Source organism: Pirellulales bacterium, from assembly GCA_035546535.1.
GTDB lineage: Bacteria > Planctomycetota > Planctomycetia > Pirellulales > JACPPG01 > JACPPG01.
The window spans coordinates 1-100,825 of the sequence record DASZWQ010000017.1 but is presented as its reverse complement, the minus strand read 5'-3'; the positions used below and the strand labels follow the sequence as shown (position 1 = coordinate 100,825).

Genomic DNA, 100,825 nt, shown 5'->3' with positions numbered 1-100,825 from the left:
TGCGTCGCTTTGGCGCCCAGGTGCGCAGCCATCGTGAGCCTGGACGAGCCAGCGGCATCGTCGCCTTCGAGATTGCCGACCGCAATTCCCTGGCGCTCAAGAAGGAATTGCTGAAGCACAACGTCGCACTGGGCTGTCGCGCGGGGCGGTTGCGCATCAGCCCGCATGCTTACACAAACGACGAAGATCTCGACCGGCTGATCGCGGCGCTCAAAGCCGTGGTGTAGGCGATCGGCCCTAAACAACGCGGCGTCGGACGAACAGCATCAATCCGGCGAGTATCGCCAGAGCGATGGTGCCGGGCTCGGGCACGGCGGCAGCGTTGCCGGCGGCCGGCGTGAATGAATTCAGCCAATTGGCCGAGACCAGCGCCAGGTCCTGACTGTTGACGATGCCGTCGTTGTTTGCGTCTCCGGCGTGCCCGGTGCCGGCCGCAAGCCAGTTGCTCGAGATCACGGCCAGGTCCTGGCTGTTGACGATGCCGTCGCCATTCACATCGCCCGTGAGCGTGACGATGATCGTCCCCTGCGTGTAAAGCTGCGAGGCGTTCCACGATTCGCCAGCCGGTAGCCCCGGCAGCAACAACTGCGAAAACGATCCGGCCTCGCTTCCCCAACTGAACAAGTGGAAGCTTTCACCGATCGTGGGCGTAAAGTTCTGCAACACCAACTGCAGCGCACCGTTGAAGGTGAGCTGACCGGCGACGCCGATCTGGTCGTAGCCTGTGCCGGCCAGGTGCATGGTTGTCGTATTCGAGTTCTGCAAAACGACGTTGCCCCCGAATGATAGGGCCGCCGCATCGCCGGGGGACAGGCCGCCGGCAAAGGTCGCGGTGCCGGTGCCGGAAGTGCCGTGCGATCCCGAAAAGGCCCCCTGGAACGTCGCACTCGAACCGGGGTCGATCGTCACCGTGCCGTCGTTGTTGAAACCGCCGAAAAACGTGTGGCTCTGCTGGCCGGAAAGCTCGATCACGCCGGTCGATAAGTTGTTGACGACCCCCATGACGCTCGCTTGCCCGGTGAACTGGATCTGGCCATTGTTCGAGAGCCCGGTCGTGGTGCTGAGCGTGCCGGCGCCTTGAATCGACGCGGAAGGACCGTTGCCGAACAGGCCGTGCACGTCCAACTCGCCGCCGTTGAGCGTGACGGCGCCGAGATTGAACGAATTGTTGAGCACGATGAAGTCGGCATTGCTGCCGACAACAACTTTGCCGCTGTTACTCAGGGCCGTGGCCGAAACCGTCGCTCCCTGGTCGACTTTGAACTGTGAACTCGCATCCGCCACCGAAACGTTTGCCCCGAGCGCGACGGTCAGCGGCTGCCCGGCGAAGTCGGCGACACCGCCTCCCATCACGGTGATGCTATTTGCGGTCAAGCTGCCGCCGGTCATGGTGAAGTTGGCGTTGCTCGACGTTCCGTCGACAACCAGGTTGCCCGTCGATAGCGTGCCGCCAGCCAGCGTGAGGGAGCCGGAGTTGTTGACGGTCGTCGTCTGTCCGACCGCCAGGCCTTTGTTCGCGTTGAGAATCAGGTTGGTGCCCATCAACTGGCCGGCGCCGACCGTGACGCTTGTCGGCCCGGCGTTGGCATTGGTGAATGTGTTTGTGCCCGACGACCAGGAGGCAGGATCGAAGAACCGCGCAGCGAGGGTGACGGCATTCGTACTGTTTCCGCCTGTGGCGTATACCATGCCCGTCGCCGCTACCGAGACCGACATGGGCGTGAACGGTTGGCCGTTGATGGTCGTGGCTACCGTCCCCTGATAGGTCCCTGAAGTGGAGTACACTTTCAGGCCTGCCGTCTGATCGGCGACATAGACCAGTCCCGTGCCGCTGACGGCGACTCCGTAGGTGAACGTTGAAAGTTTCCCCGGCCCGGAAGCATCACCAATCGACGACTCGTAGGTCCCGGCCGCTGAGAAAACCTCGACCCGTCCTCCGGAAACGTCCGTCGCGTAGAGATTCGCCCCCGCGGGGTCCAAGGCAAGCCCTCCAACGCCGCTGGCGCCAAACTGCCCCGGTCCGGTTCCCGCGGAGCCGAATGAGCCGAGGAGCGGGAAGGTCGTGCCGTTGAACGTGGTGCTGTACAGTTGAATTTGTGTGCCGTTGCCAACGTACACCGAGCCGTTCGCGGTGGCAGCGATGCCCGTGGCGTCGGCAAGGGCGCCAGCGCTGGGAAGACGGTGCGGTTGCAGCGTCCCGCTGGTGTCGTATATGGCAACTTCCTGCGCCAGATTACTGGAGGCGTACGCCGTTCCATCGGGCGTAAACGCGACATTCCAAGGCTGCGCGATATCGTTGGAGTACGTCGTCAGATAGGTGCCATCCGCGGCGTACTCCTTGAGGACGCCATGATCGTTGAACAATCCCTCGTCGATCAGAATCTGTCCGGTGGGCCCTACGCTGCTGACGGCGCCAGGTAGCGCGATAAAGCCCGGGCTGTTCGTCGGTCCACCGGCGATCTGGTTCAAAAACGTGAATTGAGCGCGGGCGACGTCAGGCACGACGATCCATATGGCCAAGGCTGCGGCGCACCAGATCGCCCGAGGCTCGGGGCGCCAACGGCCACATTGGAAATTCATCTTTCCGGCTCCTCAGTCGTGCATCAAGGTAGTGTCGGCCGATTTGTCAAGCTCCTCTCGCAGGCGCCCCCGCGCCCCTTCAAAACCGGCTCGATGCCGGCCAATTCCATGACTGGTCAAAATCTGACCAGATCAGGTCGATGCCGATTCTAGTTCGGCGCCATGGGAGCCACAAACGGCTTGAGTGTGCCGAGATAGTCGCCCCTGCGCGATGCGGCGACGTGCATTCCCTCGCGGAACTTGGAATCGCTCGCAAGCGATCGGCCGCCGACGGCGCGAGAGTTGCTTACAAAGCCGTTAGGTCATTCACGACCCTTTTTCCCGGAAATATGCCCACCGGTTGATCGGGATCCGACCAATCTGGACGCTGACCGCGCACGCGCGGCACTCGAATTTCGCGCAGGCGGCGGCCGCACAGCAGGGGTTTTTTTTCCGAGAGGTCCGCTATGGATCCAGTACCTGCAGTTTCGGACGTCAACGCGTTGGGCAACGTTGCCGTTAAACAAGGGGCGCGACCGGCAGCCAAGGCTCGAGAACACCGCGACGTTTTTCTCGCCACCGAGTTTTCGCTCTGGGCCGATCGGGTCGGCCTCGAACCGGGGGAAAGCTTTCTGGTCGACCGGTATTTTCACCCCGATGGCCGTACGGTCGAAGCCGGCTCAGGGGGCGGCCGTATCCTGCTCGAACTGCAGTTGCTTGGCTTTCGCGACTTGCACGGCTTCGACTACCTGCCCGAATTTGTTTCCGCGGCGCGCCAGCGCGATCCGAGCGGCACGATCGAATATCGCGTCGAAAACGCGATGGCTCTGGATTATGCCGATGGCAGTTTTGATCAGGCGATTTATCTGCAGCAAATCCTCTGCTTCCTCCCCACGGTCGAAGAGCGCCGACGAGCGGTTCGAGAGGCGTTTCGGATTTTGCGGCCCGGCGGTGTGCTCATCGCCAGTTTTCTTTCCTTCCGGACGCGTCTGCAGTCGCGCTTCTATAAGCTCGCGCGTGGCTACCTGGCGACCCTGCGGACATTGACGGGCCGCTCGCTCGATCGACAGTGCTGGCCCTGGCTGCGACGTCGCGACAAGATCTACCTCGGTGCGCTGTTCGATCGGGGGCCGCACATGTACTGGATACGCGACGAAGAGGCTGCCGAGCTGTTCGAATCGGCGGGCTTTCAGGTCCTCGGCATCGGCACCGATACCCAGGTTGCCGCCGGAGCGCTGGCCGACTCGGTGGCAAGTCTGGCGCGTTTACCGGTGCGCGGACGGTTGTATCTCGCGTGCCGTAAGCCAGAGCAATGAGAGTTTGTTTTTTGACGAAGTGTTTTGTCTTCGATGAATCGCTGTCATGAGTTTGCCAACTTCTCACAAATCCCGCGCCCAGCGGCATCTCGATCAGCTCCAGGACCAGGCGCGGAGCGAACAGCGACGGGTGGAAAAGCTCGAAGCGAAGATTCGCGTTGTAAAGGACCGGCGCGCTCATCGACGCGCCCGGTAGCCGCCTGGCAAACGGTGTCTTGCCCGTCTTCCGCGAGCCTTCGCGCCCTTTCGCTGCCTCGCTGGCCGGAGCCATGCGGCTCGGATTCTTTGCCAAAAAATCGTTGACTTCGCTCCGAGGTGTTAGTACATTGCCACATGTTAGCTGATTAGCATGTGTGCGGTCGAGCGGGGCCGGCAGACGACGAGAAGCGAGGACCATCCGACATGACCAAAGGACCTCACGCCGATTTGGGCCGCCGCGAGCGGCAGATCATGGACGCGATCCACGAGCTGGGGGAAGCCTCGGTCGGTGACGTGCTCGCGCGGCTGGCGGATCCCCCCAGCTACTCCGCCGTGCGGACCATGATGCGGCTCTTGGAGGAGAAGGGGTATCTCAAGCACCGACGCGACGGGATGAAATACATCTACCGTCCGACGCTCGCCCCCGAGAAGGCGCGTCGCTCGGCTCTGCAGCATTTGCTGAAGACCTTCTTCAGCGGCTCGGCCGGAGACGCCGTGGCCGCCGTGCTCGACCTGGAAGGGGACAAGATCTCGGCCGAAGAGCTTGATCGATTGGCGCAATTGATCGACGAAGCGCGGAAAGAGGGGAGGTAATCGACGGCCATGTTCGCATCTCTGTGCGACTCTCTATTTGATAATGCCCGTTGGATTTCCTTGTGGGGCGACCTGGCGGTTAAATCCACGGTGCTGTTGATCGTGGCGGCACTGGTCGGCCTGACCGTGGGTCGCCGATCGTCGGCCATCCGGCACCGGATCTGGGGACTCACCTTCGTGGCTCTGCTGCTGTTGCCCGTCGTGAACCTGGCCGTGCCGGGCATCCCGCTACGGGTGATCCCCGATCAGTGGCAACGAACGTGGCTCCTCGCGTCAGGGCCTTCTGTGGGTAGACCAGCCACGGAATCGAGCGTCGCCACCGATAGCGAGTTTGCCACGGCAGCCCGCGATGTGCGGAATGTTCCGCGGACGCCTGCCGCCCCGGATGACTCGAACGCGCACGCAGAAATAGCACGAGTCGCACCGAATCAGCTCTCCGTCACGACAGAACCCGAAGCGGAATCCGGTGCGCTACCGAGCGTCCCCCAGGCCTTCGCGATCGACCAGCGCGCTGTGCCGCCCGCCGCGATCGATGCTCCGCCGCTTCCCTGGTTGCCGATCGTATGGCTCGTCGGTGCAAGCCTGGTTTTGGCGCCGCTGGTCTGCGGCCTGGTGGCCAACGGTCGGCTGCGGCGGCGCTCGATGTCGCTTGATGCCGCGGAATGGCAGGATCTGGTCGCGGAATTGTGCGATTCGCTCGACCTGCGCCGCGCGGTCACCCTGCTCGTGGCTGGCGAAGGACAAATGCCCATGACCTTCGGCGCGAGCCGCGCCTGCATCGTTTTGCCGGCCGAAGCGCACGAGTGGAGCGACGAGCGGCGGCGTGTCGTTTTGCTGCACGAGCTGGCGCACATCAAGCGTCGCGACGTTCCCTGGCAAATCGTGGCGCGCCTGAGCTGCGCGCTGTACTGGTTTCATCCCGGCAGTTGGTTCATGGTCCGGCGGATGCGCATCGACCGCGAGCATGCCTGCGACGATTACGTGCTGCTCGCTGGGCAAAAGGCCTCGAACTATGCCACGCACTTGCTCGACATCGCCCGAGGGCATCGGCCCTGTTCTCCGTTGGCGACCGCGGCGCTGTCGATGGCGCGTCGCTCGCAACTCGAAGGCCGCTTGCTGGCCGTGCTCGATGGCAAGCGGATGCGCACCCCGCTGGGCCGGGCCCGCGCCTCGCTGCTCGCCGGTGCCGCCTTGATGGCGGTTGTCGCCGTGGCCGTGGTACGGCCGATGTTGCGCGCAGAGGCGCTTGCGGCTGCGCCGGACAAAGCCGTTCCCTCGGCAATCACTGCCGGTGACAACGATTCCGGTGATCAAGTCGTTACCGGAAGAGTCTTGTCGGAGCAGGGCGAGCCCGTCCCCGGCGCGAAAATTCAAGTCGTGGCCATGGATCGTAACGACGGCTGGCCGATTTATCGCACCAGAAAGCAGGAAGTTGTTTACCTTCCCACCACGTGCGCAGCCGACGGCCGATTCCGCGTTAGTCTGCCAAAACGATCCACGGGCGTTTATCCGGCGCTGTGGCTGCTGGCCTCGGCTGATGGTCTAGGGACATCGCAAGTCTGGCTCAAACCGCGCCAGCAATATCAGGACGTCGACATCACGTTGTGGAAGCCCAGGGAAGTGCGGGTGCAATTGATCGACACGATCGGCAACCCGATCGCCGGCGTGCAGCCGCAGCTCTGGTCGGCAACGACGAAGACTAAACATGTTCAAGGTCACTACACCAGCTTTTGGCTGCCGGATCTGAGTGCCCGCAGCATGCTCACGGATTGGCCAACCTGGTCCCGCAGCGATGAGCAGGGCTATACGACGGCCACCATGTCGAGCGACATCAAAACGGTCGAGTTATCGATCGACGACGAGCACTGGGGCGGCCAACAGCTCCATAATCTTGACGTGACGAGTGACTCGGTCGCCGCGGTCTTGCAATCGCCGCTCTTCATCTCCGGAAAGGTAGAGGCGGCAGACACTGGCGAGCCGATCGCCGGAGCCAAGGTGCTGCTCACCGAGCGACCCTATCGATTTCTAGAGACAGCGGCCGACGGCACTTTTCACATCCGCACCGTCGTCAAGCATTCCGACGAGTTTCGACCCGACAGCGAATTGAATGTTTACGCCTACCCGCCCCCTGACTCGCCTTACATGTTTCTGGCACTGGAACGTAAGCGACCCCGTGAAGGAAAGAGCGTGGACATGACGCTCAAGCTGCGTCGCGGGATACCGGTGACGGGTCAGGTGATCGATCGCGTAACGCGAGAACCCATCGCGGGCGCCGAGATCTTTTTCCGGCAGCAGGAATACAACAACGGGTATTTCAACGCCGGATCGTGGCCCAATTATTCCGAAGCGCAGATGCGCTACGGAACCGACGCCGAGGGACGCTTTCGCATGCCGGTATGGCCGGGACCGGGTTATCTGCTGGTTCATGGACCGACAAACGATTACTTGCACGTGATGATCAGCGATGGCGATCTGTACTATGGCAAGACCGGCTTACAGCGCAACTACCCGGATGGCGCTCAGCAGGTCAACTATAAACCGGGTGAGCAGAATGCGGCGCCGGTGACGATTGAGCTCGAGCGCGGCACGACCTTGCGGCGCAAGGTTGTGCGCCCGGATGGGCAGCCGGCCACTGGCTGGTTGCATGCACGCAGTTATGTGATGGATCGTCGCGACATCAATGGCCATACGCCCGCGATTCAAATCGAAAATGGCATGATCGAGCTACCGGGATTCGACCCGGAACGATCGAATCCGCTTTTCTTCCTGGATATCGAGCATCATTGCGCCGCGACGGTCTCGCCTGCGGCCGACGAGGCGCAGAGCGACGCGCCGATTGAGCTTGTGCCCTGCGGCTCGGCCCGATTTCATTTCATCGACGACAAAGGCAAGCCGATCGTTGGGCACGAGCCCTGGCTGCAAGTCGTAGTGACGCCTGGGGCCGTGAACACGCATCACATCGAGGACAATCAACCCCTCTGGGCCGATACGATCATCTGGCAAAACATGTTCTGGGAGCAGGGCGTTGCGCGCCGCGAGCTGCCGAAGACGGATGCGGACGGCAACCTCGTCATGAATGATTTGATCCCCGGCGCAACGTACAACGTCAGTTTCGTGAATAAGCAAGGCCGATGGGACGAAGGCTTCCAGTTTACGATTCGGTCCGGCGAGACAACCGAAGTAGGCGACGTGGTGATTCCCACCCGCCAATAATTCAGTCGCGCCGGCGTGGATGAAGTATTCGAGGTCGTGGACAGTCTCGACTAGGAACTGGGCGAGGCATTAATGAAAGCGGAACAGAATCCCTGGTCACCCTACGAAGCGAGTGCCGCCGATCCGTGGGACCATCGTAAGGTAGCGCATCTGCACCGGCGTGCCGGTTTCGGCGCGACGCGCGGCGAAATCGAGCGCGACCTGGCCGCCGGGCCGGCCGCCAGCATCGCACGCTTTCTCGAGCCCGAGCCGGAGCCGCAGGCTTTTCGTCAGATTTCCGACGCCCTGCGCCGCGCCGCCGAAGGAGGCGAGCGCGACTATTCAAGAAGTCCAGAAGAGCTGGCCTCGTGGTGGTTGTTCCGCATGGCGTACGGCCCCGATCCGCTGGGCGAAAAGCTGACGCTCTTCTGGCACGGCCACTTTGCGACGGCGATCCACGGCGTTTATCGGCGTCATCTGATGACCAAGCAGAACGAGCTACTGCGTAAGCACGCCCGCGGCCGATTCGGAGATTTACTACGCGCGATCGAGGCCGATCCGGCCATGCTCATCTGGCTCGACGGTGGCGCGAACCACAAGAACCACCCCAATGAGAATTTTGCCCGCGAGCTGTTGGAGCTTTTCACGCTGGGCATCGGCAACTACAGCGAACAGGACGTGCGCGAAGCAGCCCGGGCTTTGACCGGGTGGCGCCGTGACCGCGAGAGTATCCTTCTCAACGAGACGGACGATTTTACGTACGAAGAGGATCTGGCCGACACGGGCGAGAAAAACTTTCTCGGCCAGCGCGGCCCGTGGCGCAAGGATGACGTCATGCGCATCATCCTCGGGCAACCCGCCGCGGCCCAGCATATCTGCCGGCGCTTGTACCGGGCGTTTGTTAGCGAGGCCGCGGAACCAAGCGCCGAGCTGATCGAGCCGTTGGCCGCCGAGTTCCGGGCCAGTGATTACTCGATCGGACACGTCGTCGGCATCATGTTGCGGTCGCGGCATTTCTTTTCGCCGGACGTTTATCGCCGCCGCGTGAAATCGCCGGTTGATTATTGCGTCGGCACGATCCGCCAGCTCGCGCTACCCCGTTCGCCCGGCCTGCTCATGCTGGCCGTGACGAGTTGCCAAGAGCAAGGCCAGGCGCTGTTCGATCCACCGAGCGTCAAAGGGTGGGACGGCGGCGCCGCCTGGCTCAGTAGCGCCACGACGCTCGCGCGCATGAACTGGGTCGTCGAGCTGTTGAACGGCAACGAATCTTCCGGCCTGGCGCCGTACGACGGGGCGGCTTGGGCCAAGGCGAACAACGTAGCCGCCGGGCAACTCGTCGCTGCCTACACGGCGTTACTGGTGGACGACGATGTCTCGGCCGGCACGCGTGAATTGGCGTCGCAGTTAGCCGGCAGCGATGCCACGCACATTACGGCCGCGCTGCAAGTGCTGTTGCAAGCACCGGAGCATTCTCTGGCCTGATTTCCCTTTTCGGAGCGAGGAACAGCCATGCGCTATAACCGCCGCGATTTTCTCGGTGTCGGCACGACCCTCCTGACCACGAGCGCTACCATGCCCACGCTACTGGCGCGGACCGCGCGAGCCGCGGCCAGCGACAAGGCGATGAACGATCGCGTGCTCGTGGTCGTGCAATTGACCGGCGGTAACGACGGGCTGAACACGGTCGTTCCCTACACCGACGAGAATTATCGCCGCCTGCGTCCGCAACTGCACCTGGCCGACGCCAAGTTGCACAAGCTCGATGATCGCGTCGGTCTGCATCCGGCACTCGGCGGCCTGGCCCGGTTATTCTCCGATGGGCAAGCGGCGGTCGTGCAAAGTGTCGGTTATCCCCATCCGAATCGATCGCACTTCGAATCGATGGCCATCTGGCATACCGCGCCCGGCGACGCACAACTGGAAATCGGCAAGGCCGACATGGCGAAGCGCGGCTGGCTTGGCCGGGCGATCGACGCGCGCACTAGCGTCGAAGAGCAATCGCGCGCCGCCGCGGCGCTGCGCATCGGCGGCGGTGAAATGCCGCAGGCGCTGTTGGGATGCCGCGTGCAGGTTCCCTCGATCCAGGATTTGAGTCATCTCGAGCGCCGCACCGGACTGCTCGACGCGGCAGGCGTGAAAGCGCAGCTCGCCGGCTGGCAACCGGGCAGCAGTGACGCGAGCAATCCGCTCTTGGCGGCAGCGCGCGCAAGCAATATTGCCGTGCAAGCCACGGCCGAGCAGGTCGATAAAATCAAAATCGCCAAGGCCACGCGTGGTCGTTATCCCGACAACGACCTGGCCAAGAAACTGCGCACGATCGCGCAGCTCGTGCAGGGCGGCTTTTCGACGCCGATCTATTTCACCGAGCAAAGCGGCTTCGACACGCACAGCCGCCAGGCGAACACGCACGAGAACCTGTTGCGAAACGTCGGCGACGCGCTGAAGGCCTTTGTCGAGGACATGAACAAGAACGCTGCCGGCCGGCCGGTGATGGTGCTCGTCTTTTCCGAGTTTGGGCGTCGGGCCGCCGAGAACGAAAGCCTGGGCACCGACCACGGCACCGCGGCGCCGGTATTTCTTATCGGCGCCAACGTCGCGCCGGGCGTGCACGGCCCCTACCCCGACCTGGCTAACCTGGTCGACGACGATCCGGTCTACGGCGTCGATTTTCGCGCCCTTTACGCGACCATCCTCGAAGGCTGGCTCGGCCTCGCGAGTGAATCGGTGCTGGGCCGGAAGTTCGAGACGCTCAAAATCGTTAAGCCGTCAAACGCTTAGCGCGAAATGACCGACACGACGCGCCGTCGAGAGCGGTCGGAGCATTTTCAATTCTCGTCCGGCTTGCCGACTTCTTCCGCAGTGCTATCCAGATCGAACGCGCTCGACAGGCGGCCTTCGCCGCCGCTCAGGCGATGGACGTGCAGGTAGGGCCGTTGGTTCTCTTCGACCGCTATGACCAGCATCTCCCCTTCGGGGTGAACCGCGGCCGACAGAACCTGTTCGTTCGACGACCCCATCGTAAAAAGCTCGCTGGCGGTCGCCAGATTCCAGAATCGCAGTGTCTTGTCGGCGCCATGCGTGACTAGCGTTTGGCTGTCAGGAGAGAAGAGCAGGTTGTAAATCCCGGCGCCCTCGTGTCCGACAAGCGTCGTTGGCGTTGACGATCCATCGAGCTTCCAAAGATAGACCGACGCGTCGTATCCGCCGGCCACAAGATACCGGCAGTTGGGCGAGATTCGGGCCAGAAATGGCCGCTCCGGCATGCTGACTCTTTTCGTCGCCTGCTCTGACCACGGTCGCCTGATAAGACAATTATGGTAGGAATCCGTTTCGATCCAATAGGCGCCCTTAGTGGTCCACGAGACGTCCAACAGCTCGCGCTTTGATACTACGCGGCGCAATGCGCCGGTGTTGCGATTAACGATTGTCCAAACGGCTTCCGACGGCAGGTAATGCGAAATCAATCCGCTCTCCTCCTCGAAATACCAGAGACGTTCAGGCCGGTCAACGGTGTGATGGCTCCCGATGACCTTCCCTGATGCGGCTATTCGCTCGGCAACGGAACCATCCCTTTCGATAAGAGCAATTACATCCCCCGACGGGCAAAAGGCAAAAATGCAATTTGGCAGTGACGTGTGCGGGCCAGTCGGCGTGCGGATTTCCGTCGACCACAGCTTCCGACCTTGGTGCACATCAATGAGCGTTGCGCTGGCGTCTTGGCCTTTGTCCATTGAGGCCAAGACCAGCCATCGGCCGCACGGTGAGAATGTCATGGCGCACGGACGACTTTGCAATGGAATCTTGGACGATCCGCCGTCCAGCGGCCGGCGCCAAATGCGGACTGTCTTATCTCTCCCGCCCGAGGCGAGCCATTCGCCGTCGGGCGAGACATCCACCGACAGGGTGCGCCCTGCATGTCCTGTCAGGCGTCGTCCGGGATTGTTAGTACCCGTCAAGATTGGCCCAATCGACCAAACCTGCACGAGCCCATTCCACAGACCGGCAGACAGGGTCTGGGTCGCGGGCGTATACCGCAGCGAGGCGACAATTTGGGTCACCGGAATCGAAGCCACCTTGGCACCATCGTCGATTGCGTAAATCCCCGTCGCATGCGGCGCTGCACCGATCGCGAAGTAGCCCGGCCCGATGGGGAGGTGACACATCGCGCCGGCGTTCTCCAACCCGTTCACCCAACCGCCGACGGGGATCAACCTATCGGCATCGACCAGTTTCACCTCGGTCGGGGATTTCAAGACGCCGATTATGTTGCGTTGGGGAACATAAGTGAGGTCAATGATCTCGTTCGGATTCTGCACTTCGGTCGCCGGCACATCGGCCGAAGGAAGCAGGGGTTCACTGCTGCGACATTCGTGGGTAGACAAGTCAATCACGAACACGATCCCTTTGCTTCCGCCGACAGCCAGCCGCGACGAGCTGCCGAGCCAGGCCGCGGCAAACAGCCGGACTTCGCCGACTTGCTGATCATAAATGGTTCGCCCGTCGTTGATCCGATAGACGGCCACTCGGCCATTCTCCCCCGCGAGAGCCAGCAGCGCGCCGTCTGGTGAATATTCGGCGGCTCGTGGGCTGCGGACCTTGCTGATTAGCGCGCGCCGTTTGCTCCAATCTCCAGTGTTCCATAGCGTCGTCAGCCCATCGGCGCTAATCGAGGCCATCGTCTTGCCGTCCGGAGCGAAGCGGACGGCTCGCACGCTGGTCAGCGCGTGCAGCGTATGGTCCACCTCGTTCGCCATTGACCACAAAGTTTCCCATTCGATTCCCTTGCGAATCGACGGGCCGACCAATGATTCGCTTTGCTTGAGGTATTCCAGCGCCTCAGCACGGTGACCGCGCTCGATGGCGGTGCCGGCGTGTCTGATCGCGGCGGCATACCGATGTTGGCGCTCCATCCCTTCAACGGCGGCGGTCATCTTCTCGGCGGCGGCGAGCTCATGTTCCGCAAGCAGCCGATCATGTATCCAGGCGCCGACCAGGCCCGCGATAAGTGCAACGGCAAATAAAACCGTCGATGTCAACGCCACGGCCAGCGGCCTTCGCCGCACATACTTCCAGCCGCGATAGAGCAGCCCTGCGGGCCGTGCGCGAACCGGCTCCTGGTTTAGGAATCGCGTGAGGTCGTCGGCCAACTCCAGCGCCGTTGCATACCTGCGGCCAGGTGATTTCTCCAGGCATTTAAGAATGACCGTTTCCAGGTCCTTCGGTATGTCCTTTCGCAAACACCGAACCGGCCGCGGTTCCTCTTCCTGGATTCGTTTCCGAACGTGCTCAGAAGTCTCGCCGTCAAACGGCCGCACACCGCTCGTCAATTCGTAGAGGATTACACCGAGCGAAAAAATGTCTGACGACGGACCTACTTCGGCATTTAGCCCGGCCGCCTGTTCCGGCGACATATAGTGATCCGTCCCCAAGACGACACAGGTGGCGGTCAGCGCCGACGCTTGTCCGTTTTCCGGCCAATGCGCTAATCCAAAATCCGTGACGACCGGCTCAAACGCGGCATCGTCACTGGCCCGAGGACGCAAGAGGATGTTACTCGGCTTCAAGTCGCGATGGACAACGCCGTGCGAATGTGCATGGTCGACCGCCAGCGCCACGTCCCTGAGCATCGCCGCGGCAACCTGCGCCGGTACCCGGCGCGGCTCTTTTAGTAATTGCTCCAGGGTCGGACCATCGATCAGTTCCAAGACCATGAACCAGGCGAGCTCCAGGTTCCCTGTCTCGTGAACTTCCACGATGCCCGGATGACGCAACAATGCAACGGTCTTCGGCTCCTTGACGAAACGCTTGCTCAATACCGGGTCCATCAAGATGCCAGGCCAGGCCACCTTCAGCGCCACGCGCCGGTTTAATCGCGTGTCGAGCGCGCGGAACACCGCCCCATACGCGCCGCTCCCCAGTAGCGCTTCCAGCTCGAAATGTCCGATGCGGCGCGGCGTCTCCAGGTTCAGGTCGCTGGCGGCCGAGTCGGCGCCGAGACGTTCCTGCCGCAACTTCGTCAGCCAGACCATCAGCCCGTACGATTCCGAGCAGTCGCCCGGCGGCAGCGCGTCGGACAAGCTCGATCCGGGCGAATCGACCGATCGAACGGCCGCGTAGTTGGATTCAATGCTTTTCATGGGCTTCGAACAACTTTTTCAGCCGGCGGATCGCCCGGCGGTAGGCCACGCACGCCGCGCCCTCGCTTCTTTCCGTCAGCCGGCCGATTTCCGCGAAGCGGCGATCCTCCACCGCGCGCAGCCGGATCACGAACTGCTCGTTCACGTCCAGGCTCTCGAATATCGTTTGCGCGCGGCGGGCTTCTTGCCGCCGTTGCAGCGCATCGCTGACGCACTCGCCATGCCGGCCCAGTCGTTCACGCAGGACCCAGCCAATCTGCTCCCGTCGGGCCGCGTCGTTGCGATGCAGAAAGTTGCGAATCCATTGCTTCCGCCGCCGGTGCAAGATCACGTACGACCACTGCTTGAACTCGATGAACGAGTCTCGCTTGAACCGGGGAAACTTCTCGGCCACCACGGTCAGCGTGTCCTGGATCAGGTCGGACAACCCGTGCGACGGTCCCGGCGGACGCATCGTCCGGCGACTGTGCATATCGGCCCACAGGCATTCCGAGAGCAGCTCCAGAAGTCGGGCCAGGGCGACCTTATTGCCGTCGCGCGCGGCCACGACAAGCTGGTCCAGGTGAGCGGTCGAAATTTGCGGCGAGGCTTGCACGGGCGCGGCTCCGGCCGATGGCGATGCGGGTCCAGTATGGAGTCGTTCGCGGACCGTTTCAATTGCGCTCTGCAAAGGCTTGCGGTGAAGCAAGTTGCAAGATTTTGTGTTCGGTTTTCCGCTTCTGCGCCTGTGTAGAAATTAATCCTGCGGATCGTACACCAGCCCGCGGCGCCGGCGAGCAATGGTCCGACGACAAAGATATTTTTTTCCTTTTTTATCGGAAATCCTGTTCGGATTCGCGGATTCGCGGATTGAAGAGGTAAAGCGGCCGCGCGCCGGTCGCCCGCCAGCGAGTGCCTGGGAACGCACGCTCACGCACCGATGACAGTCACCTTGAACAAGGAACGCACATTGAATAACGAACACCTGATGGCGGCCTACTCCGGTCGATTCGCTCGCTGGCTCTTGTTGGCCGCGGCACTCATGCCGACCATCCACGGCGCCGCATATGCGGATGGCTACTCGTTTAGCACGCTGGTTTCGTTCGATGCCACAAATGGGCGGAACCCTGCTGCGAGCGTGATCATAGATGGGGCTGGGAATCTTTACGGCACGACGGAAACAGGCGGGACATCCAGCGCTGGCAACGTGTTTGAAATCGCCGCCGGCTCGAACACGGCCACGACGTTGGTCTCGTTAAACGGCTTTTCCGATGGTCGATTCCCTGTTGCGAGCCTGATCAGTGACGGGGCCGGGATTTTTTTTGGAACAGCGTCGGAGGGTGGGTCATCCGGTGACGGCACCGTGTTCGACGTTGCCGCCGGCTCGAACACGGTCACCACACTGGCTGCATTCACTGGCTCCAATGGTTTAGAACCTGCCGCAGCTCTGATTAGCGACGCTGCCGGTAACCTCTACGGCACGGCGGAAGGCGGGGGAGCATCCGGAGCCGGCACGGTATTCGAAGTCGCCTCCGGTTCGCACACGCTCACGACACTTGTTTCGTTCAATGGTGGCAGTAACGGTGCGTTCCCTTTGGGGAGCCTGGTCACTGACGCCGCCGGGAACCTCTACGGCACGACATACGGCGGCGGAGCGTTCAACCGCGGTACCGTGTTCGAAATTGCCGCCGGTTCGCACACGATCACCACGTTGGTCTCGTTCGATGGTACCAATGGTGCGCAACCAGCTGCGGGACTGATCGCCGACGCTTCCGGAAACCTCTACGGTACGACTTCCGACACTGCATTTTCCAGCACAGTATTCGAAATTTCTGCCCAGTCGCACGCGCTCACCACATTAGCCACATTCCCCGGCGACACTACAGGGACGAACATTCTTGGGGGCCTGGTCCTCGACGGGGTTGGGAACCTTTATGGTACGACAGCAAGTGGCGGCCCGTCCGGAGACGGCACCGTATTCGAGATCGCTGCCGGATCGAACGCGATCACCACACTGGTCACATTTAATGGCGCCAACGGGGCAAACCCCGAAGCAGGGCTTCTGCTCGACCCGGCCGGAAACCTTTACGGCACGACGTACAGCGGCGGGGCGAACAATGACGGCACCGTGTTTAAGCTTTCCCCGGTGCCCGAGCCGTCGACGCTCGTGCTTTTGGGCCTGAGTGGCCCCGTGTTGTTTTGGTATGGCCGTAGGTACCGTCGCCGATAGGCTGGCCCTACACATCTTCCCTCTACGGGTCGTGCTCGTAATTGAATAACTCCTCAAATGCTAATGAAGTAAGCCCGTTCGACGCCTCTTGTCTCCCGCGGTAAGCCAGTCGGTTGACCGCGGTTTGATCCGTCGCCGCGACGTTGCGGCGGGCTTTACCCGCCGCCGCTACTTCATTCCAGCCTTTGAGGAGATCTTCATGTACACGTCCGTATTGTCTCGTCTTGTCTTGGCTGCTGCCACGTCAATCGCAGCCAGTCTTGCGCACACAGCGATTCTCCGCCTCGCGGCTATCCATGTCCTGCGCATGATTCTCTCGTTCAACACTAACCATCATCGACAATTGTCGACAACTTTCGGAGCCTACTCCATGCCCAAGCCTGTACTACTCGCCTCTGTGGTAATTCTCCCATTGCTTCTGCCGGCGGTCGTACCTGCGACTGTCATCCTCCCGGACGTTCCTGCGGGAACGCCATACGAGATTCTATTTGTCACACTCGATACGACGACGGCAACAAGCGCCGACATTAACACGTACAACAGCTTCGTCACTGCGGAAGCAAACCTCAGCCCCGTGCTTGCCGCGCTCACGACGCAGCATGATCTTACGTGGCACGTTGTCGGCTCGACCAGCACTGTGGACGCGATCGTCAACGCCCCTGACAACGGTGTCGCGGTATATAACACGCAGGGCCAGTTGCTGGCCGATGCCGCCACCGGCATATACAACGGCACTATTACGAATCCAGCACAATACAATCAGTTCGGCAACGCCGAAACATCATATGTCTTCACGGGTTCGACGATGCTCGGTGGTCTCGAAACCGGTAATGCGCTCGGTGATACGAACGTAGTATATGGCGACTCGAATCAGAGCAACTCAGCCTGGATATCAGTAAACACCACCTCCGAGACTCAACTTCCACTGTACGCTCTCAGTTCGCCCGTACCCGAGCCATCGACGTTGGTCATTGCAATGATCGGCGCTAGCACGGCGTTATTCCTCAAACGCCGGCGGCGCCGCGCGGCATCCGCCTCGCGCTAGTAATGCAATGGGTGAACGGGGGGGCACGGGCGCAAAAAACCCTCGTATTCTCGCGACGACCCACCTAAGATGAGGAGGCCGATGGACGGAACGTAGTTCAGAACGAGAGGGCGGCAATGCGAATCACGATTTGCAGGGCTTGCGTCGCGTTTTTCTGTCTCGCCTCACTAGTGCGAGCCGTCGAGCTCGATAAGATCGAGCGCGCGATTCAAAAGCTCCCCACGTTCACGGCCAGGGAGCAAGGCTACTGCCTGCTCGTGTTCGGTCCCGAGGCGCGCACCCGGGTGTGGATCGTCCAGGATGGCCCGCTCTTGTACGTCGATCGCAACGGCAATGGCGACTTGACCGAGCCAGGCGAACGAATCGAGGCGGACCCGAAATCGAGCGATGCCGAGGAAGAAACGTTTCATTTCTCGGCGGGTGATATTTCCGATGGGGACGTCGTTCACAAAAACCTGCAAGTCGGCCGAGCGAAGCTCGATCACTTGCGTGACACGGACGAAGAGATTCGCGCGGCGCTCGAGAAGAATCCGCGCTTCCGCTCCTGCCTGGTGTTCATCGACGTCGACCTGCCGAATTTGCGCGGTGAGGGGCTGGGTGGGCGCGTGCCGCATCGGGCATGGAACCGCGACGCCCATGGCCTGTTGCAATTTGCCGACCGGCCGGCCGATGCACCGATCATCCATTTCGGCGGTCCCTGGCAGGTGACGCTGTCAAGTTCGCCGGAAACCTGGCGCGTGGGACGCAACAAGGATCTGGATCTGGTCGTAGGCACGCCCGGCCTCGGGCCAGGATCGACCGCCGCCATTGCCTACAACAAGGTGATCCCCGAAGCGCTCATTCCCAAAGCCGAGGTCGCGTTTCCACCATTGTCGGCGGGCGCCGAGCCGATCAAGAAAGTCTATGAGCTCGCGCGCCGCTGCTGCACCGTGAATTTGTACGGCGATGTGGCCGTGCCCGAGGACGTCGGTACCGGCACGGCCAAGGTCGACATCTCGCTCGAGAGCTGGCCGGGCGTGGTCGTCGCTCCCTCGTCGCACGAATTCAAGGTTTTGCCTCCCAAGAAGGGCCCCAAGCTGTATCCGGTTTCGTCGCGATTGGTGAGCAAGCTCGAAAACGGCAATCCGCAGCACGAAATCACGGGCATTCACTTCTCGCCCGATGGCAAACGCCTGCTGGCCGGCGACTACCCGGGCGGCATCGTCAACGTGTGGGACCTCGCCTCGGGACAAAGGCTATTCTCGCTCGACGCCGGAAAAGGCTATCGCTCGACGGACGAATTCTTCATTCCTACGGCCGACTGGTCGAAGCTCTTTGCCTGGCATGAAACGCACGGTGTGTTCACCAAGGTCGAGCGCGACGACAAGGTTCTCAACAGCGTCGAATACAGCAGCATGATCCGCTCGTGGAGCTTGGATTCTGGCAGCTTGTTGCGCACGTTTCAGACCGACCCGCCACACGGCATCCGCTACATGGTCTTGGCGCCGAACGGCAAATACTTCGTGTCCATGGACGAAATGCCGGGTGAGTTCGAGTTGCACCGTCCACGCGACTTGTGCTTGTGGGATGAAAAGACCGATACGTACCGCGAGGTAAGAAAAGGAAACGCGATGCCGTGGTGCGTTTCCGCGGACAGCCGGATGGTGGCGGTCACCACGCCGGTTGAGGACGACAAAGAGAGCGGCTTCGATGGCGCCATCGAAGTGTTCACCGCGCCACAGTGGAACAGCATCGTGAAAATTCCTTTCGCCGGCAAACTCACCGATGCGCGTGCTCTCACTTTTGTCGCTGGTGGCGAAATCCTGGTCGGGGCGCTGAGGGTCCTGGAAAAGCCACACGACTACGAGAACGCCCACAGCTTTTTGAAGCTGTGGGACGTAAAGTCGGGCAAGGAACTGCTGTCGATCGCGGCGCGGAACAAAGGCGAGGCGTTCGTCTCGTCCGCTCTTTCACCTGATGGCCGGCATCTTTTGGTTTCAACCTGGACGATCGACCACGCCGGCAAGGAACGTCTCGTGCTGGTCGACATCGCGAACAAGACCTGGAAGATGATCGACGAGCCCACGGAAGGTTTCCTGCGCGTGCCCGTGTTTCACCCGAGCGGCCGCTATTTCGCCACGTCGAGGCAAGTAATCCCCAAAGACCAAATACGGCGCGATCCCAAGGTCGAAGATCTTCCACAGCCGCGCATCGTGCTAATGAGCATGCCCGAGGGCGAAGCCTTGGAGACGCTCGTGGCGCCACAATGCTTCCTGGGTTCCATGGCGTTCAGCCCCGATGGGACGATGCTGGCCACAAGCGGCCCAGGTTCGGTGTTGTTGTGGGATTTCCACCGGCCACCCGAGCCGTCGATCGACAGTTCTGATAAATAACCACTCTCAAATAGCGACGTAGATAAGAGGCCCCTATGCGACAGGCGTTTCACGTTCTCTGCTTGGCGTTATGGCTTTGCGTGGCGCTTTACCTGGCCGGTGTTGCCCATGCGGTCGAACTCGACAAGATCGAGCGCAAGATCGGCAAGCTGCCGGAATTCAACTCGAAAGAGCAGCGCTACTGCTTGCTCGTCTTTGGGCCCGAGGCGCGCAAACGCGTATGGCTCGTCCACGACGGGCCGGTTCTGTTCGTCGACCGCAACGGCAACGGCGATCTGACCGAGCCGGGCGAGCGGATCGAAGCGGACGAGAAATCGAGTGATCCGAAACTCGAAGAATTCTATTTCAAGGCCGGCGATATTCCGGACAAATCTGGCGTGCATAAAGGTCTGTCAGTCGGATGGAACTCGCTCGATCATTTGCGCGATCAGTTTCCCGAACTTGACCGAACGCTCGCCGAGAATCCGCGCTTCCGTGGCTGCAATGTCTATATCGAGGTCGCCATGCCCGGGCAGCAGGGATCGGGCTTAGGCGGTCGCGTGCCGCATTCGGCCGGATCTTGGGACGACCAGGGCTTGTTGCAGTTTGCCGCGCGGCCGGCCGATGCGCCGATCGTGCATTTCGGCGGACCGTGGCGAATCTCGTTCTTTGGCTCGCCCGATCCGCTGCGTATCGGCCGCAAGGAGGAAATCATACTCTCCGTTGGGACGCCAGGATTAGGCGCCGGTGCGACCGCCCACGTGGCTTATGAGAAGGTGGTTCCACCCACGATTTCGCCTCAGCTGCAAATCACTTATCCGGCCGCGGCCGATGGCCGGCCGCGCATCGTCGAGACCTATGAATTGCACGAGCGCTGCTGCGGCGTGAATCTGTACGGTGATATCGTCGTGCCTGAGAAGGCGGGCGTGGGCGTGGCGCAGGCCGTGGTATCGCTGGAGAGCTGGCCCGGTGCGTTTGTGGCATCATCGACACACGACGTGCAAGTCGTGCCGCGTCCGGCGCCGCTAAAGCTCGAGTCCGTTTCGCCGCGACTGGTGGGCAAGCTCGAACATAGTGGGCCAGGCACGATCATCAGCGGCATCAACTACTCGCCCGACGGCAAACGTCTGATGGCGGGCACCTACGATCAGGGAATCATTAACGTCTGGGACGTGGCCAGCGGCCGACGCATTACGAGCATCGATGCCGGAGAAGGAGGGCGCGCGAGGACTGATTATTTCCTGCCCTCGCCCGACTGGAAGAAAGTCTACGCTTGGCAGGAGCCGCACGGCAATTACACGACCATCGAGCGCGATGGCAAGCGTCTCATGCAGGTCGAGTACAGCGCGACGATTCGCGCTTGGGACACGGAGTCCGGGAGCTTGCTCCGCACCTATCAGACTAAGCCCGCCAATGGCATTCGCAGCATCAACCTGTCGCCTGACGGCCAGCACATATTGTCGCTTGACGAGACGCCCGGGGAGTTCGAATCCAGCCGACCGCGTGCCCTGACCTTGTGGAACACCGAGAGCGGAACTTATCGACAGGTGCAGGTAGGGAACTGCGTGCCTGAGTGTTTTTCATCAGACAGTCGCCTGGCGGCCATCGACATGGAGCCAAACGACGATGAACCTTTGTCGGCCTCGATCAAACTGTTCGCCGCGCCCGACTGGAAACCAGTGCGAACGATCGTCGACAAGGTGGACCAGTGCGACGCTCGCACGTTTGCCCTGGGCGACCGCGTGCTTGTCGGCAGCGTCGGCCAGATGAAGTCGAAAAAGGATTTTCTAAGTGTGACCGAAGAGCTCAAGGTATGGGACGTAGCTACGGGGCGCGAGGTGCTGTCGATCGCGTCTCCCGAAGGAACACAGAGACTTGGTTACATGATCGCCTCGCCCGACGGCCAGTTCGTCGCCGCAAACGCCTACAACAATTTCGCCGAAAAGGAAGCTCGGGAGAGTTTCCTCTTAGTTGATATCGCGCGAGGCACGTGGCAGGCGGTCGATGTGCCGCCAGGAGCGCGAGCCGGCAAGGCGGTCTTTCACCCCTCCGGCAAATGGCTAGCCGTGGAATCGCAGATCTATCCCCCCGGCGACGATTGGGAAGCTGACGAGGTACCACAGCCACGGATTCAGCTCATCAGCGTGCCCGAGGGTAAGGTCCTGGAGACCGTTGTCGCACCGCAATGCTTCATCAATTCGATCGCCTTCAGTCCCGATGGTTCGACCATGGCCACGAGCGGCCTCGGCGCGGTGCTATTGTGGGATTTTCACCGCGAGCCCGGGCTGCCAGCGCCTCAAGGTAATTAGCCTGGTTGTCCGTGGGAGACGATTTTATTTGGACGGTCCGCCAGTCCCATCATCACGGTGGGCTAGCGCGATAATTGCGTAGCCAGGCCTCGACCTTCGCGGCCATTTGCGGTTGCTTCTGCGCGCGCGCCAGTTCGATGGCTCCTTCGGCCGCGCGGATGGCCTCTTCGCGCCGCTTGGCCTGGGCGCAGGCGATCATCAGATGAGTATGGAAATCGATGTCGTTGGGCTTAAGCCGAATGGCTTCCTGGAATGCCGCAGTGGCTTCTTGCGGCCGATTTGCCTTCCCCAAGGCCACGCCCAGGTCGTTGTGCCCTTCGGCGTAATCAGGCTTCAATCGCACGACTTCCTGAAAGTATGGGATTGCCTCGCTCGGATGCCCGGCGTTTAGAAAAACGGCGCCGAGCTTATGCCGAACGCTGAACGATTTCGGTTGTATCTCCGCGGCTCGCGAGAGGTGTTCGACGGCTTCTTCCGTATTGCCGGCGTCCGCAAACCAATTGCCCTGGCTGCTCTCGGTCAAATACCCGGCGTGTTGGGTGGCAGCCGCTTGGGCAAACAACGACGTGGCGCTTTTCCAAGTGCTCGTTTGTTGCGCGCTCAAGAGGGCCAGCCCGGCCAGCAGCACGCCGCAGGCCGCGATCCATCGTGGCTGAGCGTATAGCGTAAAAAACCAGGCGATCGCCAGGCTGGGGCCCAGCATCGAAAGATAAACATAGCGATCGCTCACCGTCGAAAACGCTTGGAACACGAACGACACCAGGCCACTGACCGGAGCGACTCCCACGATGAATATCGCGAGCGCCGTCAACCACAACCGGCGGTGCGGCAGTAGCGCGAGCGCGCCGGCCAGAAACACCGGGACGATCCACGCCAACCAGATCCACCGGGTCTGCAAGACAGCCTCGGGCGTTCGCGCATAGTCGACGGTCAGTCCCAGCGGACACACCAGTTTGACGAGATAGAACGCGATCGTGTCGCCGGCGATCAAGGGGCGCATGTTCGCAGGCGGAATAAACCACAGCAGCTCATCACCTTGCGCGCGCTTGGCGACGACAGAAATCAGCACTGCCACGGTGGCGCTAGGCGCAAGTTCGAGAGCCGACCTCACTGCGGATCGTTGCAAGAATCCCACGGCAATCAGCCACGCGATCGGTATCACCGCGATGGCCGCGGGCTTGGCCAGCAGCCCGAAGAGAAATGCCACGTTCATGGCGGCATACGCCACCCAGGCAGCCGGCGGCCTCGCTTGCAGAAATCGCTGGCGGTAGATCAGTATTGCGAGTCCCGTCAGGCAGAAGAAATTGCACAGGATGCCCTTCGTCTCCGAGATCCAGGCGACGGCTTCAGCCTGCAGCGGATGAAGCGCAAAGAACAGCGCCGCCAATAGCGCCGCGACACCATGCTCGGTAAGCCAGCGGGCTATCAGCAGCACCAGGCATGCGTTCAGGCAGTGCAGCAATAGATTGCCGGCATGAAACACCGCGGGATGGAACGTGTACTGCCCGTCCCTGCTCTGCTGTTGGGAAATCGCGGCCTCGAGCGCATAAAACGTGTACGTCACGGGCATGTACAAGTGTAGTACGGGTTCGGCCCACGGCTGCCACAAGTGTTCGAGCGAAACCGGCTGATAAAGCGGATTCGAGGTGACGAGATGGCTGTCGTCGATCGGCGCGAAGTCGAACGACACGACCTGCCCATAGACAATCACGATCGCTCCGACCACGAGGGCGCAAGGACCAAGCCCGCGCCACCTTCTCACCGCAATCTCGGGCGAACGCGCGTTGCCGGCGGCAATGTGGCCGGCGTCCGACTGTGAGCCTCTCGCGGCTTTGGTCGGCTTCGACTCGCTCGCCCTGCTTTTCGGTCTTCGTGCCATTGGCGTCGCGTGGAAATCCGCCGAAAAAATGCCGCCCGCACGGCAACGCCAAGGCCCACGGCCGGCAGTCCAAAGCATGGCATTCTAGTTCGGCCGAAGAGCGAAACCAAGCCGGCGGCGCGGGCGCTAGATCGCGCCTGCGAGTGTCGCAAGCCGCAGATCATTAGCTGCGCAGTTGGGTGGTTTGTCAATTTGAACAGGGAGGTAACGCTCACAAAGGGCGCGAGGTGTTTCCGTCATTCATGTGGTAACAGCTTGTCCTCGCACGCCGTATGTGTGCAACACGTCAGCCCAGGGCAACCAACGTCATGCAGGTGCCATCGGCCATCGACTCAACGGATGACGTCGAGCCCGGCAGGAGCGAAATCGTGTAGGCGTGGGGCCCGGGCCGCTTAGTGCGCTGCCTTGGCCGGCTTACGCTTCAGGATACCGTGCGGCCGCTCGCCGGGCTTGCCGTCGGAATAGCCCACGAACGACAACTCGAGGGTGTTGGCGTCTTTGATCTGCATGACCCCTTCGTGAACGTGGGCGTCCGTCTTGGGATCGAAGTTCGTTCCGCCGTGGAAGGCGAACTTGATCTCGCCCGGCTTGTCGCTTTTCACGAACTTCAGGATCGGCGCGTTCTGCAGGGCGCAGTAGTGCGTCAGCAGCAACTCGTCGCCGTCCATGTGGTAGATGCTGATCATTTCCATCGGCTCGCCCTCGAAGATCGTCTCCATCACGGCGCTGCCGGCCGCCGTCGGTCGAAACGAGGTCTTCTGCGAATGACCGCCGTGATCATGCTCATCCCCCGTCCGCTCCCATTCGCCGGTGAGCGTCTTCAGGAATTCAAACGCCGAATTCGCATCGTAAACGACCGCCTGCGGGCTGGGGGCGGCCGCACCGTCGGGCTTTGTATTGTCGGCGGCCCTCGATCGTGCCACGGAAAAAGCCGCCAGGGAAAGAACTGCCAGCGTGGTTGCGAAAAGACGGACCTTGCGCATGATCTTTCTCCTACCAACAAAATGTGCCGGGGCGCGATACGAGCAACTACTCAAAGTTATCCGTCTGCGCACCGCGCATTGCAAGTGCCACGACGGCGCTCCTTCCCGGCCTCGCGGTGGCCAGCTACAGTTTTCAGGGATTCCGCCGAATCGCTGGAAATCGTCGCGCGAGCGCAGGCTGAGTATGCATTGGGATGTGGTTGTCGTCGGGGCGGGAGCCGCCGGATTGGTGGCGGCGGAACGCGCCGCCTCGCGCGGACGGCGCACGTTGCTTCTGGAAAAGAACCGCAAGCCGGGCGTGAAGATCCTCATCTCCGGCGGCACGCGCTGCAATCTCACCCATGCGACCGACGCCCGCGGCATCGTCACGGCCTACGGGCCGCCGGGCCGGTTTCTGCATTCGGCGCTCGCGGCTCTCTCGCCCGCCGATCTGGTGGCACTGGTCGAGGCCGAAGGCGTGGCCACGAAGATCGAGCCCGATACCGGCAAAATTTTTCCCGCGAGCGATCGGGCCCTCGACGTGCTGGGTGCGTTCCTGGCCCGATTGCGGCGCACCGATTGCGAACTGGCGCTCGGCGAAGCGCTCTCCGACGTTCAGCACACCGTCGACGGCTTTGACCTCGCGACTTCAAAACGCACGCTCCTCACCAAGAAACTCGTGATCACCACGGGCGGCCAGTCGTACCCGGGGTGCGGCACGACGGGCGATGGCTACCGCTTTGCCACGCACTTGGGGCATGGGCTCGTTCCGCCGCGCCCGGCCCTGGTGCCCGTCACGATTTCGACTCCCTGGGTGCAAGAGCTGACCGGCGTCACGATCCCCGATACCGGCTTGCGCGTGATTGATCCCGAGATCGAGAATGCCAAGGCCCGCGTCCTCGACAGTCGCCGCGGGTCGCTCCTGTTCACGCACTTTGGGCTTTCCGGCCCCGTAGCGCTCGATATCAGCCGCGTGGTCACGGCGCACGCGCGGCCGCAGTTGCTGCGCATGGAATGCGATTTTCTGCCGAATGTCTCGGCCGTCGCGCTCGAAGAAGAGCTTCGCGCCGCGGCCGCCGCGTCGGGCAAAAAGCAACTCTTGTCGCTCGTGCCAGAACTCTTACCGCGCCGGCTGGCCGAAAGCCTGCTGCGCGCGGCCGGCCTGGCGGCTGAGAAAAAGGCGGGCGAGATGAGCAAGACCGAACGTGCGACGCTCGTCCGCGCGCTCAAGCAGACCGTGATCGCGATCAACGGCACGCGCGGCTTCTTGAAAGCCGAAGTCACCGCCGGCGGCATCCCGCTGGCGGAAGTCGATTCGCGCACGCTCGAAAGCAAGATCGTGCCCGGCTTGCACCTGGCCGGCGAAGTCCTCGACCTCGACGGCCCGATCGGCGGCTACAACTTCCAAGCCGCCTTCAGCACCGGCTGGCTGGCGGGGTTGAGTGTATAAATATAACAATTCGAAAATGTGGTCGCTCAGCTGCGAGCATGAGCAGGATGCGGAACGACACCGCTATTCACTGTTTCGCCATTTAGGGATCGACAAATGCGGAAACCCGGTCTCGTAATTGTAACGGCGCTCATCATCTTCGGCCCACTGTATTATTTTTACCGGCATCCGAGCGAGCAAATGCCGCCGCTTGCGCAGTTTCTGCTTGACATTTTGCTCTTCGTTTGCGCTTACATGATTTCACAGAGATCCGCTGTTGAGGACGCCGAGCGGCGTGCGAATCAAAAGTGGGTTCCCCAGTCACGCCAAGCTTGTCGGGGGTTACTAACGGTCTGGTCGGAAGTCCAAACGCTACGTCTCGATGTTTCGGAGATGTGCTCGATTATTACCAAGGATATTCCGGAGATGCAGGCTCCAAAAATGCAAGGCGCTCGCACGGTCCTTTCAGCGCAGTGTGGTTCCAATGCGCAACGGCTCGACGGGATCGGAGATCACCTGCTCGACGCGCTAGCCGCGTGGGAAACATTTATCGGAGCAAATTGTGAGGGGCTCGAGTGCGCGATCATAAGCGAGGAGCTTGCGACCCGAAAAGCCGCGATTGAGGCAAAGATCGCGGCTCGTTCGCGGGAAAAGTGTAATGGCGAAAGCGCGAACCTTCCCAGTGGCTCCGAAGATATCTAGACGTTCCCGAAACACAAGTTTTTGTCACGGCGTGAAATCATCCGTCGATTTCAAACTCAGCGCAAAGCCGGCCAGTAGGTTGGCCGTGTGGTCGATATCCGTCAGCGAGATCATTTCGACCGGGCTGTGCATGTAGCGGTTCGGGATGCTCACCAGGCCCGTCGCCATGCCGGCGCGGCTGACTTGCATCACGTTGGCGTCGGTGCCGGTCGCGCGGCCGCTGGCGGCCATCTGGTACGGCACGGCCCCCTTCTCGGCCACCTCGACCAGCCGGTCGACGACGCGTGGGTTCATGTTTGGCCCGCGGTAGATCACCGGACCGCCGCCCAAGCGCACGTCCCCTTCCTGCTTCTTATCAACCGTTGGGCAGTCGGTGGCGTGCGTGACGTCGACGGCGATGCCGATCTGCGAATCGATCGCGTAGCTGGCCGTCTGGGCACCGCGCAGGCCGATTTCTTCCTGCACGGTCGAAGCGCAGTACAGCCCGATGTCGAGCTTGCGCATCGTGGCGCGGCGAAACGCCTCGACCACCACCCATAATCCCGACTTGTCGTCCATCGCCGTGGCAAAGGCGCAATCGTTCTGCATCGGCCGCAGGCCGAGCTGCATGGTGACCGGATCGCCAATGCGGACCAGCTTGGCAGCGTCTTCCTTGTCTTTGGCCCCGATGTCGATCCACAGGTCCTTGAGCTTCACGACTTGCTTGCGCTCTTCGTCGGTGAGCAAGTGGATGGCCTTGCGGGCGATGATGGCCGGCACCGGGCCGCTGGCGGTCCAGACCGTCATCGGCTGGCCGATCAAGACTTGCGGGTCCCAGCCGCCAATGGTTTGGGCGTAGATAAATCCTTCGGCGTCGATGTGCTGCACGAGCATGCCGATCTGGTCGCAATGCCCGGCGAACATCAGCCGGACCTTGGCGTCGGGATTTTTCACGGCGATGACGTTGCCGTGCAGGTCGGTCGTGATCTTGTCGGCAAACTCCGCGAGGTAGCTGCGGACAAGCTCTTGAACCGGTTGCTCAAAGCCCGAGGGGCTGGGGGTTTCGAGGATTTTCTTGAAGAATTCGAGCGGTGCGGCGTCCATCCGTCTGGCCTTCCGTGAATAGCGGTTCTGGGTGCAGGGCGGCCGGCCGCGCATGATGCGCAGTACCGATTCCGCAGCCGGATTATCGCGTTTGTTATTTGCTTTGAAAAGATTGACTGCCGCCGCGTGCCGTTCTCCATGATTCAGTGCTCGCACGCCCGCACATGAGCCCGCCAGATTCTCTCCGCTTCGACGAGGTCGTTTCTTTCAGCGAACTCTCGAAGTTTCTGATAGCGCTCGAAAATCGGCAGGTGGCACGCCCACCACAGCTTTTGCTCGCAATCGACGCAGAAGCCCAGGGCGTTGCCGTCGAGCTCTTCGGTGTGGTTCGAGCCATTCATGCCACACTCGTAAACTCTGCAATGCTCCAAGCCGAACATGTGGCCGCTTTCGTGCAATGCCACCTTAAGCGTTCGTAGCAGGCACACCTGAAACTCTGCGGGACCGGCATCGGGATCGCCGTAACGATGAAAGGAATGGATGCCGACTCGGGCGTCAAAGCTGGCCTGGCCAAAGACGTAATTCCACTCATCGCCGGGGTACAGATCTACAGCGGTCAGCCCAAGCACGGCCACGGCATTTTTCGGCCGTCGCGGCGCGAGGATATCTTCCAGGATGTAGTTCGTGAGAATCTGGTCATCTGACCTGCTCTCTGAACGCACTCGGCGATAGTCCGCTGGCACCGTATCGAGCGGAATGTCGGAGAGCGATAAGGCCTGAACACCGAAGAAAATTCCCAACAACTCGCGCGTCTTATCGACAACCCTTTGTTGGGCAGCGGTCATCTGGCCGACATTCGCCACATAGAGCGTGGTGCGAATTTCATTCGGCCGGTTCGGATTCGTGGCCAGATATTCATCGAAAGTTTGTCCTTTGGTACCGTGGCGCGCGAGCCAGTCATTTTTGTCCGGAATTCGCTTTGCGACCTGTAACGGCAGAATCCGTCGCGCTCCTTCCGAAAGGCGTTCGCGCTCGGCGGTGGAGACCTGCGCCGCGTTCGAGCGGTGTTCCGGGGCGTCAGCTGCCAAAGAGCTTTCGACATGCCAGCGAACGGCGCCATAGGCGCCCGCGGCCAAGAGTAAAACGGCGCCCGCCAGAGTCCAGAAGCGATTACCGAAGCGCAGCTGGTACCACCGGCGTCCTGATGCACTTGATGTGCTGTCCATGATCATAAGTTTATCGCCTTAGCGGCGGTTTTGCCTGCCTTGACGACCCTCGCCGGCGCAACTTACGATTGTGGATTCCCCCCGCGTCCGCACCACCCTTAACTGCCCGAATTCGACCGATGGAGAAAACCAAAGTCGCCATTGTCGGATTAGGGACCGTCGGCTCCGGGGTCGCGAAGCTGCTTCTGGACTACGGCGACCGCACGGGCCGGCATGCCGGGCGGGTCTTGTGGCTCGAGCAAGTCGTGGTGCGCGACGTCACCAAGCCGCGCGATTGCGACCTTCCGGCCGGCCTCATCTCGGCCGATTTGAAGCGGATCACGAGCGACCCCGAGATCGTGGCCGTGGCCCATCTGCTGGGCGGGCTCGAGCCGGCGCGTTCGATCATGCTGGCTCTGCTCGAAAGCGGCAAGGACGTGGTGACCGCCAACAAGGCGCTTTTGGCCGAGCATGGGCCCGAACTGTTCGATCGGGCCCGCGAGCTGGGACGTTCGATCGCCTTCGAGGCCTCGGTGGCCGGCGGCATTCCGATCATCGCCGCCATCAGCCAATGCCTGTCGGCGAATCAGATTCTTTCACTGAACGCCATCCTGAACGGCACCAGCAACTTCGTGCTGACGCAGATGGAGGAGCAAGGCATTTCGTACGCCGAGGCGTTGGCCGCGGCCCAGCGGCGCGGCTATGCCGAGGCCGATCCGACAATGGACGTCGACGGGACCGACACGGCGCAGAAGCTCGCCATCCTCGCCCACCTGGCCTTTGGCGCGCGGGTCCACTGGCGCGACATCCCACGCTCGGGCATCGACACGCTCGACATCGCCGACATGATGTATGCCAAGGAGCTCGGCTATCGGATCAAGCTGTTGGCCGTGGCCGAGCTTGTGAACGGCGATCTGGAACTGCACGTCTCGCCGACCTTGGTGCGCTGCGGTACGCCGCTGGCCGAGGTGCGCAGCGCCTACAACGCAATTTCGGTCGTGGGCGACGCCGTGGGCCGGGTGTTCTTCCACGGTTTGGGCGCGGGGCAAATGCCCACGGCCTCGGCCGTGGTCGCGGATTTGATCGACACGGTCGTCGGCCGCACGGCCATCACCTTCCGCACGCTGGAACTGTGGTCGCAGCGCGAGGCGCTGGTCACCCCGCGCGAGCACGATCGCACCGGCGGCCGCTTCTATATGCGCTTTCAGGTCGCCGATCGGCCGGGCGTGATGTCCGAAATCACCGGCGTGCTGGGGCGGCAGGGGATTTCGATCGCCTCGGTCATTCAGCACGAAGCGACCGAAGCGGAGCGCGACGTCGTGCCGCTGGTGATCATGACCCACCACGCCAGCGAAGGGGCGACGCGCGTGGCCAAGGAAGAAATCGATCGCCTGCCGGCCGTCCGACCGGGCAGCGTCAGAATGCGAGTGCGGGATTAGTTTACCGTTTATGAGGATCAAAAAACCCCTCTCCCTCCGGGAGAGGACAGGGTGAGGGGAGAAACGAAACATAACGAATAGGGTTGAATAGCACGCTGAGTCGCTCAGCCATGCGAACGCCGGTTGTGGCGGAACGCGTTACCCTCCCCCGACCCCTCCCTGACAGGGAGGGGAGATTTTGACGAGTTGAAGTGTGAACCATGAAATACGCGATCGTCATACCGGATGGCTGTGCCGACGAGCCGCAGGAATCGCTCGGCGGCCGCACGCCACTCGAAGCGGCCCACGTGCCACACATGGATGCGATCGCCGCCGCGGGGGTCGTGGGCCGCGCGAGCCATGTGCCGGCTTCGCTGCCACCGGGATCGGACGTGGCCAACCTGAGCTTGTTCGGTTACGACCCGCTCGCGTATTTCACCGGCCGCGCGCCGTTGGAAGCGGCGGCGCAGGGCATCGAGCTGGGGGCGGACGACTGGGCCATCCGCTGTAACCTGGTCACGGTCGAAGACCAGACGATGCGCGACTTCACGGCCGGCCATATCTCGACCGAAGAAGCGACGTCGCTCTTGGCGACCGCGCAGGAAAAGCTCGGCGGCGATCGTCTGAAGTTCTTTCCCGGCGTCAGCTATCGAAATTTGCTCGTCTATCGCGGCGCGGGAAAACCGGCCCCATTCGGCAACGACACGCGGGCGACCCCGCCGCATGATCTCACGGATAAGAGCGTGCTGGATGATTACCCGCGCGGTCCCGGCAGCGACGTGCTGAATCAACTCATGCACGACAGCGTGGCGCTCTTTGCCGACCATCCGGTGAATGTCGCGCGGCGCAAGGCGGGCAAGCTGCCGGCCACGAATATCTGGCTGTGGGGCCAGGGACGCATGCCGGCGCTAACGCCGTTTCAGGAAGCGTACGGTCACAGCGGCGCCATGATCACGGCCGTGGACCTGCTGCGCGGACTGGCGGCGCTGGTCGGCTGGAAGCGGATCGAAGTACCCGGCGCCACCGGCTATCTCGACACCGACTACGCGGCCAAGGGACGCTACGCCATCGACGCGATTCCCACGACCGACATTATCTGCGTACACGTCGAGGCCACGGACGAAGCCTCGCACGAAGGGCGCGCCGAAGAGAAAATCAAGGCCCTGGAAGAGATCGACCGGCACATCGTCGGGCCGCTGCACGCGGCGCTTAAGAAGCACGGCGATTACCGGATCCTCGTGACGCCCGACCATCCCACGCCAATCCGCACCAAGACGCACAGCCACGGCGCCGTGCCGTGGACCATCGCCGGAACGAATGTGAATCCTGACGGGCTAGCCACGTATAGCGAGACGACCGCGGCAAAGTCGAGCCTATCGTTCGATCCCGGCTGGAAGTTGATGCGCTACTTCCTGGAGGGGACGAACTCGTAGGGTGCACTGTGTGCACCACAGCAACGACGAAAGACATGGTGCTCGCAGAGCACCCTACCAAAGTATTTAACCGCTCCGCTTGCGGAGCGTTTCGTGACCAGACAACCGTCGCTCGCCCAACGTAACGAGACATCATGCCACTGATCGTGCAAAAATTCGGCGGCACCAGCGTCGCCGACAGTCAAAAGATTCTGGCCGCCGCGCGCAAGGCCGTTCGCGCCCAGGCCGACGGCAATCGCGTCGTGATGGTTGTCAGCGCCATGGGGCACAACACCGACATCCTGGTCGACCTGGCCCACGAGATCATGGATCATCCGCCGGCGCGCGAGATGGACATGCTCCTATCGACCGGCGAGCAGGTGAGCGTGGCCTTGATGGCCATGGCCATCGAGTCGCTGGGATGCCAGGCCATTAGCTTCACCGGGGCCCAGATCGGCATCCGCACCGACCGCACGCACACCAAGGCGCGGATTCACTCGATCTCGACCGATCGCATGCGGCAGGCGCTCGACGATGGCAAGATCGTCATCGCGGCCGGGTTCCAAGGCATCGACGAGGACGGCAACATCACGACGCTGGGCCGCGGCGGCAGCGATACCACGGCCGTGGCGCTGGCCGCGGTGCTCGAGGCCAATTCGTGCGAGATCTACACCGACGTCGATGGCGTCTACACGACCGATCCGCGACAACTGCCCGAGGCGCGGCGCATGAAGCAGGTCAGCTATGACGAAATGCTCGAGCTGGCCAGCCTGGGCGCCGGCGTCATGCACAGCCGGTCGATCGAATTCGCGAAGAAGTTCTCCGTGCCGATCCATGTGCGCAGCAGCTTCAGCGACCAGCCAGGCTCGATGATCACCGAGCGCCCCGAGGCCGTCGGGCAAGCGGTCAGCGGTGCGTCGCTCGTCAAGAACGAGGCGCGGGTCACGCTCCTGGGCGTGCCGGATAAGCCCGGCACCAGCCTGGCACTCTTCTCGAAGATCGCCGCCAAGAACGTTTCGGTCGACATGATCGTGCAGAACGTGGGGGCCGAGGCGAAAGCCGATATTTCGTTTACCGTGCCGAAGGACGAGCTGCCCACGACGCTGCGCGCCGTCGAGGCCGTGGCGGCCGAGCTGTCGGCCGAGGGGTTCAGTCAGGACGACAGCGTGTCGAAGATTTCGGTCGTCGGCGTCGGCATGGCGACCCAAACCGGCGTCGCCGAACGTATGTTCCGCGCTCTGGCCGACGCGCAGGTCAACATCCTGATGATCACCACCAGCGAAATCAAAATCTCGGTGCTGGTGAGCCGCGACCAGGGAACGACGGCGCTGCGGGCCGTACACCGGGCGTTCGAGTTGGATAGGCCTCCACAAGCGACCGATGCCAATGGCGGCCATGCCGAGCCGGCCCGCGCAAGCACGGCCGACGACATCGTGGCAACGCTGAAGGGGAAAATTGTTGCCCGGTTGCAGGGAATGGAAGACCTGACCATCGACGACATCCAGCTCGACGAGTCGCAAGCCCGGGTGACGATCAGCGGTCTTCCGGATCAGCCGGGCCTGGCGGCGGAAGTATTCGAGCGGATCGCAGCCGGCAATATCTTCGTCGATATGATCGTGCAAAGCCTGGGGCGCGCCGGGCATGCGAACCTCAGCTTCACCGTGCCGCAGTCGCACTTGGACAAGGCGCTCAAGGTCAGCCGCGAAACAGCCACGAAACTGGGCTGCGGGCCGGTCACCAGCTCGCCGCGCGTGGCCAAGCTGTCGGTGTCGGGCATCGGCATGCGCAGTCATACCGACGTCGCGATCCGCATGTTCCGCTCGCTGTCGCAAGCCGGGATCAACGTCGAAATGATCAACACGAGCGAAGTTCGCGTGAACGTTGTCGTCGACGGAGCGGCAGGTCAGAAAGGCCTGGAATGCCTGAAGCAGGCGTTCGCGGATGCACGCGTTTAATTAGCAGGCAGTAGGCAGAGGGCAGAGGGAAGAGGGAAGAGGGAAGAGGGCAGAGGGCAGTGGGGAGTGGGCAGTAATAAAGAAGGTATCGCTTGCCCTCTTTTCGCTGCCATCTGCCGGCTGCCTACTGCCCGCTACTCCCCCAGCACGTCGTTCAGCACTTCTTCCGAGACGTAGATCGGGAGCGGCGGATCGCAGGTTACCGCCACGGCGATCGCGTCCGAGGGGCGGGCGTCCACCTCGATCGTTTCGCCTTCGTGCTTGATCTGTAGCTTGGCGTAGTAGGTATGGTCCTTGAGCTCGCTGATCACCACGCTTTGGAACTCGGCGCCCAGGTGCTCGGTGACGCGCACCAGCAAGTCATGCGTGAGCGGGCGTGGCGAGCCGTGTCCCTTCACTCGCCGATCGATGCTCGTAGCCTCGAAGATGCCGATCAGGATGGGGAACGAGCGATCGCCGTCGACCTCCTTCAAGTAGATCACCTGCTGCTCGTTGATCTCGCTGATGATGATCCGCGACAATTCCATCTGCACTGGCATAGACGAACTCCACCACCTTCGAGACGAGCGGCACGGAACGTGGCAAGCAGAGACGCTTGCCGGCAGCAATGTTGATTATATCGTCGAGGTACGACGGCGAGCTAGCCGCCAGGTTTTGAGAATTGCCAGCGAACGCATTTCGCTGACAATCGTCAGTCGTGGCCGGCGTCAATCCGCGCACCGCAAACTCCCTCTCCCTTCGGGAGAGGGCCGGGGTGAGGGAGCGGCAAATCGGATTCGCCCCTGAATGCCCTCACCCTGCCCCTCTCCCGAAGGCCCGAAGGGAGAGGGGGCTTCTCGATACATAACTCCACGACGCGAAAACCGAGGGAATGTGCGGCGGCGAGCCGCTGGTTACAATGTTGAGCTTATCGCACTGACTCGACACATGAAGGGACAACTATGCGTGCCAACCGTTTTCAGCCGCTCGCCGCATTCCTGACGGTTTTGCTGATCTTTGCCGACGACGCGCTCGCGGCGGATGATGTGACCACCACGCCGCTGACGCTGCAACCGGCCGTGGCCTTTCCGAAGCTTGCGTGGGAGGGCTGGAGCGCCGAGAGCGATAGTGGCATCCTGATCCCCATCCGCCCCATCACGGTGACGCATGCCGGCGACGGCACGAACCGGGTCTTCGTGCCCGAGCAGCGCGGAAAAATCTACGTTTTTGCCAACGATCAGAACGCCGAGCAGACCAAGATTTTTCTCGATATCACCTCGAAGGTCTCTTACAACGACAAGACCGACGAGGAGGGACTGTTGGGACTCGCCTTTCATCCCAAGTACAAAGACAATGGCCGCTTCTTCGTCTATTACACCAACACGACCACGCCGCATCGCAACATCGTGGCCAGCTACCGGGTGAGCAAGGACGATCCGAACCGAGCCGATCCCGGCAGCGAAGAAATCCTGCTCGACATCAAGAAGCCGTTCTGGAATCACGATGGTGGTACGATCGCCTTCGGACCGGATGGGCACCTGTATATCGCACTCGGCGACGGCGGCGCGGCCAACGACCCGATGGGCAACGGTCAGAAGCTGTCGACGATCCTGGGCAAGATTCTGCGCATCGACATCGACCACAAGGACGGCGACAAGAACTACGCGATTCCCAAGGACAATCCTTTCGTCGACAAAGCTGATGCCCGGCCCGAAATTTGGGCCTATGGTCTGCGCAACGTGTGGCGCATGGCGTTCGATCGCAAGACGGGCACGCTGTGGGCCGGCGACGTCGGCCAGGACGTTTGGGAAGAAATCGACCTCATCACCCGTGGCGGCAACTACGGCTGGAACATCCGCGAAGGCAAGCATCCGTTCATCAAGAAGGGGGCTACCGCGCCGGCCGTGGCCGAAGCCCCGAAGGGCGCTATCGACCCGATCTGGGAGTATCACCACGACGTCGGTAAGTCGATCACGGGCGGGGCCGTCTATCGCGGCAAGCGGCTCCCGGAATTGGAAGGCGCCTACCTGTACGCCGACTATGTGACGGCCAAGATATGGGCCCTGCGCTACGACCCCGATTCGAAGCGCGTGACGGCCAACCAGGAGATCGCTTTCCCGCAAAAGCTGCCGATCATGAGCTTCGGCGAGGACGAGGAAGGAGACGTCTACTTCACGACGTACTCGCTCTCCGGCCAGGGAATCTATCGCTTCGAGCGCGGCGGCGAAGCCACGGCAGCCGCCGGCGGAAAGTAAGCGCTGAGCAAGTAGGATGCAGACGTCGCCGGCAAGAGCACACGACTATACCTTGGCGAGTCGCTTCTCGTAGTCGGCGACGAACAACCGTTTGCCGCGGGTAACGATCTTGTGCCCTTCGGCTTCCAGGTGCTGCCGCAAGGCGGCCAGGCCGCCGGGGTATTTGGCGTTCAGCTCGCCGCCGGTTTTCAGCGTGCGCCAGTAGGGCGTGATGCGCTTCTGTCCGGCGTCGGCCGCCTCTTCGGCGGCGTGCGCCGCGATCCAGGCGAAGATGCCCGTCGTGATCGGGCAAGCCATCGAGACTTTGTGCGCTTTGGCGAGGCACGCACGGATTTCGCTGATCGTGATCAGCCTGCCGCGGCGGATCGTGCGCATGATCGCGTCAACCTCGCGCGGAGCCGGCACGACCATCGTGCCGGTCCCCCAGCGTTTTGTCATGCGTCCCGTGATGCGCCCCGTTTTGGGAAGCCCCTTGTCGTCAGCCAACTTTTCACGCCAGGTTTTGCGCTTGGGCATAGGGGACCTCCTGCGGAACCTTGTAGGTGTGGTGACCCTGACAATGAACTCGCTCATCGCTCAGCACTTCGCGCTCAGCGTTTACTTCTCCAGGCTTTCACCCTTCTCGGCCTTGCGCTTCAGATAATCGCACGGCTCGTAGACGGGGCCGTATTTCTTGTGCCAGGCCGCGAGCTTGTCGTAGATGTATTTTGCGCCCAGCGTGTCGGCCCACTTCATCACGCCGCCGCGGTAAGCGGGAAATCCCATCCCCATCACACAAGCCACGTCGATGTCGGACGGCCGGATGGCGATTCCCTCGTCCAGGCAACGACAAGCCTCATTCACCACGCCGAACATCACGTGCTCGACGATATCCTTATCGGAAACTTCCATCACGGCTGGGTTGCCTGCGTCGGCCCGAGCCTTGGCGATGAAGCCAGCCAGCTCCGGATCGTGCTCGGCCTTCTTGCCTTCGTACTTGTAGTAGCCGCGCCCGGTCTTCTCGCCGAAGCGCTTGGCCGCGAAGAGGTGATCAACCAAGGTCGAGACGTAGTTGTGATCCGAGTAGGCCTTGGCCAGGATGCCGCCGGCGAATTTCGCCACGTCAACGCCCGCCAGATCCGACATGCGGAAGGGGCCCATCGGCATGCCCCAGTCGTAGACCGCTTTGTCCAAGCGGTACAAGTCGACGCCGTGATCGACGAGCAAGAGCGCCGTCTGGCCGTACGGGAAGAATATCCGGTTCACGAGGAAGCCTACGCAGTTGCCCACCGTGACCGGCGTCTTCTTCAGTTGCTTCACCAGGTTGATGGCTGAATTGAGCGCCTGTGGGCTGGTCTTCTTGCTGCGCACGACTTCGACCAGCGGCATGACATGGGCAGGCGAGAAAAAGTGCGTCCCGAGGATGCGATCTTGCGCCTTGGTCTTCTCGCCGATCACGTCCAGGTCGATGGTCGATGTGTTCGACGCCAGGATGCAATCTGGCCGCACCGCTTTCTCCAGATCGGCGAAGACCCCCTGCTTGAGTTCAATGTTCTCGATCACGGCCTCGATCACCATGTCGACTTTGTCGAAGCCTGTGTAATCGATTTGCGGCGCGAGCCGGGCCATCATCTGATCGTATTTGTCCTGGGCGAGCTTGCCTTTCTTGACGCGCGATTCGAGGTTCGACTGGATGCGGCCACGCCCGGCCTCAGCGAACTCGGCGTTCACTTCCTTGAGCACGACTTCGAAGCCCGACTGCAAGAGCGAGGTGGCGATGCCGGAGCCCATTGTGCCGCCGCCGAGCACGGCCACGCGTTTAATCGCTTTGGGCTCGAACTTTTGATCCGTGACGCCGGGAACTTTCGGCGCAGCACGGGTCGCGAAAAAGATGTGGATCATGCCGGCCGCCTGGGGGCTGGCCAGGCACTTGGCAAAGTTCTCGGCCTCGCGCTTGAGCCCCGCCTGGTAGCCGTCGGTGACGCCGGTAAGGATAGCGTCCATGCACAGGTGCGGGTGGACCAGGTTGCGCAGCTTGTCGCCGCCGATCGCCTTGGCCCCTTCCATGATCATGCGCGCTTCGTCGGGCGTGCCGATCTTGTCGTTCAACTGCGAAGCCCGAACCGGTTTCGCCTGGCCGTCGGCCAGCTTGCGCGCCGCGGCAATCGCGGCATCGATCAACCGCTCGGGCTCGACCATCTCCTGGATGATGCCCAGGGCGAGAGCCTCTTTGCCGCGAGCTTCGACCGAGGTGAGCATCATCTCCGTGGCTTTTTGCACGCCGACGATGCGCGGCAATCGCTGCGTGCCCGCGGCGCCCGGAATGATCCCCAGCGTCAGCTCGGGCAATCCGCACCGGCAGCGCGTGGTACCGACCCGCCAGTGGCCGGCCATGGCCACTTCCAATCCGCCACCGAGTGCAAAGCCGTCGATAGCCATGACGACGGGCTTCGCGTTGGCTTCCAACTCTTCGAGCTTGCCGGTCAGGGCGCCGATATTCTGCGAGTCGACTTTGCCCTTGCCCTCGGCCAGCGCCTGCAGGCCGGTGATATCGGCGCCGGCGATGAAATTGTCGCGAGCCCCGGTGATGACCATGGCGCGAATGCCCGCGTCTTTGTTGGCTTCTGCCACGCGCGAGAAGATCCCTTCGACAACCGGCGTACTGAGCGAATTCACCGGCGGCGAATCGATGGTAATCAGGGCCACATCACCACGACGCTCAAGATGCACGACTTCGCTCATGATTTTGCTCTCGACGATTTGATGGTTGAACGGCGCGGCGATTTATCGCCGACGTACGATCGATGGTCCTTGCGGATGATCCCCCACGTAGCGATACCCAGGCCGGAATCGGCTGGAAAGCGGCCGCTTGCCGGCCCGAAGCGCGTCATACTAAGGGCGCGCGACGCGGCGTTCAATCCCCTGATTCGCCGGCGAGCCACGCGAAGCGCGCAACCGAGCATTTCGGGCAACGAATCATGCACGACTCGAAATTCAGCTGACGCGAGCGAAGAGACTTACCGCAGAGGCAGAATCTGCTGCGGAGCCGCTGCCGAAGGGGGCGCAGGGGGCACAGCGGCCGGAGGAACGACCACCGGAGGCACAAGACCGGGCGCACCCGGCGGAGGAGCGTTGGCCGGAGGCGGCGGAGGGAGATTGCCCAAGGGAGGCATCGGCACGCCTGTTACCGCGGCGGGCGCGCTGGCCGCGTTGACCGCCGAAACGTAGCGCCTGAGCAAGTCGTGCGTCTCGTGAAACTCGGGCCGATCGGCCAGCAAGCGGTACTGTGGATCGACCGCGATGCGGTCATAACGCACGAGCGCCGCGTTCAAGTCAGGAAGGGGGGCCGGCTGATTGGCCATCGTCGGCACGGGCAGCGCCAAATAGTTTCGCCACGTATCATCGACCAGCGGATCGAGACGTCGTGACGCGTCGATCAGGCCTTGACGTAACTGGTCGACGGCCGTTGGCGTGGCGGGCACCATGTTCACCGCCGGTATGACGGAGGGATTGATCGGCGGCGCGCCGATCGTGTTCCGCGCGACCATCTCGACCAACTGCTCGGCCTGCGGCGGCACGACCGTGCCGTTGGCGTAGTAGGCCGCCACGGCCCGATTATCGATTTTTAGCACCGAGCCATCCAAGGCGACCCCGGCGAACAACCCACGGGCTCGCGAATAGCTATAGACCTCGGCGCTTAGCTTGAGATCCGTTCCGGCCGAAGTTTGCCGCCCGACCGGCCCAGCGGCGACCGAGGCATCGGCGCCGAGTGTGAATTCGCTCCCGTTGAGGATCGTGTCCGGCCCTTTGCGATTCTTGAACACCAGCACGACATCGGTCGATTGCAGGCCGACCTGCCAGCCGACGCTGCCGCCGGTGAACGTCATAAACAACGGAGCGCGCCACGCGCCGCTGGGGTCGCGCACCAGGACCACGCCGCGACCGAATCGGCCGGCGATAATGAAACCACCTTTGACGACGTTGGGAATGATGGCAATCGCCTGAGCGTCGGCCAGCATCGAGCGCGGTATCGACGTCGCGCGCAAATCCGTGAAGCTTTGCAGCACTTCGAGGGAAGCCGCGACCGTCTGCGCCTCGACCGTTTGCGCGTGAGTCGCCTTGGCGCCAACCATTACGCCGACAATCGCAGCACAACTGAGAATCGTGTGGCGCAAACGCATCGGTCGGTCTCCGATTGGTGGCGGTAACTTTCGGGTACGCCGCGGGAGGCGCGCGAGCCTGTGTCAAAAGCAAGCGGGAGGGAAACTTAGACCAGATGAGCAATCCGGTCCAGGTCGATTTGCCGACCGGAATGCTGTCAGGATGGAACCGCCGGATGTATCCGCGGGTGTTAATGCCGGCTACATTGAACCGCGCTGACAGTATCGAATACCTATGGCGCCTCGCGTCGTGCCCTTTCGAACCAGACGCTAGCAGCGCCTGAGCTGGTGACGGTCTTCGGGGGAACCTCGTCATGATCGAACTAGAGCATCGCGGCTCGGTCACGGTGTTGCACATGGTGCGCGGCCGGGGCAACGCCTTGGATATCTCGTTTCTCGAGGCGCTCATCGAGGCCCTCTCGCATGTGGAACGCAGCGAGTGCACTGCGGTCGTGCTGACTGGCAAGGGACGCATTTTTGGCGCCGGCGTCGACCTGCCGGCGCTCGTCGCCGGCGGGCCTGACTATGTCCGCCAATTCATCCCGCTGATGACGCGCGGCTTCGAGCGGCTGGTGAAGTTTCCCAAGCCGCTTGTGGCGGCCACCAACGGTCACGCGATCGCCGGCGGCGCGATCCTCATGCTGGCTTGCGACGTGCGATTGCTCGCGCGCGGTGAGGCAAAAATCGGACTGACCGAGGTCCTGGTCGGCGTGCAATTCCCGGCGTGGGCCTTGGAGATCGCGCGGTTCGCCACTCCGCCGCAACATTTTCCGGAGATGATTCTCACCGGCCGCACCTGGCTGCCCGAGCAAGCCCTGGCTCGCGGCCTGGTCGATGAGCTGGTCGAACCCGAGCAGTTGCTCGCCCGAGCCTGCGCGGTTGCCGAGGAGTTGTCCGCCGTTCCACCTGCCACGTACGCGGCCACTAAACTGGCCGTGCGGCGGCCGATGATCGACGCGGCCGAGCGACTGACAAAAAGCGAGGACGCGGCCATCATCGAACGTTGGTGCTCGCCCGCCGTCCTGGAGAGCGTGGGGCGCTTTGCGGCGAAATCGATCAGCAGCAAGGGTTGATCACGAAACCCGCGGTTATTTTGTGAGGCCCGTCGGCGGCCTTCCCTTGGCGTCTTTCACCGAATCGATCACGGCCTGCATCGCGTCGAGATATTGCGCGAGGGCCTTTTGACCGCTGGGCGTAATGCGGTACGTCGATTTGGGCCGCGCGCCGACGAACGCTTTCTGGCAGCGGATGTAACCCGCCTCGGCCAGCTTCTCCAGGTGCAGGCCCAGCGCGCCGTCGCTGACTTCGAGGCGCTTCTTCAGCGTCGTGAAATCGAGGCCGCCGTCGACGCGCAGCGCCGTAAGCACTCCCAGCCGGATCGGGCCATGCACGGTCGTATCGAGTCCGTTAAAGTCGACCGGCATTTTTCAGGTCCTCGCGACGCTGCATCCAGCGCACGATGAGAACGGTCGACATGCCGCCCGCCATCAACCATAGGCCGATCAACAGGCCCGTCGTTCTGAAGGAAAACAGCGGGGCACACGCGCCGGCGGCCATGGTCGCCACGGCCCAGCCAACCCAGTAACGCCGACTGCGATCGAGAATCCCTGTGCCGAACATAAACAAGCCGAACAAGAAGAAGGTCGCGACCGTGATCGCGCTTGCCTGGATCCCCAGCCACGCTGTCCAGGCGACAAACGCGACATAACACGGCACCAGCGCGGCGGCGACGATCATCGATTGGCGATTCTCGCGCCACAAGAGTGGCGCCAAACCGCGCCGGCGATAACTAACCAACAGCATTACCGCGACAACGACGAGCGCCGGCACGACGACCCAGGCCGAATACCGCAGATGGGCGGGCGACCCGCGCTCGATTGGCTCGGGCACGCGCGTCCACGCGGTGACCGCAGTCAAAAATACACCCAGCGCGGCCATGGCCAGGTTGTGCCCGATGACGTCGCGCTCGCAGGCCGGCGAAAACCCCAAGGCTTGCCGCATCGCGGCCAGGTCGTCGCGGACTCGTTCGATATTGGTCTCGCTCATCGCCAGCTCTCCGGGAGAAACGCCGTTTACTCTTGCATGACGATTACTCTTTAAATAAGAGTATCGGGTGGTAGCGCCTCGGTCAAGCCAATTTTGTCGGGCAAATGTATCCGCGGCCGCCCGGCGCCGAAAAACGCTCGCCGGACGCGCCGCGATCTGGTAGCTTCGCGGTTGGGGAAGCCCTGAAATGGGCAAACCGTCTCGCTGCCGGAAGCATCCTTCTTAGGGAGGCGTGGCCATGATCTTGCGCGCGATTCTGCCTGCCTTGGTATTCGTCTTAGCCGCGAACCGGGCGCTGTTCTCCTGGGGCGTGGAGGGCACCGACGGCTACTTCCAGACGTCCGACAGCTTGAAGATTCATTACATCGAAGCAGGACGCGAGACGGCCACTGGCAATCCCGTAGTTCTGATCCACGGTTACACCGGCACGGCACGCGGCAACTGGTTCACTAACGGCGTGGCCGAGGCATTGGCCAAGAATCATTGGGTCATTGCCATCGATTGCCGCGGCCACGGCAACAGCGACAAGCCGCACGACGCCGATAAATACGGGCCGGCCATGGCCCGCGACGTAATCGAATTGATGGACCATTTGAAGATTCCCAAAGCGCACATCCACGGCTATTCCATGGGCGGCGCGATTACAGGCCAACTACTGGCAAAACATCCCGAGCGATTCATTACGGCATCGTTCGGCGGATCAGGCATTCCGGAGGTTGATCCCGCGTGGAAAGAAAAGACGCCCGCCGATAAGCCAGGCCCCGACCCGCAAGAAGCCGAAGCGCGCGAGAAACTATCGCATCACCCCGATCGCGACGAAGAGGCGCTGGCAGCCGTGCGGCAATATCCGTGGAAACCCGAGGAGCGCTCGAAGATCGATCTTACGATCGTCACCGTCCCGGTCCTGGCGATCAATGGCGAGTTCGACGGACCGAACGCCAAGACCGCGCGGATGCAACGCGAGCTGAAGAATTTCAAAGGCGTCGTGCTTCCCGGCAAGTCGCACTTGACGGCGATCATGGCCGGGTATATTCCGCGCGAATACATCGACGAGCTCGTGGCGTTCCTCGACGCCAACGATAAGAGCAACGACAAGAAATGAAGTCGTGCGAGGCACGCCGCGCCAGGAGGGGGCTCATGCGATCGCGCGTTCAAGACGCCAGCCGACGGAACGTCGTCGCCGTCTGCCTGGCTTTATGGTTCGCCCCTTTTCCGAGCTGTGCGGCGGAAGAAACGCGTCCTGCACCGCGGGTCGATGCGCTGGGCGACCCGCTGCCGAACGGCGCGCGTTTGCGTCTGGGCACGGTGCGCTTTCGGCCTCCATCCAGCGTTTCCGATCTGGCTCTCTCGCCCGACGGCAAGACGCTGGTCTCGATCGGCGAACAGTTGATCATCTGGGATACGGATACCGGCAAACAACGCTTTCGCAAGCCGGCGTTGGCCTATTTCCACAGTATGTCTTCTTATGGCTGTCGCACGGTCTGCTTTGCGGCCGATGGCCAGCATTTCTATACGCCGGGGGAACGCGACGACCTCCTCGTATGGGATCTCGACGGCAGTTGTCGACAGATGACGCTCAAGCCGGATGCAGATTTACAAGGGGCACCGGTCGAGCGGACCACACCCAGCGAGTGCCGGGCCATCGACGTCGCGGGAAACGGCGAGCTTTTCGCTTACGGAACCGCGCGCGGTGTGGTCGTGGCAGGCCGCGACGGAAAGATTCTCTACACGGTTCCCAACCGTGGCTTTACCGATCTGCTGTCCGCCGCGAAAGCCCGCGGCAACGACAAGAACAGCGATCGCCTGGCGTTCGGGGGACATTTCAGCTTCGTGCGATTCTCACCCGACGGCAAGACACTGGCCGTCGTGCTGAGCGAAAAGCCGGACGAGCTAAGGTTGCTCGAAGCTGCGACGGGAGCAGAGCTGCGGCGCGTGCAGTTGCAGGCGTGGATGGTGCGGCTCGATTTCTCGCCCGACGGCACGCGGCTGGTTACCACCGAGCGCGATCGCGCCGTGCGACTCTATGACGTGGCGACCGGCCAGGAAGTCTGGTCGCGGGTCCTGAACCTGGACAATCCTTATGAGAACTACACCTCCGCGGTCGCTTTTCATCCCCGCGGCGAATTCCTCGTAGCCGCTGCGACGGACGACAAGCTGCATCTGCTAACTGCCGCGACCGGCGAAGAAATCGGCACGCTCGACGGCCACACGTCCAAGCCCTGGGCACTGGCTTTTTCGACCGACGGCAAGTTGCTGTACTCGTCGGGCTGGGATTCGGCCATCCGTCGCTGGGACGTCGACGCGCGCAAGCAATTGCCGCTGCCTGTGGGCACGCGCGGCAGCTCGGTCGTGACGATGTCGCCCGACGGCCGGACGGTCGCCTTTGCCGGCGGCGGTGGCACCCTGCACCTGGTCAGCGCGGACGAGGGACAGGAACTGCGTGCGTTGCACGAAGACGGGATGACCTTCTCGCAATTGCGCTTTTCGCCCGATAGTCGATTGTTAGCCGCCGGCGGCACCGTCCATGACGATGTTCGCGCGTTGATCTTCGATGCCGCCACAGGCGAGGTCCACAGGCGCTGGACCTGGCCGAAAGGCGCGGATCCGTACTCGACCATCGAATGCCTCGATTTCACGCCCGACAATCGCCGACTTGCCGGTGCGGTCTTTCGCCAGCATGCCGCGTACCTGTGGGACGTCGACGCGGAAAAGGAAATCGCCGAAATCGAGCATTCGCAAATTTACGGCCTGTCGTTCAACCCCGACGGCAAGACCCTGGCCACGGCCGGCTGGGACAAAATGGTCCGCTTCTGGAACGCCGATACAGGCGAGGAGCAGAGGGCCACGAAAGCTGGCGGTGATGGCGGCGACGTGCGTATGTACACCGTTTGCTACTCACCAGCGGGTGATCTTCTTGCCACGGCGCAACTCGACGGTAAGGTCCGACTGTGGAAACTACCTGAGATGACGCCGCACGCGACTCTCCAGGTGAAGGGCCGATTCGTATTTGGTGCTCTGAGTTTCTCACCGGACGGTCTCTATCTGGCCACCGGCAGTATGGCTGGCCAGGTTGAATTGTGGGACGCCCAATCCGGCCTGAAGGTCATGGACGTGGGCCGCCACGAAAGTTACGTGTACACGCTGGCATTCGGCCATGACAACCGCACGATCCTAAGTGGCGGCAGCGATGGGGTCGGCTACGTGTGGGATTTGCGTCGCGGCGAGCACCGACCAGTACCCGATCCTAAGGAGCTTTGGCGTCGACTCTCGGAAGACGATATAGCGAGCGCCTATCAGGCCGTTTGCGATTTAGAAGAACAGCCGGACGTGGCCCTGCAGTTATTGGGTGAACGGCTACGTGCCACGAGATTCGTGATGGAGAATCACCGAAAGCCGGCCCCCGACGAAGAGGCTCTACGGGTCCAGCGGCTCAAAAAGCTGCTGTTGGAAAAGCCCGATTCCAATACAATTCGCGCGACGGCGGCGCGTCGGGCGTTGGCCTTGCTCGCGCGCTTGCGCAGCCCGGCGGCGATTGCGCTCTTGAAGGAGCTCGCCGATCGCGAACCCAGGGACGATCTTGCGCCGTTGGCCGAGGCGGCGCTCAAACATCCGCTGCCCGCGGGGTGAGCGCGGGCATTTATCCACAGGCGAGAAGCCGCCGGATGAGCTGCGCCTGGAGCGGCACGAGCGCTTCGAGCCCCGCGGCATCGATCCGCGTTGTAGCGTCAGCGATCGCGGGCCGGGAGGATTGCCCGGCCTCGACGGCGCCAAACGTAACCCCAAAGAGCGAGGCGCCGGTGAAGTTCGCCCCGCGGAGGTCAGCGCCCGAGAAATCAGCTCCTTCGACGTCGGCCCGCGCAAAGCTCGCCCCCGCGAGAACAGCGCCCGCAAAATGAGCGTTGCTCAAGTTCGCGTCGTCGAAGATCGCGCCGGCCAGGCGGCACTCTTGGAAGTTCGCATCTCGTAACAGCGCGCCTTGGGCGCGCAGCCCAGAGAGATCGTGCCCGCGTGCATCGATGCTGCGCAAATCGCGCCCTGAGGAATCGCGCGCGGCGAACGCCGCCCGCATTTCCTGCCGCGTCAGTTGCGGCGCCATGTAGCGCTCTTCGCGCCACGGGTCGCCGGTGTTGTGATAGCCGGCTTCGCTTTCCCAATAGCCTGGCTTGTCGATCGCCAGAACTTCGATCGCCCGCAGCCATTTGAGACTTTTGTAGAAATACCGGCTTGGCACCACCACGCGTACCGGTCCGCCGTGCTCGGCCGGCAGCGGCGCACCATCAAATTCCCAAACGATCAGCGTCTCGAGCGCGATCGCATCGGCGAGCGGTAATGAAGTGCTATGGTTGCGGGCGCTGTAGGCCACGAACGACACGAACTTCGCCTCCGGATGCGGGCGCGCGATGTCCAGAAGGCATGCCAGTGTCACGCCGGCAAAACGCATTTCCGGTTTTGACCAGCGCGTCACGCAGTGTATGTCGATCGTGCGTTCGACCCGTGGCAGCGCCCGCAACTGGTCGAGAGACAAATCCAGCGGTGAAGCAACCTCGCCGCCGACGACCACGCGCCAGGGCCCGACAGGCCCCACAGCGGCACGTTCGCCCACGGCGGGCCATTTGCCCGGCGCTGCGAGTTGCTGGCGCGGCGGTAGCCGTCGGTTTGTCGAAGCCATGGTCCGTGTACAAAGAGTGCGAGACGCCGCACAGAAATTCTAACTCGCCGAGCGTCCGCTTGTCTCTTGCACTCTTGGCGCAATGCCGCTCGAGTGGTTTATGATAGGAACGCGTTCTTGCCGTAGATACTGGAGTCATGCACACCTTAGCGTATGCGCCGGAGAGTGAACCGTGGCGGTGTTGCAATTTGGCTGCCCCTTTTGTGGTGCGGTCTCGGAAGTCGACGCCAGCCAGGCGGGTCAGCAAACGATCTGCCCCGCCTGCGACAATGTGCTGCTGGTGCCGCAAGCGCCGGACGACACGGCGACCGGCGTCGAAGAGGTTTCGGTCGAGGAATTGAGGCGGTCGGTTCCGACGGGCAAACGCAAAGGGACGAGAACCAAGCTCTGGCAGACTACCCCGGAAACCGAAGCCGCTGGGAAAAGCTCGGCCATCGACGCCGACTTGCCACAGCCGGCGGCAATGCCGACGACGTCGACGCAGTCGCGATCACCTTCAGGCGCGAACGAGGTGGTCGATCTCTTTTCGCAGGCCGACGCAATCACCCCCGACGATCGTTCGGGGCGGCGGGCCGAACGCGTCCTGCATGACGAACGCGTGCGGCGCCGCGCGATATCCAATGCCGTGATGCTCGTCGGATCAATCGTGATCCTGGTCGCGGCGCTGGGCGTGTTATTGTACTTGTCGAAACGCTGAGAAAACGAGGTCGACAGGCGATTCTGCGCGTCGGCTGGAAAAGCTGCGTGCAGAGCAGCATTTACAGCTCGCGGCCAATCTGGAAGATTTCTGGCGCATCCAGCACGCGGTCATTCGACGCGAACAGGGCCTTGACCGCCGCTTTATGAATTTTCATCTTCGTGCCGCCCACGCCGATCGCGCCGTAATAGATGACGTTTTTGCGATCGACCGCCTTATCGGTCACCTTGACGCCGGCGATACCTAGCGGCGGCACGGCATTGAGATCGATGGCCACGCGCAATTGCCTGGCGCGGTCGATCGCCGCTTGCGGCAGCAGCTCGACGCCAGCGGCGCCGGCGGCCACCACCAGATTCACGCCTTCGAGCGCTATATCCAATTCAGCCGGTGAACTGATGCCCCAGGCGGTCAGTCGCGACGAATCCGTTTTGTCGCGCACGCGGGCTGCCACCTCCGCGGCACGTTCTTGCCGCCTCGAGGCGACGCGTACCGCGGCCCCTTCTTGCGCGAGCAACCATGCCACACGCTGCCCGACAGGCCCGGTAGCGGCCAGCACCAGAGCGTCGGTCGAAGCCAGATCAACATGTTTTGCCGCCGCCAGCACGGCCGCAGCGGCCGTGGTGTTCGCCCCGCCCGAATCCATCATCACCGACGTCCGCAACGGGCCGATGAACGAGGCGACGATCGCGGCCAGCACCTGTTCGCCGCGAGCCACGTCGGAACCACCCACAAAGAGCGCCGTGTGCTTCAGGTCGTCGGGCCCGCGCGTGAAGATTGCGCCATGCACGCGCTGGCGCACATTCTCGGGCGTGATCGCATGGTGACGCAGCAAATGTTCGGCGCCGGCATCGATCGCCACCACCGAGTCAAACACGCTCGGTTGCTCGTCGGTATCGAGCTGGACGAGGATATTAGGCTTGCTCATGGGAGCCTGCTACTGTCGAGCACGGCGCGACGATCATACAACGGCGCTCCAGCGCGCCCCTCTCCCATTGCCGCGAGAGGGGGCGCGGTAGTCCAGTCGCGACAGGCGCAGCGGCCAGCCAGTCCGCTGCGGGTTCGACCGAAGTTAGAAGCCGCGGAACGGATGCTTGGCCGAGTCCTTGTTGGCGACCACTTCGTCGACCGAGGGCTTGCTGGCCAGGGCCGCGGCGATCGCTTGCTTCGTGGCTTCGTAGTTGAACTCGTAGATTTTCTTGTCGTCTTCGGCTTGCGGGTGAATGAACACGCCGCACACGATCACGAGCTGTTCGGCCTGGTTCTTGGGGATGACGTTGGCGGCCACCTGGTCGGCCACGGCCTTGGCCACGGCGGCCTGCGCGGGACCGAACATTTGCACGGCCTGCTTCATGCCCTTGATCGTGACCTTGGTGATCAGCACGGTCGACGGCTTGACGGCGATATTGGGCGTGAGCACGGCCAGCAGGTTCGTGTGCCCTTCGCTTTGCGTGGCCAGCGCGTTGGCGAACGCGGTGCCGACAGGCCCATCCTTCGAGCCGATCAACAGATCGATATGGGCGATTTCATTTCCCTCGCCTACCAGGGCTTCTCCAACGTACATCGACATGGCTGGTTCTCCGTGGAATGCCGTAACTCGCACCGCCAACAACACGTGTGGCTCGACAAACGCGTCACGATAACAAACCCAAACGCGAATGCAACGGGCTGGCAGAGTGCCGGCAAGTGACAGAGGAGTGTGCGCAGATGTGGCGCGCAGAGAAAACAGGCGAACCCAAGGGCCTCTCAGGCGGCGTCTTCGCCTTCCTGGCGGCACTTGGTCATGACGACGCAGTTCCCCTTATCGCGGAACTCGACGCTCGACATGAAGCTGCGCATTAAGAGCACGCCGCGGCCGCAGGGCATTTCCAAGCGATCCGCATCCGTGCAATCGGGAACATTGTCGGGATCGAATCCCGGTCCCTCGTCCTCGATCTGCACCAACAGGCGATCCTTGGTCAATTCGCAGACCACGTGTACCGACTTCGATATATCGCAGCCATTGCCGTGCTTGATGGCGTTGACCAGGGCTTCTTCCAATGCCAGGTGCACGCTAAAGATGTCGCGCTGTCCCCAGTCGTGGGTGGCCAGTTGCCCAAGGATCTCGTCGAGAACCTTTTTTCCGGCTCCGTTATCGCTTGGAATGACCTGCTCGGTCCTCCAATGCCAGCCGTTTGCCGTCATAACGTGGGTAGCCCAGGATGCGTGCGTTGGGCGACACGTGCCAGCAACTCGCAGGCACCCGCCGCGGGGCAAATCCAACCTATGCGTTTTTCCGCAAGTGCCGACTACCCGAAGGCAGCCAGCGCTTCGGCTTCGTCGTCCTTGATCTCGAACAGCTTGTTCAGCTTGGTAATAGCAAACACTTCGTAGATTTCCGGACGAATATTGCTCAGTCGCAGTTTGCCGCCCGAGGCTTTGACCTTCTTTTCCAACGTGATCAACTTGCCGAGCGCCGAGCTGGAAAGGAATCCCACGGCGGCAAAGTTCAACACGATGTTTTTGCGGTGCTCTTCCTCGACCAAGGCAAATAACTCTCGCCCCAACTCCTGGATGTTCGTCTCGTCGACGACTTTACGGTCGGTGAGCCGCACGACCGTTACGTCGCCGACATCCGTGACCTCTAAATGGCGCTGAGCAGCCATTGACTTCTCCTGCACGACAGCAGAGCTGCACGGCAGCCCCGCTGTCTGGCTCGAATTACTGTGAATGATGATTCGGCGGATTTCGTGCATCCGCCCGCCAGCATAGCTTGCCAATCGGCAGCCCTTAACGGCCGCTATTAGAACAGCACGAAGCAGCGACGAAAAGCTCAACCTTTTGACGCAAGCATTTCCAGTAACCAATGTTATGCCGCGGTCGGGGGGTGTCAAGCAGAATGCCTTCACCCCTGCCGCGACGAGCACGCGAGCCAGTCATGAACCGCGATGCCGCAGGCTCTGGCGAGCGCGTCGCCTATCCAGCGGGCCGGGGCATGGCGAGGCTGTGCAGGACAAGGACCGAGCCGGCCGAGATCAGAGCCCAGCCCAACCATTCCGGCGGCCGAAGTGTCTTGCGAGGGCCCGAGGAACTGCCAGCGGGAGCCATCTGCGCGATCGTGGCTCCCTTGGCATTGGGGAACTTCGTTGCCAAGAAACGAGTACTTTCACTCGAGAGAACGAAGGAATCGACCATCCGCATCTGAATGCCGAGCATCAGGACGACCAGCCCGGCCAGAAAATAATGGTTACGATTGAATTCCATCGAACGAATTCCTCTCCCTGGACAGGCACGTGCGTGCGACGGGAACGATAAGCGCGCGTCCCACGGGAATCTATCGAGCCGGCCTGGAGCAAGACTTCAGCGACGTCGCGTGGCGTCTGGCTTGTACCGCTCCTGTCACGCGCGCCACGCGCAACGAGCATGCCAGTCGCAAGGATCGTGTGCCGCGCAGGAATCGGACGGCGCAGGACCCCGCAGCGAAGAACGAATGTTACGCCATCCGGGAGAGCCCGCGGCCCGCGCCACGATCGTTTTGGCCGGATCGGTCGGCAGGTCCCGCACAGACCGAGCGGTCGGCGCGCACGGAGCACCACGATCCTTCACTTGCGGCCGGATTAGCTGCTGCGCAGGTTCCGCAACTGATCGACGAAACGACCGATACCTTGTCGTGTCTGATCGCTGGCCGAGGCGCCGAGCAAATCTTCACGCTTGGCATGAACGATCGCCGCGGCCAGCTCCTTGTGGCGTTCCCAATCGGCCGCCTGGAAGCTCCGCACGTCGACATAAGTATCGTTGAATCCCGAGGAGAGCTTCGGCACGGTTTCCAGTCCCCGGTCGGTGCGCAGCACATGATAGCGCTGTCCGAAGAAAACCAGCGCTCCGCCGACGATGATCCCGAGCAGGAACGTACTCAACTGGCGAAACATGCGAACTCCATCACAGGTGAAGCCGGTCCCAAAACGCCGGCGAAATCTAGCCGGAACTGTCAAATGCCGGCAAGGCGACTCTGGCCAAGCAGCTCGTTCCTGCGTTAGCCTTTGGTACACCCTAGGTCAATTTGACGGCCGGCGGCGCCACTGCTAGCGTGACCCCTCGCCGATGCGGCAAGATCTCGGATTCCACGGCGAAGTACCAGTTGAGAGGGGCATGCCGATCATGACGTGGCTGTTGATTGTTCTGGCTGCCGGGCCATTTGCCCTTAAAGCCGCATCCCTTGTTTGGCTAGGGCAAAACTACATCGCGCAATCCGCCTACAAGGTCCTGCAATTCGTCGCACCCGTCGGTTGGCGGTGGGGCGTGGATGGGCGACGTGGGCTGGCGTGTCTATGGCCCGTCGACGAACCACGCCCTGGCGCCGGCGTATGGACGGCCGCCGTGGCCGTTGCCCTGGTTGCCGTCGCGATCGCAGCGGCGGGGCTGCCTCCCTTGGCCGCGTATCTCGGCATCGAAGCTGGCGATTTGCGCCAAGACATGGATGCGCGGTTCAGCATCACTCCCTGGCGCGCGGTGGCCGTCGTGGTTTTTCTCACCACGTTGAATTCCGCCTTGGAGGAGCTGCACTTTCGTGCGTGGCTCGACCCTGAATTGTCGCGCCGCTTCGGCAATGCCGTGGGAATACTCGGCAGCGCCGCGGCGTTCGCGGCGATGCATTTGTTCATCTTCGCCAATATGCGAGGCGTCACGCTCGCCGCATTTGCCCTTGTATTCGTCGCGCTAACGGTCGTGGCCGCGGCCTGGAGCCTGCTGGCCCGCCAGCCGGGAGGTATTCATGCCGCCTGGCTCTCGCACGCCCTGACGGACGCAGGCCTGCTGACGTGGGGACTTGTCTGGCTGGGGTATTTCTGAGGGCAACCGATCGCGGACAGGATGACGATAATAGGCCTGGTGGCAGGCCCGTCGGGCGGGGTGGTCGTCAGATCGCCTACCTGGGATGCTCGCGAACAGGTATCTTTTTGGACAGGGAGGGCGGTCGTCCGCCAAGGGGCGTCGCCAAGGGACGGGTAACGCATTGTGACGATTTCGGCCGGCGGCGCGTCAAAGCCTCCGGACGGCATGCACGTGGCGCGGCAGAGGGGCGCGGAGTTGACCGCGACGTGTCGTTTGTGTTCCTGATTGTCGACCGGATCTTCTGATTTTCAAGAACCAGCATCGCGCGGGCGAGCCTTCGCGCGGGGCAACAACCCTGAGGATTGTCCGACCGTGGCCAAACCGATGCCCAAGCCGATGATCATGCCGCGCGAGTTCCTGCACATGTGCCGGCGCCGGCGGAAAGCCACGAAGATTGTCGATACGACGGGCGTCGAGATGACCGGTGGCAGCCTGCTCTTGCGCACGCTGATCTTTCGCCGCTTGCTCTTGCGCAACGTGCTCGGAGCCGATGAAAAATTCGTCGGCATCCTGGTTCCTCCTTCGGCGGGAGCGGTGTTGGCCAATATTGCGTTACCGCTGTGCGGGCGAATTCCCGTGAATTTGAACTACACGGTCTCGTCCGACGTGATGAACTCGTGCATTCGCCAGGCCGAGATCAAGCACGTGCTGACGAGCCGCAAGGTACTCGAGCGATTCAATCTCGATATCCATGCCGATCTCGTCTATCTGGAAGACTTCAAAGATAAGGTCACGACCGTCGACAAACTGATCGCGGCGTTTCAGGCGTTCGTATGCCCGATGCCGATCCTGGAACGGATCTTGGGCGTGGACAAGATCAAGGACGACGACCTGCTGACCGTGATCTTTACCTCGGGATCGACCGGCGAACCGAAGGGGGTGATGCTCACGCAGCGTAATGTCGCTTCGAACGTGGAATGCGTCGATTACTTGTTGCAATTGAACCCCGATGATTGCGTGGCGGGCATCCTGCCTTTCTTTCATTCCACCGGCTTCACGACCACGCTGTGGACCGCGCTGTCGCTGGATCCCAAGGGGGCTTATCACACCAGCCCGCTCGAGGCGCGGCAGGTGGGCGAGATGTGCCGCAAGCACAAGGTTTCGATCCTGGTGTCGGCGCCGACGTTCTTGCGAAATTATTTGCGTCGCTGCCCGCCTGAGGATTTCGCCGGCGTCGAAATGGTACTGACAGGAGCCGAGAAGCTGCCCATCGAACTCTCCGAGGCCTTTGAAAAAAAGTTCGGCGTCCGCCCGGGCGAAGGGTACGGCACGACCGAGTTGTCGCCGATCGTGGCCTTTCACGTCCCAAAGACACGTGCCACCAGCCCCGAACAATTGACGTGCAAAGAGGGCACCGTGGGGCGCCCCATTCCCGGCGTCCAAGTAAAGGCCGTCAATCCCGAGACGGGCAAAGACCTCGGGCCGAATGAAGAGGGAGTACTTTGGTTCAAGGGCCCGAATGTCATGAAGGGCTATTTGAACCGCCCCGACCTGACGGCCAAGGTCATCAAAGACGGCTGGTACAACTCGGGCGACGTCGGGCTAGTGACCTCGAATGGCTGCATCCAGATTACAGGGCGGCAAAGCCGATTTTCGAAAATTGGCGGCGAAATGGTGCCGCACATCAAGGTCGAAGAAACGATCCAGGCCGTCACCGAGGCCGACCCCGATGAGTTGACCTTCGCGGTCACGGGTGTGCCCGATCCGACTCGCGGCGAGCGGTTGGTCGTGCTGTATACGGACTTGCCGCGCCCGATCGATGAAATCTGTCGCGACCTGGCGGCGAAGGGATTGCCGAATATCTGGATTCCTTCGCAGGACAGCTTCTGCAAAGTCGAAACGATCCCGGTCCTGGGTACCGGCAAGCTCGATCTGCGCGGACTAAAAGAGCTGGCGCTCGAGCGATTCGGCGGCGAAGCGGCCGGCGCGCGATCGTAAGCGGTTCTCGTTGGCCGACGGATTAGCCACCGAGCACACAGAGGTCGCCGAGAAGGATCGCGTGTGTGGCACCCGGGACTCGTTTAGCCGTGCGCCCCTCGGTGGCGAACTTCTTCTCTTCTGAGAAGCGATTACTGCCCGCGCACGCGCATCGGCACCGCGTAGAACGAAGTCCGTGCGGTGATGTAGAGCGTCTTGCGATCCGGGCCGCCGAACTTCAGGTTCGCGGGGCCCTCGGGCACGGCGATGGTTTCCAGCTTCTCGCCCCCTGGCGCGTAGACCGTGATCCCGCCGCCGGTCAGGTAGATGTTTCCTTGCTCGTCACGCGCGAGGCCATCGGACCCCTGCCCGGCGAACAACTTCTTATCAGTTAGCGAACCGTCAGCCTGAATCATGTAGAGGTACGTCTTGCTGCCGCCGGCGTCGGCGACGAACAACTGCTTGCCATCGGCCGACCCGAGGACGCCGTTCGGCTTCACCATGTCGGTAATCACGGCCGTCAGCTTCTTGCGATCGGGCGTTAAATAAAAGACGTAAAAGCCGGGCAACTCCAGACCTTCCATGTTGCCGTAGCGCGGGTCGCTGAAATACACCCCTCCCTGCGGATCGATCCACAGGTCGTTGGGGCTATTCAGCTTCTTGCCCTCGTAGCTGTCGGCCAGGACGGTCACTTCGCCGGCGGGCGAGATCGACGTCAGCCGCCGCGCGCCGCCTTCGCATGCCAACAGATTTCCTTGCTTGTCGAAGCACAAGCCGTTCGCTCCGCCCGAGTTTTCGCGGAAGGTGGAAAGCTGACCATCGTTTCCCCACCGCATAATGCGGTTATTGGGTATGTCCGAAAAATAAATGTTCCCATCGCGATCGGCGGCCGGCCCTTCGGTAAAGGCAAAATCCCCGGCGAGCTTCTTTACTTCGCCGCCGGGGGCGATGAGCGATTCCGCGGCATTTGCCAGTGCGGCGCTCACGACGATGATGGCAAAGAGCAGATAGATCTTCATTCAAAGCTCCTGAAATTGCTCGATTCTTCCTGCACGATTTTGCCATCCGCGGGCCGCAGCACAAGCGCCGCCGCGCCAGGATATTCCGTCACCAGTTCCAGACCTTGGCCCGGCCCAAGCACGGCCACGGCCTTCGTCAGGCTGTCGGCCGTGATGCCGTCGCGCGCCACGACGATCACCAGGCTGCGATCCGTCAGCCCCAGCCCCGTGCGCGGGTCGAGGATGTGCGAGTAGCGTTTACCCTCCAGCTCGACATACTGCCAGGCGTCGCCCGAGGTCGTCACGGCGCAATTTGCCAGCGACAGGAAACGGCTCGGCGGGCCGTTCTTGGCTTCCAGCGGTGCCACGCCGATCCGCCATCCCCGTTCGCCGGGCGGGGGATCACTGACCAGGATATCGCCGCTACCGTCGACCAGGGCGCGGGTGATGCCATGTTGGCGCAAGACGATCATCGCCTCGTCGATTGCGTAGCCGACCGCGATGCCGCCCAAATCCAACCGCATGCCCGGCCGCAGCAATTCGACCGCGCGGTCTTCGGCTGTGAGTTTGACGTAACGATAGCCGACGGCCTGCCGTGCATCTTTCATGCGAGCCGCGGGGGGCATTTCCTTCTCGCGCCGCGCTCGGCGCCACAGCTTCACGTAGGGCCCGACCGTCACGTCGAAGGCGCCGTCCGATCGCTCGGCAAGCTGCTGCGCGGCGACCAGGACAAACCACAGGTCGTCGCTGACCTTGACGGCGCGACCCTGCCCGGCCGTGTCGCTCAAACGCGACAATTCGCTGGCCGGGTCGTAGTCGCTCATCACGCCATTGAGCTGGTGAATCCGGTCGAAAGCTGCTGCGGCGGCTCGATTTGCGGCCGTCTGGTCGGCTGCATACAATAGCAGCTTGAATTGCATCCCCATCTCGACTTGTGCAAACTCGTAACGCCCAAGTGGAGAGGTGTCCGCGGCCCGCAGGGGAGCGATTCCCGGCCGCCCGGCGACGGTACACAGCGATACCAGTGGCAGTGCCAACAGTCGCAGCACGGAGCCGGGTTTGGACCATCCCCCCTGCATGTATTTCCCTGCCGATGCCCTGGTTGATGTGCTGACATCGCTACAAAATCGTTCCGGCCATCGTGACCGCGGAACGAGTATCGCCGCACGACAAGTGACCGGCGAGAGTTCTTGAACCTTTGGAAATTATAGTCTCGATGATGATGACGCACCGATTGTTGATCCTTCTGCGAAGCGTGCGCCTGTTGGCCGCAATCCTTCTATGGGCAGCCGCGGTTCCGATTTCTCGGCTCCCGGCGGCCGAAGGCAAAGCGGCCACGCCGAATCCCGACGCCGAAGCCAAGGCCGAAGCGGAGATGAAACCTTACACCGAGCAAATCCCCGGCACGCCTGTCAAGTTCGACATGGTGCCGATTCCCGGGGGCAAGTTCGTGATGGGAAGCCCCGCCGGCGAAGCCGAGCGCAAGGAGGACGAAGGGCCGCAGCACGAGGTCGAGATCGCCCCGTTCTGGATGGGAAAGTGCGAGGTCACGTGGAACGAGTACGAACTGTTCATGTTCAGTCTCGACATTCAACGGCGCAAAGTCGAAGGGCGCGAGCCGACCGAGTTCGACAAGCTGGCAGACGCCGTCACCCGACCGACGAAGCCGTACACGGACATGACCTTCGGCATGGGTAAGGAAGGTTACCCGGTGATTTGCATGACGCAGCTCGCGGCCAAGAAATACTGCGAGTGGCTGTCGGCCAAGACCGGGCACTATTACCGCTTGCCCACCGAAGCCGAATGGGAATACGCCTGCCGGGCAGGCACGAAGACCGCCTATTCGTTTGGCGACAGCCCCGACGACCTGAACGACTACGCCTGGTACTACGACAACAGCAACGAAGCATATCACCCGGTGGGCAAGAAAAAGCCCAATCCCTGGGGATTGCACGACATGCACGGCAACGTGGCTGAATGGTGCGTCGACCAGTACGCGCCGGACGCCTACACGAAGGCGACGGGCGCCAACCCGCTTGTCGTGGCGACAAAGGTCGAGCCGCGCAGCGTGCGCGGGGGGTCGTGGGATGACGATCCGGCGGCGCTGCGCAGTGCCGCCCGACGCGGTTCGAGTAAGGAATGGAAGCAGCAGGATCCTCAAATTCCGCAGAGCATCTGGTATTATACGGATGCCTTGTTTCTGGGGTTCCGCGTGGTTCGCCCGCTGAATGAACCCTCGGCCGAGGAGAAAATCAAATTCTCGGCCGATGCTTCGCAGCAGTAATTCAATGGCACGCGCTCGCCGATGGCGAGGCGGCCAAACGCAACCTTTAATAATTTCACAACACCAGACCCGCCCTTGTTTGAGGAGAGCAGGATTATGTCAGAGCATGCCCCAGCCAACGATCCGCAGAATGCTTCTCGTCGTTCGTTCTTGAAAAGCTCGACCGTGGCAGTCGTGGGGGGCAGTCTGGCAGCCACTCTCGGTCCGGCTCGTTACGCACATGCCGCCGGCGATGACACGATCAAGATCGGCCTGGTCGGCTGCGGTGGCCGCGGCACCGGCGCTGCCAGCCAGGCGCTGCGCACGAAGGGGAACGTCAAGCTCGTTGCCATGGGGGACGCCTTCAAGGATCGGCTCGACGGCAGCCATCAGAGCTTGATGAAGGAAGGCGAAATTGCCAGCCGGATCGACGTGCCTGAGGAACGCCGCTTCGTCGGATTCGACGCCTATCAGAAAGTGCTCGCCGCGGGAATCGACCTGGTGATCCTGGCCACGCCGCCGGGCTTCCGCCCCGTCCACTTCCAGGCCGCCGTGGATGCCGGCAAGCACGTCTTCATGGAAAAACCAGTCGCCGTCGACGGACCGGGTGTGCGGGCCGTGCTGACCGCCGCGCAGAGTGCCCGTCAAAAAGGTTTGGGTGTTGGCGTCGGCCTGCAGCGCCATCATGAAGCGTCGTACATCGAAACGATCAAGCGTCTGCAAGACGGGGCGATCGGCGACATCCTGGCCACACGTGTGTACTGGAACGGCGCCGGCGTGTGGGTCCATCCGCGCACCGAGAATCAGTCCGACATGGAATACCAGATGCGCAACTGGTATTACTTCAACTGGCTGTGCGGTGACCATATCGTCGAGCAGCACATCCACAACCTGGACGTGGTCAACTGGTTGAAGCGCGGCTACCCGGTCCGTGCTCAAGGCATGGGCGGTCGGCAGGTGCGCACGGGCAAGGATTTCGGCGAAATCTTCGACCATCACGCGGTCGAGTTCGAGTATGCCGATGGATCGCGGATGTTCAGCTATTGCCGCCATATCCCCAATTGCTGGGACAGTGTCACCGAACACGCCATCGGCACGCATGGCACATCGGATATCAGCGCAGGGCGGATCAAGATCAAGGGTTGGGACGATTGGCGCTTCCGCGGCGAGAAGAAGAATCCGTACCAGGTCGAGCACGACGACCTGTTCGCCAGCATCCGCGCGGGCTATCCGCTGAACGAAGCCGAAAACGGTGCCCTGTCGAGCATGACGGCAATTCTCGGCCGCATGGCGACCTACTCGGGCAAGATGATTACCTGGGAGCAGGCGCTCGGTTCGGATATCAACCTCGCACCGAAGGAATACGCCTGGACCGCCTCGCCGCCGACGCCGGTCGTGGCCACGCCGGGCGTAACGCAGGTCGTGTAGAAGAGCGTTTGCTCAATCAAGGATGCATTTCAACGCGAGGCGCCCCAGTGGCGCCTCGCTTTTTTGTGCGCGCCACAAGCCTCAGCCCCTCGTAGGGACGACGCCCGACAAGGCTTCCGCGCACTTACGCGGACGCGAACTAATCGACAAATCCGGTCTCGAAATCAGGCCACTCCGGCCGGTAAAATGGGACCTGGAGCCGAGGACGTTCGCAACCGCCGGCCTATCGAACGGCTGCGCGAATTCTACGAGGGCATGCTCACGCCCGGCCCCAAGCGCCGCGACATCACCGTCGCCTCGAGCGGACGCTCTACCGCATCGCCGCCGAGCAACTGCGGCTCGACGAGATGTGAGCTGCGGGCCTTTGGCCCGACAGAAACACGATCGTCACTTCGTCCGTGCCGTCCCGTTATCGGCGACCCCGTTTCGCTCGGCCCTTTACCTGCCGCGCTGTTTCGACGGAACGCGAAGTGCTTTTTTCGCGTTGAATAATTCCACTAATTGAATAATTTGGGTGCCGATCCGCGCCAAGTAAACGCTCGCGCCCCGCTCAACTGAACAACTTCCAAATAACGACACCCAGCCCCAGCGCGATGCACCAGTAGCCGAACGGGTCGAGCAGTCCTTCGCGCAACAGCCGCAGCAAGAGACGTAGCGACACCAGGCCGACAACGAATGAGATCACGGCCCCCAAGACCAACACGCCGGGCGAGGGAAGGTCCTCGGCTCCCTTGATCAAGAGCTTGGCAAAGGCCACGGTCACCGCGCCGCCGATGGCGGGAATGGCGAGCAGGAAGGAAAACGTGGCGGCCGCGTCGCGACGCATTCCGGCCGCCAGACCTCCGGCGATCGTGGTACCGCTGCGCGAGATGCCCGGCAGCGGCGCGAACGCCTGGCAGCAGCCGATAAAGAGTGCTTGCTTGTAGCTCAGGTTCTCGTACTCGACGTCCCCCTGCTTCTTGCGGTCGATGTAAAACAGCAATAATCCGTTCAGGGGCAGAAGGCAGCCGGTCAGCAGTGGGTTGACCAGATAATCTTCGAAAAGCTCTTCGAGCACCAAACCGGTGACGGCCGCCGGAATGGTTCCCACGATCAACAGCCCGATGACACGCCAGTCCTTGGTGAGCAAACGCAGGATCTGCTCCCTGTAGACGATCAGGATCGCGGCCAGCGTACCCAAGTGCAGGATGATCGTGACGATGATGCTTTGCTTCGAAAGCGGCACCGAGGAAAACCGCTCGACGAGCTGATCGGCGACCACCAGGTGGCCGTCGGAGCTGATCGGCAGGAACTCGGTGATTCCCTGCACGATGCCCAGGATGATGATGCGAAGGTATTCCATGCGCAGGTGCTCGCAAGTATTGAAAAGTAAGCGCTGAAACGTAGCACAGCCACGCCCTTCGTCCGGCGTGCCATGGACAGGTTGATAGCGTCTGATGGCCCTGAGACGTGGGCCGGCGAATCGTCAAATATAGCTCAATCCCACACGTCGGCTGCGGAAAACAAATCCGCGTCGTTCCCGCGATGCACAGGATGCTGGCGGCGCGCCACCGCGGTTGAAGAAACGCCGCAATTTGCCATAATGCCGTTTTGGTCAACAGTGCAGCGAATCGAGGTACCGGAGGAGCGGATGTTCAAGAATCTGAGCCCCAAGGCCCTGGGCCTTTCGGGGAGTCAGAGTGAGTTGATCGAGTCGGCCCTGTCATTCGGATTTCGCGGGCTCGGTCTGGATGTGATGGAGTATGTCGCGCAGGTCAAATCGCACGGTGCGGCACACGCCCGGCGATTGCTGGATAGCGCCAAGTTGCAAGTCGGCGAATTCGAACTGCCGACGCGCTGGCAAGGCGACGAAACGACTTTTCGCGCGGATCTGGCCCAATTGAACGAATGGGCCACGGTCGCGGCCGAAGGGGGCTTCCGTCGGGCCCTCAGCTGGCTCGAGCCCGCCAACGACGAGCAGCCCTTTCACCAGCGGTTTGAGACCATCCGTAAACGGCTCGCCGAGCTGGCGAAGGCGCTCGAACCGCACGGCATGCGCCTGGGTGTCGGCCTGATCACTGCTCCCGAAGCGCGGCAAGGCAAAGCCTTTGAATTCATTCACACGACCGATGCGCTGTTGCTACTGCTTTCCAGCGTACCGGCCAAGAACGTCGGCGCGATCGTCGATCTGTGGGACTTACACGTCACCGGCAGCTCGCTCGAGGCACTCAAGAAATTGGGCGGCGAGCGACTGATCGCGGCGCGGCTTGCCGATGCGCCGGCCGACGTCCCCGCCGGCGAGCTCAAGGCCAGCCAGCGTATGCTTCCCGGCGAGGGGGGCGCACTGGATTCGTCGGCGGCGCTGGTGGCCCTTGCCGAAATGGGATTCGACGGTCCCGTAACGCCGGCAGCCCATCCCGATCAATTGAAAGGGTTGCGACGCGAGGCAAGCATCAAGCGTGCTGGGCAAGCCCTCGATAAAGTCTGGAAAGCCGCGGGCCTGTCACCGGCAGGCAAGTTGGCGTCGCAGCCCGCGAGGCGTTAGCTATCGCGGGGACGCTTTGCAAGAGCGCCGTCTTGGTGAATGTTGTGACTCGTGTGGTTGATGTGATCGCGACTCAGCAGGCGCGGCGCCATGTTTCACTTCGATCGCGGTCTGAAGCTTACGCGGGCTGACCTGGCGGTCGACTTCCGGCGCCGCCAGCCGCGCGGCTTTATTTCGCACGCGCATCGTGATCACATGGCGCGGCACGAGTTTGCCTTGTGTACACCACACACGGCACGGCTCTATCACGCGCGGATGGGCCGCCGGCCGGTGCTGGAGATGCCCTACCGCCAAACGATCTCTTGGGGCGGGCTGCAGCTCACGACCTATCCGGCGGGACATTGCCTGGGATCGGCCATGTTGCTGGCCGACGACGGCGAGCAACGCTTGCTGTACACGGGCGACTTCAAGCTGGCGGAATCGGCCACCGCCGAACGTGCCGAGTTGCCGCGGGCCGACCTCCTGGTCATCGAGTCGACCTACGGCAACCCTGCACACCGTCATCTGCCTCGTGCCGAGGCGATCGAGCGCCTCGTGGATCTGATTCGTGAGACGCTTTCGCGCGGCCTGACGCCTGTCGTGCAGGCTTACTCGCTTGGCAAGGCACAAGAAGTGACGGCCATTCTTGCGATGGCCGGCATCGCAGTGCAGCAGCACCAGGAGATCTACGAAATCAGCCTGGTCTATCGCGATTGCGGCGTCGAGTTGGGGGCGATCGAACTGTATCGCGGCAAGCCGCGCGACGATTGCGTCGTGATCGTGCCCCCGCAACGACACTCGCGCGCCGATCTGGGGAGAATCCGAAATCCCGTCACGTTCGCAGTCACCGGCTGGGCCATGCACTCCACGCGACGGTTGGGCGTCGATCATGCCATTCCGCTCTCGGATCATGCCGACTACGACGAACTGCTGTCGGCCATTGAGCAAGTCGCGCCGCGCGTCGTCTATTGCACGCATGGCCCCGAAAGCTTTGTCGATTGCCTACGCCGGGCTGGGCATCGGGCCTATCCGCTCGACGGTAAGCACTGTCCTGGCTCCCGGGCGCTGGCCATAGCCTCGGCCGTGCAGCTGCGACTTTTCTAATCCGGCGCGATGTCGATTATCTGCGCCGTAGCACCGAGGGGGCGCGGCAGCCTACGATTCATTCTTGCCAAAAAATCTCACACGGGCATTGACGGCGTTCATTTGAACGCTATCATAGCGTTCAAATGTAAGCGTGATGCGGAGGAGTATTTCGTGGCCAAGCGACCACCGGTAGCCAAGTCGGAACTAGAGATTGCCCGCGTCGTCTGGGAATTGCGCCAGGCGAGCGTCCGCCAGGTGCTTGAGGCACTCCCGGCGGATCGCGGGCTCGATTTCAAGACGGTCCAGACATACTTGCGCCGGCTGGAGGCGAAAGGATACGTCAAGACGATTCGCGTCGGTCGTAGCAATGTCTATCGGCCAACCGTTCAGCCCGGGCGCGTCATCGGCGAGGTCGTGGACGACATGCTCAATCGGCTGTTCGACGGCGAAGTCCTCCCACTCTTTCAACACATGGTCAACGATCGTGGACTGACCACCGACGAGATTGAAGAACTACGCAAACTATTGGACCAGTTGGAAAGAGGCTCGCCATGAACCGCTATCTCGACGATTTCGCGCAGCTGGCGTGGGTTCAACTTTGGCAAGTGGCCGTCGTTGCGACCCTGGTCGCGGTTTCAGTGAGGCTGTGGTGCCGTCGAAGACCTCGGTTGGCCTACGCCTTGTGGATGCTCGTTCTTTTCAAGGCGCTCGTGCCGCCAGTCTGGAGCAGTCCGACGAGTCTCTTCAGCTGGGCACTAGTTAATTCGAAATCGACATCCCTCGCCACCGAAGTCGTTCCCCAGGACGCCTCAGCACCCTCAGCATCCATCGCGCCGGTGAGCGAACAATTTGCACAGCAGCGGCACGACAGCGGGCCCGCCGCCGGCGAACTTCGCCATCCAACGATTAAGTGGCCGCGTGCAGGCGTTATCGGGTTTTACGTTTGGGCTGGCGGCCTCGCGCTCGGTGTGGTTTACGTTGCCGGTAAACATTTCGTTGCCTCGATCTTGATCCGGCGCTCGAGCCTTCCGGTCGACGAACGGCACAGGGTCGCGATCATCGAGCTGTCGCGTCGGCTGGGGATAGGTCGGCGCGTCAGGCTCGCCGTCACATCCCGGCCGATCGGTCCCGCGGTATTCGGGCTGTTGCGACCTACGATCCTGCTGCCCGAATCGCTTTTGTCCGGTATGGCTGACGAACACGCCGAACTCGTTCTGGCACACGAGCTAGTCCACGTTCGCAGACGCGATGAATTGGCAAGCAAGATGCAACTCGCCGCACAGCTGATCTGGTGGTTTAACCCATTGATCTGGTGGGTGAATCAAAATATGAGCCGCGCCCGCGAGCACTGTTGCGACGAAGAGGTCATCGCCGGCATCGGTTGTAAGCCGGTTGTGTATGCGCGGGCGTTGTTGAACGTTCTCGAGCAGCGAGGAAGATTGCGGTCGCTTGTCGCCTTGCCCGGAGTACGACCCTTGGAAGTCAATTCACAAAGATTGGAGGCCATCATGCGGTACGTAAGCGCCGACCGACGTCGAGCCAACCACTTCGCGCGTGCGGTTTTCATGGCAGGCCTTCTGCTGTTTGTCCCGGGGACAGGGTTGACCATCACTGCGAACCTGCACGCCCAGGACAAACAGGAGGGGGCGTCGTTAAACACTAGTCCTGATGCGAAGTCCGATCAGCCAATTGATGGCACGTGGAAGATCGTCCAGTGTGAGTTCTCGGGCGGAGTCGACGCAGGCATCGTGGGCACGGTACACACAATTCAAGATGGCAAATGGCTGCGCCCAGGTCGCCGGACGGGCGAATATCGGCTGACGATGGATCTCAGCAAAAGCCCGATATGGGTCGATCTATCGGCCGATCGCCTTGGCGATGAGACCTTGAAGGGAATCTGTTCACTCGAAGGGGACAAGCTCACTATCTGCTACGCCTATGACCCGAAACTTCCACGGCCGTCGGAATTCAAAACGACGCCAAACGCCAAGGGCTACTTGTACGTGCTGGAACGCACAAACGGAGTGGGCGTGAAAACTGCGACCGCAGATAACGCATCGACCGCGGCCGCCAAGCTTTCGCCCGAGCTCGAGAAGCTGCAAGGCAAATGGAAGATCATCGACTGTGAATTCTCGGGCCACGACGAGTCGCAAGCGGCCGGCACCATCGATGCGATTAGCGGCGACAAATGGCTTCGGCCCAATCGACGGACGGCCGCTTATCAATTGAAACTCGAAGTCAGCAAGAAACCGATGTGGGTCGATCTGGGGGCGGACCGGCTAGGCGACAAAACCCTGAAAGGAATCATCTCGCTGGAAGGTGACAAGCTGAAAATCTGCTACAGCTACAACCCAGATCTGCCGCGCCCCACGGAGTTCAAGACCGTTGCGGGCACGCCAGCTTATATCTATGTGCTTGAACGGGTCACGAAGTAGCCGCGATCGTCAGCACAAGGTCGCCTACGAAGTGAAACTCGTTCCCTCGGTTGGCTTGAGAATGTGGTAGTCTCCCGCGGCAGGGATTATGCTGCCAGAGTGTCGGCGGCGCGCGTTCGCGCGCCTCGAGCAGCCTGGAGGGGAATTGCCATGAAACCGCGCTCGCTATCCGCCGTCCGCATCCTGTTCGGTTTTGTTGCGCTGGTTCTCACACTGGTGGCCACATCGCCGGCCGCTGATCCGCAGGCGAATGGACCCGACGTGGAAAACGTCGCCTATGGTCCGCACCAGCGGAACGTCCTCGATTTATGGAAAGCGAAATCGGAGAAACCAACGCCGCTGGTGGTCTTCATCCACGGCGGTGGATTCGTCAATGGCGACAAAGGTCAGGTGCGTAATCGCCCCGTGATCCGCCAGTGTCTGGATGCCGGCGTTTCTTTCGCGTCGATCAACTATCGTTTCCGTGAACATGCCGCGATTCAGGATATCTTGCGGGATGCGGCGCGCGCGATTCAGTATCTCCGCGCGCACGCCAAGGAGTACAACATCGATCCCGCGCGGATCGCTGCCTTTGGCGGGTCAGCCGGAGCGGGCACGAGCTTGTGGCTGGCGTTTCATGACGACCTGGCCGATCCCAAGGCAACCGATCCCGTTCTGCGACAGTCGTCGCGCTTGACTGCGGCCGGTTCGCTCGAGGGGCAGGCTTCCTACGATTTACGCGACTGGAAACAAATCGTCGGCGATTCGCCCTTTGCGCGTGGCGCGGCGGAGTGGGTCCAATTTTATCGATTCGCCTCTGCGGCAGATGTAGATACGCCCGAGGCTGATCGAGTGATGCGCGACTGCAGCATGGTCAACCTGATCACGAAAGACGACGTGCCCGTGGCGCTGGCATGCTCGTTTCCGGACGAGGAGCCTAAGGACCGCGGCGCATACCTGCATCATCCGAAACATTCGACGGCGATCGCCGATCGGTGCAAGCAGAACGGCATCGATTGCCTGTTGTTGCTGGACGGGAGTAGCGGCCGCGCGGCACGCGAAGAACAGGGCACGAAGGTCGTGGCGTTCTTGATCGACAAGCTCAAAGCCGGCTGAAGCGATCGTCTCTTCAGGCCTTCAACGGGTATTGCGGCACGATCGGACGGGGCGTCAAAGTCCGTCGTGAGGTCGCGGCGACCCTCGCCAGAGGATGATGGGTTTGGCGCGCACGCGGCGTGCAAAACTGGTACAATCTTGTCGGTGGTGCGGCCAAACTACGGAAGGTGAGGTCCGGTTTTCGCTCTCACGCTCGCGACAAGGCAGTTTCCTCTCCCGCGAGCCCCTTCGCAAAGGAATCGTCCGATGGATGACGCGGCGCTCAAAGTTCTCGCGATATTTCGCCGCTATCGGGTCGGGCCGGGGCAAATGCTCTTCATCCACAACTTGGACTCGGGCTTAAATGCTGCCATGACGCGGCTGATGGATGATGGCCTCGTGACGAGCGCGGGCCCCAAGAATGCGTTTTGCCTGACGGCCTCAGGCTATGCGGCGGTCCGGGCGGTCTAGGAAGTTTCTGTGGAAACGCGGCCGCGAGAGCTTCGAGGAGCATGCATGCCCGGCAAATTCAAAGATGAAGGGGTTCGCAATCCTAAAACAACGAAGCCAGGTCGTATTCGCGTCGGCCGCAGCCGCGTGGGGCGCGGCGTCTTCGCCGAGCGGTGGTTCGCCCAGTACGAGGTCATCGGCGAGGTGCATGGTGAGGTCATCGAAGATCGCGAACACGAATCTCGCTACTGCATGGATCTGGGCGATCATCGCTCCTTGGAACCGATCACGCCATTTCGCTATATGAATCACAGCTGCGAACCCAATTGTGAGTTGCACTGGTTCGACGTTGAGGGAGTGCGCGGAGGGCGCCAAAGGCGCTTATACGTCATCGCCATCGCACGCATCGCCGACGGATCGGAACTGACGATCGACTACGGCTGGCCCGCCGCGTGGGCGATCCCCTGCCGGTGCGGAGCCGAGGATTGCCGGCGCTGGATCGTCGCCGCCGCAGAACTCGATCGAGTAGAAACTTCCACCGAGCGCGCCTCGACCAACGGCGACGGCTAGAGTTTCGTCGGTGTGCGACCTCCACCGCGCCGCGCGCAAAAGAGGCCGGCTTCTCGCCGGCCTCTTTTGCGAACATCGATGCTTTTCGGGTACTTCTTTGGGGTTTGGTCTAGTAGCGACCGCCGCGGCCACCGCCGTAGCCGCCGCCACCGCCGCCACCGCGGCGTCCACCGCCCCCGCCGCCGCCACGATCTTCGCGCGGTTTAGCTTCGTTCACCGTCAGCGGACGTCCTTCATGCTCCTGCTCGTGCAGGCCGCGAATGGCTGCCTGTGCCTCGGCATCGCTGCTCATTTCGACAAAGCCGAAGCCTTTGCTGCGCCCTGTCTCGCGATCTTCGATCACCTGCGCGCTTTGCACCTGCCCGAACTGCGAGAACAGTGTCTCCAGGTCGGAGCTTTTGACACCGTAGCTCAGATTACCGACATACAGTTTCTTTCCCACCGCTCATCTCCTGAATGCGTTCCGTCCGGAATGCAATTGCGTTTGCCAAGCGAGCCCCGATGACTGCTTGAGTTCGACATTCCGAGACCAATCACCATGCGCCGGCTCTACAAAAATCTTTCCGAGCTGACAAAGAAAGGGGTCGCAAAAGACCGGACCCAGCAGGCAGGAAGGCGAGAGGGGGTTGTCCGCTCTGGATTAAGTCTTGGATAAGACGGAGCAGTCAATTCCTGTTCGGCGGACCGACCGGCTCCGTTAGTATACCCGTCCACAATGGGGATAACAGCCCCTGATCCAAGTAATACGTTTAGCAGCGGACACGGATTCGTACCGACGATGAGGTCGATTTGACCGGCAGGCCCTGTTTGATACCATGACGCGGCCGAGACAGGAGGCCTTTCAGCCTGTTGGCTGATGCCCGGCAAGGTGGCTGCTCCCGGTGACGATTTATGCGTTGCCGGTGTGGCTCTGCACCACTGGCTCCTGATTCACCCAGCCCGGTGCTTCATCCCTCGGCGGAGACCGACGTGCCCACAACGGAACCGATCGTGCCTCATGAGGCCTTCTGCCTGGATCGCGTGATCGCGGACCAGGAGGCGATTCGCCGCGTCAACCCGCAGCGGTTCGAGATGGAGCAGCTCACCGCGGTGGTCCACGATGACGAGGCCACGCAAACGGTCGTTGGCTACAAGGATTTGACGGCCAACGAATTCTGGTGCCGCGGCCATTTTCCGGCACATCCTGTGACACCGGGCGTTCTGATTTGCGAGGCGGCCGCACAGCTTTGCAGTTACCACGCCCAAAGTCGCAATCTCACCGATGGCCGGGTGCTGGGATTTGGAGGGCTTGACCAGGTACGTTTTCGCGAGACGGTGGCCGTTCCGTCACGGCTCGTGATCATGGCCAAGGTCTTGAAAATCCGCCGTGGCGTTATGATCGTCTATCGCTTCCAATGCTTCGTCGAGCAAAGGCTCGTCTGCGACGGCGAACTGCGCGGCATTGGCCTGCCCTCCCTCTAATGTCAGACGCCGCTGGGCCGCACGATCGGGGCGCGCGGCTCACGGAATCGATCCGTAGATCCCTGCTGCGGACCGTAAATCCTACGGAATCGTCAGGTTCGGCCGGTCGCTCTTGCCAATTTGGGTGTTAGATACGTATTGAAATAGAATAATGGAAGGGGCGGACTGAGGGTGATTTCTAGCCGGCGTGTCGGGTTCTATCCCATGCGGCTGCCACGAATCTGTTGTTGCTGGTTTCTGGTTGCCGCGATTCTCTCGGCGACATGCGCCGTAGCGGCGCCTCCCAAGCCCAAGCTCTCGAAGGAAGGCGTTGACTTCTTCGAGAAGAAGATCCGCCCGGTCCTCGTTCACAATTGCTACGAGTGCCATTCCGGCGATGCTGCCAAGGCGAAGGGACACTTGCTGCTCGATTCGGCCGAGGGAATGCACCGAGGTGGTGACTCCGGCGCCGTCGTCATGCCAGGTAGCGCCGACGACAGTCTGCTCGTGCAGGCCATCCGCTACGAAGGGCTCGAGATGCCGCCGAAGGGGCAACTCGACGAAGCGACGATTCAGGACATCGTCGACTGGATCAATAGCGGCGCACCTGATCCGCGCGTCGGCAAAGCGGCCAAGCCGCGCAACAAGATCGACCTGGCCGAGGCACGAAAATACTGGGCCTTCAAGCAGCCCAAGTTGACGCCGCCGCCGGAAGTGAACGATTCGCGCTGGCCGCACACGAACATCGATCGTTTCGTGCGCGCGGCGCAAGAAAGAGAGCATCTCACGCCAGCGCGTGATGCCGATCGCCTGACGCTCATCCGCCGCGTGACCTTCGATCTTACCGGTTTGCCACCCACACCCGACGAAGTCGACGCCTTCCTCAAGGACGAATCAAGCGGAGCGTTTGCCACGGTTGTCGATCGCTTGTTGGCTTCGCCGCGTTTTGGTGAACGCTGGGCCCGGCATTGGCTCGACGTTGCGCACTATGCCGAGTCAACCGGCAAGGACCGCAATGTTCCGTATCGCTACGCCTGGCGTTATCGCGACTACGTCATAGACGCCTTCAACGCCGACAAGCCGTACGACCGGTTCGTCATGGAACAGATCGCCGGCGACCTTTTGCCGGCCCGCGGCGCCGAGCAGAAGAACGAGCACCTGGTCGCCACTGGCTTTTTGGCCATCGGCCCGAAGGGGGTCAACACGCGCAACGAAGAGCAGTTCGCCATGGACGTGATCGACGACCAGATCGACGTCGTCGGCCGCGCGATGCTGGGTATGACGATCGCCTGCGCCCGCTGTCACGATCACAAGTTCGATCCAATTCCCACGACCGATTACTACGCGTTGGCGGGCATCTTTCGCAGCACCGAGACGCTGTCCGGCACGGAAGCCGGGAAGAAAGCCGCACTCGATGGACGACTGATCGCCCTGGCCGACACGCCGCGCAGCCTCAAGCCATCGCCCGAGGCGCTCAAGGATGAACAAAAACGTCAGCGGGAAATTGCTCGCTTGGAAGGCGAAATCGACCAGATTCACAAGTCGGCCCGCCAGGCTGCCAGGGCCTCATTGCCGAAAGGCAAAGCCAAGGGCAAGGGCATGAACATGGCCAAAGCCCAGGCGCGCAACATGCGAGTCGATAACCAGGCGGTGCGCGACAAGGTCAAGGAGCTGCGCGACCAGATCGAAAAGCTCGAAGGCCAAAAAACACCGACCAGCAACCTGGCAATGGGCGTCGTCGAGTCGAAATCGCCAGTGAATTGCCAGGTGCTGGTGCGCGGCGAAATCAAGGATAAAGGCGCCGAGGTGCCGCGCGGGGTGCTCACCGTGTTGAAAACGCCCGCGACGAATCACCTCAATCCACGCCGTAGCGGCCGGCTGGAATTGGCGCAATGGATCGCGAGCAAGACCAACCCGCTCACGGCTCGGGTCATGGTCAATCGAGTGTGGTCACACCTGTTCGGGCAAGGATTGGTCGAATCCGTCGATAATTTCGGCGTTCTCGGCAACGAGCCAAGCAATCCCGAACTGCTCGACGCCCTGGCGTTTCAGTTCATGAGCGAAGGCTGGAGCGTCAAGAAACTGATCCGCTCGATCGTGCTGAGCCATACGTATCAGTTGAGCAGCGACTACGACGCGGCCAACCACGACCACGACCCGGCGAATATTTACTTATGGCGCGTCGACCGGCGCCGTCTGGACGCCGAAGAAATTCGCGACGCCATCCTGATGGCCAGCGGCCAGCTAGACCTCGAGCGGCCGACGGGTTCGGTCGTCATGGATCTCGATAATGGACCGGTGCGCGGCCGCGAATTGCAAGAAGTCCACAAGGCGACTAACGTCCGCAGCGTCTATTTGCCGATCGTCCGCGGTAATTTGCCCGATTTCATGCAAGTGTTCGACGCCGCCGATCCCAGCCTGATCGTCGGCAAGCGCGACGTGACCACCGTGCCGACCCAGGCGCTGTTTCTGATGAACAACCCGTTTGTGCTACGGCAATCCGAGGAGATGGCCAAACGCATTTTGAAGGACAAGGATCGTGACCAGGCGACGCGGATCGACATGGCTTATCGCTTGGCGCTATCGCGGCTCGCCACGAAGGAAGAACACGCGGCGGTGGCCAAGTATCTAAACGGCTATCGGCAGAAGCTCTTCGACAGCGGTCACAAAAATCCGCAACAGGCTGCCTGGACCAGCCTCTGCCAGACGTTGTTCGAGTCGGGCGAGTTCCGTTACGTGTATTGAATAAGGTCCTGCGAAATGTTGAACAACTTCCGCCCGCATGTCTGGACGCGTCGCGAACTGCTGAAGGCCGCTTCTTGCGGCTTCGGGTATCTGGCCTTCTCGAACCTGGCCGCGCAAGCCAGTACGTCCGAGGCGCCGAATGCGCTGGCGCCCAAGAAGCCACATTTCAAGCCGCGCGCCACGCGCGTCATCTTCCTGTTCATGCAGGGCGCACCGTCACACGTCGACACGTTCGACTACAAACCGCGCTTGCAGTCCGACGACGGCAAGGCCGCCGGCGACAAGAATCGCAAGCTGATGCGGTCCCCGTTCAAGTTCGCCCAGCATGGCAAGTCGGGGCTGTGGCTGCCGGATATCTTTCCGAGCCTGGCCAAGCACGCCGACGACTTGTGCTTACTCAACAGCATGTACACCGACGTGGGCGTGCATCCGCAGGCCGTGGCCGAAATGCACACCGGAAGCTTCCGCTTTCAACGCCCGTCGATGGGCGCTTGGACACTGTACGGGCTGGGGAGCGAGAACGCCGAGTTGCCCGGCTTTATCACGATCAATCCGGCGGGTGGCGCGCCGAGCTACGGTAGCGCCTTCCTGCCGGCCTCTTATCAAGGCATCAAGATCGACGGCGTGCAGGAACGCAACGGCGGCGGCCGCATGGCCAACATCGGCAATGCCAAGCTTTCTGCCGAACTGCAACGCCAGCAGCTCGACCTGTTGGCCACGCTCAATAAAGACCGCCTGCAGAAGGACGGCGTGAACACGGACTTGGAGGGGTTGATCCAATCGTACGAGCTGGCCTTCCGCATGGAGGGTGCCGTGCCCGCGATCATGGACATCTCGAACGAGTCGGAGGCCACGCGCGAAGCTTACGGCATCGGCACGAAAGGCACCGACAATTTCGGCCGGCAATGCCTGCTTGCGAGGCGCTTCGCCGAAGCCGGCGTGCGATTTATCGAACTGGGCATGGGCGGCTGGGATCAGCACAACAACTTGAAAGCCAAGCTGACAACCAACGCTCGCGCGATCGACAAGCCGATCGCGGCGCTACTGGCCGACCTCAAACAGCGCGACATGCTCAAGGATACGCTCGTCGTGTGGGGTGGTGAGTTCGGTCGCACGCCCGCCGCCCAGCGTGCCGACGGCCGCGATCACAACGCGACCGGCTTTTCGATGTGGATGGCCGGTGGCGGCGTCAAAGGGGGCTATCGCCACGGCTCGACCGACGAGCATGGCGAAAAGGCCGTCGACAAGAAGATGCACATCAACGACCTGCACGCAACGATGCTCTACCTGCTCGGCCTGGACCACACGAAGCTGACCTACCAGTACAGCGGCCGCGAAGTCCGCCTGACCGACCTGGCCGGCACGGTGGCGCACGACGTGGTGGCGTAAAACGCGCCGTTTGCAAGACTAGTCGGCGAGCACCTTCTTCGCCGGCTTTAGGTGCTCGGCGTCCAGCTTGCCGACGGACCACAGCAGGCCGCGCGTGACCAGGTCGAGATAGCGCGGGTCCTCAACGGTGGCGTTATTGTGCCCCAGCGTCGTCGCGAAGACTTTTGTCTTTTCGTTGTAGAGATTCGTCCAGACGACGATCGAATCGACGGTATTCACCGTGCCATCGCGACCTTTCACCTGCTGCGCACCCCGCGCCAACACGCGCGCCGTCGGCAGCACGTTACCGATGAAGTTGTTGTAAAGCTCTTCGTTGATCGTGGTCCAGTTGTCGAGCCCTTGCAGAATCGGGCTGCCGCGGTCGATCAACGTTACCTCGATCGGCAATTGCGGGCCGTGGCCCGTGGAGGGCAAGCCGGTGAACTCGAACCACGGGGTCACTTCTTTCGGATAGCCCTGGCTGCGGTAGCAGTGCATGCCGCAATGCAAGACGACGGCCGGCAACCCTTCGCGGTGCGGCCGCAAGATGCGCTCGATCACGGCCAGATCCTTGACGTCGGACGAGCATTCGTCGTGGACGACCACGTCGAAGCCAGCCGCCCACTCCGGGTTTTCATAGACGGGGTTCATGTGGCTGGTCGTTTTGTCCGGATCGTAGGAGATCGTCCAGGTGACATTGGCGCGCGCCGAGATCCCCTTCGTGAGCAGATCCTTCTGCGCGGCGTAGTCGTGGCAGCAGCCGCCGATCACCAAGAGTGCCCGGATCGGTTTGTCGTCAGCGGTAACCGCCCGCGGAATCGCTCCCGCGAAGAGGAGCACGAGGACCACACCACGAAACCAGTTTCTCGGTTCAGCCACTTGTGAATTCTCCTTCGCGATGCGATTGAAATACGGTGCGGGCGGACGATCCGAACCCCAGCGATCATCGTCTCCGTCGCGAGAGTTCGCAAGCGGGCTAAACGGCAGCCTCAGCGTCTGGCGGCCGTCTTGACTTGCGATCACCCGTCCCGGCTGCCAGACTACGCGGCGGGTCGAGGGTCGCCACGAAGCGAGGATTTCCCATGTGCCGTCGGATATCGGTTTCGAGCATTTTTCCCATGATCTGCTTGTCGCTCTTCGCCGCTTCGGCCACGGCGGCCGAAGATTGGCACAAGGAAACAGTCGTCTATAAAACCGTTGGCCCGACGAAGATCGAGGCCGACATCTATCGCCGCAACGGCGACCAGACGCGGCCGTGCGTCGTGTGGATTCACGGCGGAGCCCTGATCATGGGCAGCCGGCAGGGCGTGCCGGGCGATATCCGCAAGCTGTGCAATGACCAGAACTATGTCCTGGTATCGCTCGATTACCGGCTGGCACCCGAGGTGCAATTGCCCGCGATCATCGAGGATTTGAAGGACGCCTTTCGTTGGATCCACAGTGAAGGTGTGAGCAAATATCACATGGATCCCAAGAGAATCCTCGTCGCCGGCGGATCGGCCGGCGGCTACCTGACCTTGATGTCGGGCATCTGCGTCACGCCGCGCCCCAAGGCTCTGCTCGCCTATTACGGCTACGGCGATATCGACGCGCCCTGGTATACCGATCCCTCGGAACACTATCGCAAGCAGCCATTGGTAACGCGGGAAGAAGCCCTGAGCGTCGTGGGCGGAGAGGTGAAGACCGAAGGCGTCGGACGGGATCGCGGCAAGTACTATTTGTATCTGCGCCAGAATGGCCTATGGACGCGCGAAGTCGCGGGCTTGGACCCGAAGACCGAGCGTGACAAGATCACGCCGTATTGTCCCGTGCGCAACCTCAGCCCTGACTATCCGCCGACAATGCTACTTCACGGGACGGCCGATACCGACGTGGCCTATCACGAGTCGGCCGACATGGCCGCGGGACTGGCCAAGCAAGGCGTCTGGCACGAGCTGATCACGCTCGAAGGCGCCGAGCATGGCCTGGGCGGCGGCGATCCGAAAGCCCTGGCCGCGGCCAACGCCCGGGCGATGCAGTTCATTCGCGAGCAATTGGACTAAGCACGCTGCCTACGCGCGCCAAATCAGTCCAAGACTTTTACCCGAATGCCGCGGTAGCGGACGAACTGTTTGGTGAAATCGCCGCCGCCGTGTACCTGTAGCGCGATGCCGCCTGAGTCGGGATGGCGTTTCTCGACGTCGGTGAATTCCATGAAGCGCACGCCGTTGATCCAGGTGGTGATCGTCGGCGGATTCCCCACGATGCGGGCCCGCAATTCGTTCCATTTGCCGTGCTGCCAGAGCTTCGGCCAGTCGACGGGCTTGATCGGGAGCGGAAACGGACAATCGTGCGGCCTGATATCGGTGACTTTGTCGACGAAATCGAAATTGCGCAGCGAAATACCGCCCGATAGTCCCTCGCCATAGATGCCGGCCAGATTGCCGCCGGCGTGGTAGTCGACCATGTATTGATAGGCCTGCCCCTTCTCGGTGCTGCGCAGAAAGAGCCCGCTGTCGGGCCCGAAGTCGTTGTTCATCTCCACAACGACTTCGAAGTCGCCGTACGCCTTGTCGGTCAGAACGATGCCGCCGTTACCGGGCGTATCCTGGCTGCCGGTGATGGCACCGTCTTCGACGCCCCAGCGCCCGCCCGATCGATGTTGACTCGCTCCGCTATGACCGGTTTGTGCGCTCACATGCCAGCCATTGAGGGTCTTGCCATCAAAGATTGACACGAAGCCGGCCGTACCGAAGGTCTCACGTTTGAACTCGTCGGCCTGTGTGAGGCCAGTCGTGATCAATATCAGCGAAAGCGCGCGCAGAGTGTATGTGGATCGCATGTTGGATTTCTCCTGTTAAAGGTGCGGCCCAACATAACGCACCAGCGGCGGGCAGGCCAGCAAAAGCGTTTGCAGGCCGTAATCTATCACCTCGGAAGCGATACAATGAAGCGTCGGCCTCAAAGAAGGCCGGCTACAGAGACATGTGCTCATGGCCGCAATAAAAAAATCGTAGCGGGCCGCATCCCTGCGGAGCACCCGCTACGACTCTCTAGAGCGGTACGTTGCCGCTCTGGTGCCAGAGGGTCGCGCAACGAAAATCGCACGGAGAGCGGCGCCGCGCGAAGTTCGACGTTCCGCGCGGCGTCGTCGAGTTACACGAGCTATTTGAACTACGGGAGAGCGGCCAACTTCGGCGCCGCCTCTTTCTGCCTCGCGGCATTCGCCTTGCCAGCCAGGCGGCGCGCCTTTTCCGATTCCTTGCGTTCACGCCGTTCGGCGATCTTCCGCTCGCGCATTTCCTGCTTCTTCGCGACCAGATCGCTTTCTTGACGCAGATACGCTTGTTCGAGTTGCGACTGCTGCTGCAGATAAGCCAACTGCGCCTGATATTGATACGCGAGCTGCGCCTGTCGTAGCGCCGCGGTCGTGCCGCTCGTACCCAGCGGCGACATCAGCGATCCCATGCCGCGCGACTGCATGCCGCCGCCGCGGGCACAGCCTCCTCCGCCGCCTTGCGCTGTCGCGCGGCCGGCGAGCAAACCACACAAGACCATCGACGTCAGAAGTAATCGTGCCATTGTTGCCTCCCCCGGTTCCCGGCACTCATCGTGAGAAAAAAAGACGACCGGCCAACGGCCATTCCAGCCCAGGGGCAAAAGGGCCCGAACAGCTAACGTGATCGGGTCATCACCGTTGGCCGGTTCGTCAACGTCAGACTCCGTAGTTGAAGGTCTTTCAATTCACTCAGCGGCCTCGCGCAAAGAACGATCGAAAGCTCGACGTGCCGCTCGATTCGCTCGGCGTGCCCAACGTGCCACTTAACGTCCCCACCGTCACCGCAGTGCCCGAAGTGATCGACGTTGGGAAATTCGACGGCAGCGACTGCTCGTTGGAATTCTTCGGATGACTCGACAATGTGAGCGATCCGCCGCCGCTCGCGTCGGTCGTGATCTGGCCGACCACGGTCCCGCCAACTGCCACGTCGAGCGTGGTGCTGGCCGTGGCGCCGGTGACCGTGACCTTGAAGCGGGTTACGGTCGTACCGTCCTCGGTGGTTCCGCTCTTGTAAGAAACGGTGCCGGTTGCGCTCGAACTCGGGTCGGTCAATGTCGCGGTAAGCCTGGTGACGTCGGTCAATCCGCCGTGCTCGCCGCCGCCGCACCCACCACCGGAATTGGTCGGCGTGGCCAGCGAACCGCTCAGCGTGCCGACGGTGACCGCTGTTCCTGAGGTGACCGTGGTGGGGAAGTTCGCCGGTAACGACTGTTCGTTGGAGTCGGGGTTACTCGAGAGCACGAGCTTGCCGGCACCGTTGGCGTCGGTCGTGATCGTACCGACATCGGTACCGCCAACGGCAACGTCGTAGGTCGTATTGGCCGTGGCGCCCGAGATCGAGACCGTGAATCGGGTCTCGGTTGTGCCGTCATAGGTACCGGTCGAATACGTCGCTGTGCCGGTAGCCGTGCCGCTCGAATCGGTCAATTGTGTCGTCAACACGGTGTGTGACGTGGAGGACGAAGTCAGATGCGAAATGGCGGACGTAATCGCATGCGCCGCGAGTTGGGCCGCCGCCGATGGCGCAAGATGCGATTCAAACTGTTGCAGGGCCGGCGTAAAGGCTAGCCCATGGCCAGACAACAAGTGCCGGTCCTCGAGTTGCTCACCGAAACCAAGACGACGAGTTGGGGAATTCCGTTTCAGATCCTTCGATCCCATGTGCCAGCTCTCCTGGTCATCGTGGTGTGCCTCCTGTGATTCCTGGCTCGCGCGGGCGGACAAGGTCGTCAATCAACACGTCGATCAGAACACTTCACACAGCTTGCACGTCCGCCACGCGCAAAGACACCGACGGTGCCGAGTACTCGGCGTGGACAACCGTTGGCACGGTGCGTCAGGCCGCGGCTGCCAGGCAAGCGAATCGACGAAACCGCCGGCTTTGGGCGGGTGCCGGCTTCGCTTTGATGTTCTCTGTTCCTGCCCGATCGTGGCCCCCACCACGAATCGAAGCGCCGTCACGTTTCCGCGAGCCATCCAGATGTTTTGCCTGCCGCGGAACTGGCCTTTCTGAGACAGTAGTCACGAAGGGGCGGTGGAATCCGCCGCGCCGAAGACGATTTTCTGGCCGCTCGGGCCGAGGAAGTGGCGCCGCGGCATGTCCATCGATCCGCCACTGGACCTTGAGCTTTCGGTGCGTGCCATCCGGTTCGGGGCGATTTTAGGACGACTTGGCCGTTTTTACCGCCCTCCGCGGCGGTTTTGGCCCGCAAGAGTGACTATCACCACAGCCACTAACGGGGTGCGCCCGGGCCTTTCTGAGTAGGATAGACGGATATCCCTGCGGGGGCGGGGATAGACGACGACTGAATGCAATCAGCCATGGTGCCGACTAGCAAGCAAGGGCTTCCCGAATCTCCCAAGGCGGTCGTTGACTCTTTGCCGCTCGACGGCTCGGATCCCGCCGAATTGATCGCGCTGGCGAAGCGCGACGGCGCGGGCTCACTCGGCCGATTGCTGGAGCTGTACCGTAATTACTTGTCGCTTATGGCGCGCGTGCAGATCGGGCGGCGGCTGCAGGGCAAAGTCGACGCCGCCGACGCCGTGCAAGAGACTTTTCTCGAAGCGCACCGTAATTTTTCACAATTTCGTGGTTCGACCGAAGGGGAATTCGTCGCCTGGTTGCGGCAAATCCTCGGCGCGAGGCTTTCTAACCTCGTGCGCCACTACCTGGGTACCAAGGGACGCGATATCCGGCTGGAACGGGCCATGATCCAGGAAATGGGGCAATCATCGGCAATCATGAACGAGCAGTTGGTATCGGCGCATGAAAGCCCCAGCAGCCATGCCGCGCGGCGCGAGCATGCGGTCATGCTGGCCGATGCCCTGGATCGACTGCCGCCCGATTATCGCGAGGTAATCGTGCTGCGGCACCTGGAAGGAATCCCCTTCGTGGAAATCGCCGCGCGGATGGAACGCAGCGAAGACAGCGTCCAAAAGCTGTGGGTGCGTGGCCTGGCACGGTTGCGTCAGGAGATGGGGGCGCACACGTGACCGCCGAATTCGACAACAGGACGCGGCCTGACGATGCCGTTGGCGCCAGCTGCGCCGACGATTGCACGGACGATCCGCGCGTTGCCCGCGCGTTGCACGAGTACGTGGCGGCGATCGAGTCGGGCGATCCGCCGGATCGCGACGAGTTTCTAGCGAAGCACGCCGATATTTCGTCGGCCTTGGCTGCTTGTCTCGATAGTCTGGCCATCGTGCTCGCGGCAGCACCGCGGCTGCGGCTGAATCCCGGCGATCATGCAACGCCCTCCAGCCCGGTGGCGATGCCCGCCGCCTTGGGAGATTTTCGCATCATTCGCGAACTTGGCCGCGGTGGCATGGGGGTGGTGTACGAGGCCGAGCAGTTGTCGTTAGGGAGGCGCGTGGCGCTAAAGGTGCTCCCCTTTGCATCGGCACTTGACGTCACGCGCTTGCAAAGATTCAAGAACGAGGCGCAGGCCGCCGCGCAATTGCACCACACGAACATCGTGCCTGTCTACGCTGTCGGTTGTGAGCGCGGCGTCCACTTTTACGCGATGCAATTGATCGAGGGCGAGACGCTCGGGAGCCTGATTCTTGGCATGGCGCGCGAAGCGCGCGGCCTCCAGCGCGGAGCGCATCGCAGCGCGGGAAGCCCGACCGAGGATTGGGTCATCGTCAAGGGCGAGCCCGCGGCTAATCCTGGCGGTAAACGTGCTGCCGTATCCGCCGACCTGGCAACGCCCCATCACGATACGTTGCGCGCCGGCGAGACGGCGCCATTGACCGGCCTGCGCTCGGCTGAACAAAAAACGAAACGGCTGGCCTTCTATCAGACCGCGGCGCGGCTGGGCGTGCAGGCAGCCGAAGCCCTGGAGCACGCACACCAGATGGGCGTGATCCATCGCGACGTCAAGCCGGGCAACCTTTTGCTCGACGCGCGCGGCAAGTTATGGATCACGGACTTCGGCCTCGCGCAGTTTCAAGCCGAAGGAGGGCTGACGCTGACCGGCAACTTGCCCGGCACGATTCGTTACATGAGTCCCGAGCAGGCGACCGGCAAGCGCGTATTGCTCGACCACCGCACGGATATTTATTCGCTCGGCATCACTCTGTACGAGCTATTAACGCTGGAGCCCGCCTTCGACGACTCCGACGGGCGAGTCCTGCTGCGGCAGATCGCGATTGCCGAGCCGCGCACGCCGCGCGCGGTCGACCCCAATATTCCACTCGACCTGGAAACGATCCTGCTCAAGGCGACCGCCAAATTGCCGGTCGAACGCTATGCGACGGCCCAGGCCCTGGCCGATGATCTGCAGCGGTTTCTCGATCATCAGCCGATTTCTGCGCGGCGACCGAGCGCGCTCGATCGCGTGGTGAAATGGGGACGGCGGCATAAGCCCATCGTGGTGGCGGGCGTGTTATCGCTCGTGCTGGTTTCGCTGGGATTGCTCGCGAGTACGATTCTGATCGCGCGCGAGCATGCGAAAACCAAGGTGGCGTATCAGCGGGTCGTCGAAGAGCGCGCGGCGGCGAATCAAAGTTTTCAACAGGCCCGGCAAGCGGTGGATGCCTTCACACAGCTCAGCGAAGAGGAATTGACTAGTAAGCCCTCGATGTTGCAATCGCGCCGCAAGTTCTTGGAAACGGCGTTGGATTATTACGAGACGTTTCTCGAGCAGCACCGCAACGATAAGGCCGTACAGGCGGAGCTAGCCGCGACGCGGCAATGGGTTGCGAAGATCATCGACGAGCTCACGACCTTGAGCAGCTTCGGGCCGCTCGTGCTGCTTTCCGACGAGCGGGTGCAAGAAGAGCTGGGCATCGGCAACTCGCAGCGAGAAGAGATAGAGAAACTCATCGACAAGCTCTGGGCCCAGCAGGCCGAGACAAACGATCAGCAGCTCACGCGCGAACAGCGGCAACACCTGCTCGCGGAATCGTTGCGCTTGCACGAAGAGCAAATTGCACGCGTCATTGGTCCACGGCAAATGGAGCGTTTGCGACAGATTGCCTTGCAGCAGCAGGGCCCGTTCGCTTTCAAGCGACAGGAAGTCATCGAGGCGCTGGATTTGTCGAGCGATCAGCGCCAACGCATCACCGACATCATCGAGGCTCATGCCCCGCACCGGCGACAATTCCGCGATCGTCCCTTCCCGGAGGACGGACCGCCCGATTGGCATGCGGCCCCTCCGCCCAAGCCCTATGACGACATGTTCGAGCCTCACGATCGGCGGCCGCCGCGATCGGAACCATCGTCGTCGGAAATCGTGCAGGATGACGGCCACGTCGCTTTCGAGCAGCACACCGCGCGCGAGAACGAAGCAGATCCGCCTGGTAGCGGGCACAGGCGCGGTAGCTTCGACGGTCCGCCGCGATCCGATCGGCGCCCTCCTCCGCCACACGACGATCATCACGGCCCACACCGCGGTCCGCCGGGGCCGCGCGAATTGACCGATACGATGAGGCGAACGGTAGACGACATCGTGACAATTCTCACGCCCGAACAGCGGCACACGTGGAGCGCTTTGGTCGGTGAACCAGTTCAATTCAAGCTGCACCACTCGCCTGAGAATTTATTTCTATGGTGAATGAAGCCGCACGGTTGTAAGGCGGGAGACGGCGAAATTATTTGCGTTCCATGTAGGTGGGCGGCAGTGAGCTTAAGAACGCGTAAGGAAATGGCAACTTGCTGGACAGGCACCAGGGCACCCGGTATCGTCGCACATGAGCCAGTTTATGGGATCAGGAGAGCGTTTTGCCCGCGCCGGATTTCGTTGGGGAATAGCCCTGGCGCACGGTTGGCGTTGGGGAGCGTTTGGGCGGACGGCTGGTTTCGCAAAAGGAACAGAAATGTTGCTGCGTCATCTCTTGCGAGAGGGGTGGAACAGTTTCGTTGGCGACTCGCGCCGCATCTGGCGGCGGGTCGTGGCGCGCAGCGATCGCGCCGTGCTGTCGCCATTTACCAGTTGTCGGAAGCTCATTCCGGTTCCCGTACTTCGACACGAGCAGTCGGCACCTCAGAGTCCGCGCGTGGATAACAGGCGTTAGTATCGAGCGTCCGGCGGAGTGATGCTCTGCCGCGCAGCAAGAAGGTCGTCGGGTCGGGTCAACGACGCAAGAAGCGTTTTTAGGCATGAAGGGGTCGGCCTCAGGATCAGGTTTTTAGGAACATGGCACGTTTTAACCGCTCGCAAGATCTACTCGGGAAAAAACGACGCACAGGCCGTACGCTCCGCATGGAAGAGCTCGAGGTTCGCTGCCTGCTCACTGCTACGGCAACGGCTCACACCGATTACGTCGAACTGGCGTCGAGCACGGGAATCACGGGTTACACGCCGGCGCAGATTAAGGCGGCGTACGGCGTCAGCAGCTTGTCGTTCGGTTCGACGGCCGCAAATGGCGCCGGCCAAACGATCGCGATCGTCGACGCCTATAACGACCCGAACATCGCCTCCGACCTGGCGGCATTTGATGCGGCGATGGGTATCGCCGCGCCGCCGAGTTTCAAGGTCGTGAATCAGAACGGCGGCAGCTCGCTGCCCAAGGCCGACTCCACCGGGGGTTGGGAAGGGGAAATCGCCCTCGATGTCGAATGGGCGCACGCGATCGCGCCGGGCGCGAATATCATCCTCGTCGAGGCCAACAGTGCTTCGGACGCCGACCTGTTCGCGGCGGTGAACTGGGCACGCCAGCAAGCCGGCGTGTCCGTGATCTCGATGAGTTGGGGAAGCGATGATAGTCTCGCAAACGCCAGCAACGATCAAAACCTCAGCTCGCAATATCTTGTCACCCCCAGCGGTCACCAGGGTATTACGTTCGTGGCCTCTTCGGGTGATGACGGTCATCCGAACTTCCCGGCCGAGAGTCCGAACGTCTTGGCCGTGGGCGGGACGGACCTTTATTTAACGTCAAGCGGGGCGATCACGAGCGAAACCGCTTGGGAGCCCACCACCAGCGGCGGCCAGACCTGGAGCGGCGGCGGCGGTGTCAGCCAGGAATTCTCCGGTCGCGATGTGCCGGATGTGGCCTACAATGCCGGCGTCGGCATGGCCGTGTACAACACTTACGGTGGCGCCGGCGGATGGGAAAGCATCGGCGGCACCAGCGCGGGCGCTCCGCAATGGGCGGCGCTGATCGCAATCGCCAACCAGGGGCGCGCGCTCGCCGGTCAAGGAACACTCAACGGCGCTTCGCAAACTTTGGCTGCCATCTATGCGGCGCCCGCGAGCGATTTCCACGATATCACCACAGGCAGTACGCAATTCGAATCGGCCGGAGTCGGTTACGACCTGGCAACGGGGCGCGGCAGTCCCGTCGCCAATTTGCTCGTTCCTTTTCTGGTCAGCTACGGCACGTCTGGTAGCACCGGAGGCGGAGGCACCGGCGGTGGTGGTACTGGCGGAGGTACGACGTCGTCGAATCCGACCGCGCCCTCGAACTTCACCGCGTCGACGCTTTCGACGACCCAGATCAGCATTAGCTGGTCGTCCTCGACCGGCGCGACCGGCTACCACCTGTACGAAAACGTTAACGGCACTCCTGTGCTTCTCACAAATTACGGTCCGGCTGCCACATCAGCGATCATCGGTGGTCTGACGGCCGGCACGACCTACAGCTTCGAGCTTGTGGCTTACAACTCGTCGGGTACAGCGGCGACGAATTGGGTCGAGGCCACGACGGCCACAAGCACTGTTACGACGGTGGTCGCTCCGCAGAACTTGGCGGCCACGGCGACTTCCGCCACGACCGTGCAACTCTCCTGGAGTGCGTCGGCCGGCGCAAGCGGCTATCGCATCTACGAATATCAGAATGGCACGGCCGTGCTGATCAACACCGTGGGCGCCGGGACCACTTCGGCCACTGTCAGCGGCCTGACGCCCAGCTCGACCGCGTACTTTTTCGTGACGGCGTACAACGCGAATTCGTCGGCATCCACATCGTGGGTCAGCGTGACGCTGCCGGCGGCCAACGTGAGCGTCAGTGCGCCGCAAAACGTCACCGCCAGCGCGACATCCGCCACGACCGCGCTCATCTCCTGGAGTGCGGTAACCGGCGCGACAAGCTATCGAGTTTTTGAATACGTCAACGGCCAGGCGGTACAAGTTGGTACGACGACAAGCGGCACAACGTCGTTAACCGTCGGCAATCTCACCCCCGGCACGACAGATTACTTCTACGTCACGGCCTACAACGCCACGTCGACGGCTTCGTCGGGCTGGGTCAGCGTCACCATGCCAAGTGCCGCTACGCTGTCAGCGCCGCGCGTCACCGCGAGTGCTACATCCTCGACGACGGGCACCCTGTCGTGGAGTGCATCGGCCGGCGCGACAGGCTATGAGATCGTTTACTGGAATGGTTTCCAGGCCGTCCTGCTGGGTACGGTGGCTGCCGGGACCACGTCCGTCTCGATCAGCGGTCTGACGCCGGGCACGATGACCTACTTTGCGATCATTGCCTACAACAGTAGCACGAGCGCCGCATCGAGCTGGACCTTGCTGACGACACCGTCGTCGGCCGCGGCTCGATTGGCGGACGTGTTCTTCGCCCAGGCGGCGACAGGCAAGCCTCAATCCAACTGGCTGCTGTAGGCGCACCGATCACGAAAACGCTTTTGCCTGGCAGCGGAGATGCCGACCGCGCTTTTTCGCACCGACGTCAAGCCAGGAGCGCGTCGATCACCTGGCCATGCACATTCGTCAAGCGGCGGCGTATGCCATTGTGGTAAAAGGTCAGCCGCTCGTGATCGATGCCCAGTAGGTGCAACACGGTGGCGTGAAAATCGTGCCAGTGAACCGGCCGGTCAACAGCCCGGTAGCCGACGTCGTCGGTTGCCCCGTACGCCATGCCATGCTTCAAGCCGGCGCCGGCCACCCAGACGGTGAATCCGTACTGATTGTGGTCGCGCCCTTTGCCCACGACATCGGCCGCCGATTGCGTAAAGGGCGTGCGGCCAAACTCGGTGGTGAACAGCACGAGTGTATCGTCCAACATGCCGCGCTGACGCAAGTCCTTGAGCAAGGCCGCCACTGGTTGATCGATGCGCAGCGCCTCTTGCCCATGATTCTTCACCATGTCCTCGTGACCATCCCAGTTGCGGCGCGGGCTGCCGAACGTGCCGCCAGAAAACAACTGCACGAATCGAACGCCCCGTTCCAACAGGCGCCGCGCCATCAGGCAGGCGCGGCCGAAATCGCGGGTCTCATCGCGCTCGAAGCCGTACATGGCTTGCGTGGCGGCGGTTTCACGGTCCAGGGCCGCGACTTCCGGCACTGCCAATTGCATGCGCGCCGCCATTTCGTAAGCCTGCACGCGGGCCGCGAGTGGATCGGCGGCCTGACGGTCGGCGAGATGCCGCGCGTTCATCCTCGCCAGAAGCTCTTGCGTCGCTCGTTCGGTCGTGGGACTGATCGAGGCGGGGGGAAACAAGTCGTCGATCGGGTTGCCGCGCGCACGCACGACCACTCCCTGGTGCCGAGCCGGCAAAAAGCCGTTGGTCCAATTGATCGAGCCGCCGGCGGGCAACTCGCGCGCGTCCGGAATGACGACGAACGCCGGTAAGTTATCGGTTTCGCAGCCCAAACCATACGACAGCCAGCTTCCCAGCACGGGGAAACCATTCAGGCGGAAGCCGGTGTTTTCCTGGAACATGGCCGGCGTGTGATTCGACGTCTCGGCGAACATGGAGTGGATCACCGTCAGCTCGTCGGCCACCTCGGCGATGTTCGGCAAGAGGTCGCTGACCCACAGCCCGCTTTTGCCGCGCTGGCGAAATTGCCAATCCGGCGCGCGCAGCAAGCCGACTTGCCCGAAAAAGACGTCCGGCTTCTCGTCGGCGACGAGTGATTTGCCGTGCAAGCGCACGAGCTCCGGCTTGTGGTCGAACGTGTCGACGTGGCTCATCGCGCCGCACAGGCAGATGTGGATGGCGCGGCGGGCTTTCGGGGGCGCATGCGGTGGCGGATCAGCGGCATCGCCCGGCACGGCCGCGGCGCGCGATGTTCGATCGTCGAGCAGCAGGCTGGCCACGGCCGCGCTCGATAGTCCATTGCCAACCCAGGACAAGAACTCGCGTCGCGGTAAGGGGACGCCGGCCGAAGAATCGCCAACGTCACGGTTCTGGTGTCGATTCATCACCTCACCCTCAATCCACGTATACAAATTCATTGCTGTTGAAGATCGCCCGGGCCAAAGCGCCCAGGCCATGTTCGCGCACCACGCGTATGGCGATTTTCTGTTCGTCCTCCGCAGGCAAGCGTCCGTAAGCAAGCTGATAGACGCGGGCCACTTGACGCGCTGGTTCCGCGCCGGCATCACGTTCGACGCGCTCGGCGAATTTGTCGGCCACGTGCAAGACGAACGCGTTGTTGAGCAGCGAAAGAGCCTGCAGCGGCGTGGTGGTCACTGCGCGCTTGGGTGAGGTCGTTGAGGGATCGGGGCAATCGAGCACGTCCAGCAACGCGCTTCGCCCACTGCGCGCCCAGACTCGATAAAGCGTGCGCCGTTTGAAGATGGCCTTCGTAGGATCGTCAGGAGCGTAGAGGAACGTATTCGTCCCCGGTGCGATCGTAGCTTTCATTTCCTGAAAGCCGGGGCCGTCGAGGGAAAGATTCAGGGCACCCGCCACGTGCAGCATCGTGTCGCGAACGGCTTCGGCCTCGAGGCGCTGCGGCGCATGGCGCCATAAGAGCCGGTTGTCGGCATCGACTTTCATGGCTGCTGCGTCCAGCGACGAGGCCTGCCGGTAGGTCGCCGAGGTGACGATCAAGCGGTGAATCGGTTTCAGGTGATAGCCACCGGCAATCATTTCGGCAGCCAGCCAGTCGACCAAGGCCTGGTTGGTGGGCCGACCGCCATTAAAGCCAAAGTCGTTGGGAGTATCGACCAGGCCAACACCGAAATGATAGTGCCAGAGCCGGTTCACGATGACGCGCGCGAAGAGCGGATTGCGGGCGTCGGTGATCCAGTTTGCCAGGCGCAGGCGACGCTCGCTCTCGGGCGCGTCCGCCGCCAGGCCAAAATCAGCGGGCAATGAACCGACGGCGGCAATTCCGCCTGGCGCGACCACGTCTTTCGGTTGGGCTGGGTTGCCGCGCGCCAACAGTCGCGTCGGCTCGGGCTCACGTGGCTTGTTGGCGTATACGCTTGTCGGCCGCAAGGCGGCGATCGCGGCATTCGTGCTCGCCAGATCGGCTTGCACTCCCTCATAATGAGCCAGATCGTCGGTACCAAGTTCCTGGCGAATCATGGCCGAGGTGACCGTATGATCGACGCCGCTCGCGACTTCGTCGGCCGACAACGCGCGGTCGTAAAGGTGGGCACGCTCGATCAAGCCGGAGAGCATCTTGCCCGGCGCGGCCGGCGCGTGTCGCAGACCGAAAACGATTTGCGATTTTCGCGCCGGAAACGTCGCCACCGCGCTCGTCCGATAGGGCCGGCCGTACGGCTCACGATTGCGAAATGCCGAAACCGTCCCATCCTCGGCATATGTGAGGCACATATGTACTAGCTCGTTGCTGGGCGCAATTTCCTCCGCGGCGTGAAAGCTCTGCGTACGGACATAGTTGTCGCTGCCGGCCATCCATTGGCGCGGTTCGCGCTCACCGAAGACGATTGAATCGAAAACGCCGCCATCGAGCGACTGAACGCCGATCGCCGCGCCGCCGCTTTGCTTCACGTTGGCCAGGCGCACCCAGACTTCGAGGGTCTTGGCGCGCAGATCCTGCGACGAGCGGCCAGTCGTGGCGAACGCATCGTCTCCATTGAGTTCGAGGCCTGCCGATGTCAGTCGCGCCGCGCCGTGCAGTTCGATCTCCCAACCGGCTGTCTGCTCGAGTCGGTCTTGCCGAAAATCCCAGGCGGCCAAGGGACGTAATTCGACCGGTTGCGCGCGGCGTTTTGCCAGGATGCGAGCGCGAGCGGGATGTTCCAATGCCGCGAGTTCCGATTCCAGCTTTTGGCGGCGTGCCTCCAGGCCGGCGAGCTCCGCGGCGCGCTTTCCAGCGAGCGACAAGCCGGCGAGTTCCTGATTGCCATGTCGCACGCCGGACAAGGCGGACGCAAGCGCGTAATACTCGCTTTGCCGGATCGGATCGAACTTATGGTCATGACAGCGAGCGCAATTAACGGTGAGCCCCAGAAACGTCTGGGCCACGGTGCCGACCAGATCCTCTAATTCGTCCTGCCGCACCACGGCCCGCATGGCGGCGCTCTGCTGGTTTTGTCCCGCGGTGTCGTATGCTCCGGCAGTTAGAAAGCCGGTGGCAATCGTGGCGTCCAGATCGTGCGGCCGCAAACAGTCGCCGGCTAGCTGCATGCGGACGAACTCGTCGTAGGGCAAATCATCGTTCAAGGCGCGCACGACCCAGTCGCGGTAGGGCCATGCCTGGGGGCGCAACTCGTCGTATTCGAAGCCATTGCTTTCGCCGAAGCGCACGACGTCGAGCCAATGCCGTGCCCAGCGCACCCCATATTGCGGCGAGGCCAGCAGCCGATCGACGACGCGCTCGTAAGCACCATCGCCGGCGTCGTTGAAAAACACGTCGATCTCTTCCGGCGTGGGCGGCAGCCCCGTCAGGTCGAAGGTCACGCGGCGAATCAGGGTGCGGCGATCAGCTTCGGGCGCGGGATGTAGATTGTGCCGTGCCAGTTCAGGTCGCACCAACTGATCGATCGCGCAGGGCGAGGAGACTTCACCGGCCATTAGCTCGGGCACGGCAGGCCGCACGATCGGCGACAGCGCCCACCAGTCGTAGCCGGCGCGCGTATCGGAGGAATAGCGAAAGCGATCGATGGCGTCGGTGCCCCATGCGGCCCCGGCCGCAATCCAGTCGTGCAGCAGTTTGCGCTCGGCGGCAGGAAGCGGATGTTTCGGCGGCATCTCGTCGGCCGCGACGCGCGACCAGAGCAGGCTGTCGTCAGGCTTGCCCGGCTCAATGGCTGGGCCGCTATCGCCACCGGACTTTGCCGCAGTGGCGTTGGTCAGATCGAGTCCGCCCTTTTTATCCGTGGGGTTGTGGCAATCGAGGCACCGCCGGGAAAGGAGCGGCGCAACCTCGCGATCGAAATATGCGGCGGACGCACTAGTCGGCGCATCGGCAGCGATCGAATCCTGGACGAGCGCAAAAAAACCAAGACAGTACATCGCCACGAGAAGCCGTACCGTGCAAGATTTCCATGCGGCATTCGTGGCCATAGCGCAGATGTCGCAAGAAGATGGGTCAGGAGGTGGCCCGCGCGACAAGCGCAGCGAGGCAACTTTGGCGTGTGCTCCCGATTATCGCCCGGAGAGAATCTGCCGTCCAGTTCCGGGTATGCTGCGATGCCGCAAGACAGCCCAAAACGGCCGAAGGGGGCGAGCGAGCACAGAGCCAGAACCGAAACAACCTGCCAATGCCTGCCTCGACAGAATGGCAGTTCAGGCACCGTCGAAGTTTCGGTGACCTCGCTCTGGCTGAGGCTCCTCTGAGTTGCTCGCGCGCTCCCTCAGGGGCTACGCCCCCGGCATTTCCGACGTGCAATGGGGGCAGCGCGTGGCCGCGGCGGGGATACTCGATTTGCAGTACGGACAATCCTTCTTGGCCGCCGGCGTCGAGGTGACCGGCACCGGCAGCACCCGATTCATCCAACGGATGACCATGAAGATCACGAAGGCCACGATGACGAAATCGAGGACCGTGTTGATAAAGGTCCCGATGTTCACCGTCGGAATCGGGCCACCGACAGCATTCGCGGCGCTTTCGGCGTCCATCAGATGACCGTCGCGCAGGCTGATGACCAGGTCCTTGAACGGCACGTCCTTGAGCAGCAGCCCGATCGGCGGCATCACGATGTCGTTGACCAGCGACGACACGATCTTGCCGAAAGCGCCACCGATGATGATGCCGACGGCCATATCGGCGACGTTGCCGCGCATGGCAAAGTCGCGAAACTCCTTGAGCAACCCCATGACCGGCTCCTTGTCAAACGCGTTCGACGCGCCGTCCCCTTGTTGAGGGCGCTCATTGATCGAACGGACTGGAATGGATCGTCTCGCCGCCGTAGGGCGTGCCGCAACGTGTAGAGAGCGCGTTCATGGCGGCAGGGTCGATCGTATCCTTGATGAAACGCACACCGCCGTCGCAAAAGGCGAAATTAGCGCCGCCCGGGTGCATGCTCCCGAACGACTCGGCAAGCGAGTGATCCTCGCGCGGATCGTCGACGATCTCTTCCAGGTTGAAGCCATCCTTGAACGTCGTTCCCAGCACGTAGCCGGGACCGGCCGCCAATCGGCCCGCGATCAGTCGATCGACCAATTCCGAACCAGGCACCACGCCCCATAACGCGGGGGTCGACCACTTGAAGGCGCGCTCGCCAATGGCCATCGTGTTCGAGGTTCCGTCGCAGATCTCGGCGAAGCTGACAGCCCGATTGCGTCCGAACATGCCGTCGAATGAGTCGCGGCAGACCCGACACGTGGGACGCACGGTGCCGATGTTCGCGACGTAGCTTGAAGCGGCCATCGTGCAGATGATCGAGTTGTCGGCCAGCGACGGAATTTCGATGGTTGGCTCGAACGCGCCATCCGAAGGGCAAACGAACAGCGCCACTGAGGCGGTACGCACGGGGTCGCTCGCCGCACTATTGATGGGCGATTTGAAATTGAATTCCTGGTTAAGCGAGTTCTGCTCGACGTCAGGCAGCAGCATCGCGGCCCAGGCCCAACCGGGGCCGCCGTCATCCCGGCTTGGTTGTAAGACCGTCGAGATATAGCCTGGCGGAAATACCAGATTGCGGTCGGCATACATGTGCAGCGCCAGCCCGATCTGCTTGAGGTTATTCAAGCACGAGGCGCGGCGCCCTGCTTCGCGGGCCATCTGCACGGCCGGCAGAATCAAGCCGACGAGCAATCCAATAATCGCGATGACCACTAGAAGCTCGACGAGCGTCATGCCCCGGCGTGAAATGTTCATGATCTGTTCCTCCTTGAACCGCAACACCCCAAGATCACGATCGCCCGCTTGCGATCAGACACCACGCGCTCCGCCGAGAGGCGCGGTGGTCCTACTGTTCCTTTCGGCTAAACTTGATCGATTAATTCAGCTTTGCGGCTGCTGGCAATCCAATGGCATAGGCATCCTTGCACGACGGCAACCGAAAGAGATTTCGTCGAACTGCTTGGTGCTCCTCAGGTTCTGGCGCTAGCAGGGGCCCGGGCGGACGCGCAACGGTCAAGGTTTGACACGCCCGTCCGGCACACTTACACTCGACCGGAAAGTTTGACCCTCCTGTTCAGCCCCGCCCGAGCGCTTCCGCATGCGATGCTTTCGCTCGATGCACACCGTGCTTCGCGCCGGTGGCCGATTAACGGTCGCCCTTGGGCTGATCGGCTTTCTCGTGGCCAACACGGGTTTGCCTGTCGTGCGTCCACTCGGGCCGCGCGGCAAGGACAAGAGCCGCCCCTTTCTCTGCCAGGATCGTCCGTGCGGTTGCATGTCGGCCGACGAATGCCTCCGTGGTTGCTGCTGCTTTTCGGCGCGCGAGCGGCTGGCCTGGGCCAGGTCGAACGACATCGAGGTGCCCGCGGAGCTACTGGCCCAGGTGGCTGACGAGTTAGTGACGCCACCCTTGCTCGACGGTGACCATGATCATGGTGAGCTTGCTGAGCACTCGGACGGTGAGCGGCATGATGGCGCTTGCTGCAGCCGTTCGACCGCGAGTGATGCGCAGAAGAACGCCTGTGCCAAGTGCGACCATGCCGACATGGCGAACCATGCCGCTTGCCACGACGACGAATGTGTCGGCGACGGGCATGATGATGATGATCACGAGTTGGCAAAGTCACAGGGCTGGCAAATCGCGTTCATCGTCGGGCCTCTGGCTAGTCAATGCCGTGGCCTCGGGCCGTGGTCGGTGCTCACATTTTCCGCGCTGCCTCCAGCGGCAATCGTGAGCTACGAGTACGACTGGTGCTCGCGGGGCCGCGTCGAACTGGTGACAAGTCTCGTCGAATCTTTCGACACTTCTCCTCCCACGCGTCCCCCCTCGGCGTGACGCCTGTGTCCAGGGAGCGGTCTGCGCCGAGACGCGGCCGGATCCTTGCGCCTGCGCGCCTACAGTCGACGTTCACGGCGTCATGGGTCTGATCGAATTTCGCACGCGGTAGCCGTGGTCAGCGCCGTCGCGCGCTGGCGCCTGATTCTTTCTGGACACGGCCGCGTCCATGGTGCTCTTTGCGCGTCGTGCAAGTGATAAACGCGTGCTTGCGCCACAGGATTGATGCGTTGCGTCGCAGCAATAGGTCTGCAAATACGAGGGAGTTCATCATGAGTCGCCGTGGGGGATTTACACTAGTCGAGCTGCTGGTCGTGATCGCCATCATTGGGATCCTGATCGGTATGCTTTTGCCGGCCGTGCAGATGGCGCGCGAAGCCGCGCGCGGCAGTCAATGCAAGAACAACATGCGGCAGCTCGGGCTGGCGCTGATTAATTTCGAGGGCGCACGCGGCGTCTTTCCCGCGACCGATCCACCGAACGGCTTTTCGCCGCAAGCGCGGTTGCTGCCGTATGTCGAGCAGGGCAACCTGCAGAATCTGCTTGATTTCAGTCAGCCCGCTTTCACCGGAGCTTACAACGCGCAGGTGCCCAATCCGAAGTTTGCGGCAATCTTTGCCATGCCGATCCCGCTTTTACTATGTCCCACCGATCCAGCCGACGTCGTCAATACGGAGACGACCTACAACGCCACCTACGCGGGAAACAACTACATGATCAGCACCGGGAGCGGCACCGGCATTTTGTACGACCAGCGATTTCCCACGGACGGAATTACGTTCTACAACTCGCTGGTGCGCTACGCCGATGTTTCGGACGGTAGCTCGAACACCGTGTTCATGAGCGAGGCGATTCGCAGTATCGGTCAGGATTTGACGCTGCCGCCCGGACAGACGCCCGGGTTTCCTTACCAATACACGCTCAATGGATCGACGGGCCTGACTCCCGGAAACGGTCCGGGAATCACGATGACCGGGGCGCCGTGGACGGGCCCCACGATTAACGGCATGATCGCCAACCCGGATCTCGCGCCCGTGTGGGTGCAACTCACCGGTTGGCGCGGGGCAGGGAGCACGGCCCTGCGCGGTCGCGGCACCTGCTGGGCAGCCGAGGGGGCGCTGAACACGCAGACCAACGGCTATACGACTCCCAACAATCGCATCCCGGAGGTCGTCATGCACCATTCCGGATATTTCGGCCCGCGCAGCTGGCACAGCGGGGGGGCGAACGTGCTGCTCGGCGACGGCTCGGTGCGGTTTCTGAGTGACGCGACCGACCCCGTCCTGCATCGCAATCTGCACAGCCGTAACGGCAACGAGATCATCGGTTCCTTTTAGTTTTTCGCAAGCGCGCAGCCAGCGCGAGTGAGTCCCTAACGTCATGAATGAGACCGAACCGGCGACCGCCTCCAAAACATGGCCCGATTATCGTGCCGTATGGCGCTGGCATTTTTATGCCGGGTTGCTGTGCGTGCCGTTCGTGATCGTGCTCTCGATCAGCGGAACGATTTATCTCTTCAAGCCGCAGATCGAAGCCTGGATCGATGCGCCGTACGATCACCTGGAAGTCACCGGCACGCGAGCCAGCGCTGCCGAGCAGATAGCCGCGGCGCTGGCAGCAGTGCCTGATTCCAGATTCAGCGGCTATGAATTGCCAACCGCCCCGGAAAACGCCGCGCGAGTGATTGTGCGGCGCAACGGCGAAGCAATACGCGTCTATGTCCATCCTTCGTCGTTGGCGGTTCTGCACACCGTGCCCGAGGACGAACGATTCATGCGGTACATCTTTCGCTTGCACGGCGAGTTGTGGTCAGGCGATCGCGGCTCGATGGTCGTCGAACTGGCCGCCTCGTGGACCATTGTCATGATCTTGACGGGCCTTTATCTGTGGTGGCCGCGCCAGGCAAAGGGAGGGGGCGGCGTGCTTTATCCGCGTCTGCGCGCGGGGTCGCGCATCTTCTGGCGCGATCTGCACAGCGTAACCGGCATCTGGATTTCGGGCATGGCGCTTTTTCTTCTGCTCAGCGGTTTGCCGTGGGCCAAGTCGTGGGGCAATTATTTGAAAGCTGTCCGGCGGCTGACCGGCACCGCGGTGGCGCAGCAAGATTGGACGGTCGGTAGCGAGCGGACGATGGCCCGAGCGCCCCTAGGGGGCCACGGCGACCATGGTGGGCACGGAGGTCGGCGTGGTGACGCCGATAACGGCCCGCGCGCGCCACTCGATTTTACGGCGGTCGATCGCGTTGCGAAGACCGTCGCGCCGTTGGCATTGGTTCCGCCGGTTGTTATCGCGCCCGTCGGGCGAGACGGTGCGAAATGGAGTGCCAAATCCATGGCCGCCGACCGCACGCGACGCGTCAACCTGGTTCTGAACGGCGCGACGGGCGACGTCGAAAGCCGCGAAGAGTTTCAAGACCGGCACCTGATCGATCGAATTATCGGCACGGGCATCGCCGCGCACGAAGGACAACTCTTTGGCATCGCCAACCAGTTGCTCGGGCTGTTGACGGCTTGTGGATTGGTTCTCATTTGTACTTCCGGCGTCGTCATGTGGTGGCGCCGCCGCGATTCTGGGTTGCTCGGTGCACCCCGGGTCCTTGCGGCGCCGCGCTTTTCGCTGGGCCTGTTCATCATCGTTGTTCTTCTCGGCGTTTACTTGCCGTTGTTCGGTGGTTCGCTGCTCGCGGTCCTGGCTGTCGAACGAATGTTGCTCTCGCGCATTCCTGGCGTGCGCCGCTGGTTGGGGCTCGCCGCGACGGGGTGAAGACCCTGGGGCCGGCGTTCGCGCTGCTCGGCTTTCGATGAGCGGAGCGCGCCATGGCGCCGCAACGATCGACGGCATGGCCGCTTACGTGCGAGCATTGCGCACTCGTTGCCAGCGCGATGGGACAACAGTAAGATCGCGGTACCGCGACGCATGCTAAGAGGTGATGTTCATGTTCAGGAAAAGCGCTTTCGAAGCGAGGTCGGCGTTTACGCTCGTCGAAGTTTTGGTTGTCGTCGCTATCATTGGTATTCTCCTCGCGCTCGTCTTACCCGCCGTGCAAATGGCGCGGGAGGCATCGCGACGGACACAATGTCTGTCGAACCTGCATCAGATTGCGCTGGGCGCGCAACAGTATTACGACGCCTACGATGGCCAGTTCTTCCTCCACCACCCCTTCGACGCCGACGTACTGGCGCTGGCTGGCGCCTCGGAATCGTTTGCCGAAATCTATTGGGAGGATAAGATCATGCCTTGGATTGGCGGCGCGCCTGAGGCCAATGAAGAATTGGCCCGCGCCGGCATCGTGACGGGCAGCGCGGCCATTTACCGGTGCCCCGGCGATCTGTCGGAGCAGCAGCCGTACATTGATGGTAGCGGCGTGACCGACGGCATCGCGCAGCGCACCAGCTACCTGATGAATTCGCTGCTAAGCCATAAAACGCGGCGCTATGGACGATGGACGTGGATGCGATTCTTGAACGAAGTCGGCACGTCCCAGTTCGTATGCTTTTCGGAACGCGATGCGGACGCTTTTACGCCACCCGCTGACGGCGATCCGCGCCAGGATGATTACGACATCTGGCTGGGCACGTCGACGATTCAGCCGTGGATTGCTTACCGTCGGCACGCGCGGTTGGCCAACTACCTATACCTGGACGGGCACGCCGTGACACGTGATTGGGATGCAGCGGTCGTGGATATGTACCCGGACAAAGTGGTACTGACGGTCGACAGCAGCTACCCGCAATGAGCGGAATAGCGGGCTCAGGCCTGTGAAGCTGGTCCTCGGCGTGGCGTGCGCAATGGCCTTTCGCCGCAAGTCGGGATGCGACGACGCTGAGCGGCGCACCTCCGATCTCGGCGGTTCTTGCATAGTGCCGAGTGCGCAGCATATATTTAGTGCGCAGTAGAATGTTCCGTCGGGGGGATGCGGTCGCCTCGGAATAGAGTGCGAGCATTTGCCGGCGCCGCAGAAGTGCTTTGCAGGCTCGGAAGGAGACGCCTCGCCGAGCGACTATTTGCCGCAGTGCGCGAAGGTGCGTCTCTTTCGTCATCATCGTATTGTCGGTTTCCTTGGGAGGTGTCCATTGCGAGCGAGGTACGCAGCAGCAGCAGCAGCGCGGGTGGGCGTCGTCATGTCGATCGCCGCCATCGTATCGATCATCGGCATTGCCGTCAGCGTCAGTGGGTGCGGCCGCAAGCAGAAAATCGAAGCACCGGGCCCCATCATCGTCGACATCGTAGGCCCCGGAAGGAAGCTGAAGGAGCCCAAGCCGATCGACGTCTCGTATATTCCAGCTGAGGCGGTCTTTGCCTTTGTTGCAGATTCCTTGCAATTGACCAATGCGCCCAATTTCCAGTTGGTGAACAGGGATCTGAAAGATCCCTTGAAGCTGATGGGGTACGACTTGGACGCCACCGATCAGATCATACTTATCGGCGGATTGGGTAAGAAGCTTGGCGAGTACTACGTAGGATCGATCCAGCGTTTCAAGCAACCCGTCGATATGGACGCGTTCCTGCATATCCGCAGCCCGGAATGGGAAGAAGTTGCCGACGGCGATCACAAGTATTACCGGTCTCAGGATAAAAGCGTGCCGTGCGTGTGCGCCATCGCGGATCGCGTGATCCTCGAGGCCAACGAGGAAACTTTGAAGAAGATGATGTCAGCCGACAAGGATGCCGATAGCCCACTGTTGAATACCCTGCGGAAAATGGATGATTCGTCGGCGGCGACCGCCGTGGTCGAGGTGGCGGCCATTCGGCCACAAATCAGCGCGTTTCTCGTGTTCACAAAGCTGCCGGCTCCCTTTGACGCCCCACCGTATGACGGCATCAAAAAGCTACCGGGCAATATCGACGAGGCGGTCCTCAAATTCGATATCGCCCCGTATACGTCGTTGAGCGCGACCCTGCGCGCCAAAGATGAAGACGCCGCGATCGCCACCGACACGTTCGTTGCCAACGTGGTTGACAAGGTGGTGGACACCGTCGAAGAGATGACGGCCGGTTCGGACGACGGAGGGGGGGATATGCGTGCCGGAGCGCAGACCGAGGCTTTGCGAAATCTGCTCGGCGACATCAAGGAGTTGTTGGTGCATTCGCGCGAGGGGAACGAGCTCAAAGTAAGTTACGGCGGCCGGCCCGTTCAGAATCAGATCACGATGATCGGACCAACTATGATCAGCTCGTACCGGAACTCCTGGGAGAAGGCCACCGTTCAGGCCTCGGAAGAAAAGTTGGCAACGATCGGCGCCGCTTTGAATGAATATGCCGCGGCCAAGGGCACCTATCCTGCACCGGCCAGTTACGGCCCGGATGGCAAGCCGCTGTTGAGTTGGCGCGTTCACCTGCTGCCACAACTCGGGCAGCAGGCGCTGTACGACCAATTCCATCTCGATGAGCCGTGGGACAGCGAACACAATAAGAAGCTCATCAAGCGTATGCCCGTCGTGTATCGCAATCCCGGTCATCTTTTTGACGGCAAGACGCAATACGTGATGCCCACGGGAGTTGGCACGGTATTCGAAGGCAAGGAGGGGCCAAAGCCCGACAGCCTGACGGATGGAAAGTCGAAGACGATCCTGGTTGTCGAGCTGTTCGACGGTCGTGGCGTGGAATGGACCAAGCCGGAGGATCAAAAACTCGATCGTGCCGATCCGACCATTAATCTGACGCATCTCGCCAAGCCGTATTTTCTGGCCGTCTTTGGCGACGGTGTCGCGCGCCGTATCGATGCCAAGAAGAATCCTACCATTGTTGTTGGACTGTTCTCTCCGGCCGGTGGAGAAGAATTGCCCGATGAATTCTGATCCTCTCCAGAGAACGCCATTGCGCGTTCTGCGCGCTAAGCGAGGAGCTTCGCCCGAAAATGATGGGGCCGGGCCGGGCTTTAGTCATCATCGATTTGCAGAATGACTTCTTGCCAGGCGGCGCGCTGCCGGTCCCCTGTGGCAATGAAATCGTAGCCGTCGCGAACCACGTTGCACCTCTGTTCGAACTCGTTGTCGCGACGCAGGATTGGCATCCCGCTGACCATGTGAGCTTTGCCGTCAATCATGCTGGCCGGCGGCCGGGCGATGTCATCGACGTTGGCGGCCAGCGACAGACACTTTGGCCTGTACACTGCGTACAAGGTTCGCACGGTGCGGCGCTTGCCGCGGGACTGAACGCCGAGGACATCACCCGGATCATTCAGAAAGGGACAGATTCGAGCGTCGACAGTTACAGCGCCTTTTTTGACAACACGCGCGGGCGTGCCACGGGCTTGGAGGATTTCTTGCGTTCTGCCAACGTGCGGCAGCTTTTCCTGCTAGGCCTGGCGACGGAATATTGCGTGGCGTATAGCGCTTTGGACGCACTGCGGCTGGGATTTACCGTGTGGATCGTTGTCGATGGCTGCCGTGGTATCGACCTAACACCGGGTGACGCTGCATCAGCTCTGAAATCGCTGAGTGAAGGAGGGGCAAACTTGATCCACAGCAGAGAATTGCCCGCCCTGCTTGCGCGGGACTTTGGCCAGCATTGACGACGACCTGCGCGCGATCGCCTTGCGGATACGGGCTTTGTCAAACAAGATCGGCAGCGTTGATCGCGGTGCCCCGCTTGAGGCTCGGCAGGCGATACCCTAGAATCCTCGGCTTTCAGTGTGCCCTTGCCGTTTCAGAGTTTCAGACCTGCATAATAGCGCCTCGGCAACGCCGAACGCCTCGTGACCAAGGTCGCACGGCTCGGACTGCGCCTCGCGCGCAATTCTCAAACACGACGTACGGAGATTTTTCGCCATGGAACGAACCTTGATTTTACTCAAGCCCGATTGTGTGCAGCGCCGTTTGATGGGCCGCATCATCAGCCGCTTCGAGGACAAGGGCTTTAACATCATTGCCATGAAGATGATGCGTGTGACGCCCAAATTGGCTAAGGAACATTATGCCGAGCATGTGACGAAGCCCTTTTACCCAGCGCTCGAGGGTTTCATCACGGGTGGTCCGATCGTGGCCGCGATCGTGGAAGGGCTGGAAGCCATTCGCGTGGTGCGCGAGATTCTGGGCGCTACCAGCGGCCTGAAAGCCGCGGCCGGGACGATCCGGGGCGACTTCAGTTCCAGCCGGCAGATGAACCTGGTGCATGCCTCGGATGGACCTGAAGCGGCGCAGCGCGAGATCGCGCTCTATTTCAAGTCCGAAGAGATTTGCGCAGCCGACCTGACGCTTACTCCCTGGCTGCGCGCCAGCGACGAGAGTTGAATCACCGGCGGAGCGCGAGGAAAGGGACGGTGAGAGAGGCGGTGATCACGCTCTCAGTCGTCCCGCGGCCGTATCGGCGTGCAGGCTCGCGATCATGTCGTCCGTGGCCTGTGCCACGGCGTCTTGCCATCGGCCGCCCTTGAGATGGGCATATTCTCGGCGGCGATAGGCAAAGATGATTCCGCGAGAATTGTTGATTACTGCGCCTAGGCCGCGCGCATCAAAGGCCGGCGCGACGTCATGCGACGAGCCCCCCTGGCTGCCAAAACCTGGCACTAGCAGCCACGCGTGCGGTAATGCCGCGCGAAGTTCGCCGAGCTGACCGGGATAGGTCGCTCCCACCACCGCGCCTACCGAACCATATCCGCTCGAGCCGGCGCTGGCTGCCGCCAATTGTTCGATGTGATCGGCCACGTGGCGATACAGGGGGCGGCCCCCAGAATCCAGGTCCTGAAACTGTCCACCACCCGGGTTTGATGTTTTGGCGAGCACGAATAAACCGGCCCCGCGTTCGTGCGCTGTCAGGACAAAGGGGGCGAGGCTGTCACTGCCCAAGTAAGGGCTCACGGTAAGGGCGTCCGCTTGCCAGGCGCTGTTGGCACCCATCCAGGCGTCGGCGTATGCCTCGGCCGTGGAACCGATGTCGTTACGCTTGCCATCGGCGATCACGATCAACCCGCATTCCCGGGCATAGCGAATCATTTCCCCCAAAGCTTGCATTCCCGGGGGACCGAGTTGCTCAAAGAAGGCGACCTGCGGTTTGACGAGCGCAACGCGGTCTTTGACCACGTCGATGATCTCACGGCAGAATCTCACATAAGCGTTGCTGCGAGCGGAAAAGTCGCCGTTGCTGCCCTCTTTGAGCTTGTCGGGCAGTTCCTGCCAGCGCGGGTCGAGCCCCACAACGACGGGGCTGCCCGCTCGTGTGACAGCAGCCGCAAGTAAGTCACCAAACCCGGTGACGCGGACTTGATCGACAGTTTCGGTCATCGGGTGTCCTCAGCGGATCGAGAATCCATCAACGCAAGCTTACCGACCACGGCGGCTTTCGTTAAGACGCATCCGCGCATCGTACTCCTGGAAAAGGGCCATCGCGCAAACAAAAGGGCCGCCTGCCGACGATCCGGCAAGCGGCCCCACGTGGATGTACTCGAACGGACACGCCGCAGTCGGGCTGCAGTCGCTTGCGCAATGTCGCTATGTGCAGCCCACACGTCCAACGAGGACGCAACTATCGCCGACCCCGAGCGAGCAATCACTTGTTCAGATGAGGGGCGACGTCAGCCGTAGATTGTCCGCGGTCCGGTGCTGCGGCGGCGTCTCTGCCGCAGCCCATTGCCTGTAAGCGCCACGGCGATGGCCGCGAGCACTAAGCCGCCCGGCTCAGGTACCGGCGCTGCACTGGGAACAGCCAGCGCGCCACCGCCCTGCGATGAGGCCAGCCAGTTCGACGAGACCAGGGCAAGGTCTTGACTATTGACGATCCCATCATGGTTGGCATCGCCGGCCAGATTCGTTCCCGCGGCCAGCCAGTTACTCGAAATCAACGCAAGATCCTGACTGTTGACGATCCCGTCGTGGTTGACGTCGCCTGGCAACGAAGCCAGGGAAGTCACGTCCAAACGCACTTCGCCAGGCGTCGACACTTCGTCGAGCTTGTAACCAAACCCGCTGGGCAGGCTACCGAGAGACAATCCATTGTCCGTAAGCGTACCAGTGTAAGCGAACAACTCA

Annotated in this window: 80 protein-coding genes; 46 read left to right on the top strand and 34 right to left on the bottom strand. The window is 61.9% G+C overall.

Annotated features, from left to right (window positions below; all coding sequences use genetic code 11):
• A partial coding sequence (locus VHD36_02090) for a hypothetical protein (GenBank protein HVU86081.1) occupies positions 1-227 on the top strand: 227 nt, incomplete at its 5' end.
• A 10-nt stretch (positions 228-237) separates the two neighbouring features.
• Here the strand turns inward: VHD36_02090 and VHD36_02085 are convergent.
• Complete coding sequence (locus VHD36_02085; protein ID HVU86080.1) at positions 238-2,580, bottom strand: dockerin type I domain-containing protein; 2,343 nt, start codon at positions 2,578-2,580, stop codon at positions 238-240.
• Between the two features lie 446 nt (positions 2,581-3,026).
• Here VHD36_02085 and VHD36_02080 point away from each other — a divergent pair, with 446 nt between their 5' ends.
• The 5 genes from VHD36_02080 (at position 3,027) to VHD36_02060 (ending at position 10,637) form a co-directional block, all read left to right on the top strand.
• Positions 3,027-3,875: a methyltransferase domain-containing protein gene (locus VHD36_02080; protein HVU86079.1), complete on the top strand. Its 849-nt coding sequence runs from the start codon at positions 3,027-3,029 to the stop codon at positions 3,873-3,875.
• 402 nt (positions 3,876-4,277) lie between these two features.
• Positions 4,278-4,667 (top strand): BlaI/MecI/CopY family transcriptional regulator, encoded by a 390-nt coding sequence (locus VHD36_02075; GenBank protein ID HVU86078.1) that lies wholly within the window; start codon positions 4,278-4,280, stop codon positions 4,665-4,667.
• 9 nt (positions 4,668-4,676) lie between these two features.
• Positions 4,677-7,880 (top strand): M56 family metallopeptidase, encoded by a 3,204-nt coding sequence (locus VHD36_02070; GenBank protein ID HVU86077.1) that lies wholly within the window; start codon positions 4,677-4,679, stop codon positions 7,878-7,880.
• Positions 7,881-7,952: 72 nt separating this feature from the next.
• On the top strand, positions 7,953-9,341 hold the full coding sequence (locus VHD36_02065; protein HVU86076.1) for a DUF1800 domain-containing protein: 1,389 nt from the start codon (positions 7,953-7,955) through the stop codon (positions 9,339-9,341).
• 27 nt (positions 9,342-9,368) lie between these two features.
• The gene (locus VHD36_02060; protein ID HVU86075.1) at positions 9,369-10,637 is read left to right on the top strand and encodes a DUF1501 domain-containing protein; all 1,269 of its coding nucleotides are present in this window, start codon (positions 9,369-9,371) and stop codon (positions 10,635-10,637) included.
• A gap of 47 nt (positions 10,638-10,684) precedes the next feature.
• Here the strand turns inward: VHD36_02060 and VHD36_02055 are convergent, their stop codons facing one another.
• Entirely contained in the window at positions 10,685-13,870 is a 3,186-nt protein-coding gene (locus VHD36_02055) for a serine/threonine-protein kinase (protein HVU86074.1), read from the bottom strand.
• Between VHD36_02055 and VHD36_02050 the strand changes: the two genes are divergently transcribed.
• Positions 13,803-13,976 (top strand): hypothetical protein, encoded by a 174-nt coding sequence (locus VHD36_02050; GenBank protein HVU86073.1) that lies wholly within the window; start codon positions 13,803-13,805, stop codon positions 13,974-13,976. The two genes, VHD36_02055 and VHD36_02050, sit on opposite strands and share 68 nt — an antisense overlap.
• 6 nt (positions 13,977-13,982) lie before the next feature.
• Here the strand turns inward: VHD36_02050 and VHD36_02045 are convergent, their stop codons facing one another.
• Positions 13,983-14,591, bottom strand: coding sequence for a sigma-70 family RNA polymerase sigma factor (locus tag VHD36_02045; GenBank protein HVU86072.1), 609 nt, complete (start codon positions 14,589-14,591; stop codon positions 13,983-13,985).
• Positions 14,592-14,915: 324 nt separating this feature from the next.
• Between VHD36_02045 and VHD36_02040 the strand changes: the two genes are divergently transcribed.
• The 4 genes from VHD36_02040 (at position 14,916) to VHD36_02025 (ending at position 21,910) form a co-directional block, all read left to right on the top strand.
• Complete coding sequence (locus VHD36_02040; GenBank protein ID HVU86071.1) at positions 14,916-16,205, top strand: choice-of-anchor tandem repeat GloVer-containing protein; 1,290 nt, start codon at positions 14,916-14,918, stop codon at positions 16,203-16,205.
• A 124-nt stretch (positions 16,206-16,329) separates the two neighbouring features.
• On the top strand, positions 16,330-17,250 hold the full coding sequence (locus tag VHD36_02035; protein ID HVU86070.1) for a PEP-CTERM sorting domain-containing protein: 921 nt from the start codon (positions 16,330-16,332) through the stop codon (positions 17,248-17,250).
• 116 nt (positions 17,251-17,366) lie between these two features.
• A complete protein-coding gene (locus VHD36_02030; protein HVU86069.1) occupies positions 17,367-19,622 on the top strand; it encodes a WD40 repeat domain-containing protein in 2,256 nt (751 codons plus the stop codon).
• A 35-nt stretch (positions 19,623-19,657) separates the two neighbouring features.
• Positions 19,658-21,910, top strand: coding sequence for a hypothetical protein (locus VHD36_02025; GenBank protein ID HVU86068.1), 2,253 nt, complete (start codon positions 19,658-19,660; stop codon positions 21,908-21,910).
• A 52-nt stretch (positions 21,911-21,962) separates the two neighbouring features.
• Here VHD36_02025 and VHD36_02020 read toward each other — a convergent pair whose 3' ends face one another.
• Positions 21,963-23,672 (bottom strand): tetratricopeptide repeat protein, encoded by a 1,710-nt coding sequence (locus VHD36_02020; GenBank protein HVU86067.1) that lies wholly within the window; start codon positions 23,670-23,672, stop codon positions 21,963-21,965.
• Between the two features lie 509 nt (positions 23,673-24,181).
• A complete protein-coding gene (locus tag VHD36_02015) occupies positions 24,182-24,772 on the bottom strand; it encodes a hypothetical protein (GenBank protein ID HVU86066.1) in 591 nt (196 codons plus the stop codon).
• A 184-nt stretch (positions 24,773-24,956) separates the two neighbouring features.
• Here VHD36_02015 and VHD36_02010 point away from each other — a divergent pair, with 184 nt between their 5' ends.
• The gene (locus VHD36_02010) at positions 24,957-26,201 is read left to right on the top strand and encodes an NAD(P)/FAD-dependent oxidoreductase (GenBank protein HVU86065.1); all 1,245 of its coding nucleotides are present in this window, start codon (positions 24,957-24,959) and stop codon (positions 26,199-26,201) included.
• Between the two features lie 96 nt (positions 26,202-26,297).
• Positions 26,298-26,882 carry a hypothetical protein gene (locus tag VHD36_02005; protein ID HVU86064.1) on the top strand — a complete coding sequence of 195 codons (585 nt, stop codon included), beginning with the start codon at positions 26,298-26,300 and terminating at the stop codon, positions 26,880-26,882.
• Between the two features lie 24 nt (positions 26,883-26,906).
• Here the strand turns inward: VHD36_02005 and VHD36_02000 are convergent, their stop codons facing one another.
• Both VHD36_02000 and VHD36_01995 read right to left on the bottom strand, forming a co-directional pair.
• A complete protein-coding gene (locus tag VHD36_02000) occupies positions 26,907-27,965 on the bottom strand; it encodes a M42 family metallopeptidase (protein ID HVU86063.1) in 1,059 nt (352 codons plus the stop codon).
• A gap of 143 nt (positions 27,966-28,108) precedes the next feature.
• The gene (locus VHD36_01995; GenBank protein HVU86062.1) at positions 28,109-29,137 is read right to left on the bottom strand and encodes an archaemetzincin; all 1,029 of its coding nucleotides are present in this window, start codon (positions 29,135-29,137) and stop codon (positions 28,109-28,111) included.
• A gap of 113 nt (positions 29,138-29,250) precedes the next feature.
• Here VHD36_01995 and VHD36_01990 point away from each other — a divergent pair, with 113 nt between their 5' ends.
• From VHD36_01990 to VHD36_01980, 3 genes are all read left to right on the top strand, one after another.
• A complete protein-coding gene (locus VHD36_01990; GenBank protein ID HVU86061.1) occupies positions 29,251-30,549 on the top strand; it encodes a homoserine dehydrogenase in 1,299 nt (432 codons plus the stop codon).
• A gap of 200 nt (positions 30,550-30,749) precedes the next feature.
• Entirely contained in the window at positions 30,750-31,961 is a 1,212-nt protein-coding gene (locus VHD36_01985; GenBank protein HVU86060.1) for a cofactor-independent phosphoglycerate mutase, read from the top strand.
• A 134-nt stretch (positions 31,962-32,095) separates the two neighbouring features.
• Entirely contained in the window at positions 32,096-33,895 is a 1,800-nt protein-coding gene (locus tag VHD36_01980) for an aspartate kinase (GenBank protein ID HVU86059.1), read from the top strand.
• Between the two features lie 134 nt (positions 33,896-34,029).
• Here VHD36_01980 and VHD36_01975 read toward each other — a convergent pair whose 3' ends face one another.
• Positions 34,030-34,434, bottom strand: coding sequence for a bifunctional nuclease family protein (locus VHD36_01975; protein ID HVU86058.1), 405 nt, complete (start codon positions 34,432-34,434; stop codon positions 34,030-34,032).
• Between the two features lie 402 nt (positions 34,435-34,836).
• On the opposite strand from VHD36_01975, the gene VHD36_01970 reads away from it, so the two are divergent.
• Positions 34,837-36,129, top strand: a complete 1,293-nt coding sequence (locus VHD36_01970; protein ID HVU86057.1) for a PQQ-dependent sugar dehydrogenase — start codon at positions 34,837-34,839, stop codon at positions 36,127-36,129.
• A 45-nt stretch (positions 36,130-36,174) separates the two neighbouring features.
• On the opposite strand, the gene VHD36_01965 is transcribed toward VHD36_01970, so the two are convergent.
• The 3 genes from VHD36_01965 to VHD36_01955 form a co-directional block, all read right to left on the bottom strand.
• Positions 36,175-36,645 (bottom strand): methylated DNA-protein cysteine methyltransferase, encoded by a 471-nt coding sequence (locus VHD36_01965; protein ID HVU86056.1) that lies wholly within the window; start codon positions 36,643-36,645, stop codon positions 36,175-36,177.
• Between the two features lie 81 nt (positions 36,646-36,726).
• The gene (locus VHD36_01960) at positions 36,727-38,850 is read right to left on the bottom strand and encodes a 3-hydroxyacyl-CoA dehydrogenase NAD-binding domain-containing protein (protein ID HVU86055.1); all 2,124 of its coding nucleotides are present in this window, start codon (positions 38,848-38,850) and stop codon (positions 36,727-36,729) included.
• A 275-nt stretch (positions 38,851-39,125) separates the two neighbouring features.
• The gene (locus VHD36_01955) at positions 39,126-40,289 is read right to left on the bottom strand and encodes a lipid-binding SYLF domain-containing protein (GenBank protein HVU86054.1); all 1,164 of its coding nucleotides are present in this window, start codon (positions 40,287-40,289) and stop codon (positions 39,126-39,128) included.
• A 293-nt stretch (positions 40,290-40,582) separates the two neighbouring features.
• Between VHD36_01955 and VHD36_01950 the strand changes: the two genes are divergently transcribed.
• Positions 40,583-41,341 (top strand): enoyl-CoA hydratase/isomerase family protein, encoded by a 759-nt coding sequence (locus VHD36_01950; protein ID HVU86053.1) that lies wholly within the window; start codon positions 40,583-40,585, stop codon positions 41,339-41,341.
• A 15-nt stretch (positions 41,342-41,356) separates the two neighbouring features.
• Here VHD36_01950 and VHD36_01945 read toward each other — a convergent pair whose 3' ends face one another.
• Together VHD36_01945 and VHD36_01940 are read right to left on the bottom strand one after the other, a co-directional pair.
• Entirely contained in the window at positions 41,357-41,692 is a 336-nt protein-coding gene (locus VHD36_01945) for a transcriptional regulator (protein ID HVU86052.1), read from the bottom strand.
• Positions 41,676-42,314 carry a hypothetical protein gene (locus VHD36_01940; GenBank protein HVU86051.1) on the bottom strand — a complete coding sequence of 213 codons (639 nt, stop codon included), beginning with the start codon at positions 42,312-42,314 and terminating at the stop codon, positions 41,676-41,678. The genes VHD36_01945 and VHD36_01940 overlap by 17 nt, the downstream gene beginning before the upstream one ends.
• A 238-nt stretch (positions 42,315-42,552) precedes the next feature.
• Here VHD36_01940 and VHD36_01935 point away from each other — a divergent pair, with 238 nt between their 5' ends.
• Positions 42,553-43,416 carry an alpha/beta hydrolase gene (locus VHD36_01935; protein ID HVU86050.1) on the top strand — a complete coding sequence of 288 codons (864 nt, stop codon included), beginning with the start codon at positions 42,553-42,555 and terminating at the stop codon, positions 43,414-43,416.
• Positions 43,417-43,451: 35 nt separating this feature from the next.
• The gene (locus tag VHD36_01930) at positions 43,452-45,941 is read left to right on the top strand and encodes a WD40 repeat domain-containing protein (protein ID HVU86049.1); all 2,490 of its coding nucleotides are present in this window, start codon (positions 43,452-43,454) and stop codon (positions 45,939-45,941) included.
• 10 nt (positions 45,942-45,951) lie between these two features.
• Here the strand turns inward: VHD36_01930 and VHD36_01925 are convergent, their stop codons facing one another.
• On the bottom strand, positions 45,952-46,983 hold the full coding sequence (locus VHD36_01925; protein HVU86048.1) for a molybdopterin-dependent oxidoreductase: 1,032 nt from the start codon (positions 46,981-46,983) through the stop codon (positions 45,952-45,954).
• A gap of 172 nt (positions 46,984-47,155) precedes the next feature.
• On the opposite strand from VHD36_01925, the gene VHD36_01920 reads away from it, so the two are divergent.
• On the top strand, positions 47,156-47,680 hold the full coding sequence (locus VHD36_01920) for a hypothetical protein (protein ID HVU86047.1): 525 nt from the start codon (positions 47,156-47,158) through the stop codon (positions 47,678-47,680).
• A 61-nt stretch (positions 47,681-47,741) separates the two neighbouring features.
• Here the strand turns inward: VHD36_01920 and VHD36_01915 are convergent, their stop codons facing one another.
• From VHD36_01915 to VHD36_01890, 6 genes are all read right to left on the bottom strand, one after another.
• Complete coding sequence (locus VHD36_01915) at positions 47,742-48,605, bottom strand: methylene-tetrahydromethanopterin dehydrogenase N-terminal domain-containing protein (GenBank protein HVU86046.1); 864 nt, start codon at positions 48,603-48,605, stop codon at positions 47,742-47,744.
• A 144-nt stretch (positions 48,606-48,749) separates the two neighbouring features.
• A complete protein-coding gene (gene fae, locus VHD36_01910) occupies positions 48,750-49,247 on the bottom strand; it encodes a formaldehyde-activating enzyme (protein ID HVU86045.1) in 498 nt (165 codons plus the stop codon).
• Between the two features lie 176 nt (positions 49,248-49,423).
• Positions 49,424-49,861 carry an ATP-binding protein gene (locus tag VHD36_01905; protein HVU86044.1) on the bottom strand — a complete coding sequence of 146 codons (438 nt, stop codon included), beginning with the start codon at positions 49,859-49,861 and terminating at the stop codon, positions 49,424-49,426.
• Positions 49,862-49,965: 104 nt separating this feature from the next.
• Positions 49,966-50,322, bottom strand: coding sequence for an STAS domain-containing protein (locus tag VHD36_01900; protein ID HVU86043.1), 357 nt, complete (start codon positions 50,320-50,322; stop codon positions 49,966-49,968).
• A gap of 310 nt (positions 50,323-50,632) precedes the next feature.
• The gene (locus VHD36_01895) at positions 50,633-50,920 is read right to left on the bottom strand and encodes a hypothetical protein (GenBank protein HVU86042.1); all 288 of its coding nucleotides are present in this window, start codon (positions 50,918-50,920) and stop codon (positions 50,633-50,635) included.
• A gap of 353 nt (positions 50,921-51,273) precedes the next feature.
• Positions 51,274-51,585, bottom strand: a complete 312-nt coding sequence (locus tag VHD36_01890) for a hypothetical protein (GenBank protein HVU86041.1) — start codon at positions 51,583-51,585, stop codon at positions 51,274-51,276.
• A 220-nt stretch (positions 51,586-51,805) separates the two neighbouring features.
• On the opposite strand from VHD36_01890, the gene VHD36_01885 reads away from it, so the two are divergent.
• Both VHD36_01885 and VHD36_01880 read left to right on the top strand, forming a co-directional pair.
• The gene (locus tag VHD36_01885; protein HVU86040.1) at positions 51,806-52,504 is read left to right on the top strand and encodes a CPBP family intramembrane glutamic endopeptidase; all 699 of its coding nucleotides are present in this window, start codon (positions 51,806-51,808) and stop codon (positions 52,502-52,504) included.
• A 354-nt stretch (positions 52,505-52,858) separates the two neighbouring features.
• Positions 52,859-54,484, top strand: coding sequence for an AMP-binding protein (locus VHD36_01880; protein ID HVU86039.1), 1,626 nt, complete (start codon positions 52,859-52,861; stop codon positions 54,482-54,484).
• Positions 54,485-54,615: 131 nt separating this feature from the next.
• On the opposite strand, the gene VHD36_01875 is transcribed toward VHD36_01880, so the two are convergent.
• Together VHD36_01875 and VHD36_01870 are read right to left on the bottom strand one after the other, a co-directional pair.
• Positions 54,616-55,482 (bottom strand): SMP-30/gluconolactonase/LRE family protein, encoded by an 867-nt coding sequence (locus VHD36_01875; GenBank protein HVU86038.1) that lies wholly within the window; start codon positions 55,480-55,482, stop codon positions 54,616-54,618.
• On the bottom strand, positions 55,479-56,510 hold the full coding sequence (locus tag VHD36_01870; GenBank protein ID HVU86037.1) for an FAD:protein FMN transferase: 1,032 nt from the start codon (positions 56,508-56,510) through the stop codon (positions 55,479-55,481). The genes VHD36_01875 and VHD36_01870 overlap by 4 nt, the downstream gene beginning before the upstream one ends.
• A 167-nt stretch (positions 56,511-56,677) precedes the next feature.
• Between VHD36_01870 and VHD36_01865 the strand changes: the two genes are divergently transcribed.
• Entirely contained in the window at positions 56,678-57,745 is a 1,068-nt protein-coding gene (locus tag VHD36_01865) for an SUMF1/EgtB/PvdO family nonheme iron enzyme (GenBank protein HVU86036.1), read from the top strand.
• 96 nt (positions 57,746-57,841) lie between these two features.
• Complete coding sequence (locus tag VHD36_01860) at positions 57,842-59,152, top strand: Gfo/Idh/MocA family oxidoreductase (protein HVU86035.1); 1,311 nt, start codon at positions 57,842-57,844, stop codon at positions 59,150-59,152.
• 550 nt (positions 59,153-59,702) lie between these two features.
• Here VHD36_01860 and VHD36_01855 read toward each other — a convergent pair.
• Positions 59,703-60,494, bottom strand: a complete 792-nt coding sequence (locus tag VHD36_01855; protein ID HVU86034.1) for an undecaprenyl-diphosphate phosphatase — start codon at positions 60,492-60,494, stop codon at positions 59,703-59,705.
• A gap of 288 nt (positions 60,495-60,782) precedes the next feature.
• Between VHD36_01855 and VHD36_01850 the strand changes: the two genes are divergently transcribed.
• From VHD36_01850 to VHD36_01820, 7 genes are all read left to right on the top strand, one after another.
• Positions 60,783-61,676, top strand: coding sequence for a sugar phosphate isomerase/epimerase (locus VHD36_01850; GenBank protein ID HVU86033.1), 894 nt, complete (start codon positions 60,783-60,785; stop codon positions 61,674-61,676).
• Between the two features lie 90 nt (positions 61,677-61,766).
• On the top strand, positions 61,767-62,759 hold the full coding sequence (locus VHD36_01845) for an MBL fold metallo-hydrolase RNA specificity domain-containing protein (protein HVU86032.1): 993 nt from the start codon (positions 61,767-61,769) through the stop codon (positions 62,757-62,759).
• Positions 62,760-62,912: 153 nt separating this feature from the next.
• A complete protein-coding gene (locus VHD36_01840) occupies positions 62,913-63,296 on the top strand; it encodes a BlaI/MecI/CopY family transcriptional regulator (GenBank protein ID HVU86031.1) in 384 nt (127 codons plus the stop codon).
• Positions 63,293-65,176, top strand: a complete 1,884-nt coding sequence (locus tag VHD36_01835; protein ID HVU86030.1) for a M56 family metallopeptidase — start codon at positions 63,293-63,295, stop codon at positions 65,174-65,176. Before VHD36_01840 ends, VHD36_01835 begins: the two co-directional genes overlap by 4 nt.
• A gap of 150 nt (positions 65,177-65,326) precedes the next feature.
• Entirely contained in the window at positions 65,327-66,271 is a 945-nt protein-coding gene (locus tag VHD36_01830) for an alpha/beta hydrolase (GenBank protein HVU86029.1), read from the top strand.
• A 246-nt stretch (positions 66,272-66,517) separates the two neighbouring features.
• Positions 66,518-66,721, top strand: a complete 204-nt coding sequence (locus VHD36_01825; protein HVU86028.1) for a hypothetical protein — start codon at positions 66,518-66,520, stop codon at positions 66,719-66,721.
• A gap of 45 nt (positions 66,722-66,766) precedes the next feature.
• Positions 66,767-67,270 carry an SET domain-containing protein gene (locus VHD36_01820; protein HVU86027.1) on the top strand — a complete coding sequence of 168 codons (504 nt, stop codon included), beginning with the start codon at positions 66,767-66,769 and terminating at the stop codon, positions 67,268-67,270.
• Between the two features lie 109 nt (positions 67,271-67,379).
• Here the strand turns inward: VHD36_01820 and VHD36_01815 are convergent, their stop codons facing one another.
• Complete coding sequence (locus tag VHD36_01815; protein ID HVU86026.1) at positions 67,380-67,712, bottom strand: RNA-binding protein; 333 nt, start codon at positions 67,710-67,712, stop codon at positions 67,380-67,382.
• A gap of 527 nt (positions 67,713-68,239) precedes the next feature.
• Between VHD36_01815 and VHD36_01810 the strand changes: the two genes are divergently transcribed.
• The 3 genes from VHD36_01810 (at position 68,240) to VHD36_01800 (ending at position 72,844) form a co-directional block, all read left to right on the top strand.
• Positions 68,240-68,731 carry a 3-hydroxyacyl-ACP dehydratase FabZ family protein gene (locus tag VHD36_01810; protein HVU86025.1) on the top strand — a complete coding sequence of 164 codons (492 nt, stop codon included), beginning with the start codon at positions 68,240-68,242 and terminating at the stop codon, positions 68,729-68,731.
• Between the two features lie 204 nt (positions 68,732-68,935).
• Positions 68,936-71,455 carry a DUF1553 domain-containing protein gene (locus VHD36_01805; protein ID HVU86024.1) on the top strand — a complete coding sequence of 840 codons (2,520 nt, stop codon included), beginning with the start codon at positions 68,936-68,938 and terminating at the stop codon, positions 71,453-71,455.
• A 15-nt stretch (positions 71,456-71,470) separates the two neighbouring features.
• On the top strand, positions 71,471-72,844 hold the full coding sequence (locus VHD36_01800; protein ID HVU86023.1) for a DUF1501 domain-containing protein: 1,374 nt from the start codon (positions 71,471-71,473) through the stop codon (positions 72,842-72,844).
• Between the two features lie 18 nt (positions 72,845-72,862).
• Here VHD36_01800 and VHD36_01795 read toward each other — a convergent pair whose 3' ends face one another.
• Positions 72,863-73,702 (bottom strand): ThuA domain-containing protein, encoded by an 840-nt coding sequence (locus VHD36_01795; GenBank protein ID HVU86022.1) that lies wholly within the window; start codon positions 73,700-73,702, stop codon positions 72,863-72,865.
• A 203-nt stretch (positions 73,703-73,905) separates the two neighbouring features.
• On the opposite strand from VHD36_01795, the gene VHD36_01790 reads away from it, so the two are divergent.
• Positions 73,906-74,865, top strand: a complete 960-nt coding sequence (locus VHD36_01790; GenBank protein HVU86021.1) for an alpha/beta hydrolase — start codon at positions 73,906-73,908, stop codon at positions 74,863-74,865.
• A gap of 23 nt (positions 74,866-74,888) precedes the next feature.
• On the opposite strand, the gene VHD36_01785 is transcribed toward VHD36_01790, so the two are convergent.
• The 3 genes from VHD36_01785 to VHD36_01775 form a co-directional block, all read right to left on the bottom strand.
• Positions 74,889-75,644, bottom strand: a complete 756-nt coding sequence (locus VHD36_01785; GenBank protein ID HVU86020.1) for a DUF1080 domain-containing protein — start codon at positions 75,642-75,644, stop codon at positions 74,889-74,891.
• A 332-nt stretch (positions 75,645-75,976) separates the two neighbouring features.
• The gene (locus VHD36_01780) at positions 75,977-76,384 is read right to left on the bottom strand and encodes a hypothetical protein (GenBank protein ID HVU86019.1); all 408 of its coding nucleotides are present in this window, start codon (positions 76,382-76,384) and stop codon (positions 75,977-75,979) included.
• 166 nt (positions 76,385-76,550) lie between these two features.
• Positions 76,551-77,522, bottom strand: coding sequence for a hypothetical protein (locus tag VHD36_01775; protein ID HVU86018.1), 972 nt, complete (start codon positions 77,520-77,522; stop codon positions 76,551-76,553).
• A gap of 660 nt (positions 77,523-78,182) precedes the next feature.
• Here VHD36_01775 and VHD36_01770 point away from each other — a divergent pair.
• From VHD36_01770 to VHD36_01760, 3 genes are all read left to right on the top strand, one after another.
• A complete protein-coding gene (locus tag VHD36_01770) occupies positions 78,183-78,854 on the top strand; it encodes a sigma-70 family RNA polymerase sigma factor (protein ID HVU86017.1) in 672 nt (223 codons plus the stop codon).
• The gene (locus tag VHD36_01765; protein ID HVU86016.1) at positions 78,851-81,418 is read left to right on the top strand and encodes a protein kinase; all 2,568 of its coding nucleotides are present in this window, start codon (positions 78,851-78,853) and stop codon (positions 81,416-81,418) included. Before VHD36_01770 ends, VHD36_01765 begins: the two co-directional genes overlap by 4 nt.
• Before the next feature lie 582 nt (positions 81,419-82,000).
• A complete protein-coding gene (locus tag VHD36_01760) occupies positions 82,001-84,418 on the top strand; it encodes a fibronectin type III domain-containing protein (protein ID HVU86015.1) in 2,418 nt (805 codons plus the stop codon).
• Positions 84,419-84,485: 67 nt separating this feature from the next.
• On the opposite strand, the gene VHD36_01755 is transcribed toward VHD36_01760, so the two are convergent.
• The 4 genes from VHD36_01755 to VHD36_01740 form a co-directional block, all read right to left on the bottom strand.
• Positions 84,486-85,961, bottom strand: coding sequence for a DUF1501 domain-containing protein (locus VHD36_01755; protein HVU86014.1), 1,476 nt, complete (start codon positions 85,959-85,961; stop codon positions 84,486-84,488).
• A gap of 10 nt (positions 85,962-85,971) precedes the next feature.
• A complete protein-coding gene (locus VHD36_01750; protein HVU86013.1) occupies positions 85,972-89,022 on the bottom strand; it encodes a DUF1553 domain-containing protein in 3,051 nt (1,016 codons plus the stop codon).
• 297 nt (positions 89,023-89,319) lie between these two features.
• Positions 89,320-89,775 (bottom strand): large conductance mechanosensitive channel protein MscL, encoded by a 456-nt coding sequence (gene mscL, locus VHD36_01745; protein ID HVU86012.1) that lies wholly within the window; start codon positions 89,773-89,775, stop codon positions 89,320-89,322.
• 52 nt (positions 89,776-89,827) lie between these two features.
• Positions 89,828-90,778: a DUF1559 domain-containing protein gene (locus VHD36_01740; protein HVU86011.1), complete on the bottom strand. Its 951-nt coding sequence runs from the start codon at positions 90,776-90,778 to the stop codon at positions 89,828-89,830.
• A 343-nt stretch (positions 90,779-91,121) separates the two neighbouring features.
• Between VHD36_01740 and VHD36_01735 the strand changes: the two genes are divergently transcribed.
• The 7 genes from VHD36_01735 (at position 91,122) to ndk (ending at position 99,091) form a co-directional block, all read left to right on the top strand.
• The gene (locus tag VHD36_01735; protein ID HVU86010.1) at positions 91,122-91,859 is read left to right on the top strand and encodes a hypothetical protein; all 738 of its coding nucleotides are present in this window, start codon (positions 91,122-91,124) and stop codon (positions 91,857-91,859) included.
• 272 nt (positions 91,860-92,131) lie between these two features.
• A complete protein-coding gene (locus tag VHD36_01730; protein HVU86009.1) occupies positions 92,132-93,196 on the top strand; it encodes a DUF1559 domain-containing protein in 1,065 nt (354 codons plus the stop codon).
• 43 nt (positions 93,197-93,239) lie between these two features.
• Positions 93,240-94,622, top strand: coding sequence for a PepSY domain-containing protein (locus VHD36_01725; GenBank protein ID HVU86008.1), 1,383 nt, complete (start codon positions 93,240-93,242; stop codon positions 94,620-94,622).
• A gap of 172 nt (positions 94,623-94,794) precedes the next feature.
• Positions 94,795-95,595, top strand: coding sequence for a DUF1559 domain-containing protein (locus tag VHD36_01720; GenBank protein ID HVU86007.1), 801 nt, complete (start codon positions 94,795-94,797; stop codon positions 95,593-95,595).
• Positions 95,596-95,980: 385 nt separating this feature from the next.
• Positions 95,981-97,657, top strand: a complete 1,677-nt coding sequence (locus VHD36_01715) for a DUF1559 domain-containing protein (GenBank protein ID HVU86006.1) — start codon at positions 95,981-95,983, stop codon at positions 97,655-97,657.
• A 59-nt stretch (positions 97,658-97,716) separates the two neighbouring features.
• Complete coding sequence (gene pncA / locus VHD36_01710; protein ID HVU86005.1) at positions 97,717-98,373, top strand: bifunctional nicotinamidase/pyrazinamidase; 657 nt, start codon at positions 97,717-97,719, stop codon at positions 98,371-98,373.
• Between the two features lie 256 nt (positions 98,374-98,629).
• Positions 98,630-99,091, top strand: a complete 462-nt coding sequence (ndk, locus tag VHD36_01705; protein HVU86004.1) for a nucleoside-diphosphate kinase — start codon at positions 98,630-98,632, stop codon at positions 99,089-99,091.
• A gap of 45 nt (positions 99,092-99,136) precedes the next feature.
• Here the strand turns inward: ndk and pyrF are convergent, their stop codons facing one another.
• Together pyrF and VHD36_01695 are read right to left on the bottom strand one after the other, a co-directional pair.
• Complete coding sequence (pyrF, locus tag VHD36_01700; GenBank protein HVU86003.1) at positions 99,137-100,081, bottom strand: orotidine-5'-phosphate decarboxylase; 945 nt, start codon at positions 100,079-100,081, stop codon at positions 99,137-99,139.
• A 290-nt stretch (positions 100,082-100,371) separates the two neighbouring features.
• Positions 100,372-100,825 (bottom strand): dockerin type I domain-containing protein (locus VHD36_01695; GenBank protein ID HVU86002.1); only part of this gene is annotated, 454 nt, incomplete at its 5' end.

Excerpts from the sequence above, each read along its gene's own strand:
- VHD36_02085 (HVU86080.1), bottom strand. The coding sequence starts at position 2,580 with ATGAATTTCCAATGTGGCCGTTGGCGCCCCGAGCCTCGGGCGATCTGG.
- VHD36_02080 (HVU86079.1), top strand. The coding sequence starts at position 3,027 with ATGGATCCAGTACCTGCAGTTTCGGACGTCAACGCGTTGGGCAACGTT.
- VHD36_02075 (HVU86078.1), top strand. The coding sequence starts at position 4,278 with ATGACCAAAGGACCTCACGCCGATTTGGGCCGCCGCGAGCGGCAGATC.
- VHD36_02070 (HVU86077.1), top strand. The coding sequence starts at position 4,677 with ATGTTCGCATCTCTGTGCGACTCTCTATTTGATAATGCCCGTTGGATT.
- VHD36_02065 (HVU86076.1), top strand. The coding sequence starts at position 7,953 with ATGAAAGCGGAACAGAATCCCTGGTCACCCTACGAAGCGAGTGCCGCC.
- VHD36_02060 (HVU86075.1), top strand. The coding sequence starts at position 9,369 with ATGCGCTATAACCGCCGCGATTTTCTCGGTGTCGGCACGACCCTCCTG.
- VHD36_02050 (HVU86073.1), top strand. The coding sequence starts at position 13,803 with ATGCGGCGCGGCGTCTCCAGGTTCAGGTCGCTGGCGGCCGAGTCGGCG.
- VHD36_02040 (HVU86071.1), top strand. The coding sequence starts at position 14,916 with ATGACAGTCACCTTGAACAAGGAACGCACATTGAATAACGAACACCTG.
- VHD36_02030 (HVU86069.1), top strand. The coding sequence starts at position 17,367 with ATGCGAATCACGATTTGCAGGGCTTGCGTCGCGTTTTTCTGTCTCGCC.
- VHD36_02025 (HVU86068.1), top strand. The coding sequence starts at position 19,658 with ATGCGACAGGCGTTTCACGTTCTCTGCTTGGCGTTATGGCTTTGCGTG.
- VHD36_02015 (HVU86066.1), bottom strand. The coding sequence starts at position 24,772 with ATGCGCAAGGTCCGTCTTTTCGCAACCACGCTGGCAGTTCTTTCCCTG.
- VHD36_02010 (HVU86065.1), top strand. The coding sequence starts at position 24,957 with ATGCATTGGGATGTGGTTGTCGTCGGGGCGGGAGCCGCCGGATTGGTG.
- VHD36_02005 (HVU86064.1), top strand. The coding sequence starts at position 26,298 with ATGCGGAAACCCGGTCTCGTAATTGTAACGGCGCTCATCATCTTCGGC.
- VHD36_02000 (HVU86063.1), bottom strand. The coding sequence starts at position 27,965 with ATGGACGCCGCACCGCTCGAATTCTTCAAGAAAATCCTCGAAACCCCC.
- VHD36_01995 (HVU86062.1), bottom strand. The coding sequence starts at position 29,137 with ATGATCATGGACAGCACATCAAGTGCATCAGGACGCCGGTGGTACCAG.
- VHD36_01990 (HVU86061.1), top strand. The coding sequence starts at position 29,251 with ATGGAGAAAACCAAAGTCGCCATTGTCGGATTAGGGACCGTCGGCTCC.
- VHD36_01985 (HVU86060.1), top strand. The coding sequence starts at position 30,750 with ATGAAATACGCGATCGTCATACCGGATGGCTGTGCCGACGAGCCGCAG.
- VHD36_01980 (HVU86059.1), top strand. The coding sequence starts at position 32,096 with ATGCCACTGATCGTGCAAAAATTCGGCGGCACCAGCGTCGCCGACAGT.
- VHD36_01975 (HVU86058.1), bottom strand. The coding sequence starts at position 34,434 with ATGCCAGTGCAGATGGAATTGTCGCGGATCATCATCAGCGAGATCAAC.
- VHD36_01970 (HVU86057.1), top strand. The coding sequence starts at position 34,837 with ATGCGTGCCAACCGTTTTCAGCCGCTCGCCGCATTCCTGACGGTTTTG.
- VHD36_01965 (HVU86056.1), bottom strand. The coding sequence starts at position 36,645 with ATGCCCAAGCGCAAAACCTGGCGTGAAAAGTTGGCTGACGACAAGGGG.
- VHD36_01960 (HVU86055.1), bottom strand. The coding sequence starts at position 38,850 with ATGAGCGAAGTCGTGCATCTTGAGCGTCGTGGTGATGTGGCCCTGATT.
- VHD36_01955 (HVU86054.1), bottom strand. The coding sequence starts at position 40,289 with ATGCGTTTGCGCCACACGATTCTCAGTTGTGCTGCGATTGTCGGCGTA.
- VHD36_01950 (HVU86053.1), top strand. The coding sequence starts at position 40,583 with ATGATCGAACTAGAGCATCGCGGCTCGGTCACGGTGTTGCACATGGTG.
- VHD36_01945 (HVU86052.1), bottom strand. The coding sequence starts at position 41,692 with ATGCCGGTCGACTTTAACGGACTCGATACGACCGTGCATGGCCCGATC.
- VHD36_01940 (HVU86051.1), bottom strand. The coding sequence starts at position 42,314 with ATGAGCGAGACCAATATCGAACGAGTCCGCGACGACCTGGCCGCGATG.
- VHD36_01935 (HVU86050.1), top strand. The coding sequence starts at position 42,553 with ATGATCTTGCGCGCGATTCTGCCTGCCTTGGTATTCGTCTTAGCCGCG.
- VHD36_01930 (HVU86049.1), top strand. The coding sequence starts at position 43,452 with ATGCGATCGCGCGTTCAAGACGCCAGCCGACGGAACGTCGTCGCCGTC.
- VHD36_01925 (HVU86048.1), bottom strand. The coding sequence starts at position 46,983 with ATGGCTTCGACAAACCGACGGCTACCGCCGCGCCAGCAACTCGCAGCG.
- VHD36_01915 (HVU86046.1), bottom strand. The coding sequence starts at position 48,605 with ATGAGCAAGCCTAATATCCTCGTCCAGCTCGATACCGACGAGCAACCG.
- fae (HVU86045.1), bottom strand. The coding sequence starts at position 49,247 with ATGTCGATGTACGTTGGAGAAGCCCTGGTAGGCGAGGGAAATGAAATC.
- VHD36_01905 (HVU86044.1), bottom strand. The coding sequence starts at position 49,861 with ATGACGGCAAACGGCTGGCATTGGAGGACCGAGCAGGTCATTCCAAGC.
- VHD36_01900 (HVU86043.1), bottom strand. The coding sequence starts at position 50,322 with ATGGCTGCTCAGCGCCATTTAGAGGTCACGGATGTCGGCGACGTAACG.
- VHD36_01895 (HVU86042.1), bottom strand. The coding sequence starts at position 50,920 with ATGGAATTCAATCGTAACCATTATTTTCTGGCCGGGCTGGTCGTCCTG.
- VHD36_01890 (HVU86041.1), bottom strand. The coding sequence starts at position 51,585 with ATGTTTCGCCAGTTGAGTACGTTCCTGCTCGGGATCATCGTCGGCGGA.
- VHD36_01885 (HVU86040.1), top strand. The coding sequence starts at position 51,806 with ATGCCGATCATGACGTGGCTGTTGATTGTTCTGGCTGCCGGGCCATTT.
- VHD36_01875 (HVU86038.1), bottom strand. The coding sequence starts at position 55,482 with ATGAAGATCTATCTGCTCTTTGCCATCATCGTCGTGAGCGCCGCACTG.
- VHD36_01865 (HVU86036.1), top strand. The coding sequence starts at position 56,678 with ATGATGATGACGCACCGATTGTTGATCCTTCTGCGAAGCGTGCGCCTG.
- VHD36_01860 (HVU86035.1), top strand. The coding sequence starts at position 57,842 with ATGTCAGAGCATGCCCCAGCCAACGATCCGCAGAATGCTTCTCGTCGT.
- VHD36_01855 (HVU86034.1), bottom strand. The coding sequence starts at position 60,494 with ATGGAATACCTTCGCATCATCATCCTGGGCATCGTGCAGGGAATCACC.
- VHD36_01850 (HVU86033.1), top strand. The coding sequence starts at position 60,783 with ATGTTCAAGAATCTGAGCCCCAAGGCCCTGGGCCTTTCGGGGAGTCAG.
- VHD36_01845 (HVU86032.1), top strand. The coding sequence starts at position 61,767 with ATGTTTCACTTCGATCGCGGTCTGAAGCTTACGCGGGCTGACCTGGCG.
- VHD36_01835 (HVU86030.1), top strand. The coding sequence starts at position 63,293 with ATGAACCGCTATCTCGACGATTTCGCGCAGCTGGCGTGGGTTCAACTT.
- VHD36_01830 (HVU86029.1), top strand. The coding sequence starts at position 65,327 with ATGAAACCGCGCTCGCTATCCGCCGTCCGCATCCTGTTCGGTTTTGTT.
- VHD36_01825 (HVU86028.1), top strand. The coding sequence starts at position 66,518 with ATGGATGACGCGGCGCTCAAAGTTCTCGCGATATTTCGCCGCTATCGG.
- VHD36_01820 (HVU86027.1), top strand. The coding sequence starts at position 66,767 with ATGCCCGGCAAATTCAAAGATGAAGGGGTTCGCAATCCTAAAACAACG.
- VHD36_01805 (HVU86024.1), top strand. The coding sequence starts at position 68,936 with ATGCGGCTGCCACGAATCTGTTGTTGCTGGTTTCTGGTTGCCGCGATT.
- VHD36_01800 (HVU86023.1), top strand. The coding sequence starts at position 71,471 with ATGTTGAACAACTTCCGCCCGCATGTCTGGACGCGTCGCGAACTGCTG.
- VHD36_01790 (HVU86021.1), top strand. The coding sequence starts at position 73,906 with ATGTGCCGTCGGATATCGGTTTCGAGCATTTTTCCCATGATCTGCTTG.
- VHD36_01785 (HVU86020.1), bottom strand. The coding sequence starts at position 75,644 with ATGCGATCCACATACACTCTGCGCGCGCTTTCGCTGATATTGATCACG.
- VHD36_01780 (HVU86019.1), bottom strand. The coding sequence starts at position 76,384 with ATGGCACGATTACTTCTGACGTCGATGGTCTTGTGTGGTTTGCTCGCC.
- VHD36_01775 (HVU86018.1), bottom strand. The coding sequence starts at position 77,522 with ATGGGATCGAAGGATCTGAAACGGAATTCCCCAACTCGTCGTCTTGGT.
- VHD36_01770 (HVU86017.1), top strand. The coding sequence starts at position 78,183 with ATGGTGCCGACTAGCAAGCAAGGGCTTCCCGAATCTCCCAAGGCGGTC.
- VHD36_01760 (HVU86015.1), top strand. The coding sequence starts at position 82,001 with ATGGCACGTTTTAACCGCTCGCAAGATCTACTCGGGAAAAAACGACGC.
- VHD36_01755 (HVU86014.1), bottom strand. The coding sequence starts at position 85,961 with ATGAATCGACACCAGAACCGTGACGTTGGCGATTCTTCGGCCGGCGTC.
- VHD36_01750 (HVU86013.1), bottom strand. The coding sequence starts at position 89,022 with ATGGCCACGAATGCCGCATGGAAATCTTGCACGGTACGGCTTCTCGTG.
- mscL (HVU86012.1), bottom strand. The coding sequence starts at position 89,775 with ATGGGGTTGCTCAAGGAGTTTCGCGACTTTGCCATGCGCGGCAACGTC.
- VHD36_01740 (HVU86011.1), bottom strand. The coding sequence starts at position 90,778 with ATGAACATTTCACGCCGGGGCATGACGCTCGTCGAGCTTCTAGTGGTC.
- VHD36_01735 (HVU86010.1), top strand. The coding sequence starts at position 91,122 with ATGCGATGCTTTCGCTCGATGCACACCGTGCTTCGCGCCGGTGGCCGA.
- VHD36_01730 (HVU86009.1), top strand. The coding sequence starts at position 92,132 with ATGAGTCGCCGTGGGGGATTTACACTAGTCGAGCTGCTGGTCGTGATC.
- VHD36_01725 (HVU86008.1), top strand. The coding sequence starts at position 93,240 with ATGAATGAGACCGAACCGGCGACCGCCTCCAAAACATGGCCCGATTAT.
- VHD36_01720 (HVU86007.1), top strand. The coding sequence starts at position 94,795 with ATGTTCAGGAAAAGCGCTTTCGAAGCGAGGTCGGCGTTTACGCTCGTC.
- VHD36_01715 (HVU86006.1), top strand. The coding sequence starts at position 95,981 with ATGTCGATCGCCGCCATCGTATCGATCATCGGCATTGCCGTCAGCGTC.
- pncA (HVU86005.1), top strand. The coding sequence starts at position 97,717 with ATGATGGGGCCGGGCCGGGCTTTAGTCATCATCGATTTGCAGAATGAC.
- ndk (HVU86004.1), top strand. The coding sequence starts at position 98,630 with ATGGAACGAACCTTGATTTTACTCAAGCCCGATTGTGTGCAGCGCCGT.
- pyrF (HVU86003.1), bottom strand. The coding sequence starts at position 100,081 with ATGACCGAAACTGTCGATCAAGTCCGCGTCACCGGGTTTGGTGACTTA.